General features: G+C 44.5%; 113 protein-coding genes, 1 pseudogene and 1 riboswitch (1 of these 115 running past the window's edge). Of the genes and pseudogenes, 69 read left to right on the top strand and 45 right to left on the bottom strand.

Going from position 1 to position 115343, the window contains the following annotated elements; genetic code table 11:
* On the bottom strand, nucleotides 1–309 hold the 5' portion of the coding sequence (gdhA, locus tag NYE23_RS24445; protein WP_341082047.1) for an NADP-specific glutamate dehydrogenase. It extends 1071 nt beyond the left edge of the window; 309 of the gene's 1380 nt are visible here — the first part of the coding sequence; the start codon lies at nucleotides 307–309; its stop codon lies beyond the left edge, outside the window.
* A 170-nt stretch (nucleotides 310–479) separates the two neighbouring features.
* On the opposite strand from gdhA, the gene NYE23_RS24440 reads away from it, so the two are divergent.
* Nucleotides 480–1382, top strand: a complete 903-nt coding sequence (locus tag NYE23_RS24440) for a LysR family transcriptional regulator (RefSeq protein WP_341082045.1) — start codon at nucleotides 480–482, stop codon at nucleotides 1380–1382.
* 12 nt (nucleotides 1383–1394) lie between these two features.
* The gene (locus NYE23_RS24435; protein ID WP_341082044.1) at nucleotides 1395–1526 is read left to right on the top strand and encodes a hypothetical protein; all 132 of its coding nucleotides are present in this window, start codon (nucleotides 1395–1397) and stop codon (nucleotides 1524–1526) included.
* Between the two features lie 85 nt (nucleotides 1527–1611).
* On the opposite strand, the gene NYE23_RS24430 is transcribed toward NYE23_RS24435, so the two are convergent.
* The 3 genes from NYE23_RS24430 to NYE23_RS24420 all read right to left on the bottom strand — a co-directional run bounded on the left by NYE23_RS24430 (nucleotide 1612) and on the right by NYE23_RS24420 (nucleotide 4365).
* Nucleotides 1612–2106 (bottom strand): hypothetical protein, encoded by a 495-nt coding sequence (locus NYE23_RS24430; protein WP_341082043.1) that lies wholly within the window; start codon nucleotides 2104–2106, stop codon nucleotides 1612–1614.
* A 108-nt stretch (nucleotides 2107–2214) separates the two neighbouring features.
* Nucleotides 2215–3114: an EamA family transporter gene (locus tag NYE23_RS24425; protein WP_341082042.1), complete on the bottom strand. Its 900-nt coding sequence runs from the start codon at nucleotides 3112–3114 to the stop codon at nucleotides 2215–2217.
* A 72-nt stretch (nucleotides 3115–3186) separates the two neighbouring features.
* Nucleotides 3187–4365, bottom strand: coding sequence for an MFS transporter (locus tag NYE23_RS24420; RefSeq protein WP_341082040.1), 1179 nt, complete (start codon nucleotides 4363–4365; stop codon nucleotides 3187–3189).
* Between the two features lie 79 nt (nucleotides 4366–4444).
* Between NYE23_RS24420 and yeiL the strand changes: the two genes are divergently transcribed.
* On the top strand, nucleotides 4445–5116 hold the full coding sequence (gene yeiL / locus NYE23_RS24415) for a transcriptional regulator YeiL (RefSeq protein WP_341082039.1): 672 nt from the start codon (nucleotides 4445–4447) through the stop codon (nucleotides 5114–5116).
* A 60-nt stretch (nucleotides 5117–5176) separates the two neighbouring features.
* Here yeiL and guaD read toward each other — a convergent pair whose 3' ends face one another.
* The gene (guaD, locus tag NYE23_RS24410; RefSeq protein WP_341082038.1) at nucleotides 5177–6544 is read right to left on the bottom strand and encodes a guanine deaminase; all 1368 of its coding nucleotides are present in this window, start codon (nucleotides 6542–6544) and stop codon (nucleotides 5177–5179) included.
* A 136-nt stretch (nucleotides 6545–6680) separates the two neighbouring features.
* Nucleotides 6681–6782, top strand: a riboswitch (purine riboswitch).
* A gap of 176 nt (nucleotides 6783–6958) precedes the next feature.
* Between guaD and NYE23_RS24405 the strand changes: the two genes are divergently transcribed.
* Together NYE23_RS24405 and NYE23_RS24400 are read left to right on the top strand one after the other, a co-directional pair.
* A complete protein-coding gene (locus NYE23_RS24405) occupies nucleotides 6959–8311 on the top strand; it encodes a nucleobase:cation symporter-2 family protein (RefSeq protein ID WP_341082037.1) in 1353 nt (450 codons plus the stop codon).
* A 23-nt stretch (nucleotides 8312–8334) separates the two neighbouring features.
* Nucleotides 8335–9339, top strand: a complete 1005-nt coding sequence (locus NYE23_RS24400) for an aromatic ring-hydroxylating dioxygenase subunit alpha (protein ID WP_341082036.1) — start codon at nucleotides 8335–8337, stop codon at nucleotides 9337–9339.
* Between the two features lie 252 nt (nucleotides 9340–9591).
* Here the strand turns inward: NYE23_RS24400 and NYE23_RS24395 are convergent, their stop codons facing one another.
* A complete protein-coding gene (locus tag NYE23_RS24395; RefSeq protein WP_341082035.1) occupies nucleotides 9592–11526 on the bottom strand; it encodes an FUSC family protein in 1935 nt (644 codons plus the stop codon).
* A gap of 436 nt (nucleotides 11527–11962) precedes the next feature.
* On the opposite strand from NYE23_RS24395, the gene aspA reads away from it, so the two are divergent.
* Nucleotides 11963–13393, top strand: coding sequence for an aspartate ammonia-lyase (aspA, locus tag NYE23_RS24390; protein WP_341082034.1), 1431 nt, complete (start codon nucleotides 11963–11965; stop codon nucleotides 13391–13393).
* A 266-nt stretch (nucleotides 13394–13659) separates the two neighbouring features.
* Here the strand turns inward: aspA and gnd are convergent, their stop codons facing one another.
* From gnd to NYE23_RS24365, 5 genes and pseudogenes are all read right to left on the bottom strand, one after another.
* Nucleotides 13660–15066, bottom strand: a complete 1407-nt coding sequence (gene gnd / locus NYE23_RS24385; RefSeq protein WP_341082033.1) for a decarboxylating NADP(+)-dependent phosphogluconate dehydrogenase — start codon at nucleotides 15064–15066, stop codon at nucleotides 13660–13662.
* Between the two features lie 75 nt (nucleotides 15067–15141).
* Nucleotides 15142–16488 (bottom strand): GntP family permease, encoded by a 1347-nt coding sequence (locus NYE23_RS24380; RefSeq protein ID WP_048010258.1) that lies wholly within the window; start codon nucleotides 16486–16488, stop codon nucleotides 15142–15144.
* Nucleotides 16489–16500: 12 nt separating this feature from the next.
* The gene (gene gntK, locus NYE23_RS24375) at nucleotides 16501–18042 is read right to left on the bottom strand and encodes a gluconokinase (RefSeq protein ID WP_341082032.1); all 1542 of its coding nucleotides are present in this window, start codon (nucleotides 18040–18042) and stop codon (nucleotides 16501–16503) included.
* The gene (locus NYE23_RS24370; protein ID WP_341082031.1) at nucleotides 18035–18766 is read right to left on the bottom strand and encodes a GntR family transcriptional regulator; all 732 of its coding nucleotides are present in this window, start codon (nucleotides 18764–18766) and stop codon (nucleotides 18035–18037) included. Before NYE23_RS24370 ends, gntK begins: the two co-directional genes overlap by 8 nt.
* A gap of 351 nt (nucleotides 18767–19117) precedes the next feature.
* Nucleotides 19118–19903, bottom strand: a pseudogene (locus tag NYE23_RS24365) (nuclease-related domain-containing protein); the annotation flags it as partial.
* A 400-nt stretch (nucleotides 19904–20303) separates the two neighbouring features.
* Between NYE23_RS24365 and NYE23_RS24360 the strand changes: the two are divergent.
* The 11 genes from NYE23_RS24360 (at nucleotide 20304) to NYE23_RS24310 (ending at nucleotide 33730) form a co-directional block, all read left to right on the top strand.
* On the top strand, nucleotides 20304–21215 hold the full coding sequence (locus tag NYE23_RS24360) for a hypothetical protein (RefSeq protein WP_341082091.1): 912 nt from the start codon (nucleotides 20304–20306) through the stop codon (nucleotides 21213–21215).
* An 86-nt stretch (nucleotides 21216–21301) separates the two neighbouring features.
* The gene (locus NYE23_RS24355) at nucleotides 21302–22291 is read left to right on the top strand and encodes a LacI family DNA-binding transcriptional regulator (RefSeq protein ID WP_341082029.1); all 990 of its coding nucleotides are present in this window, start codon (nucleotides 21302–21304) and stop codon (nucleotides 22289–22291) included.
* 149 nt (nucleotides 22292–22440) lie between these two features.
* The gene (locus tag NYE23_RS24350) at nucleotides 22441–23850 is read left to right on the top strand and encodes a sucrose-specific PTS transporter subunit IIBC (protein WP_341082027.1); all 1410 of its coding nucleotides are present in this window, start codon (nucleotides 22441–22443) and stop codon (nucleotides 23848–23850) included.
* Nucleotides 23851–23880: 30 nt separating this feature from the next.
* Entirely contained in the window at nucleotides 23881–25320 is a 1440-nt protein-coding gene (locus NYE23_RS24345; protein ID WP_341082024.1) for a glycoside hydrolase family 32 protein, read from the top strand.
* Between the two features lie 20 nt (nucleotides 25321–25340).
* Nucleotides 25341–26282 (top strand): aminoimidazole riboside kinase, encoded by a 942-nt coding sequence (locus NYE23_RS24340; RefSeq protein ID WP_341082021.1) that lies wholly within the window; start codon nucleotides 25341–25343, stop codon nucleotides 26280–26282.
* 274 nt (nucleotides 26283–26556) lie between these two features.
* The gene (locus NYE23_RS24335; RefSeq protein WP_341082019.1) at nucleotides 26557–28068 is read left to right on the top strand and encodes a malate:quinone oxidoreductase; all 1512 of its coding nucleotides are present in this window, start codon (nucleotides 26557–26559) and stop codon (nucleotides 28066–28068) included.
* Nucleotides 28069–28254: 186 nt separating this feature from the next.
* Nucleotides 28255–29115, top strand: a complete 861-nt coding sequence (gene efeO, locus NYE23_RS24330) for an iron uptake system protein EfeO (protein ID WP_341082018.1) — start codon at nucleotides 28255–28257, stop codon at nucleotides 29113–29115.
* Nucleotides 29116–29120: 5 nt separating this feature from the next.
* The gene (gene efeB / locus NYE23_RS24325) at nucleotides 29121–30392 is read left to right on the top strand and encodes an iron uptake transporter deferrochelatase/peroxidase subunit (protein ID WP_341082015.1); all 1272 of its coding nucleotides are present in this window, start codon (nucleotides 29121–29123) and stop codon (nucleotides 30390–30392) included.
* A 12-nt stretch (nucleotides 30393–30404) separates the two neighbouring features.
* Entirely contained in the window at nucleotides 30405–32153 is a 1749-nt protein-coding gene (locus NYE23_RS24320; RefSeq protein ID WP_341082014.1) for an FTR1 family iron permease, read from the top strand.
* Between the two features lie 172 nt (nucleotides 32154–32325).
* On the top strand, nucleotides 32326–32775 hold the full coding sequence (locus tag NYE23_RS24315) for a helix-turn-helix domain-containing protein (protein ID WP_341082012.1): 450 nt from the start codon (nucleotides 32326–32328) through the stop codon (nucleotides 32773–32775).
* Between the two features lie 82 nt (nucleotides 32776–32857).
* Nucleotides 32858–33730, top strand: a complete 873-nt coding sequence (locus NYE23_RS24310) for an AraC family transcriptional regulator (protein ID WP_341082010.1) — start codon at nucleotides 32858–32860, stop codon at nucleotides 33728–33730.
* A gap of 34 nt (nucleotides 33731–33764) precedes the next feature.
* Here NYE23_RS24310 and NYE23_RS24305 read toward each other — a convergent pair whose 3' ends face one another.
* The 7 genes from NYE23_RS24305 to NYE23_RS24275 form a co-directional block, all read right to left on the bottom strand.
* Entirely contained in the window at nucleotides 33765–33902 is a 138-nt protein-coding gene (locus NYE23_RS24305; RefSeq protein WP_048010265.1) for a YvrJ family protein, read from the bottom strand.
* 65 nt (nucleotides 33903–33967) lie between these two features.
* Nucleotides 33968–34186: a DUF2922 domain-containing protein gene (locus NYE23_RS24300; RefSeq protein ID WP_341082005.1), complete on the bottom strand. Its 219-nt coding sequence runs from the start codon at nucleotides 34184–34186 to the stop codon at nucleotides 33968–33970.
* Between the two features lie 37 nt (nucleotides 34187–34223).
* A complete protein-coding gene (locus NYE23_RS24295; protein WP_341082003.1) occupies nucleotides 34224–34442 on the bottom strand; it encodes a DUF1659 domain-containing protein in 219 nt (72 codons plus the stop codon).
* 61 nt (nucleotides 34443–34503) lie between these two features.
* Complete coding sequence (locus NYE23_RS24290) at nucleotides 34504–34992, bottom strand: sigma-70 family RNA polymerase sigma factor (RefSeq protein WP_341082002.1); 489 nt, start codon at nucleotides 34990–34992, stop codon at nucleotides 34504–34506.
* A gap of 184 nt (nucleotides 34993–35176) precedes the next feature.
* Entirely contained in the window at nucleotides 35177–35983 is an 807-nt protein-coding gene (locus NYE23_RS24285) for a hypothetical protein (protein ID WP_341082001.1), read from the bottom strand.
* Nucleotides 35984–36075: 92 nt separating this feature from the next.
* Nucleotides 36076–37062 carry a DUF3231 family protein gene (locus NYE23_RS24280; protein ID WP_341082000.1) on the bottom strand — a complete coding sequence of 329 codons (987 nt, stop codon included), beginning with the start codon at nucleotides 37060–37062 and terminating at the stop codon, nucleotides 36076–36078.
* A 17-nt stretch (nucleotides 37063–37079) separates the two neighbouring features.
* A complete protein-coding gene (locus NYE23_RS24275; RefSeq protein WP_341081998.1) occupies nucleotides 37080–37784 on the bottom strand; it encodes a DUF421 domain-containing protein in 705 nt (234 codons plus the stop codon).
* 161 nt (nucleotides 37785–37945) lie between these two features.
* Here NYE23_RS24275 and NYE23_RS24270 point away from each other — a divergent pair, with 161 nt between their 5' ends.
* Nucleotides 37946–38095 carry a hypothetical protein gene (locus NYE23_RS24270; protein ID WP_341081993.1) on the top strand — a complete coding sequence of 50 codons (150 nt, stop codon included), beginning with the start codon at nucleotides 37946–37948 and terminating at the stop codon, nucleotides 38093–38095.
* A gap of 437 nt (nucleotides 38096–38532) precedes the next feature.
* On the opposite strand, the gene NYE23_RS24265 is transcribed toward NYE23_RS24270, so the two are convergent.
* A complete protein-coding gene (locus NYE23_RS24265; protein WP_048011839.1) occupies nucleotides 38533–39018 on the bottom strand; it encodes a hypothetical protein in 486 nt (161 codons plus the stop codon).
* A gap of 183 nt (nucleotides 39019–39201) precedes the next feature.
* Between NYE23_RS24265 and NYE23_RS24260 the strand changes: the two genes are divergently transcribed.
* Entirely contained in the window at nucleotides 39202–40896 is a 1695-nt protein-coding gene (locus tag NYE23_RS24260; RefSeq protein ID WP_341081990.1) for a methyl-accepting chemotaxis protein, read from the top strand.
* Between the two features lie 156 nt (nucleotides 40897–41052).
* Here NYE23_RS24260 and NYE23_RS24255 read toward each other — a convergent pair whose 3' ends face one another.
* Together NYE23_RS24255 and NYE23_RS24250 are read right to left on the bottom strand one after the other, a co-directional pair.
* Nucleotides 41053–44799, bottom strand: a complete 3747-nt coding sequence (locus NYE23_RS24255) for a S8 family serine peptidase (RefSeq protein ID WP_341081988.1) — start codon at nucleotides 44797–44799, stop codon at nucleotides 41053–41055.
* 422 nt (nucleotides 44800–45221) lie between these two features.
* The gene (locus NYE23_RS24250; protein ID WP_227888371.1) at nucleotides 45222–45428 is read right to left on the bottom strand and encodes a thioredoxin; all 207 of its coding nucleotides are present in this window, start codon (nucleotides 45426–45428) and stop codon (nucleotides 45222–45224) included.
* Between the two features lie 212 nt (nucleotides 45429–45640).
* Here NYE23_RS24250 and NYE23_RS24245 point away from each other — a divergent pair, with 212 nt between their 5' ends.
* Together NYE23_RS24245 and NYE23_RS24240 are read left to right on the top strand one after the other, a co-directional pair.
* On the top strand, nucleotides 45641–46237 hold the full coding sequence (locus NYE23_RS24245) for a class I SAM-dependent methyltransferase (protein WP_341081981.1): 597 nt from the start codon (nucleotides 45641–45643) through the stop codon (nucleotides 46235–46237).
* Nucleotides 46238–46659: 422 nt separating this feature from the next.
* Nucleotides 46660–47898 carry an IS110 family transposase gene (locus NYE23_RS24240; RefSeq protein WP_341076294.1) on the top strand — a complete coding sequence of 413 codons (1239 nt, stop codon included), beginning with the start codon at nucleotides 46660–46662 and terminating at the stop codon, nucleotides 47896–47898.
* 155 nt (nucleotides 47899–48053) lie between these two features.
* On the opposite strand, the gene NYE23_RS24235 is transcribed toward NYE23_RS24240, so the two are convergent.
* Together NYE23_RS24235 and NYE23_RS24230 are read right to left on the bottom strand one after the other, a co-directional pair.
* Nucleotides 48054–48509: a hypothetical protein gene (locus tag NYE23_RS24235; protein WP_341081979.1), complete on the bottom strand. Its 456-nt coding sequence runs from the start codon at nucleotides 48507–48509 to the stop codon at nucleotides 48054–48056.
* 388 nt (nucleotides 48510–48897) lie between these two features.
* Complete coding sequence (locus NYE23_RS24230; protein WP_341082088.1) at nucleotides 48898–50070, bottom strand: MFS transporter; 1173 nt, start codon at nucleotides 50068–50070, stop codon at nucleotides 48898–48900.
* A 198-nt stretch (nucleotides 50071–50268) separates the two neighbouring features.
* Between NYE23_RS24230 and NYE23_RS24225 the strand changes: the two genes are divergently transcribed.
* The 6 genes from NYE23_RS24225 to NYE23_RS24200 all read left to right on the top strand — a co-directional run bounded on the left by NYE23_RS24225 (nucleotide 50269) and on the right by NYE23_RS24200 (nucleotide 55607).
* Complete coding sequence (locus NYE23_RS24225; RefSeq protein WP_341081977.1) at nucleotides 50269–51603, top strand: MFS transporter; 1335 nt, start codon at nucleotides 50269–50271, stop codon at nucleotides 51601–51603.
* 13 nt (nucleotides 51604–51616) lie between these two features.
* Nucleotides 51617–52594, top strand: coding sequence for an ornithine cyclodeaminase family protein (locus NYE23_RS24220; protein ID WP_341081975.1), 978 nt, complete (start codon nucleotides 51617–51619; stop codon nucleotides 52592–52594).
* Nucleotides 52595–52662: 68 nt separating this feature from the next.
* Nucleotides 52663–52854: a hypothetical protein gene (locus NYE23_RS24215; protein WP_048011171.1), complete on the top strand. Its 192-nt coding sequence runs from the start codon at nucleotides 52663–52665 to the stop codon at nucleotides 52852–52854.
* Between the two features lie 147 nt (nucleotides 52855–53001).
* Nucleotides 53002–54123, top strand: coding sequence for an NAD(P)/FAD-dependent oxidoreductase (locus NYE23_RS24210; RefSeq protein ID WP_341081973.1), 1122 nt, complete (start codon nucleotides 53002–53004; stop codon nucleotides 54121–54123).
* Between the two features lie 115 nt (nucleotides 54124–54238).
* Nucleotides 54239–55087: a KPN_02809 family neutral zinc metallopeptidase gene (ypfJ, locus tag NYE23_RS24205; protein WP_341081971.1), complete on the top strand. Its 849-nt coding sequence runs from the start codon at nucleotides 54239–54241 to the stop codon at nucleotides 55085–55087.
* Nucleotides 55088–55106: 19 nt separating this feature from the next.
* Nucleotides 55107–55607 (top strand): cupin domain-containing protein, encoded by a 501-nt coding sequence (locus tag NYE23_RS24200; protein ID WP_341081969.1) that lies wholly within the window; start codon nucleotides 55107–55109, stop codon nucleotides 55605–55607.
* A 114-nt stretch (nucleotides 55608–55721) separates the two neighbouring features.
* Here the strand turns inward: NYE23_RS24200 and NYE23_RS24195 are convergent, their stop codons facing one another.
* A complete protein-coding gene (locus NYE23_RS24195; protein WP_341081968.1) occupies nucleotides 55722–57215 on the bottom strand; it encodes a peptide MFS transporter in 1494 nt (497 codons plus the stop codon).
* Between the two features lie 229 nt (nucleotides 57216–57444).
* A complete protein-coding gene (locus NYE23_RS24190) occupies nucleotides 57445–58713 on the bottom strand; it encodes a GGDEF domain-containing protein (RefSeq protein WP_341081967.1) in 1269 nt (422 codons plus the stop codon).
* Nucleotides 58714–59183: 470 nt separating this feature from the next.
* On the opposite strand from NYE23_RS24190, the gene NYE23_RS24185 reads away from it, so the two are divergent.
* The 4 genes from NYE23_RS24185 (at nucleotide 59184) to NYE23_RS24170 (ending at nucleotide 62530) form a co-directional block, all read left to right on the top strand.
* Nucleotides 59184–60365, top strand: coding sequence for a ParM/StbA family protein (locus tag NYE23_RS24185; RefSeq protein WP_226618927.1), 1182 nt, complete (start codon nucleotides 59184–59186; stop codon nucleotides 60363–60365).
* Between the two features lie 11 nt (nucleotides 60366–60376).
* Nucleotides 60377–60964: a hypothetical protein gene (locus NYE23_RS24180; RefSeq protein WP_341081966.1), complete on the top strand. Its 588-nt coding sequence runs from the start codon at nucleotides 60377–60379 to the stop codon at nucleotides 60962–60964.
* Nucleotides 60965–61069: 105 nt separating this feature from the next.
* Nucleotides 61070–61972: an NAD(P)/FAD-dependent oxidoreductase gene (locus NYE23_RS24175; RefSeq protein ID WP_341082085.1), complete on the top strand. Its 903-nt coding sequence runs from the start codon at nucleotides 61070–61072 to the stop codon at nucleotides 61970–61972.
* A 96-nt stretch (nucleotides 61973–62068) separates the two neighbouring features.
* Entirely contained in the window at nucleotides 62069–62530 is a 462-nt protein-coding gene (locus NYE23_RS24170) for a hypothetical protein (protein WP_341081965.1), read from the top strand.
* Nucleotides 62531–62774: 244 nt separating this feature from the next.
* Here the strand turns inward: NYE23_RS24170 and NYE23_RS24165 are convergent, their stop codons facing one another.
* Nucleotides 62775–63347: an MEDS domain-containing protein gene (locus NYE23_RS24165; RefSeq protein WP_341081964.1), complete on the bottom strand. Its 573-nt coding sequence runs from the start codon at nucleotides 63345–63347 to the stop codon at nucleotides 62775–62777.
* 567 nt (nucleotides 63348–63914) lie between these two features.
* Between NYE23_RS24165 and NYE23_RS24160 the strand changes: the two genes are divergently transcribed.
* From NYE23_RS24160 to NYE23_RS24145, 4 genes are all read left to right on the top strand, one after another.
* The gene (locus tag NYE23_RS24160) at nucleotides 63915–65576 is read left to right on the top strand and encodes a glycoside hydrolase family 13 protein (protein ID WP_341081963.1); all 1662 of its coding nucleotides are present in this window, start codon (nucleotides 63915–63917) and stop codon (nucleotides 65574–65576) included.
* Nucleotides 65577–65687: 111 nt separating this feature from the next.
* Entirely contained in the window at nucleotides 65688–66164 is a 477-nt protein-coding gene (ybaK, locus tag NYE23_RS24155; protein WP_341081961.1) for a Cys-tRNA(Pro) deacylase, read from the top strand.
* 337 nt (nucleotides 66165–66501) lie between these two features.
* Complete coding sequence (locus NYE23_RS24150) at nucleotides 66502–67599, top strand: PRK06851 family protein (protein WP_341081960.1); 1098 nt, start codon at nucleotides 66502–66504, stop codon at nucleotides 67597–67599.
* A 20-nt stretch (nucleotides 67600–67619) separates the two neighbouring features.
* A complete protein-coding gene (locus NYE23_RS24145; RefSeq protein WP_341081959.1) occupies nucleotides 67620–68096 on the top strand; it encodes a hypothetical protein in 477 nt (158 codons plus the stop codon).
* A gap of 42 nt (nucleotides 68097–68138) precedes the next feature.
* Here NYE23_RS24145 and NYE23_RS24140 read toward each other — a convergent pair whose 3' ends face one another.
* Nucleotides 68139–69413 (bottom strand): YjiH family protein, encoded by a 1275-nt coding sequence (locus NYE23_RS24140; RefSeq protein ID WP_341082084.1) that lies wholly within the window; start codon nucleotides 69411–69413, stop codon nucleotides 68139–68141.
* Nucleotides 69414–69676: 263 nt separating this feature from the next.
* On the opposite strand from NYE23_RS24140, the gene NYE23_RS24135 reads away from it, so the two are divergent.
* The 4 genes from NYE23_RS24135 to NYE23_RS24120 all read left to right on the top strand — a co-directional run bounded on the left by NYE23_RS24135 (nucleotide 69677) and on the right by NYE23_RS24120 (nucleotide 72567).
* Nucleotides 69677–70480: an ABC transporter permease gene (locus NYE23_RS24135; RefSeq protein WP_341081957.1), complete on the top strand. Its 804-nt coding sequence runs from the start codon at nucleotides 69677–69679 to the stop codon at nucleotides 70478–70480.
* 3 nt (nucleotides 70481–70483) lie between these two features.
* Nucleotides 70484–71290, top strand: coding sequence for an ABC transporter permease (locus NYE23_RS24130; protein WP_341081955.1), 807 nt, complete (start codon nucleotides 70484–70486; stop codon nucleotides 71288–71290).
* 11 nt (nucleotides 71291–71301) lie between these two features.
* Entirely contained in the window at nucleotides 71302–72309 is a 1008-nt protein-coding gene (locus NYE23_RS24125) for an ABC transporter ATP-binding protein (protein ID WP_341081954.1), read from the top strand.
* A gap of 66 nt (nucleotides 72310–72375) precedes the next feature.
* Nucleotides 72376–72567, top strand: coding sequence for a hypothetical protein (locus tag NYE23_RS24120; RefSeq protein ID WP_341081952.1), 192 nt, complete (start codon nucleotides 72376–72378; stop codon nucleotides 72565–72567).
* Nucleotides 72568–72629: 62 nt separating this feature from the next.
* Here NYE23_RS24120 and NYE23_RS24115 read toward each other — a convergent pair whose 3' ends face one another.
* Nucleotides 72630–73949, bottom strand: coding sequence for a short-chain fatty acid transporter (locus NYE23_RS24115; protein ID WP_341081951.1), 1320 nt, complete (start codon nucleotides 73947–73949; stop codon nucleotides 72630–72632).
* Nucleotides 73950–74095: 146 nt separating this feature from the next.
* On the opposite strand from NYE23_RS24115, the gene NYE23_RS24110 reads away from it, so the two are divergent.
* From NYE23_RS24110 to NYE23_RS24095, 4 genes are all read left to right on the top strand, one after another.
* Nucleotides 74096–74584, top strand: a complete 489-nt coding sequence (locus NYE23_RS24110; protein WP_341081948.1) for a GNAT family N-acetyltransferase — start codon at nucleotides 74096–74098, stop codon at nucleotides 74582–74584.
* Nucleotides 74585–74831: 247 nt separating this feature from the next.
* Nucleotides 74832–75494 carry a DNA alkylation repair protein gene (locus tag NYE23_RS24105; protein WP_341081946.1) on the top strand — a complete coding sequence of 221 codons (663 nt, stop codon included), beginning with the start codon at nucleotides 74832–74834 and terminating at the stop codon, nucleotides 75492–75494.
* Nucleotides 75495–75583: 89 nt separating this feature from the next.
* Complete coding sequence (locus NYE23_RS24100; protein WP_341081944.1) at nucleotides 75584–76441, top strand: HAD family hydrolase; 858 nt, start codon at nucleotides 75584–75586, stop codon at nucleotides 76439–76441.
* Between the two features lie 25 nt (nucleotides 76442–76466).
* The gene (locus NYE23_RS24095) at nucleotides 76467–77552 is read left to right on the top strand and encodes a PQQ-dependent sugar dehydrogenase (RefSeq protein WP_341081942.1); all 1086 of its coding nucleotides are present in this window, start codon (nucleotides 76467–76469) and stop codon (nucleotides 77550–77552) included.
* A 25-nt stretch (nucleotides 77553–77577) separates the two neighbouring features.
* Here NYE23_RS24095 and NYE23_RS24090 read toward each other — a convergent pair whose 3' ends face one another.
* From NYE23_RS24090 to NYE23_RS24080, 3 genes are all read right to left on the bottom strand, one after another.
* On the bottom strand, nucleotides 77578–78228 hold the full coding sequence (locus NYE23_RS24090; RefSeq protein WP_341081940.1) for a TetR/AcrR family transcriptional regulator: 651 nt from the start codon (nucleotides 78226–78228) through the stop codon (nucleotides 77578–77580).
* A 68-nt stretch (nucleotides 78229–78296) separates the two neighbouring features.
* Nucleotides 78297–79325, bottom strand: coding sequence for an ABC transporter permease (locus NYE23_RS24085; protein ID WP_341081939.1), 1029 nt, complete (start codon nucleotides 79323–79325; stop codon nucleotides 78297–78299).
* 1 nt (nucleotide 79326) lies between these two features.
* Nucleotides 79327–80046, bottom strand: coding sequence for an ABC transporter ATP-binding protein (locus NYE23_RS24080; protein ID WP_341081937.1), 720 nt, complete (start codon nucleotides 80044–80046; stop codon nucleotides 79327–79329).
* Between the two features lie 202 nt (nucleotides 80047–80248).
* On the opposite strand from NYE23_RS24080, the gene NYE23_RS24075 reads away from it, so the two are divergent.
* A complete protein-coding gene (locus NYE23_RS24075) occupies nucleotides 80249–80971 on the top strand; it encodes a Crp/Fnr family transcriptional regulator (protein ID WP_076257012.1) in 723 nt (240 codons plus the stop codon).
* 78 nt (nucleotides 80972–81049) lie between these two features.
* Nucleotides 81050–81484 carry an SRPBCC family protein gene (locus tag NYE23_RS24070; RefSeq protein ID WP_341081934.1) on the top strand — a complete coding sequence of 145 codons (435 nt, stop codon included), beginning with the start codon at nucleotides 81050–81052 and terminating at the stop codon, nucleotides 81482–81484.
* Between the two features lie 31 nt (nucleotides 81485–81515).
* Here NYE23_RS24070 and bshB2 read toward each other — a convergent pair whose 3' ends face one another.
* Both bshB2 and NYE23_RS24060 read right to left on the bottom strand, forming a co-directional pair.
* Entirely contained in the window at nucleotides 81516–82181 is a 666-nt protein-coding gene (gene bshB2 / locus NYE23_RS24065) for a bacillithiol biosynthesis deacetylase BshB2 (RefSeq protein ID WP_341082083.1), read from the bottom strand.
* Nucleotides 82182–82211: 30 nt separating this feature from the next.
* Entirely contained in the window at nucleotides 82212–82559 is a 348-nt protein-coding gene (locus NYE23_RS24060) for a YojF family protein (RefSeq protein WP_226618774.1), read from the bottom strand.
* Between the two features lie 380 nt (nucleotides 82560–82939).
* Here NYE23_RS24060 and NYE23_RS24055 point away from each other — a divergent pair, with 380 nt between their 5' ends.
* Both NYE23_RS24055 and NYE23_RS24050 read left to right on the top strand, forming a co-directional pair.
* Complete coding sequence (locus NYE23_RS24055; protein ID WP_341081928.1) at nucleotides 82940–83593, top strand: pyridoxine/pyridoxamine 5'-phosphate oxidase; 654 nt, start codon at nucleotides 82940–82942, stop codon at nucleotides 83591–83593.
* A gap of 94 nt (nucleotides 83594–83687) precedes the next feature.
* On the top strand, nucleotides 83688–84146 hold the full coding sequence (locus NYE23_RS24050) for a DUF3995 domain-containing protein (RefSeq protein ID WP_341081926.1): 459 nt from the start codon (nucleotides 83688–83690) through the stop codon (nucleotides 84144–84146).
* A gap of 89 nt (nucleotides 84147–84235) precedes the next feature.
* Here the strand turns inward: NYE23_RS24050 and pdxK are convergent, their stop codons facing one another.
* From pdxK to NYE23_RS24030, 4 genes are all read right to left on the bottom strand, one after another.
* The gene (gene pdxK / locus NYE23_RS24045; protein WP_341081924.1) at nucleotides 84236–85063 is read right to left on the bottom strand and encodes a pyridoxine/pyridoxal/pyridoxamine kinase; all 828 of its coding nucleotides are present in this window, start codon (nucleotides 85061–85063) and stop codon (nucleotides 84236–84238) included.
* Nucleotides 85064–85252: 189 nt separating this feature from the next.
* Entirely contained in the window at nucleotides 85253–87151 is a 1899-nt protein-coding gene (locus NYE23_RS24040; RefSeq protein WP_341081922.1) for an N-acetylmuramoyl-L-alanine amidase, read from the bottom strand.
* A gap of 339 nt (nucleotides 87152–87490) precedes the next feature.
* Nucleotides 87491–88189: a response regulator transcription factor gene (locus tag NYE23_RS24035; protein WP_226618772.1), complete on the bottom strand. Its 699-nt coding sequence runs from the start codon at nucleotides 88187–88189 to the stop codon at nucleotides 87491–87493.
* A gap of 96 nt (nucleotides 88190–88285) precedes the next feature.
* Nucleotides 88286–89209 carry a c-type cytochrome gene (locus NYE23_RS24030; RefSeq protein WP_341081916.1) on the bottom strand — a complete coding sequence of 308 codons (924 nt, stop codon included), beginning with the start codon at nucleotides 89207–89209 and terminating at the stop codon, nucleotides 88286–88288.
* Nucleotides 89210–89458: 249 nt separating this feature from the next.
* Between NYE23_RS24030 and mobA the strand changes: the two genes are divergently transcribed.
* The 5 genes from mobA (at nucleotide 89459) to NYE23_RS24005 (ending at nucleotide 92407) form a co-directional block, all read left to right on the top strand.
* Nucleotides 89459–90070, top strand: coding sequence for a molybdenum cofactor guanylyltransferase (gene mobA, locus NYE23_RS24025; RefSeq protein WP_341081914.1), 612 nt, complete (start codon nucleotides 89459–89461; stop codon nucleotides 90068–90070).
* Between the two features lie 89 nt (nucleotides 90071–90159).
* Nucleotides 90160–90624: a molybdenum cofactor biosynthesis protein MoaE gene (locus NYE23_RS24020; protein ID WP_341081912.1), complete on the top strand. Its 465-nt coding sequence runs from the start codon at nucleotides 90160–90162 to the stop codon at nucleotides 90622–90624.
* Entirely contained in the window at nucleotides 90617–90847 is a 231-nt protein-coding gene (gene moaD / locus NYE23_RS24015; protein ID WP_341081910.1) for a molybdopterin converting factor subunit 1, read from the top strand. Before NYE23_RS24020 ends, moaD begins: the two co-directional genes overlap by 8 nt.
* A 34-nt stretch (nucleotides 90848–90881) precedes the next feature.
* Nucleotides 90882–91901, top strand: coding sequence for a thiazole biosynthesis adenylyltransferase ThiF (locus tag NYE23_RS24010; protein WP_341081907.1), 1020 nt, complete (start codon nucleotides 90882–90884; stop codon nucleotides 91899–91901).
* Nucleotides 91902–92008: 107 nt separating this feature from the next.
* A complete protein-coding gene (locus NYE23_RS24005; protein ID WP_341081904.1) occupies nucleotides 92009–92407 on the top strand; it encodes a hypothetical protein in 399 nt (132 codons plus the stop codon).
* A 43-nt stretch (nucleotides 92408–92450) separates the two neighbouring features.
* On the opposite strand, the gene NYE23_RS24000 is transcribed toward NYE23_RS24005, so the two are convergent.
* Nucleotides 92451–92780 carry a general stress protein gene (locus NYE23_RS24000; protein ID WP_061793333.1) on the bottom strand — a complete coding sequence of 110 codons (330 nt, stop codon included), beginning with the start codon at nucleotides 92778–92780 and terminating at the stop codon, nucleotides 92451–92453.
* Between the two features lie 182 nt (nucleotides 92781–92962).
* On the opposite strand from NYE23_RS24000, the gene NYE23_RS23995 reads away from it, so the two are divergent.
* The 3 genes from NYE23_RS23995 to NYE23_RS23985 all read left to right on the top strand — a co-directional run bounded on the left by NYE23_RS23995 (nucleotide 92963) and on the right by NYE23_RS23985 (nucleotide 94686).
* Nucleotides 92963–93640 (top strand): uracil-DNA glycosylase, encoded by a 678-nt coding sequence (locus NYE23_RS23995; protein WP_341081901.1) that lies wholly within the window; start codon nucleotides 92963–92965, stop codon nucleotides 93638–93640.
* 372 nt (nucleotides 93641–94012) lie between these two features.
* Entirely contained in the window at nucleotides 94013–94288 is a 276-nt protein-coding gene (locus tag NYE23_RS23990) for a YwdI family protein (RefSeq protein WP_341081899.1), read from the top strand.
* Between the two features lie 26 nt (nucleotides 94289–94314).
* On the top strand, nucleotides 94315–94686 hold the full coding sequence (locus tag NYE23_RS23985) for a DUF423 domain-containing protein (protein WP_341081896.1): 372 nt from the start codon (nucleotides 94315–94317) through the stop codon (nucleotides 94684–94686).
* Nucleotides 94687–95152: 466 nt separating this feature from the next.
* Here NYE23_RS23985 and gerQ read toward each other — a convergent pair whose 3' ends face one another.
* Together gerQ and hemQ are read right to left on the bottom strand one after the other, a co-directional pair.
* Entirely contained in the window at nucleotides 95153–95659 is a 507-nt protein-coding gene (gerQ, locus tag NYE23_RS23980; protein WP_341081894.1) for a spore coat protein GerQ, read from the bottom strand.
* A 183-nt stretch (nucleotides 95660–95842) separates the two neighbouring features.
* Nucleotides 95843–96586 carry a hydrogen peroxide-dependent heme synthase gene (gene hemQ / locus NYE23_RS23975; protein ID WP_035328069.1) on the bottom strand — a complete coding sequence of 248 codons (744 nt, stop codon included), beginning with the start codon at nucleotides 96584–96586 and terminating at the stop codon, nucleotides 95843–95845.
* Between the two features lie 387 nt (nucleotides 96587–96973).
* Between hemQ and pta the strand changes: the two genes are divergently transcribed.
* Nucleotides 96974–97951, top strand: coding sequence for a phosphate acetyltransferase (gene pta / locus NYE23_RS23970; protein WP_341081890.1), 978 nt, complete (start codon nucleotides 96974–96976; stop codon nucleotides 97949–97951).
* 289 nt (nucleotides 97952–98240) lie between these two features.
* On the top strand, nucleotides 98241–99083 hold the full coding sequence (locus NYE23_RS23965; RefSeq protein WP_341081887.1) for a lipoate--protein ligase family protein: 843 nt from the start codon (nucleotides 98241–98243) through the stop codon (nucleotides 99081–99083).
* A 97-nt stretch (nucleotides 99084–99180) separates the two neighbouring features.
* Here NYE23_RS23965 and NYE23_RS23960 read toward each other — a convergent pair whose 3' ends face one another.
* Nucleotides 99181–99933 carry an RsfA family transcriptional regulator gene (locus tag NYE23_RS23960; RefSeq protein ID WP_341081885.1) on the bottom strand — a complete coding sequence of 251 codons (753 nt, stop codon included), beginning with the start codon at nucleotides 99931–99933 and terminating at the stop codon, nucleotides 99181–99183.
* A gap of 356 nt (nucleotides 99934–100289) precedes the next feature.
* Between NYE23_RS23960 and NYE23_RS23955 the strand changes: the two genes are divergently transcribed.
* The 3 genes from NYE23_RS23955 (at nucleotide 100290) to NYE23_RS23945 (ending at nucleotide 102650) form a co-directional block, all read left to right on the top strand.
* The gene (locus NYE23_RS23955) at nucleotides 100290–100514 is read left to right on the top strand and encodes a DUF1450 domain-containing protein (protein WP_048009460.1); all 225 of its coding nucleotides are present in this window, start codon (nucleotides 100290–100292) and stop codon (nucleotides 100512–100514) included.
* Nucleotides 100515–100796: 282 nt separating this feature from the next.
* A complete protein-coding gene (locus NYE23_RS23950) occupies nucleotides 100797–102098 on the top strand; it encodes an HD domain-containing protein (protein WP_048009459.1) in 1302 nt (433 codons plus the stop codon).
* A gap of 42 nt (nucleotides 102099–102140) precedes the next feature.
* The gene (locus tag NYE23_RS23945; RefSeq protein ID WP_341081875.1) at nucleotides 102141–102650 is read left to right on the top strand and encodes a YwgA family protein; all 510 of its coding nucleotides are present in this window, start codon (nucleotides 102141–102143) and stop codon (nucleotides 102648–102650) included.
* Nucleotides 102651–102929: 279 nt separating this feature from the next.
* Here NYE23_RS23945 and NYE23_RS23940 read toward each other — a convergent pair whose 3' ends face one another.
* Nucleotides 102930–103115, bottom strand: a complete 186-nt coding sequence (locus NYE23_RS23940) for a 2-hydroxymuconate tautomerase (RefSeq protein WP_009332324.1) — start codon at nucleotides 103113–103115, stop codon at nucleotides 102930–102932.
* 184 nt (nucleotides 103116–103299) lie between these two features.
* Here NYE23_RS23940 and NYE23_RS23935 point away from each other — a divergent pair, with 184 nt between their 5' ends.
* Both NYE23_RS23935 and NYE23_RS23930 read left to right on the top strand, forming a co-directional pair.
* Nucleotides 103300–103959 carry a site-2 protease family protein gene (locus tag NYE23_RS23935; RefSeq protein ID WP_341081873.1) on the top strand — a complete coding sequence of 220 codons (660 nt, stop codon included), beginning with the start codon at nucleotides 103300–103302 and terminating at the stop codon, nucleotides 103957–103959.
* A 37-nt stretch (nucleotides 103960–103996) separates the two neighbouring features.
* On the top strand, nucleotides 103997–104509 hold the full coding sequence (locus tag NYE23_RS23930) for a YwhD family protein (protein ID WP_076257049.1): 513 nt from the start codon (nucleotides 103997–103999) through the stop codon (nucleotides 104507–104509).
* 222 nt (nucleotides 104510–104731) lie between these two features.
* Here NYE23_RS23930 and NYE23_RS23925 read toward each other — a convergent pair whose 3' ends face one another.
* The gene (locus tag NYE23_RS23925) at nucleotides 104732–106795 is read right to left on the bottom strand and encodes a transglycosylase domain-containing protein (RefSeq protein ID WP_341081870.1); all 2064 of its coding nucleotides are present in this window, start codon (nucleotides 106793–106795) and stop codon (nucleotides 104732–104734) included.
* A 258-nt stretch (nucleotides 106796–107053) separates the two neighbouring features.
* Here NYE23_RS23925 and speE point away from each other — a divergent pair, with 258 nt between their 5' ends.
* The 7 genes from speE (at nucleotide 107054) to NYE23_RS23890 (ending at nucleotide 113378) form a co-directional block, all read left to right on the top strand.
* Nucleotides 107054–107881 (top strand): spermidine synthase, encoded by an 828-nt coding sequence (gene speE, locus NYE23_RS23920; RefSeq protein WP_009332318.1) that lies wholly within the window; start codon nucleotides 107054–107056, stop codon nucleotides 107879–107881.
* A 60-nt stretch (nucleotides 107882–107941) separates the two neighbouring features.
* Nucleotides 107942–108820, top strand: a complete 879-nt coding sequence (gene speB / locus NYE23_RS23915) for an agmatinase (protein ID WP_341081868.1) — start codon at nucleotides 107942–107944, stop codon at nucleotides 108818–108820.
* Between the two features lie 240 nt (nucleotides 108821–109060).
* On the top strand, nucleotides 109061–109513 hold the full coding sequence (locus NYE23_RS23910) for a DUF1934 domain-containing protein (RefSeq protein WP_341081866.1): 453 nt from the start codon (nucleotides 109061–109063) through the stop codon (nucleotides 109511–109513).
* A complete protein-coding gene (argS, locus tag NYE23_RS23905; protein ID WP_341081864.1) occupies nucleotides 109500–111167 on the top strand; it encodes an arginine--tRNA ligase in 1668 nt (555 codons plus the stop codon). The genes NYE23_RS23910 and argS overlap by 14 nt, the downstream gene beginning before the upstream one ends.
* 128 nt (nucleotides 111168–111295) lie before the next feature.
* Entirely contained in the window at nucleotides 111296–111475 is a 180-nt protein-coding gene (locus NYE23_RS23900) for a XapX domain-containing protein (protein ID WP_341081862.1), read from the top strand.
* A gap of 431 nt (nucleotides 111476–111906) precedes the next feature.
* Nucleotides 111907–112809, top strand: a complete 903-nt coding sequence (locus NYE23_RS23895; protein ID WP_341081860.1) for a DMT family transporter — start codon at nucleotides 111907–111909, stop codon at nucleotides 112807–112809.
* A gap of 26 nt (nucleotides 112810–112835) precedes the next feature.
* Nucleotides 112836–113378, top strand: coding sequence for a cysteine dioxygenase (locus NYE23_RS23890; protein ID WP_341081858.1), 543 nt, complete (start codon nucleotides 112836–112838; stop codon nucleotides 113376–113378).
* Nucleotides 113379–113407: 29 nt separating this feature from the next.
* On the opposite strand, the gene uvsE is transcribed toward NYE23_RS23890, so the two are convergent.
* A complete protein-coding gene (uvsE, locus tag NYE23_RS23885; protein WP_341081856.1) occupies nucleotides 113408–114364 on the bottom strand; it encodes a UV DNA damage repair endonuclease UvsE in 957 nt (318 codons plus the stop codon).
* Nucleotides 114365–114794: 430 nt separating this feature from the next.
* Nucleotides 114795–115343 (bottom strand): phospholipase D-like domain-containing protein (locus tag NYE23_RS23880; protein ID WP_341081853.1); only part of this gene is annotated, 549 nt, incomplete at its 5' end.

Genomic DNA, 115343 nt, shown 5'->3' with positions numbered 1-115343 from the left:
CTTGTAGGGACCGATTGCGCTATTGAATTGTACCCGAAAGCCCCGGTTCACCTGTACTTTTCCCCGGTCATCCACCCAGGGGACTCTAAAGGTGATTACTCTTTCAGGTTCCGCTATTCTTTCAAGAATACTTTGCTCCATGTATATCGGGTTTTTCTCAAATACTGGCACGAGTGAATCAAACACTTCTTTAACGACCTGATGAAATTCACTTTCATTAGGATTGCGCTTTTTGACTGTTTCGAATACCTCTTGAACATAATCGTACGCCTGTATTCGCTTCTCATTAATTTCTGTTATTGCAGTCATGCTGCCAATGGCCCTCCCTTTTAGTCAAAATTGAATTCTTCAATAATTTTCAACTATTCAAAAATTGTATGATTCTCTCATTTTATAGTTGTAAATCAATCTAAACAATATGAAAATTAGATAATAATGATGCCACAATTAGATGAATGGCAGAAGGGAGGAAAAACCAGATGGAATTAAGGCAGATTAAATACTTTATTGAAGTAGCGAAAAGAGAACATGTAACCGATGCGGCTTTGGCTTTACATGTGGCACAATCCGCTGTGAGCAGACAGATATTCAACCTTGAATCGGAGCTGGGGGTGAATTTGTTTATCCGTGAAGGAAGGAATGTGAAATTGACGCCGATCGGCAAGATATTTTTGGAACAGATGGAAGAAGCCATAAAGGTAATCGATAATGCCAAACGGCAAGTTAAGGAGTATCTGGACCCGGAGCAAGGCAGAATACGTTTCGGCTTTCCAAGCAGTCTGGCGCTCTATACGCTGCCTTCCATCATATCTGCTTTCCGCGGTCGCTATCCGCATGTGAAGTTTGAACTGAAACAGAGCGCTTATCGTGATTTAATCAGCGGAGTGGCGGAAGGGGAAATCGATATGGCATTGATTGGCCCGCTCCCTAAGAAAGAGAGAAAGGTTAAGGGGGATATTTTATTCACTGAGAAAATGGTCGCTTTGGTTCCTGCTTCCCATCCTTTTGCGGACAAACCTTTATTAAATCTGAACCAGCTGAAAGATGAATCCTTTATCTTGTTTCCTAAGGGATATGTTTTGCGTGAATTATTCGATGATGCCTGCAGTCATCTTGGCTTTCAGCCTAAAGTGTCATTTGAAGGGGATGATATTGATACGATTAAAGGCTTGGTCTCAGCAGGTCTGGGCTTGACGCTTATTCCGGAATCAACATTGGCTGACAGCCTGCCGCGTTCCACAGTAAGGCTGCCTGTCATGCCACAGATTACCCGTGCGGTAGGAATCATTATTCCCAGTGAACGGCAGCTGCTGCCGGCAGAGAAACTTTTCTATCATTTCTTACGCGATTTCTTTGAGGTATTGAATGAATTTCAAAACTGAGGATGTGATTTCATGACAAAGGTTCATTGCATGGTCCTGAACCCTCCCCTTCAGGCTTTATTCGCCAGGAATCTGGAGCATGAACTCAACCGGGAGCTGAGAAACACTCTTCGATCACTGCTGTCTGAAACAGGAAGCGAATGAAGTTATTAAATCCGAAAGATTATAAAGTTGTTTTAAAGATGTCAATCAATTTATTCCAACTGCCATTTCCCTTGAAAAAGGGAAGCTAAGGAATACTCCTGGTTCCCTTAGCTATACCATCAGATGGCTGGGTATTTGGGCTTTTATCTAAAATCAATTGAAATCCATAATTTACAAACGAATAGCTTAATGAAAATAAGAAAAGATGAATGGGCTTAATTTTATTTAATCTGTAAAGGTTAATTTTCTCAAAAAATGAATTGAGAGGATAAGCAAGCAAGTAATCAAAAATTAAATTAAGCAGGGTATATAACCAAAATTTTTTATAAGCTAAATGGAATATCCAAAGGTTACCCACGAAGTAGGGTCCAAAAGTAAAGGTTAATCCGTTATTGGCTATAGTTTTAGCACCACCCTTTGCCTTCCACCATTTGCGGGGGCCGCCTAACAGATATTCCGTTAGGATAATCAGAGACGAAAATAGCGTAACAGGGAGATATTTAAAAAGAGACCCTTTAGGAAGAAAAATCGCAGTGGCCCAGGATATTAAAATCAATGCAATCCGGAAAAAGGCTAACATATATTACTCCTCGCTCATCACTTGTTTTTTGTTGGGAATATTTTTGCCAAAGAAGTAAATCATTATTCAAGTGGCAGATTCTTCAGCAATCGGGCGAATGTGTGCGGGTCAGGCACTTTCCTTTCGACGCCGGAAAAGGCCTGTACCCAGTTCATTAAAAGCAATCGCAGCCAGAATAATCGCCGTGCCCAGCCACTGAAGCGGGGTTACCGTTTCTGACAAGATAATGCTTGCTGACAGGATGGCGATTGGCAATTCAATAGAGGTTAGGATATTGGCAATTCCTCCTGAAACCAGAGGCGCACCAGCCGCGAAAAACAGAGGCGGAAGGACTGCTCCAAATAGCGAAACCCCGACGGCAATAGTCAGCAGATTTTCCTCCAAAGGCAGTACGGACGGGATATCACGCATGAACAGGATCAGCACCAGGATGGCTGATCCTGTCACCATCAATGAACTCCGTGTCCATGGATCCACATTTACAGCGACCTTGCCGCTGAAGAAGATGAATCCGGCATAAGTGATCGCCGAGAGGATTCCCAAAATGAAACCTTTAACTGGAAGCCCCTGTATGTCGCCATTTACAATATTAGAAGCGAAAAAGACCCCGATTAATATCAAAATGATCGAAAGCACGGTGACAGGCGCCGGTTTTATTTTGCTGAAAGCCCATTCTAAAAGGATCCCGATCCAGACAAACTGGAACATTAAAATGATGGCCAGCGATGCAGGAAGATACTGCATGGAGCCATAATAGAAAATGCTGGTTAAACCGACAAAACAGCCGGTCATCATGATTTGCAGCATGTTTTTCATATGGAGCCCTTTGAAACTGGAGCGTTTTATCAATGTGAAGGACCATAATAAAATGAAGGAAATAACCATCTGTGCAATCGTAATCTGCCCCAGAGAGTAGCCATAACTAAATCCCAACTTTGCAAAAATCGGTGTAAATCCGAAAAAGGAAGCACCGATCAGTATATATAAAATTCCTTTATTGATTTTCAATTTGAAGCCTCCTTGATGCAAACGTAAAAAAGGTGCTTCACATGTATCACCTTTTTTAGCTTTATTGTGACATTAAACTGCCAGCTGATTGGTTTCCGTCCCTTTTTTTCGTTCCAATCTCCGGTAAATAAACGCAAGCAGCGCAGCCGGAATTGTGCATACCACCATTCCGATAAACGCATACCTTGGTTCCATTTCATACAGATACCCGCCAAAGATGGTGAAAAGAGCCGTGCTCCAGCTGAGTGCGAGCGCAGAGTATACGCCTTGAGTAATCGGCACCTGTTCATGGGGAACATGCTTGATTAAATATTTCATAAAAGCGTAGTGTGCCATCGCAAATGAGAAGGCATGCAGTGTCTGGGCAATGCTGAACATAATGACATGCGAAAAGGCAAATACGAGTATCCAGCGTGCGGTCGACCCGAGTGCTGCCAGGGCCAGTAAGGAGCCAATAGAGAATTTCCTGAACGTCCGGTCGGCAATGAAAAAGAATAGGATTTCTGCTATCACACCTATGTTAATAATGGCGCCAATGAGATATTTGGGTGCCTTGATTTCCTGCAAATAGATGTAGCCATAGTTGTAATAAGAAGCATGTGCGGCCTGCAGCAAAATGACAATGACGAGCACCAGGCCAAAGTGCCGGATGCTGAATAATTTCATGATGGCGCCCTTTGCCTGGCCAGATTTGGGTTTTTCAGACAGAACTTCAGGCGTGTTCATTAAACCGAGGCAAAGAACGGCGGCCATGCCGAGCAATAGCGCCCAGAATATAGCTTTGTCCCCGATTGCCCCTGTAAAAAAGGTCAGAAACATGCCGGATACGACAAATCCAATCGACCCCCAGGAGCGGCTTTTTCCGTAATCCTTTAATTGCTTATTCTGTACGAGAATGCCTGCCGCACTATCCAGTGCCGGCATCAGTGCAGGGTAAAAGAAATGCAAAAACAGTGTCACCGCGAGCAGGCTGGTGAAGGAATTGGCCGGGATATAGCAGAGAATGGCGATCAGTGTGCCGATTGACATCCCGTTCAGCAGAGTTCGGCTGCTGAATCTTCCTGATAAATAGGGAAAAGCAAAGAGTGTGGCAAGCCCCCGAATGGCCAGGCCCAAGCTCATGATTAAACTCGCCTGTGAAACGGTCATTCCTTTTATATGGATCAGCCACCCTGTCCAGTAGGGGAGAAAAATGCCCCAGGTCAGGAAGAAGCTGAAAAATTGTCTGCTCATCCAGCTTTGTGTATTCATTAAGGATCCCTCCGATATTTGCATGATATCAGGAAGATTCGTACAATAATATGAGATATCTCATATTTTGGGGTGAATCATGGAAATTTTTAAAGGGGAAAAAAGGCAGAAGTATTTGGAGGAGCACTCCATTTCGCATTTATTTTCTTTTCCGATTGAAGAGTTTATTGAGGTTCGCGAATATAAGCGGGATGAATGGATTATACGCGAGGGCATGAGACCGGATTATTTGTATTATGTCATCGAGGGTAAAGCCAAAATCTTTGTAACGTATCAAAATGGCAAGGTTTCTTTGATTAATTTTATCAATGCCCATGATTATATCGGGGAAATGGAGCTTTTACATGAAGTGTACTATACAAAGGGAATACAAGCCTCCACGAAAACGATCTGTTTTGCGATTCCTTTGAATCACTATCGCAAAAGATTGCTGGAAGATACGACCTTTCTCCGGGAATTAACCAAGTTTTTAAGTGTGAAAGCGACGAAAATGGCTGAAAAGTATTCACAGAGCCTTTCCTTTCCGCTTGAAAACCGTCTGGCGGATTTCATTCTGCAAACCGCTGATGGGGAGGTCTATAAGGAAAAACATGTGGCCGTCTGTGATTTTTTAGGGGTATCTTATCGCCACTTATTGCATGTTCTTGTGCAGTTTTGCGACAAAGGGTACTTGCAGAAGGAAGGGCGCCAATATCGCATCCGGCAGACGGATGAACTGCACCGGCTTGCTGATATGCTGAAGAATGAGTAAGGGGCAGTCTGGCTGTGCAAATGCCACATGGAAATAGCCAAGTGGCATTTGCATAAGCTCTCAAGAACGTGAGTGAACCTTTTCCCCTTGAACCCAGACTTCCCGAATATGCTCCGGACGGACCAGATACATGATTTTTTGGAAAATATCATCTAACGCTTCATTTTCTGTGAAGATGGGCAGGCTAGCCCCCGGCACTTTCGTATCGACAATTTGAACATCCCATGCATAGTTCTCCTGAATTCGCCCAATTGGCAGACTCAAGCTTTCTCCGCCGCCGGCTGTAGCCAGGTAAAAGGCTTCATGGATGGAAATCCGTGAAGCCGGTACACCACGTTCCCCGGCAGGAAGATCCGGATTTACTCCGTCTTCCAGCATTCTGGAAGAGACAACAGCCTGTTTGGCATTATCATATAGACTTGGAGTCGCGCCAGCTGAAATATCCGTCCCCAGGCCAATATCAATACCCTTGCCCATAAAGCGCTTGATCGGAATCACGCTATTGGCGAAGTAGGCATTGGATAATGGACAGTGGCTGATTGCGGTGCCCGTACGTGCAAACAGCTCTGCATCATGGTCATCCAGGAAATTGCAATGAGCCATCACCGATTTTTCGCCTAATAATCCGAAATCATGCAGTGCAGCCGCATCATGCTTGCTGAAACGTTCCTGTACATAGCTGTGGGCCCAGTCACTTTCACTGCAGTGGGATTGTATATGTGTATCATACTTGGCAGCCAGTTCGCCCAGGCCTTTTAATACTTCATTCGAACAGCTTGGAATAAAGCGCGGTGTTACGACAGGATACACGCCTTGTTTAACTGTTTTGGCCAGTTCCTTCACGGCTAAAATGAACTCCTCCGTATCGGCTAATGCTGTTTTCGCATCTGCATCCCGATAATAGTCCGGGTTTTGTTCAGGATCATCCATGACGACTTTACCCACTAAGCCCCTCTGCCCTTTTTCAGCACATATTTCAGCTAATAAAAAACTGGCCTCTTTATGGACGGTTGCAAAATAGAGGACCGTCGTGGTTCCATTTGCGAGCAGTGTATTCACGAGATCTTCATAAACCTTCTTGGCAAAAGCCAAATCTGCAAATTTGGACTCTAATGGAAATGTGTATGTGTGGAGCCAGTCATAGAGGGGAATATCCAATGCTGTCCCTGATTGGGCCCATTGCGGCGCATGGACATGCAGGTCCACAAAACCAGGCAGTAAATATTGCCCGTCCGCTAAGCGGTGAAAGTTCGCATGTCCCTCATAGGCAGCCAGCAGGGATTGGTAATCCTCATGCTCAGGACCCGCCATTTTTTCTATCATCCCATTTGAATTCACGAAAAATAAGTAGTCTTTTAAAATAGTAATTTCCTTAGGAGAAAGACTGGAAAAAGCAGTTCCGTAAAAAATACACGTATATTTACTCATAAATACCTTCCTAACGTTCGTGTTTTGTGCTACTATAGTCATTGTAAAGGAAAGAGTAATCTCAGTCTAGCAGAAAAGTATTGTAAAAAATCTTGTTGTCATTTATACAAAAGTTATTGTAAGATAATTTCAATCAAAAAAATTCAATAGTGTTTTTCATATAATCGTAGGGATATGGCCTACAAGTTTCTACCCGTTTACCGTAAATAAACCGACTATGAAAAGCAGGAATAGGATGGACTCAGGAATCATTCGGAATTCGTCTGTTCTTTTCGTACTTCGATTTTTTTAAGCTCGAAGTATATGCTTTTTTACGTTTGGAGGAGAGCATATACTTTGGGCTTTTTTCTATTGGTCCGTTTAATAGAAACAAAGATTATATGGATATCATAACACCAACAGGGGGTTCTTATAATGGATGCAAGGGCTGAAGAACGAGAAACAAACAGCAGTAAATCGGGAAAAGAAGTTTCAGTTGGACAATCCGTTTTTCTGGGACTGCAGCAAGTATTGGCGATGGATCTGTTCATTCCTCCGATGATTTTAGCAGGATTATTGTCCTTTTCTGTTCCGGATAGTGCACTGTTAATACAAATGACCTTTATTGCCTGTGGTATTGCCACAATCATTCAAGCAGGATTTGCCATGAAGCTTCCAGTCATGCAAGGGCCATCCTTTGTGCCGCTTAGTGCCCTGGCAGCCATCGGCACAACATCCGGAATCGGGGCGATGATTGGCAGTCTAATCCCCGGAGCCTTGCTTGTTGCCTTACTGGGTTACCCGCTTAAAGTTTTCAGCAAGGCCGTCAGGAAATTTATCCCTCCGATTGTAGCGGGGACGGTCATTGTCGTTGTGGGGCTTTCACTAATGCCAAGTGCGATCAATTCCATCTACTCGGCACCGGGAAACTTCGGAGAAAACATATTTGTTGCGGCTGCAACAGCGGCTGTGCTGATTTTCTGCATGTATATTGGCGAGAAATCCCAATCAAAACTGAAATACATTAAAATCGTATCGGTTATTTTATCATTGGGTATAGGATCAATTGCTGCTTCATTCTTTGGCATGGTCGATTTCTCATCGCTGGGTAAGTCGGCGTGGTTCCAGATGCCAAGCCTGTTTGCCTTTGGAGCTCCTGAATTTGATCTGCATGCCATTCTGATTATGGCAGCCATCTATTTTATTGTCACAATCGAAACAACTGGCACGTGGTTTACGGTTAGTAAGGTGACAGGAGAAAATCTGGATGATAAACGCTTAAATGGCGGGGCCTTTGGAGAAGGCTTAGGCTGTTTTATCGGTTCCTTCTTTGGGGGGACACCGGTAACAGGCTACTCTTCCAATGCCGGCATCATTGCCATCACAGGAGTGAAAAGCCGCAGGCCGATTATCGCAGGCGGTGTGATCATGATTATCCTGGGCATGATGCCGAAGCTGATGAACTTGATTGCATGCATTCCCGGGGTTGTCATTAACAGTGTGTTTGCCATTCTATGTGTAGTCATCATGATGAATGGATTCAAAGTGATTAAGGAAGTGGCTTTTACAGAACGGAATATGCTTGTGATCGGTGTGCCGATTATGCTTGCCCTGTTTGCCGTGCTGATGCCTCCTGATGTGTTAAAAGGACTTCCCGATGTTGTGACTTATTTTGTCTCATCAGGTACAGCAATTGGAGCGATTACAGCGCTGGTTCTCAATCTGGTTCTTCCGCAGAAGCTTGAAGATCGTGTAAAAACAAATGAAGTGACAGTACATGCCAATTAAAAAAATGAAAGTGAGTGTCGAATATGCAGCAAGATCGATTATGGAATGAATGGCATCCAGTATGCAAAGCAGAGGAATTATTGGAGGATCCCAAACAGGTATTTGTCCTTGGGGAACGAGTGGTTATTTTCCGCAATGAGAAAGGGGTTCATGCCTTCAAGGATCTATGTATCCACCGCGGTGCGGCCCTTTCACTTGGAAAGGTAAAGAACGGAAATCTGGTTTGCGCATATCATGCCTGGGAGTATAATTGTGCAGGTGAATGTGAGAAGATTCCTGCCCTGCCAAGCGGCAGAGCCATTCCAAAGAAAGCAAGGGCAACCGCTTATCATTGTGAAGAGTATCTTGGACTGATCTGGGTTAATTTAGGGGAAGATCCGGCACCGCTTGTTTCATTTCCTGAATATAGCATGGATGGTTACAGAACAGCGATTTGCGGCCCTTATGAGGTAAAAGCAAATGCCCCAAGAATTATTGAAAATTTCCTGGATGTTTCGCATCTTATGTTTGTACATGAAGGCCTGCTTGGAGATGAGGATCATGCGGAGGTTGTCGACTACAAAGTTGAATTTGTTGATAATCGCATAATTACCAGTAAAATTCCGGTCTACCAGCCGAACCCTGATGGACGCTCCAAAGGCGGATATGCTAATTATGTGTATGAAATCCTCAATCCGACTACCGCCCGTTTTACAAAAACAACGGAAGGGTCGGATGATGAGCTGACGATTCTGCTTGCTGTCAATCAAGAGGGTCACGAGCAGGCCAAGGCATTTATGCTTTTGACCAGAAACTATGATCTGGACATGCCGGATGAGCCTTTTATTGAATTCCAGGATACCATCTTTTATCAGGATTTAGACATCGTCCAAAGCCAAAAACCAGAGCTGCTGCCACTGGATTTGCAGGCTGAGCTGCATCTTAAGTCAGACGCTCTTACTATTGCCTATCGCAAATGGTTAAATACGCTTGGTGTGGAAAATGGCACAAACCCGGTTCAGGATAGCCTGAAAAAAATAACTGTATAATTAAATGATTAGTGCCTGCTCCGCTATCGGAAACAGGCACTTTTTTAAGGCAGGAAATTTTTACACTGTTCTATGCAGAAATTCCGCTGTGACTAAAAATGGGACCGTCTGAGATGGTATCAGATAGCCATCTCTTCATCCTAACCCTATACACCGAATTCAGGAATATGGAACTGGCAAAACGGGACCGTTATAGGCGGCCGCCCTTCATCGCCAGACGGTCTCGTTTGGTTTTACTTGAAAATTCTAATCCTAAATGCCAGGCTGCAATTTTCTTTGCTGAAAAGCATTTTGGGCATCCTGCAGTTCTGATGCAGCTTCGTAAATGATGCTTATAATCATTTGCTGCTCCCAAATGGAGTTCTGTTTCATCTGGTGTTCGAGTTCGCTAAGGTACGATTGGCAGCCGTCTGTTTCTGATTGGCATGCCTTTAACTTAACAAGAGCGTCATCAACTATGCAATTTTCTTTTATATCCTGCCCGTGGTTTTTTATCCATATTGATAATTCATAAAGTGTGCAGGCAGCAAGCCGCTGATGGGTAAGCCATTGCATCTCAACTTCGCTTTCACCCTTGTTCTGCATATTCTGTTTCAGGCGTTCCTCAATCATGGTTGTGATGATGAGCAGATTCTTCATGCTGTGCCCATGCTTCTTTCCATATGGATCTTCAGCTAATTCACTTACCATTTCTTTAATTGTATCGTTATACATCCACTTTAAGTCCTGTCTGGCATCCATTTCACGATACGGGATTATAAACCGGTTAATGAATAGGGCAATGACTACGCCAATCACTACCATGAACAAGCGTTCAACTGTAAGAAATTGGGTTTCTCCAGTAATGAGTGCAACGGAACCAATCGCAGAGAATGTCACAAGTATAGTACTGTACCGGTAAATTTTCACATAACTCATTAAATAGCCTGCAAAAAGCAGGAGGGCCGTACGTGCAGGCTCTGACCGAAAAACAGCAAAAAGCAGCCAAACAAGGATAGCCCCTGCTATTGTAGCAAAAATCCGGTCTCGCATTTTCTGGTGAGACTGCTCATAAAAAGGGACAATTAGCGAAAGAACGGTGAACATGATCCAGCGCCCTTCCTCTAGATTGAAATAGTCAGTGAGAAAGCCGCTAAACGCGATTCCAAAGGCAATCCGGATTGCATATGAAAACTTCAGGGATGTGGAATGGTTCGGTCCTTTAAAGAAACCCAGCCGGCGGAACTTCTGGGGTATTCCTTCAATCTTGCTGGTGATGCTTGACTTCTTGCCGCTATGCTGGGCTAATTGGAGCAAATTCTCAGCCAGGAACTCAGTATTTGCAAGAATTCTTGCCGTGAAAAGTGACGGTGATTGCCTGTGCTCATTCAATAGCTCTTCCGCTGATTTTTGCAAATCCTCAGCTGTATCCGGATCAGCCACCCCTTCTGCTGCTATACCAAGGAATTCCTTGACGCGGGATATAACAGCAGCATCTTCTCCTTCTTTTTCCATTTTATCCACCAAAGAATGGATTTTTTCCAGTGCTGCAGAAATGTTTAAGTTTAAGCTTCCTTCATCAGTTAAGTAATAGTTCGCTTCTCTCTGATCATAAATCATGGTTCTCAGACTATTGATGCTTGTTCTGATGGTCAGATCCTCCTCTTTTGAATCCTTCCCTTCAAGAAGCCGATCTATTTTTACGATTAATGCCTTGCAGGTTTCCTGGATAAGAGGCTCACCATGCTTGGAAATCCTTTTTCTGTTCGCAGCCAATTGCATAGCCATGATAGAAATGGCTCCAAAGACCAGGCCAATCAGGCGGACCGGCATTTCATCGCTTGTTGCCGGGATTGCAAGCAGAAATAAATATTGCAGGGAAAATGGAAGGTAAAGCGGATTCCGCAGGTTGAATATCAAGGTGTATCCGATCACAAACATAGTTATAAAATGGATAGGAATGCCAAGCCATACATTAAAGCCGGCAAAAAAGGCGGCAGCACCCATAAATACATTCAAAGCGGCAAATTTAAGGGTATTGGCGATTGGATGAATCGTCAAATCACGTTCAAGCAACATCAGCATTGCTGTAACAGTCGATACACCAATCAATATATTTCCCTGACCGAATAAAGCTCCGAACAGAAGAATATATCCGATGATGCCGATAAAAAGCACAGTGTTAGAAATTAGGGTTTTCTTAGTCAAATTCATTCATCCTTTTATGTTTTCTTTCAGCCTTTCGCGAACATTAGAAAGCAGTATACCACTTATAATTTCTTTGCACTACTTTCAGCATACAATATTAAGCAAATGGGCTAGAAAGCGCGGGCAGGCACCATTGCCAAGAAGAAGCAAAGACTCAACTTGCAGAGCCGGGGATAGTGTTCCAAGGGGAGAAAGACCTTAATAGCAAAACCTTTAGAAGGACAGCAGTAAATAAAAGAATCTGTTCTTTTGAATTAATAAGCATGACGTTAATGAAAGGCAGGCCTGAGCTGTCAACACCCACAGTAAATCAGCCACTTTTTACTTATTCATAACCATTGCTTATTCCTTCTTTCCGGATTATAGTGTATACGAAGGAGCAGTCATTACAAAACCTATATATATCAGAAAGGTTTATATAAAGGAGAAGACGTATATGCTAGCAGCAAAGAACAGCTACAGAATTGAAAAAGATTTTCTAGGCTCTAAGGAAGTTCCTGCTGATGCCTATTATGGTGTTCAGACGCTTCGTGCGGTAGAGAACTTTCCGATTACAGGCTACCGGATCCATCCGGAGTTAATCAAGGCAATGGCCATCGTGAAAAAGGCAGCAGCCATGGCGAATATGGAAGTTAAGCGCCTTTACTCAGGCATCGGAGACCCGATCGTACAGGCAGCCGATGAAATGATTGAAGGATTATGGCATGATCAGGTGATTGTGGACCCGATCCAGGGCGGTGCCGGAACATCCATTAATATGAATATTAATGAAATCCTTGCAAACCGTGCGATTGAAATCATGGGCCATGAAAAGGGCGACTACTCTCATTGCAGCCCTAATACCCATGTTAATATGTCGCAGTCGACGAACGATGCTTTCCCGACAGCTATGCACATCTCAGTGTTAAATCTGCTGGATCAATTAATCCTGACAATGGAAAATATGCACTCTGTTTTCCTTGAAAAATCAAAGGAATTCAGCCATGTGATTAAAATGGGGCGGACCCATCTGCAGGATGCTGTTCCAATCAGGCTTGGCCAGGAATTTGAAGCCTACAGCCGCGTTATTGCACGCGACATCAAGCGCATTCAGCAATCCAAACAGCACTTATATGAATTGAACATGGGGGCAACAGCAGTCGGTACAGGACTGAATGCCATCCCGAAATACATTGACTTAGTGGTGAAGCATATTGCCGACATCAGCGGCCTGCCATTTACAGGGGCAGAACATCTTGTAGATGCAACACAAAATACGGATTCTTACACCGAGGTTTCCGGAGCACTGAAAATCTGCATGATCAATATGTCCAAAATCGCAAATGACCTTCGTTTAATGGCGTCTGGTCCAAGAGCGGGTCTTGGCGAAATCTCACTGCCGGCAAGACAGCCGGGCTCATCCATTATGCCTGGAAAAGTAAACCCTGTTCTTCCGGAGCTGATCAATCAGGTCGCCTTCCAGGTCATCGGGAACGATAACACGATCTCCCTTGCTTCAGAAGCCGGACAGCTGGAACTGAACGTCATGGAGCCAGTCCTGATCTTTAACCTTCTGCAATCGATCAGCATTATGAACAATGCGTTCAATACGTTTACAGAGCATTGTGTAAAAGGAATCGAAGCCAATGAAGAAAGAATGAGGGACTATGTTGAAAAGAGTGTCGGCATCATTACTGCCGTCAACCCGCACCTTGGCTACGAAGTCGTATCCAGAATCGCCAGAGAAGCGATTTTAACAGGCCGTTCCATCAGGGAATTGTGCCTGAAATATGATGTTCTGACAGAAGAAGAACTCGACTTAATACTGGATCCATATGAAATGACGGATCCTGGCATTGCAGGCGCTGCGCTTCTGGAAAGAGATTAAGGTAAACAAAAAACGCTTGTCCCCTGTTGAGGGGCAAGCGTTTTTTCTATCTAGAAAGTACTATCTGTAGTTAGATAACTGTCTAGCTCCAGGCGCCATCGGCTCGAGGTCATAAGCCAATCCGTCCAAAAGGTTAAAGAACAACCTTTCAGCCGGCTCGTCTTATGCTTGAGGCCCGCACGGATGCGGGTCATGCAGACGTTGCCACAGGACGTGGCGGTTTTAGTCTGCGTTCCTTTATAGGCGGGCGCCTTCCGCTTTTCTATCTATTCATTCCAATTTGTGTGGAAGGTTCCTTCCATATCTGTCCGCTCATACGTATGGGCACCGAAGTAATCACGCTGGGCCTGCAGCAGGCTGGCATTTGACCTTCCAGTCCGGTAGCTGTCGTAATAGGAAAGAGAAGAGCTTAAGCATGGCAATGCGATGCCGGATTGAATGCCTTCGCAGACAATTTTGCGCAAGCCTGTCTGGTAGTCCCTGATTCTTTCCGCAAAGTAAGGGGAGACAAGGAGGTTAGCCAGGTTCGGCTGCTCCTGGTAGGCTTCACTGATGACATTCAAGAATTCCGCGCGAATGATGCAGCCGTCGCGGAAAATCAGAGCGATATCTTTTAAAGGCAGATTCCAGTCATTTTGCTCGGATGACATTTTATATTGTGTAAATCCTTGCGCATAGGCACACACTTTCCCCATATATAAAGCCTGTCTGATGTATTCAATCCAGACGTCTTTTTCAAGGGTTATCTCATCCTTCTCAGGACCTGTTAAAAGTGTTTCTGCCGCCACACGCTCATCCTTCAAAGCAGAAATATAGCGTGCGAATAAAGATTCTGTAATGATCGAGGTTGGAATCCCATTATCGATCGCCTGCAGGCTGGTCCATTTTCCGGTTCCTTTTTGCCCGGCTTTATCAAGGATGACATCCACTTGCGGCAGCCCTGTGCGCTCATCCTTTTTCCTTAAAATAGCTGCTGTGATCTCGATTAAATAGCTCTTCAGCTCGCCTTGATTCCATGTTTCAAAGATATCCGCAATTTCTTCAACAGATAATCCTAATTTTTCTCTTAAGAATGTATAGGCCTCAGCAATCAGCTGCATATCTGCATACTCGATTCCGTTATGTACCATTTTGACAAAGTGGCCTGCCCCTTTAGGTCCGATGTAGACACAGCAAGGCATCCCGTCAACCTCTGCAGCGATTTTCGTAAGGATTGGAGCCGCTTTTTCATAGACGTCCTGATCACCGCCAGGCATGATGGAAGGTCCTGTTAATGCACCCACTTCACCGCCTGAAATGCCGATACCCAAGTAGCCTATTCCTTTTGCTTTCAGATCATCAAATCTTTTTTCCGTATCTTTGAAATGGGAGTTGCCGCCGTCCATGATAACGTCGCCCTCTTCAAGGAAAGGGACTAAGCTTGCAATAACAGAATCAATGGCTTTCCCGGCCGTCACCATTAAAAAGATCTTTCTCGGTGTTTCTAGAGACTGGACAAAATCCTCTACTTCGTAAAAAGGGCTTATGGCTTGCCCTTCCAGCTTTTGTACCAGCTGATCGGTTAAATCCCTGGTGTAATTATATACAGCTACTTTCTCGCCATTATTGGCCATATTTAAAGCGATATTGCTCCCCATTACTCCGAGACCAATAACCCCAATTGTATTTTGCATTGTTCCTGCTCCTTCATTCAGATTAATAGGCAATGAAACCCTCTTATGAAGTAGGGTTTCATTGCCTTAAAGTGTTTATACAAATAAGCTTAACAATAAAATAAATCCTAATCCAGCCACAGATATTATTGTTTCAAGCAAAGTCCATGTTGCAAACGTTTCCTTCATGCTCAAACCAAAGTATTCTTTGAACATCCAGAAGCCGGCATCATTGACGTGAGAAGCGATTAAGCTTCCCGCACCTGTTGCAAGCACCACTAAGGCAAGATTTACATCTGTCTGGCCCAGCAGCGGAATAACTAAGCCTGCTGTCGTTAATGCAGCCACTGTGGCAGATCCTAATGAAATCCTCAGGATAGCCGCGATTATCCATGCCAGTAAAATCGGAGACAGGCTTGTTCCTTTGAAAAGCTCGGCCACATAGTCACCAACACCGCCATCAATTAATACCTGTTTGAAGGCGCCGCCTCCGCCGATAATCAAGAGCATCATCCCGATATGGCTGATCGCAGTTGTGCAGGAATCCATCACATTTTTGATTGGAATTTTCCTAGCCAGTCCCATGGTATAAATGGCAACCAATAGGGAGATCAGCATCGAAGTGCCGGCATCCCCGATAAAGCGGATCGCAGCAAGTAAGCTATTATCTTCAAATCCCATTGTTTTTTGAAGCAATGTAATGATCGTTGCGATTGACATTAAGATAACAGGAAGCAGAGCTGTAAATACACTGATTCCAAAAGCTGGTGTGTCTTCAAGCTTAAAGGTTTTCTGCTCTCCCAGAGAAGCGATGTTTCCGCTTTTTGTGAATGAATCCGGAACGAGCTTTTTAGCAATTTTCGTAAATACCGGTCCAGCTAAAATAACGGTTGGAATCGCAATGATAAAACCATAAAGCAATACTTCCCCAATGTTTGCACCATATTCACCGGCAATAACGGTTGGACCCGGGTGAGGCGGCAGGAATCCGTGTGTGACAGATAAAGCCGCTGTCATCGGAATACCGAGATACAAAATAGAAATCTTTAATTCTCTTGAAATAGCAAATACGATTGGAATTAATAGAACAAGTCCCACTTCAAAGAATAAGGCAACACCGATAATGAAGGATGCAGCCACTACTGCCCACTGAATATTCTTTTCGCCGAATTTATTGACAAGAGTCATGGCAATTCGCTGGGCGCCGCCAGAGTCGGCAATCAGCTTGCCCAGCATGGCGCCAAGTCCGAAGATAAGTGCCAGGTGGCCAAGTGTTCCGCCTAATCCGGCTTCGATGGTTTTGACAATTTGGTCGAGCGGCATTCCGAGTGCCAGCGCAACACCAAATGAAACGATAATCAATGAAATAAAGGTATTTAATTTTAAGCCCATTATCAGAATTAATAAGGCAACGATTCCAATTGCAACTATTAACAGCGGCATTTTGATTTCCCCCTAGTTATGTTGTATTAAGCTTCTTTGATAGTTTGCGATCGAAGAATATTCATCTTCCAGCGCTCTGGATAATTGGATGAAGATCGGCAGCAATTGTCTGTATTCTCTTGCAGCCTCTTCCTTCGGTGTATGCTTGTAGGTATCGCCCACCATGTCTGAAACAGCATCAAACGAGTCGATTTTTCCTGTGGCATACAATCCTAAAATACAGGCACCGAGACAGGAGCTTTCATAGCTTTCAGGTATGACGACTTCCGATTCAAAAATATCGGACATCATTTGACGCCAAACCTCAGATCTGGCGAAGCCTCCTGTTGCCTGAATCCGGGTTACCGGGCCGTCCATGCATTCCACTAATGCCAGATACACGGTGTACAGATTATAAATGACGCCTTCAAGCGCTGCCCGAATCATATGCTCCTTCTTATGGGACATCGTTAACCCGAAGAAAGATCCGCGCACGTCCGGGTTCCATAAAGGAGCGCGTTCACCTGCGAGGTACGGGTGGAACAGCAGGCCATCAGCACCCGGCCTTACACGTTCGGCAATTTTGGTTAATACTTCGTAAGGATCAATTCCTAATCTCTTGGCCGTTTCGATTTCGGATGAGGCAAATTCATCCCGGATCCAGCGGAGGACCATTCCTCCATTGTTCACCGGCCCGCCTATCACCCAATGATTTTCTGTTAAGGCATAACAGAAGATTCTCCCTTTTTCATCGGTCTGGGGCTTGTCAATAATGGTCCTTATCGCACCGCTTGTCCCGATGGTGATGGCGATTTCACCTTTTCTGATCGCATTCACACCCAGGTTCGAAAGCACTCCATCACTTGCGCCGATCACAAAAGGTGTCTTAGGATCGATGCCCATTTGTTTAGCTAAAACAGGATGGCAGTTTTGGAACATTTTTGTCGTAGGCACGAGCTTGGATAGCTGTGAATGGGTGATGCCCGCAATCGCTAATGCATCTCCATCCCAGTCCAATGTCTTGAGATTCATCATGCCCATGCAGGAGGCAAGTGAATAATCGACAGCATATTCATCAAAGAGCTTTTTGAAAATATATTCTTTAATGCCGATATATTTTTTTGTTCTGCTGGCGATCTCCGGACGCTCCTTCACAAGCCAGGTGATTTTGCTTAATGGGGACATCGGATGAATCGGTGTGCCGGTCCGTTTATAGACCTCATGTCCATTCCATTCTTCTTTAATTCTGCGTGCCCATGCTTCGCTGCGGTTGTCGGCCCAGGTGATGACCGGCGTAAGCGGCACGTCATTCTCGTCCATCGCAATCACACTGTGCATCGCACTGCTGAAGGACACGAAGGACAGCTTTTTATCATGATGGTTTTTCATAATATTCGCTATGGCTTGAACGACAGCAGAGAAAATCTCATCAGGATCCTGTTCTGCTGTGGAGATATCAGGAGTGTACAGAGGATATCCGATGTTCTCCTGCTGAATCACATCCCCTTTTTCACTGAATAACACCGCTTTTGTACTGGTGGTTCCAATATCAATCCCTAACATATAGCTAGTCATCTTGTTGTTTAACCCCTTTTGACAGCATTTGCTGTGACCTCCATAAATCGTCCACTTTCCCTTGAACATCATCAAAATTTTCATGCAGCGACTGAATCATGAGGTCTCTGTCTTTTGTTTTAATTGCATCAATATAGAGTTCATGATTTTTCACAATCCGATCAAGGTCTTCATAATTTTCCTTAAAGCGCATGCGCATGGATAAAAGAATGAAGCCTTCCATCACGGGCTTTAAATTATTCCAGATCAGCTGGATATAAGAATGGCCAATAGATCCGATGATGATTTCGTGGAACAGAATGTCCTGATACGCAAACTCATCAGCATCCCGATACTTGACAGCCACCTTCATCATTTCCAGCACCTTGCTGAGCTCCATGGCCAATTCATTCGTATTCATGCTGATAAGACGCTCAAACACGAATGTCTCAATCATGAGACGGACATCGTAAATTTCCTCTATTTCTTTTTCTGTTAACCCGGCAACCACAGCACCCGTTCTTTCCAAGCGGATGATATTTTCAGATGCCAGTGTCCGTAAGGCTTCACGAATTGGTGAACGGCTCACTGCAAAATCAGCGGCCAACTTATTTTCAGAAAGCGTGGTACCGCTTTCAATCAAACCTGCAATAATGCGCATTCTAAGCTCATATGCGACACGGTCGCCAGAGGAAGCCTTAGAAAGCCATTTTTGTGGATATAGAAATTCAGTAGAATCGTTCATGACATCACCTTTATGAAATGACATTTTGGGTATACGTGTATACTTGTATACAAGTATTATAATCAAAACAAAATAAATTGCAAACGCTTTAAATTTTATTTTTATTTGGATTTATTGTTTAAATTTGGGTTTGATTATGTGTGGTGGAGGGATAGGGTGGATACATTCTGAACCCGGACCACCTTCGGACACAAGGAGTAGGAATCGGGGAATTAGAGTCGGAACCCGGTCCAGCTTCAGACATAGAGAGAAGAAGATCGGGTCCCAGAGTCGGAACCCGGCCTCACCTCCGGCCACAAGAAGCCGAACCCAAAAACCCGAACCCACCTCATCTCCTTCATTCAGCAATCCTCACTCATAATAGGTATTACTGGTGCTGCCGCGCGCCGTATAGTTTTTCTTTAATACCCTGGAGAAAGTTCCTTTGCTTATATTGGCATTACACCATTCATAAATGCTTTGGGTCGTCAGCTTTCGTTCGGGAAAGAGGAGCTTGAACTCTTTTATATTGCGCAAAACGCCCTGATCCAATTTTTCATGCCCACCGCATTCTTCGCATATGAGATTCTTGTGTATAGGACTGAGAATAGAATGGCAATCCATGCAATACATCCCTTTTTTCAGCTGGTCAAAGTGATAGTCGGGCAAAATAGTATAGGGATTTTTGGTTTGGTGGAGTGATAGTAATTGCTGGGCCAGTTTTCTGTGGCCTTCATTCAATTTGGATGGGGTATGTTTCAAGTCTTTCAAAAAGCGGTTTATTTGGGTTGGCAGGATAATGGGCTGGTCGATGGGGGCTTGGTATAAGGTGAATTCAGGATTGATAAAAATAACGGAGGCTTCAACGGGAATGGTTTGCTTGAGGATTTGAAGCAGCTGGTGAAATAAGGCTGCACTTCTTTTTATTTGGTATACAGGATTCTTATATTCCCGTCCGGTATTTACGGCATATAGTTTGTCAGATTCCAAGTGCCAGTCTCCCTGGAAATTTTTTATTTCTATTAGATGGATCATTCTTTCTGAAATGATCAAGGTGTCAATTTGAAAATAGGAGTTGTTTACTTCCAGTAACAGGTCATGAATCACCAGCCTTTCTTCGGTCAGATTTTCTGTCAGAAGGTCAAATTTCACCTCTCCTTCATAGCCTTTTTAAAGGTTGGCCCAAGGCGGTTTTTCTTTTTCGGTTAACTCCATTCGGGTGTTCAAATATCTCATAGACAATAATTCATCCGACGGAAATCTTCTTTTTAATAACATTTCCCACTTCCTTTCTTTACCTCTAAATCTATTTTAAAATAAAATTCAAAAATTATAAATCTTATTCCAAGGCTTTTTTACCATTTACCGTTCTTCATTAAACAGGAATACATTAAAAACCAAATAAAGGAATACACTTCCAATGTTACTGGAATAAACGGGGAGGGATCATTTTGGATAAAGTTCTTTTAACAAGATGGCCAGAGATAAATGGGGGCCTTTTCATCCTGGCAGACGGGGTAAGAGTATGACAATAAGGACAGCCGAACGATTGATGAAAATGCGCAGAATCTGTGGTTATGGCGCTGCGATAGCGGTGACTCCTTATCTGCTGATCAAAATCGCCTGGACGTTTGGCCTCTTTCTTCCGACAGAGCAAATGGGCGATGCCAGCTGGCGGGGGATTAATGCAGCTACAGCGGTTATCGCTGCGGTCGGCATCCTGCTGGCGATGGCGTTCTGCAGGCCATGGGGTGAACGGCTGCCCGCCTGGATGGTGGCCCTGCCAGTGTGGCTGGGTACCGGTCTTCTAGTTCCCCTGCTGCTGCTGGCGCCTGTCCTTGGCCCGGCCGCCATGGCTCTGGATCAGGAGGCAGGTGCCGCCGGCTTCTGGATTTACGAGCAAATCTTCGTTATGGTCTCTCTCGTCGGAGTCGGGATTTGCCTGCCTCTGTCTTTGGCAGGATATGCCATGGTACGGTGGCCTGAAGCGCTTGGGGGTCCGACCGACTGCGGGGAGGTGCCGGGACACACTCGGCAGCTGCAGGCCACATTGGGCAGGATCGCCGGTGCAGGCTGCATGATTCTCGGTGTCATAAAAATATTTTGGGCGGCAGGCGGAACCCTTGGCATCAACCCCGGTATGCTGGAGTCCCGTGATTTGTGGTGGCACCTTTTGACGCTAAGTACAGGAGGGTGGGCTTTAGTGGGTGCGTGGGGCCTCTTGGTGCTGATTACGCGCCGCGGCTCCCGGAGTTTTTTGCCGCCCATGGCTGCTGCATGGATTTCGTCGGGCATGCTGTTTTCGTATAACCTCTTTTCCATCATTCGCCCGGATTTTCAGTCCAGTCCGGAGTATCCGCTGGCACGGGTGCTGACCACGGAGATGGGGATTGTATTAGGTGTAATGATGGGAATCATCCTTCTCCTGGTTCTGCATGATCGGCGGCGGGCGCTGATAAGGCAGGAGTAATATTCGTCCTTGCTTACTCATGCTATTTCCTTTTCCTTTCATTTGTGTAAAATGATAATAGACTATTTTAGCCCGGGAGGATTTAGATGATTACCATAAAGGAAATAGCAGAAAGGGCGAATGTGTCTCGGACGACTGTTTCGAGGGTTTTGAATAATTCCGGTTATGTGAGCGAGGACGCAAGGAAAAGGGTTCTGCACGTAATCGAGGAGACAGGTTATGTCCCAAGTGCCCATGCGAAGTCACTCCGCACGAAAAAAACAAAGGTTATTGGTGTTATTCTCCCGAAGATCAGCACTGAAACGTCCAGCCGTCTGGTTAATGGGATTGACGACGTATTGGCCGGGGAAGGCTATCAGATTCTCCTTGCTAATACAAATCTTCATGCTGAAAAAGAGATAGAATATATACGGCTTCTCAAAAGCAGAAATGTGGACGGCATGATTCTTTCAGCTACAAATGTGCAGCAGGAATTGATTCAGGAAATCCGTCAGCTGAAAATCCCTTTTATCATGGTGGGTCAGCATGCGGTAGAATTGACGAGTGTAGTCTTTGATGAATATCAGGCTGCGCGGGATATGGCTTGCCTGCTAATCAAAAAAGGATATAAAAAAATTGCTTTTATAGGCGTAGATGAGGCCGACCGTGCGGTGGGCTACCTCCGGAAAAAAGGATACCTCGATGCAATGAAGGAACATCAGCTCCCGGTTGAAGCGAGCTGGCTGCAAAAGGGGATATTTGATATAGACTCCGGGTCTGATTGCATGAAGAGCATCATGGAATCTGCTGAAGATAAACCGCGGGCAGTCCTTGCTGTGACAGACCGTCTCGCGATTGGCGCTTTACAGTATCTCAGGCAAAACGGATATTCCGTTCCCGTTGATGTTGCGATAGCAGGGATGGGCGGATCGGAGCTTTCTAAATATATCACCCCAGCCTTAACAACCATCGATTTTTCCTTTGAAGATGCAGGCCGGGAGGCAGCTTTATTAATCCTTCAAAAGATTAAGGGGGAGCACGAACAGGAAATAAACAGAAAAATTAGATATAGACTAGTAGAAAGAGAAAGTATATAATGGGTGTGTAATCGATTTCATAAGAAGGTTTAATCGATTACACTTTTATTTTTGCTTTTATGGAATCGATTTCACAATGGGATGTTCCATTATTTTTTACTCAATGTGGAATCGATTCCACAAACTTATAAAAAATAGGGGTGAAGAGAATGTCGGAGTATCGTAAAATTGCGGAAGAATTAATTGACGCTGTCGGGGGCAGAGAGAATGTTCACTCAGTAGCCCACTGTGCGACCAGGCTGCGGATCATGGTGAATGATAAGGAAAAAATTGATCAGGAAAAGGTGGAAAGCATCAATAAGGTAAAAGGAGCTTTCTTCAACTCAGGCCAGTACCAGATTATTTTTGGCACGGGGACGGTTAATAAAGTTTATGAAGAAGTATCCGGCCTGGACATTGAATCCATGTCAGCATCAGAGCAGAAAAAAGAAGCGGTTAAAAGCGGTTCTGCTTTCCAAAGGGCGATCCGGAAATTCGGGGATGTATTTGTGCCGATCATTCCAGTCCTTGTCGCGACAGGACTCTTTATGGGATTGCGCGGACTGGTGATGCAGGAGGAAATTCTCGCTTTATTTGGCATGACGGCATCTGATGTGTCAGACAACTTTATTCTATTCACTGAGGTACTGACAGATACGGCGTTTATTTTCCTGCCAGCACTTGTTGCCTGGTCAACCTTTAGAGTGTTTGGCGGGACTCCGATCATTGGTTTAATCCTGGGGTTGATGCTTGTGAGTCCTTCCCTGCCAAATGCGTGGGATGTGGCAGGCGGAAATGTTGAACCGATTTACTTTTTTGGATTCATTCCGGTTGTAGGCTATCAGGCTTCTGTCCTTCCAGCCTTTATTGCCGGGATTATTGGGGCAAAATTGGAGAGGGTCATTCGAAAACGGGTGCCGGATGCATTGGATTTAATTATCACCCCGTTTTTAACCCTTCTGATCATGATTGGATTATCGCTTCTTGTCATTGGGCCGCTATTTCATATGGTCGAGCAAGGCATCCTGGATGTTACCACAACTGTGCTCTCATGGCCGTTCGGCATCAGCGGCATCCTTATCGGGGGTCTTAATCAGCTTATTGTTATCACTGGTGTTCATCATATTTTCAATATGCTGGAGATTCAGCTATTGGCTCAGTATAAAAGCAATCCTTACAATGCAATTGTTACATGTGCCGTTGCAGCACAAGGCGGTGCAACCTTAGCAGTTGCTTTAAAAACAAAATCAGCCAAATTAAAGGCTTTGGCTTTCCCATCTGCTTTATCTGCGTTTTTGGGAATAACCGAGCCGGCTTTGTTCGGTGTCAATCTGCGCTACGGCAAGCCGTTTGTCATGGGACTGATTGGCGGAGCTGCCGGCGGGTTCGCTGCCTCCCTGCTTCAGCTGAAAGCGACAGGAATGGCCGTTACTGTTATTCCAGGCACCCTTCTTTATTTAAATGGCCAGGTTCTGCAGTATATTTTAGTCAATGTAATTGCCATCGCAGTGGCCTTTGCCCTGACCTGGATGTTTGGCTTCTCGGATAAGGCAAAGAAAGAAGTGGAACAGGGACAGTAACAGAAATTTCAACAGCAAGGATGTTTTAATATGACTGAAATTGATTTTTTCAAGAAGGCCAGCGAGGAAGCAGAAAGAAACAGGCATTTGGTTAGGCAGGATCCTAACCGCCTGAAGTATCATCTCATGCCGCCTGTCGGCTTGCTGAATGATCCTAATGGCTTAATCCAATTTAAGGGTATTTACCATGTCTTTTATCAATGGAATCCGTTTGATACTGCTCATGGTGCCAAGTATTGGGGCCATTATTCATCCAAGGATCTCGTTCATTGGAAGGAGGAGCCAATCGCGCTCGCTCCTGATCAGTGGTATGACCGGAATGGATGTTATTCCGGCAGTGCGATAGAGTTTGACGGAAAGCTTTATCTCTTTTATACAGGAAATGTGAAAAACGAAGATGGAAGGCGTGAGACTTATCAATGTCTTGCCGTATCAGAGGATGGCATCCATTTTGACAAAAAGGGCCCTGTCCTGGAGCTGCCGAAAGGGTATACCGCTCATTTCAGGGATCCGAAGGTCTGGGAAAAGAACGGGAGCTTCTATATGATTGTTGGCGCTCAGACCCTCAAACAGGAGGGGGCTGCTGTCCTGTTTGCTTCCAAGGATTTATACCATTGGGAGGAAAAAGGGAAGATTGCCGGTGCATGGATGAATGGTCTGGAAGACTTCGGCTATATGTGGGAATGTCCGGATCTATTTGAGCTGAATGGCCAAGAGATATTACTTGTTTCACCGCAGGGGCTTGAGCCGAGCGGGTATGAATACCATAATCTTTTTCAATCAGGGTATTTTGCCGGAAAGCTTGATTATGAAAGAGCGAGGCTTAAACATGGTTCCTTTGCAGAGCTTGACCGCGGCTTTGATTTCTATGCACCGCAAACGTTTAAAGACGATTCAGGCAGGCGGATTCTTTATGGGTGGATGGGCATTACAGATGAAGCCGAATCCAGCCAGCCGACTGTCCCTTATCGCTGGATCCACGCATTGACCATGCCAAGAGTGCTTGATATGAAAAACGGAAGGCTTATACAGATTCCTGTGGAAGAATTCAAAAAGCTCCGCAAAGATAAAACGGAGCTCAATGATGTGGAGATAAATGAAGCGAACCTGCAGCTGGACGGATTAAGTGGAAAAACGGCAGAACTGATGCTGGAATCCTTTAAGAATATAAAGGGAATATTCAAAATGGATTTCCGGAATGAGGCTTCTCTTACTTATAATCCAGATCAAAAGGAAATCCAGCTTCAAAGAAGAAATGTAAAGACAGGAATGCAGGAGTCAAGAATCTGCAAAATTTCAAGTCTATCCAAACTGCATGTGTTTATGGATCAGTCTTCACTGGAAGTTTTCATAAATGGCGGAGAGGAAGTGTTCACTGCACGATATTTTCCTGATCCTGAGGATGAGACGATTCTTTTTAGCGGGGATGCAGGCTTTTCGGTATCCATGTGGAATCTTGAGGATAAATAACTTTTTTAAAGAGGTGTACTATGAAAGGAGTTCTATGTTTAGGGGAAGCTCTGATAGATTTTATTCCCCTGGATTCTGATAATACTACCTATCAAAAGGCTCCGGGCGGGGCACCGGCTAATGTTTCGGTTGGAGTCTCGAAGCTTGGAGGGAAGGCCGCCTTTATTGGGAAAGTCGGCAACGATGTGCTCGGACATTTTCTGAAGGATACCTTGGAGGGATACGGGGTTCATACACAATATATGAAACTGACGGATGAAGCGCGGACTGGTATTACGTTTGTGACGTTAGAGCCATCTGGTGAAAGGGATTTTAGTTTTTACATTAATCCAAGTGCAGATCGTTTCCTGAATAAAGATGAGATAGACTGGTCCATTTTTGAAGAATACAAGATTTTTCACTTTGGCTCGATTTCACTTATTCTTGAGCCTTCGAGAACTGCAGCCCTTCAAGCAGTGAAGAGGGCCAGGGAAATGGGTATGCTTATTTCCTATGATCCAAATCTCCGCTTGGGATTGTGGGATTCCGAGGAGAGGGCAAAGGCAGAAAATATGGCGGCTCTTCCCTATTCCGATATTGTGAAAATTTCGGAGGAGGAGCTCACCTTTTTAACCGGATCCAGTGATACGGAAGAAGGAATAGCCCGACTGCCTGAAAATAAGCTGACAATCGTTACATTGGGCGGTGATGGCTGCATCTTCCGCTATAAAGATGAGATCGGGAAAATTCCTGCATTGCCATACAAGGTGGTGGATACCACCGGTGCCGGAGATGCATTCGTTTCCGGACTCCTTTATTGCATAAATGAATCACCTAAAGCCTTGGAGGAGCATGCGCATGACGAGATGGCCTCGATGATTCGCTTCGCAAATGTGTCAGGAGGTCTGGCCGTCACCAGGAAAGGCGCTATGACCGGCCTTCCCTGCCTGGAGGAAGTGCAGGAGATCCTTAAAAAGGCATAAATTTACCAAGCAGCAGACAAACCTTCCAATACTGGAACTGTTTTGTCTGCTGTTTTGGTTCTCAAAATCCCTGCCCTCTTTCTAATTTGTCTAAAATAGTATATAATTATCAGATAATGCTAGCTATATTACCTTATCAATCATTATAATAGAATAGAATGTGTATTTTGTGTGACGGAAAAGGCGCGTCCTTGGGTGATGTCTTTCTAGTGGTGATGCCTGAGCAAAGCGCCTGCAGTTTTTGGCAAATTTCTGGGATAAGGAAGGGTTTAAAATGAGCAGCGTACAGAACAAAACAGACGTTATCTTAATTGGTGCCGGAATCATGAGCGCGACTTTGGGATCTTTACTGAAAGAGTTAGCACCTGAATGGGAAATCAAAGTGTTTGAGAAGCTCGCCAGCGCAGGAGAAGAAAGCTCTAACGAATGGAATAATGCAGGGACGGGACATGCTGCATTGTGCGAGCTTAACTATACATCTGAAAAATCCGATGGATCAATAGATATCGCTAAAGCGATTAATGTAAATGAACAGTTTCAGCTTTCCAGACAGTTTTGGTCTTATCTTGTAGAAAACAGCCTGATTACCAATCCGCAGGACTTTATTATGCCAATCCCTCATATGAGCTTTGTTCAGGGGGAAAAAAATGTGTCGTTTTTGAAAAAACGTTTGGAAGCGCTGTCAGCTAATCCGCTGTTTCAGGGCATGGAATTTTCCGATGATCCTGAGAAGCTGAAGGAGTGGATTCCGGTGATGATGGAAGGCCGTACATCGGATGAGCCGATTGCAGCCACAAAAATCGATTCCGGAACAGATGTCAACTTCGGTGCGTTGACGCGCATGCTGTTTGACCATTTAAAGAATAAAAATGTCGATGTTCATTATCAGCACAGCGTCCAGGATTTAGAGCGTGCCGGCGATGGATCATGGAATGTAAAAGTGCGGAATATGGAAAGCGGCACAACCGAAGTCCATCAGGCAAAGTTTGTCTTTATTGGCGGCGGCGGGGGAAGCCTGCATCTGCTCCAGAAGACGGGCATCCCTGAATCGAAGCATATTGGCGGATTCCCGGTAAGCGGACTGTTCCTGGTCTGCAACGATCCGGAAATTGTCGAGAAGCACCATGCAAAGGTGTACGGAAAAGCCAAAGTGGGTGCTCCTCCAATGTCCGTGCCGCATTTGGATACAAGATTTATTGACAATAAGAAATCCCTGCTGTTCGGCCCGTTTGCGGGATTTTCGCCGAAGTTCCTGAAAACAGGCTCCAATATGGACCTGATCAAGTCTGTTAAGCCGAACAATGTCATCACCATGCTCGCTGCAGGTGCAAAGGAAATGGCGCTGACAAAATATCTGATTCAGCAGGTTATGCTGTCCCATGAACAGCGTGTTGAAGAACTGCGTGAGTTCATTCCAAACGCAAAGAGCGAAGACTGGAGTGTCGTAGTGGCCGGCCAGCGTGTCCAGGTCATTAAGGATACACCTGCCGGAAAAGGAACCCTGCAATTCGGCACAGAAGTAGTCAGTGCGTCTGACGGCTCAGTTGCTGCCCTGCTCGGAGCTTCACCGGGTGCTTCAACAGCCGTTAATGTCATGCTTGAAGTATTGCAGAAGTGCTTCCCTGAGCAAATGGACGAATGGCATTTTAAAATTAAGAAAATGATTCCGTCCTACGGTATGTCACTATCTGAAAACCCTAAGCTGTTCCGTGAGATTCACGAATCCACAGCGCAGGTGCTTGGTCTTAGCGAAAAGGAAAAACAGCAGGAGCTTGCTTATAACTGATTATAATAGGAACCCTCAGGCCGAATTCGGTTTGGGGGTTCTTTTTTGCAAAAATAATGAGGAAACCGCTTCCAGTGCTGGCATTAGATTAATTTTACATCTGACAGAAATTGTATTGACTACAGCAATGATAATGATTATCATTGTTAACAGAAGTAATAGATTGATATTATTGGAGGCTTACATATGAATAGGTTTATAAAAGTGACAGGCATATTGATGCTGTCAGGCAGCATTTTAGCTGGCTGCGGTGAGAATGTTTCACATGAAACACAAGAAAAAGAAGCGAGTGCCAAGACGGAAGCAAGCAATACAGAAAAGGAGGTTAGTGCCTATAAGCAGTTTGCTATAGAGCAGCTGGATGAATTCGTGAAGGCCACTGAAGGGTTTACAGAAGCAGTGAAGGCCGGAGAAGTGGAAAAGGCAAAGGAGCTATATGCACCAGCACGGATGTATTTCGAGCGTTCAGAGCCGATTGCCGAGAGCTTTGGCGACCTTGATCCGCGAATCGATGCCCGTCTGGCTGATATCCAGGCAGAAGGACAGGGAGAAGAAGAATGGTCCGGCTATCATAAAATTGAGTACGGACTATGGGAAGAAGGCACAACAGAGGGCTATGAGGAGACAGCTGACCAGCTGCTGAAGGATGTAAAAGAGCTGCGAGCGAAAGTGGAAACAGTTGAAGTAACTCCTGATTTAATGATTACAGGGGCAGTGGATCTTTTAAACGAAGTATCCACATCCAAAATAACAGGTGAAGAAGAAATTTACTCTCATACCGACTTGTATGACTTTAAAGCCAATGTGGAGGGCGCAGAGAAGATCTTTGAAATCTTTAAAGAGAAGCTGACGGAAAAAGACGCCGGCCTTGTGAAGGAACTGGATGAAAACTTTACAGTATTGGATGAGCTGCTCGCTAAATACGAGGATGGAAACGGCGGATATGTATCCTACGAAAAACTGACACAGGAAGATACCAAGGCATTGTCAGCAGCAGTTGATAATTTAGGAGAACCTTTAAGTCAAATGGCCATAGTTGTGGAGTGATCAATATGAGTACGAAAAAAGAAAAATCTTTTTTTGAAAAAGGGTTTTCCCGCCGTGAGATGCTAAAAACAGCCGGGATCGGGAGTGCGGGCATGATTCTGGGGGCTACAGGATTCTCGGGAATCTTAACCGCCTTTGGAGAAACTCCATTTGTGGATGATAACCAGGAATCCAGGAACAAAGTGAATTTCTACGGCAAGCATCAATCAGGCATCCTGACGAAAAATCCTGAATATGCTTACTTTGTGTCCCTGAATTGTACAGCCAAATCGAAAGCTGAACTAAAAGAAATGTTCCAGCTTTGGACCCGTTATAGTGTGCTGCTCATGAATGGGCAAATGGTTGAACCCGATTCAGCGAACAAGCTGCTTCCTGCTCCGGATACAGGAGAGGCTGTCGGGCTTGATGCCTCACACTTGACCTTAACCTTTGGCGTTGGTCCGAGTTTGTTTGAGAAAAAGGAGCTTGGACTGGAACATATGAAGCCGGAGGAACTAAAGGATCTGCCTCATTTTCCAAAGGATCAGCTCGATCCGCGTTATGTCGGCGGAGATATCTGCATTCAGGCATGTGCCGACGACCCGCAGGTTGCTTTCCATGCGGTGCGGAATTTAATCCGTGCGGCGAGGGGACTTGTAACGATGAGATGGTCACAGACCGGCTTCAATTCTTATGGAATGAAAGACAAAGAAAAAATGACGCCCCGAAATCTGTTTGCCTTTAAAGACGGCACAGGCAACCCAAATGTGGATGATTCGAAAGAAATGGATGATGTCGTATGGGTACAGCCTGGTGAATCAAAGAGCTGGATGACCGGAGGATCCTATTTGGCTTTCAGACGCATTCAAATGCACCTTGAAACCTGGGATCGGACCGCATTGCGTGAACAGGAAGCGACCTTTGGCCGTCATCGCGACACAGGGGCGCCTATTGGGAAGAGCGATGAGTTTTCAGATATGGAAATCGAGCGGAAAGAAAATGGAAAGTCAGTCGTTCCTGAAAATTCGCATGTATTTTTGGCAAGACAGGTGAAAGACCGTATGCTGAGGCGTTCTTTTTCCTACTCGGATGGAATTAACTCTGCCACTGGCTCTTTTGATGCCGGATTGCTGTTTGTCTCGTTCCAGAAGAACCCGCAGCAATTCATCAACATTCAGAATAGTTTCGGACGTATGGATAAGTTAAATGAATATATAACCCATCGCGGCAGTGCACTATTTGCTTGCTTTCCTGGTGTGAAAAAAGGAAGCTATCTTGGCGCCGGGCTGTTTGAATAGGGAGATGCTGAAATGAAGAAACTGGTTTTACTGGTATTATGCTTATTTATGTTTTTCCCGCCATTTGCCGACGCCGAAGAGGATTACAGCGACCTGTTTATTTTAGTCGGAGATGCGATTATGAAAGTGAAGGCTGATGACTGGGAATCAGCAGAGAAGCTTGCTTCAGAGCTGGATCAGTCCTGGCAGCAAGTGGAGAAAACGGACAGCAAAGAAGCAAAAAAGGTCGGCCGGACGATTTCTGAGTTAACGGGTCCTCTGGATGAGTATCAGAAAGAGGAGACGCTGCAGGCACTGTCAAACGTATCCCACGCTCTGGTTGATTTTGAAAAAAAACAAAATCCTGTAGACAAAGAGAAGCAGCGGGAAGAAGTGAAAAATGCCTTTAACCCTATTCTCGAGAATTTATCCGCAGCCATAACGGAAGAAAATGCAGAAGAAGTCAGCAATCAATATAAGAACCTTTTAGCGATGTGGAACCGCAAGGAAAAAATTGTCCGTGACCAAAGCATTCCTCATTACGGAAAAATCGAAACACAAATGGGCTTTTTGCGGATCGCTTTAACACAGGAAGAGAAGGATTTTGCCCAAATGAAGGGCATCAGTGATTCCCTATCTGCTGCTTTCAGCGAGTTTGTATCTGGGAAAGAAATCAAAGCAGAAAAAAATAATTATTCCCTCCAGACGCTGGCAGGTATCCTGGAGGAAGTTTCACAGGCAGTTGAAAGCGGCCGAACAGACGAAGCTGTTGCCGGCCTGGAGCAGTTTCTGACAGTCTGGCCTTCTGTTGAAGGCGATGTTCGGACAAGAAATGGATCCTTATATACAACATTGGAAAGTGAAATTCCGGTTCTTGCCGGAAAGCTGTCTTCCTCAGGGGCGGATTTGGATGCCATTCAAAAGAAGGTCCTGGAGCATAAACAGTCAATCGAACTGCTTCAGGAAAAACAAACTTATACATTCTGGGATGCAGCTTTAATCATGCTCCGCGAAGGTATGGAGGCATTGCTTATTGTATCTGCACTGATCGCCTTTTTAAACAAAGCCAATGCCCGTGACCAGCAAAAATGGATCTGGGCTGGTGCAGTTGGCGGAATCATCATGAGCATCGCTGCTGCTGTTTTCATCAGCCAGGTATTTTCCTCTGCCACAGCGGGAGCGAACCGGGAAGTAATTGAAGGTGTAACAGGCATCATTGCAGTAGTTATGATGATTGGTGTAGGCATCTGGCTTCACCAGAAATCAAATATGAAAGCATGGAACCAATACATCGAAAAGCAGCTTGGGTCTGCTCTATCAAAGGGAAGCATTATTTCCATGTCTCTCGTCAGCTTCCTGTCCATTTTTAGAGAAGGAGCAGAGACCATCATCTTTTATGCCGGAATGGCCCCTTCGATCAGCACTGGAAACCTGCTGGCAGGGATTGGCGCTGCCGTTGTGATTTTGAGCTTATTTGCCTTCTTATTTATCCGTTACAGCAAAAGAATCGCGTTTGGCATTTATTTTAAGATAGCAACGGCTCTGATTTACTTCCTGGCCTTTAAAATCCTGGGGGTAAGCATACATGCCCTGCAGATCACCGATAAGCTGGAAACCACCCAGATCAGCAGCCTGCCGATCATCAACTGGATGGGCTTTTATCCGACCTGGGAATCTCTCATACCGCAGCTTATGCTGATTCTTATCTTTGTCATTACGAGTGTCATTCTTAAAAAGCAGAGCAATAAGCCTGATATGAGAGGCAGCCTTTCAAAAGCTTAACATTCGGTCTTCCTTTAACCCTAACCTTGATGTTGGGGTTTTTTGCTGTAAAAGGAGGTGTTAACCCCCTGCAACCTATGCGTGCGGCCCCCTGCAACCAATCCTATCTTTACTTTTGGCCAAAAAATTCACCATAATGGGAGTATCGATTTGCAGAAAGGTGATTGTGAATATGATTTTTGCCGAAAAGCTTAAAAAGGAGAGGAAAGAGAAAGGATGGTCACAGGTGGAACTGGCTGAAAAGCTGTTTGTGAGCCGCCAGTCTGTTTCCAAATGGGAAAATGGACAGAACTATCCCAGTATTGAAATTATTATTAAACTAAGTGATCTGTTTGGGGTTACGATTGATGAATTATTAAGGAGTGATGAGGAATTGACGGAGAAAGTGATTAAGGACAGCAGACAATTAGCTTATCCAAGATTGAAAGTATTTTTTGATTGTTTATTTCTGATAGGATCCGCTATGCTAATCATTAAACTAAGCATTTTAGGGCTTAATCATTTTACTGAACTAGAGGTCCCTTTTCGTGGATCGTTTTTCTGGAATTTCGGTCCTTTATTCTTAATGCTGGGCGGTGCAATTTTCTCTGACACATTAAAAAAGAAATATAAAAGTGAGTAACGAACCCTGCATTCTTGTGCATGGATTGTCGGGCCGCATCCTGCAGCTCCTGCTATTCTGTAGATAAGAGGAGGTCATCCAAATGGATTTGCTGCAAAATATGAACCGGGCGATGAAATATATTGAAGAACATTTAGCGGAAGAGGTTGATTTCAAAGAAGCCGCGAAACTTTCTTATTGCTCGGAGTACCATTTCAAACGAATGTTTTCCTTTCTGGCCGGAGTATCGCTTTCCGAGTATATTCGCAGAAGACGGCTGACATTGGCCGCCTTTGACCTGAAGGACCAGAAGGCTAAGGTCATTGAGGTAGCCATGAAATATGGGTACAGCTCGCCTGATTCGTTTACCAGGGCGTTCCAGCAGCTCCATGGCATCACTCCATCAGAAGCAAGAAGCAATGGCCACGCCCTTAAGGCTTATCTGCCGATGACCTTCCATCTATCTATTAAGGGAGGAACTGAAATGAACTATCGCATTGAAGAAAAAGAGGCGTTTCGAATTGTGGGCTTAAAGAAGCGGGTGCCGATTATTTTTAACGGAGTGAATCCGGAGATTGCCGCCATGTGGAAGAGCCTGAATGAAGAAAAGATTAGGAAGCTCAAGAGTTTATCTGATACAAAGCCATTCGGCCTAATCAGTGCATCAGCCAATTTTTCTGAAGGAAGAATGGAAGAAAAGGGTGAGCTTGACCATTATATCGGGGCTGCCACTACAAAGGAATGCCCTGCTGGGATGGCATCACTTGAAATTCCGGCCACATCATGGGCAGTATTTGAAGCAATTGGGCCGTTTCCGGAGACGCTTCAGAGCGTATGGGGACGGATTTACTCAGAATGGTTCCCATCCTCTTCCTATCAGCAAATAGAAGGGCCGGAAATTCTCTGGAATGAAAGCAAAGATACGGCTTCACCGGCATTCCGAAGTGAAATCTGGATTCCAGTTGCAAAAAAATAGGACTCCTAAGCCTTAGCTAGTGGAGTCCCGACTATTATTCCCTCAGGCGATCCGGCAATCCCTGGATTGAGGACACAACGACATCCAGCTTGGCTTCGATTCGGTTCAGCAGAAAAAGTGTGACCACAATCGGGAAGCCGAGTTCGCTGATCAGGGTGACCATCTGTTCCATCGTGCATGCTCCTTTCTATTCATCTATAAAAAAGGCCGGGTTCCAAAGAATCCGGCCTCTTATCCTTACATTAATTCATAATCTGTGACATTACGCTCTACTAATCTGGCGCCTTTAGCAGCAACAAGGTTACCGCCATTGCCGTCAAAAGCGTTGGCCGCAATGATTTGTTCCATCACTGCCTTCACAGCTGCCGGATCAATCGGCTCCTTCGGGCTGTCGACCGATAGCTTGGTTTCCTTGCCCATTTCTGTTTCGAATGTCATCTCAAGTGATTTAGCCATTTTCTTCACCTCCTGTTTTGTTTAGTTTCATCAGCCATTAGCCTAAGATATCAAAGCTGTCATTTCTGTTGATTTCAGCTAGAGGATAGCTGCTTAGGCCGGCGATTGCCTGTCCAACCGTGAAAAGCTGGTCTGCTGTAGCAGATTGCTTTACGCCGCTGTAGGTTTTTGATTTGTAAACCGGCTTGCCTTGCCCGTTAAGGCCTGTTTCAAATACCAGGCGAAGTTTGGAATCGGTGATAATTGCTTGTGCCATTTAAAACACCTCCTTTCACCTTTTATATACATTTTGGAGGGCGAAAAGGACAGGGTGAATTTCAATTAATCTGCAAAATTTTCTTCAGCTTCTCACGTGCACCTTGCCGCCAGTTTTTGACTGCAGACAGGGAGACTCCTTCCTTTTCAGCAATTTCCCTGACTGATAGCCCATCATGTAAAGTATATTGGAGCCATTTCATTTGATTTTCAGATAACAGTCCGCATTTTTTGTAAAGTTCTTGTGTGAGCTCTGGACTGGGGGCTGGTGAGGTGTCTTCGATGAATTCCCAGAAGTCAGCTTCCGGATAGATATATCGGTCGATCTGGTTTGTTTGCCTGGTTAATTCCGTCATCATTTTTCCTTTTACCATACTGTAAGCGTAGGAAAGGAAAGTCCCTTTTGCATCATCATGATTTTTCCATGCCTGCCAAAGTGTGATTAAACCCAGCTGGTGGAATTCCTCAGTGTTCTTATAGATGCTCAATCTATGCATAATGTCATGAATCATAGGTTCATATTGTGCTGCCAGCTGTTCAAAACTCTCCATGAAATGTCCCTTCAAGGAAAGCGCGCTCTCTGTGTATTCCCGGGTAGCTCAAACATAGCCTGACAGCCCATTTTTTACGAATCCAGTAAAAGTCGTAAATCGGCCATTTAAGCCCCCTGAGTCCGGAGTTAAGGGTTCTAAGTCTGAAGTTAGGGAGTCTAACTCCCAGCAAAGGGGCAGTTAGCTACTTTTTGTAAAAAAAATCTAGTGAAAAGGCATTGTCCTCAGCCGGAAACCCCATTTCATGCAGTTCTTCAAAGTATTGTTCTTCAAATTTCTTATTAAGGATTCCGTAGAAATAAGCAGCGGGCTTAGCAATGGCGCTGGTTTTCATGTTTCGAATCAGCTGTTTAAAGGAATGGATGGCTATTTCTGAAATCGTGTTCAACTCACAATTATTTCTATAGGCTGCAATGGCTGTCATTTTCCAAAACTCCTCAATCTGCTTGGCTTCCGGAAAAAAGTATTTTACTATGCTGCTAAATGATTGTGGTACACGGTCACTAGTAAAAGTGTGATCGAGGACGGTTTCGTTACGTTTAGTTATCTTTTGATTTTTATTAGTTTTAGAAAGATTGATAGTTTTATTTAGGGGGTGCATTATTTCCTGCTTAGGTGGTTCACTCTTGGGAAAACGATTAAAAACATACAAGTTGCTGGACTGGGAACCGTTTTTTCTCTCTGTTTCATGCACGGTAAAAATACCAAGGTTTGCAGCCTTGGCAATCATTCTTTTAAAAGTGGAGCGGGAAATGCCATTGCCGTTATATTCTTCGTGAATCGCTTTTAAAACAGTGCCAATCTTGGCATTAGATACCCCCGGGATTTTCGCAGCAAAACGAACCAGCCTCTTTAAGCCAGCCAGCTCACCCTTGGAAAACTTGTATTTATGCACCGCAAGCCACATTTCCAAATGGGCATTAAACTCCTGAAGATCTTTAAACTGAGAAAACTGTTCAAACTGCTCGACTCTGCCTGATTTCAAATTCATAAAACTGCACCACCCTTTCACCTTCTATGTATGGATGAAGGGGTCAGAAGGACAGGGTGGTTTTGAGAGAGCTGTGACAGAAATGTGAAAATCTATCTCCCCGCAGCCTGCGGCGGCTGTTCAAGCCACTTTTCCTTTATAGCGATGAGGAGGCCTTTTCCATAATAAAGGGACATATTTTTGCTGATGCCAAGCAGTTTTATGATTATATCGGATCTTAGGCTGGAGGTCATGGCCTGGCTGATCATGGTGAAGCAGAAGATGCCGATACAGGTGTTCACAAAGAACAGCATCATTTTCTCTGAAAAAGGAGGAAGGTCCACGTCAAAGCGGGTAAGCTCCCTGGCAGAGGAAACCGGAATATATTCCTTGTCCATTACTTCCTGAAGGGATCGCAGCACGTCCTCCATCAAAGCCCTTCCTTTGCTGAAATGATCCTTCATTTCCTTTCTTTGAGAAATTTGGCTGAAGGCCGCAAAGACCTTTCTCGAGAATTGTGCCCTATGAACCAATCTGGATAGATTCGCAATTTCAGGAGCATTAAGCGCACGTGATCCGCCCTTAAACCCATTGAGATATTTAATGCTCCAGGCAAAATCAATCCGGTCATCAAGCTTGATTTTGGGCAGCTTTGGGTAAATGCCCTTGGATAACATCAAATCAACAATTTCATTTTGGATCTTTAACGTGAACTTAAGTGTGATCTCAAAATAATCCCGGATATCTTTACGGGTGCTTTCACACAGGGCGCTTGGATATGTACTCAATGACAGCTGGGTAATATCGTGGCATATAAGTAAAATGAAATGATCGGAGAATACTTTTCCGGCCTTTATATTTATATCCTCATCCTTGAAACCGATGGGCACGGACATGCTCTCTTTATGAAAAAAATCCTGAAGCTGCTTTAGGTTTTTCGCGGACTGATGCAGCAGCCTTCCAACAATCTTTCTGACTTTGCGATCCTGTGCTGTTTGAAAAAAATAAGTAAAAAACTGCAGCTCCATGCTGTTTTTTAAATAAGAAGACCAGATATTCGAGACTTCAGAGACCGTCAGCTCTTTAGAACGCACTGCCATCACTCCTTTTAGTCAAATTAGTGATATAAAAATATCTTCAAGGTTCCTTTGCTGTCCATGGTAGCTAACAGAACATTATTAATTTCTGTCTGATAGAAACGTTCTAAATGGGAGATTAGCCATCTTTCGTCCTTTTGTATGGTTTGCAGCACTTTTTTATCCACTTTGCCTTCCTTAATAATGGTTCTTGGCATATCGAATGGTTCTGCATCTCTTTGCAGGAAAGCAGGTGTAATAGGTTCATATTTGGGATCCAAAAAGAAGGAAATGCTTCCGTTTGCTTCCCATAGAGCAAGCGCCACCTTTTTTACATCTTCTACTTTTTTCTCGCGTAATTCCTCCAGCAGCACATCAATGGAAATCCTTGCTTTATTTAAGCCCTTATAGATGATTTCTCCATTCTGTACGAGGGGAATGGGCTTGCTGTTTACCATTCTTCTAACCGCTGGCCATTTCAGGATGCTGAATAAACTGATCAGGTAAAGAACGACAAGTACAATGGTTGTAACAATTGAACCCTTTAGTCCCAGCTCCTCATCTGATAAGGGGTGGGCAATAATATTGCCAATCACTAAAGCCATTACTAAATCAAGGAGTCTTAATTGGGAAATGGCACGCTGCCCCAGCACTTTGGCGACAATGACTAAGAAGAAATAAGCGATGACAGCCCTGAGTCCCCACTCCATGGCAGAAAGTGAGTGCTGACTCTGTAAAAAATCCATTTTGGCACATCCTTTAATTTACATAAAAAGTAAAATGCAGCTTTATACAAGTGTTTTCCTATCCAGCTGCAAATATTCAATAGGAAGGAAGTTATGTAAATTATTAACAATACATATATGATTTGTCTTTTTGAAAAACTAAGCGAAAGGAGGTTATCTATATGAAAAAATACTTATTGATGCTTTTTCTATCTCTATCTTTCGTAACGTTAACGGGCTGCGGAAACGATGAAAAGCCTGAGGAAGGCGAACAGGTTGAAGATGTGGAAGAAGAGGATGAAATTGGCGACGGCGAAGTGGATGATGAGTAATAAAGGTGGTTGGGTTTGAGATGGTGTGATTCGGACTGAAAGCGCAGGGAAGACTTGGTTAGAGTCTGAACCGAGGCCAACTTCAGACACAAAAAGCAGGAAAGCGCGAGTTAGAGTCTGAACCGAGGCCAACTTCGGACACAAAAAGCAGGAAAGCGCGAGTTAGAGTCTGAACAGAGGCCAACTTCAGACACAAAAAGCAGAAAACGCGAGTTAGAGTCTGAACCGAGGCCAACTTCGGACACAAAAAGCAGGAAAGCGCGAGTCAGAGTCTGAACAGAGGCCAACTTCAGACACAAAAAGCAGGAAAGCGCGAGTTAGAGTCTGAACCGAGGCCAACTTCAGACACAAAAAGCAGGAAGCGCGAGTCAGAGTCCGGACCCGCCCTTGTCCAAAACCAGCCAAAGCCCCCATCACTTAACAGATTGGGGCTATTTCTATGCGGACGGTAAACACAATACAACAATCTTATACGGCGTAGTCTGGGCAGGTATACTTTTGGTAGACGGACCATAGGTCACAACCAGGTCTCTGTTGGCGGGGCTGCCGGTAAAGGCCTGCCCATTCGTCAGCACCATCCGGGTATACGGTGAGATGTTTAATTGCAGCTGTCCATCGCTGCTGATTAGCTGGCTATTAAAGAAGTCCGTTTTCACATTTTGTTGAGAAGTATGTTTTACCATCACCAGCGCCCGGTATTGAGGAGGATAGATCAGCGGAACAGGAGCATTGCCGTCATAATATCCGGTAATGATGTCCCCTGTAGACAGCATGGTCTGGTCTAAAACATACGTGGAAGGAGATACGATGAAATTAACCGTTCCTCCCATTCCGTTATCAGCAGAAATCATCTTAAGGCAGCCTTCCCCGTTAAAATCAGAGATTTGCACGATAGTACCCGTGAAATATTGAAAATTGGTCATCTTCTTCCTCCGTTCTTTAAAATAAAGCCTCGGATTTAACCAATATATTAAAACAGCCTACTTTACGTTCCTTTGTAAATTTACAAAACATTACTTTTCATCCAATCTTTACATTTAATTTACATTCGGTCTGTATAATTTCCTTATAGGTCATTAGTATGATATTTTGGGGGTTTTGTAGAAATGAAGAAGCAGCTGGACAACTTTGCGGCAGCCTGCAGCCATAAGCTGAACCTGGGAAAAAGATTATTGGTATTGTTTTTTACCTTGTTGCTGCTATCGATATCGGCAGTCGGAATTAGTTCCTATCTTAAAACAAAGGACATGGCAATCAAAACAATTGAGGATAGATTGGCAAGAGAAGCAGAACTAATGGGATACATAGCGGAAAACTTAAAGTTTGTGTATGTCAGTGATGATGCGTACTTTAAGCAGCAGCTTGAGGCCGGTGTCCGTGCTCAGCAGAAAAAGCTGCACTCGGATGGGATAGATTCCGATTTCTTCTATCTTGCAGATAATAGGATTAAGCCTTTTAAGGTCAGCAGCAAAACGGATGCCGCTTTTTCAAGGGATATGATCAATAATATCAGCGCAATGAAAAATGGCGTCATACATATTGAGATGAACGGGACAGATTATACAGCAGCCTTTCAGGAGATGAAGGAAATTAGCGGCGTCTATGTAGTTCTCATCCCTGCAAAGGCGTATATGTCTGATGTGCATGCGATCGGTTATTTTATGATTGCAGCGATTGTGGTCAGTTTATTGTCTGCTTCAGCTATTATCAGCCTTTTTGTCAGAAAAATAACGAAGCCTTTGAACCTTTTAAGAAACACCATGCGGGAGGTCCGGGAAGGTAACCTGCAAAATCCGCTTGAAATTCATACAGAAATTCCTGAAATTGCTTCTCTCCAGAAAAGTTATAACAGCATGATTGAACAAATGAGGAGCCTGCTGCGGGAGCTGACCGGCACAACGAAGGAGCTGGAGAGTACAGGCAATGAGCTGAAAGGGTCTTCCTTCAGTGCTCTTGAAAGCGGGCAGCAGCTGGAATCAGCCATTCACCTCGTGAAGTTGGGAGCAGAGCAAACAGCAGCCAGTTCTGAAAAAAGTGCGGCCAGTTTCAAAGAAATGAATGATAGGTTTGAAGATATGTTTCTGCATATGCAGAGTGTACACCGCAGCTCAGAGGTTATGAATGATTCTGCCTTGCGCGGAGGGAACAGCATCACTGATTTAATCGCTGCCATTCATTCCTTTGGGTCAAAGTTTGAAAAATTGACCCTGACAATAAAAGAGGTTAAAGAACATTCCCTATCGATTACAAATCTTGTCGGAATGGTAAAAGGGATTGCTGAACAAACAAGGCTGTTATCCTTAAATGCTTCCATTGAGGCTGCCCGTGCAGGAGAGGCAGGGAAAGGCTTTGCCGTGGTCGCAGGAGAAGTCCGTAAACTGGCAGAGCAATCTGCAGGCACTGCAGAAAATATCACTCAGGGAATAAGAAGTATGGAGAATATAACTCTCAGAGCTTCAGAGGAATTTGACCGGCTCCATACGGAGATCAAAGGCAATCTTGAGATGGCGGGACAATCCAAACTATCATTGAACGAGCTGATGAATGAGATTTCTAATGTAAGCGGCAAACTCCAAACCATGCAAAAGGAGCTGAATGGCCTGGAAGAAACGCTGCCGCAGCTTGAACAGGGTGCTGAACAGTTCTCCTCTGTTTCACAGGAAACATTGGCCAGTGCAGAAGAAATGCTTGCGGCCAGCGTCATTCAAACAGGACAAATGGAGAAAACGGATAAAATTGGGGGGAAACTCAACTCTTTGGCAAGGTCATTGTCCGAAATGACAAGCCATTATAGGGTATAGGGTTTACTAAAAGCATAAGGAGAGACTCGCTGAATCCTCCAAAGCTGCCCTGGCGGGTTGCGAAGTTTGACGAAGTCTATTAAAAAAGTGAACCAGGCATTGACTGCCTGGTTCACACCTTCTCTGTTACGCAATCCGCTCTTAACAAGAGCTTCATTATTTTAATCCATAAGCCTTGATAATCTCCTGAGTTACACGATTGCCTGCATCATCCCATGCACTGGCACGCAGGGAGACAGTGCTTCCTTTCTTATTTGGGTGTTTGATTTCGGCAGTCCAGCTATTGCCCGTAGAAACTAACTTTGCCGCTTCCCATGTCTTCCCTTCATCAAAAGACACTTCCAGGCTGGCACCTTTTATTTTGCCATTTTCCGGAGCATCGGCTATTTGAACAGCTGATAAATCAAGCTTAATCTTCTTACCGGCCTTGGAGTTGCCGGCCATGTCTGTATCCACTTTATAATCAAGAGAAATCAGCGGAAGTGCCGTCTGGTATTCTCCCTGCTGCTGGGACCAGAATGTCCACTCCGTATGTGTACGTACTGATGTGTTCCAGCGCTCTGCATCGCGGGCTGCATCACTTATGAGTTTGTACTGGGTTTTCTCTGCCGGAAATTCATTAAATAGGTAGAGAGCCTGTCCCTTTCCTTCTCTAACCAGTGTATCCCCCTGATATAGCTTTAATGTCTGATCACCAGGGTAATTCATGTCGGCACCTGTATGGCCAGCTCCTGAGTCAGCCCAGGCAGGAACATTTAATATCAGATTATTGCCTGAACGATATGGAGCCCAAAAGCCAGCACCAAAACGAGGGCGGACCACTGGTGAAAACCACTCTTCATTCAGCGTTTGACCTGGTTTGTATTCCACTTTTGGCTGTCTTACTTCCCATTGGGCATCAAGAACACCAGCCTGATGGTACCAGGATGTGCCTTTTTGCGCTGATACCCACTCTGTTCTGGCGGATGGGAGTGAGAGTCTTTGCAGGAATCCCACTCCGGCAAAGCTGTGCTCGAGGATATCGTAGCGGAACTCGGCACCAGGTGCAGGGCGATCTGATTTATATTCAGAGTTGATTTTGACTAGGTCCTTCGTTTTTGGCGAATAGTTCACTTTTTGAGGAACTGCGTGATGATGCATATCCACCAGGTCATATAAGTAGTCCGAATCAGGAGTACCCTCGACGTTTAAGGTCAATCCCCCGGCCTTGGCCGCTTCGATCAGTTCCTGTCCTTCATTTCCGCTGACTCCGGCCACAGAAAGAGGGCTATCGGAAAGTGAAAAATCTTCATTTTCTACTCCTGTCCATTCACTAAGCTCCTGCGGTCTGTCATTAACAGTAATTAATAGCTTTGCTCCTGCTGCCAGAGCTGCTGCAGCACGTTCGGATCCTGTTAATTCATCACTGCGCAGGACAATGGCAGCTTTGCCTTTAACATCAAGTTTTTCATAATCCTCCGGCGATCCATTTCCAGCATAGACAGCTTCCAGATTGTACTTCCCGTTCATAAGAGTGCTGCCAGCCTGCGGGATATCATCTAATTCTTTGCCCTTGAAATTAATGGTCAGCAGTGGTTCTGCCAGACGCCAGCGTGTAGCTTGCGTGAATTCACCAGTGTCTACTTTCTCAGTAGGGGCAGCGTACATTTTATCCACCACTGCCGGCATAATGTAAATGTCATTCACCTGGTTTCCATTAATGCTCCGGTAATACTCCAGTTTCCGGTAATTTGCTTCGGTCTCTTTCGGAACATCCACCGTAATTTCATTGGCCTTGCGGGCATCCAGCATAACGGTCTGTGGGCCATCAAGGTTAATTTCCGGGTCGCCTACTAGTGCTACCCCTGCATGATCTGTATCTGCGTCAACATCCATCATCGACATAACTGAATACGTTCCTTCCGGCAGCCGCAGCTCCTTCGTGCCATCCACTGACATGAACTGAGGTTCACCTGTTGGTCCTAAAAGGTAGAAGTAGGCAGAGGCAGCTTCCCCGTCACGGTCGATTGCCTTAATGGTCAGCGGGTATCTTTCATCTTCTTTGATCATGCCCAGTGAAGTATGGACAATGCTTTCTCCCTCTGATGAAGCGCTAATATGCCCCTGATATCGGGTGCCAAAATCACCTGCATTAGGGTCAAGTGTAACGGTGACATCTGCTCTTCCTTTTGTTGGAACAGTCACTTTTTCAGCTGATAGCTTTACCATTCCAGAAGGTGCATCAGTGTCATTGGCATCTTTGACAGACACTGACAGATTCAATGTTACATCCTGATCGCCATCATTGGTATACGTAATGGTCTTCTCAGCCGGAGCATCATTCTCATGAGGCCAGTCATAGAAGCCAAAGTCAAGAGACCCCGTTGCCCTTACATAGCCAAGTGCGGCCACAGCATCCAGACGGCCTGTGCCTCCTTCAAAAGGCTTAATGTGTTCAAGCTTTTTGGTCGTGCTCATCAGAGCTTCCTTAAGCTGTTCCCCGGTCCAGTCAGGGTGGCGCTGAGCGAGAAGGGCTGCAGCACCGGCAACATGAGGTGTTGCCATTGAGGTGCCATTCATGCTCATGTAAGAGCCGCTTCCCTGGTTCGTATATTGAGAACGTGCAGCCAGGATTCCTACTCCGGGAGCAGTAAGATCAGGTTTTAATCCTGAGCTTCCAAAGCTGGGCCCTTTAGACGAGAACCAGGCAAGATTGTCGGACTTGTCCACGGCTCCAACAGTTAGAGCGTCCTCAGCAGCCCCTGGTGAGCCGATTCCTTCACTGCCAGTGTTCCCGGCAGCAATTACAAATAGGGACCCTGTTTCTTTACTAAGATTGCTTACAGCTTGAGCCATCGGGTCTGTTCCATCGCTTGGTTCAGAACTGCCCAGGCTCATATTGACGACTTTTGCATTTTCAGCAGCCCATTCCATTCCATCGATAATCCATGAATCCTGGCCAAAGCCTTCATCACTAAGTACTTTTCCTGCAAGAAGACGTGCGCCAGGTGCCACACCCTTATTCCGTCCTTCTGATGCTTCCCCGGTGCCAAGTACTGTGGAAGCCACATGGGTTCCGTGTGCATGTCTGTCGGTTACTTCCTCTCCTGGCACAAAGCTTACTGCTTCATCCAGCTGGCCTGAAATGTCCGGATGCCCTGAATCAATCCCGGTATCCAGAACAGCCACCTTTACACCAGTTCCGTCATAGCCGGATTCCCAAGCGGAAGGGGCTCCGATCTGTGGGATACTTTGTTCAAGAGACGCTTCGACCCGGCCATCCAGCCAGATTTTTTCAATGCCTGGAGCCAGTGCAGCCTTCGTTTTTTTAGCAGTATTGCTGGTGATTTCTGCCCAAAATTCCTTTGTTTCTTTCTTATCAGCGGAGACTGCAACACTATCTATACTTTCAAGGACATGGGTTTTCTTTGAGCCTTTTGGGGCTTTAATAGCAGCAGCTGAACGGGCCTTGGACTCGGAATATTGAATGATGACAGGCAATTCCTTCTGATTCTCGTCATCATAGCCATCTTTGATTAAAGCTGTGATATTGAACAAGTCCTGGTCCAAAAATCCGGAAGCCAGATAAGGCATAGCCTTGTCAGGAATGACATACGTTTCTTTGTTGGCTGTTAAAATACGTGCTCCACTGGCGGAAGGGTCCGCTGGTTCAACATGGATGATATTCTTTCCATCTGCGAATTCAGTTACAGTTACGACATCACCTGTAATAAGAGTGATGACATGCCTGCCTTTACTTGCTTTGGCATTCATCCCTTGCAGATCAGCTATGGACGCTTTGCCATCAGCCCCTTTCAGGATGCCTTTCCCGGAATCATCCGCCGAAGCCTGCAGGGGCGGAACAGCCAGCATAGCCGCAGCCATGGCAGCGGTTAAATACTTTTTAAACTTGAAATCTCCCATTCGTGTCCATTCTCCTCTTTAAAAGTATAGTGGTTTCCGTTAAAGCAGCTTGGAAATGACCCTATTAAACTGCTTTAAAATAAACAAGAGCCAACCTCCTTAAATACTTGATTCATAGTTTGTAAGGACGTTCTATTGAAAAGTATAAAGAAGAAAGAAGATTCTGTTAATTGGGGAAATTAAAAGGCGATTTAAGTGTTAAATCTGGGCTAAAAGGATTAGAATTCGATAAATTGATGGATTATTGGAAGCGTTAGTAGGTATTTATAACAATAAAATTTGGGGTTATTTAATGGGGGAGAAAATATTATTCTAATTTACAGCAAATCTATTAAGTTATTGTATTTATGCATTGTTGATTTTCTAAAACTCGCAGCTGAATAGTCAAAAAAACCGGCGGCAAAGCACCGCCAGTCCTTGTTTTATACATCAAAAACGCCCTCATAGATCCTCTTTAAATCATCACGAAGCTTCTCGACCGGAATGAACCGTGCTTCCCTTAATACTTCTCTTCCATCCAGATATAAGGCAATCACAGGCACTGTAAAGGCCATCAGATACCCGGCAATTTCGGTTACCTTGCCTGCATTTACAAGCCGTGCTTCGATACGGGGGTAATCCTTTAACACTTCCTCAACCTGAGGAAGCAGGCCATGGCAGACGCTTCAGCTGTCATGCAGCACATAAATAAGGCCCAGCTCCGTGCTATGAATAAATTGCTGCACCTCTTCCATTTCTCTCAGCTCTTTCATCATTATCCTCCTCTTGCGCATTTTTTCCATTATACAATAGGATTTCCAGAACCTCCCCTAGAATACCTTATGGGGAAGGAGTGGTTAGATTGGCAAATCTATGGGAAGAAAAGTTTTCTCAGGAAGGCTATTTATATGGTGAAGAACCCAATGAATTCATCAGGGAGCAGGCATGGCGGCTTAAAGGGCACAAAAGAGTTGTTGCCTTTGCCGAGGGGGAGGGCCGAAATGCTGTGTTCCTTGCCAGGCAGGGGCATGATGTAACAGCATGGGATTATACGCAAAGCGGGTTAGACAAAACACAGCAGCTGGCTGGGCGCCATCAAGTCAGAGTGGAAACAGGGCAGAAGGATCTGATTCATGATTCTGTGCCATCCGGTGAATATGACGCTTCGGTTATGGTTTTCGGCCATTTTTTGAAAAAAGACCAAAAAACTGTATTTGATAAGCTGGTTTCCGTTGTCAAGCCGGGTGGAATTGTGATGCTTGAGGTCTATTCAGAGGATCAGCTCCACTATGGAACAGGCGGGCCAAAAAGTGTGGATATGGTCTATGATCCGGCAGATATTCTCCAATGGATTAAGAACTATAAAGTCCTCCATTTCTTTTACGGCGAACAGGAAAGAGTAGAAGGAAAAGGCCATACAGGCACGGGACATGTCATCCAGGTGATCCTGCAAAAGTAGAAAAAGGAGGCAAAATGAGTAATGGGTTCTGTTTTCGAGTACAAAACCGTAAGTCGCATAGGAAAAGGTATTTCAAATCGTATATGATTTAACAACCCTAAAAACACATTAAATGTAAAAAAAGCTCGGAGATCCCGAGCTTTTTGTAATTTTTACTTATTCAACATAAGCACCCGTTCGTAATATAAGGTTAGCCAGATATTTCTGGTTGACCTTTTAATTTTGGGTCTTATTATATAACGGTAGTCGGGGTAGAACGTCGCACCCGTGGGTTAAATCCCGTCAACTAAACTGTTCACCCCCTACTTGTATAAACATGTTTCAGGCTGGTTGGGACAAAGATCCCGTTTAACAAGCGAACCTATGACATTACAAGAAGCCTTAGGGGATACCGACAAATTGAGTTTTAGGAGGAGAAAAGCATGAATCCAGTCATTGGCCTGGATGTATCAAAAGGAGAGAGTCAGGTTCAAGCATTTTTAGACAAAGGCAAACCGTATCGGAAGAGCTTTAGTATCAAGCACAATACCGATGGTTTAGGTAGTTTATTAGAGTTCCTTCATGAAGTAGAAAGTTCAGCTGGTAGTCATCAGCCAACGGTGGTTTTAGAATCAACAGGACATTACCATTTTCCTGTAATTCAATTTCTTGAGGAGCAAAGTTTTGTTTATATTGTTGTCAATCCTCTTATCTCCCATCGAGCCAAAAGTTCGAGTTTGCGGAAGGTAAAAACAGATGCAATTGATGCTTACCACCTTTGCGAGCTGTTTTATAAAGAAGAGTTAGAGCCTTATAAAAAAAGAGGAATTCAACTTTTAAATCTTCGTAATCTAACAAGACAACAAGAAAGTATTGCCGAAGTATCAGCACAGACGAAAATACAGCTGCATACCCTTTTGGATCAGGTATTTCCTGAATATAGAGGAGTTTTTGGAAGTTTATATTCCAAAGTCTCATTGCTTACATTATTAGCATTTCCTACTTCAGAAGTAGTGTTAAGTGTGAGTGAAAGAGAAATAACAGAGAAAATAGCTTCGCTATGTATGAGTCGTTCAGATGCATGGGCAAACGAAAAGGCTAAAAAATTAAGGGAAGCAGCCCTTCGTAATCCGTTTCAAAACAACCTCTACCAGAGTAATATTTTTAATCTAGAGTTATTAGTCAAGATCGTTCTTCAATACCAAGAGCATCTATCTAAAATTGCAGTTGAAATAGATGCCCTCGCTAAAGAAATTGAAGAATATCATATACTTCAGTCTATCCCTGGAATTGGAGAGAAAATCGCCGCCACGATTATTTCCGAAATTGGTGAGATAGATCGGTTCAATGATGCCAAAAAGCTCGTTGCATTCGCTGGAGTGGATCCTAGTGTTTTCTCTTCTGGTAAGTTTACCGCATCAGTAAATCGAATTACCAAACGAGGTTCTAGCAGGCTTCGTCATGCCTTGTATATGGCTGTTCAAAGTGGTATTCGTGATGCTCGTAAAAAGAAAACAACTGATGAAATCATCGCACGCAATAAAAAATTAAGGGAGTTTTACGATAAGAAACGGGAAGAAGGAAAACCCTTTAGAGTAGCAGTTATTGCATGTGTTAATAAGCTCTTACATTGGATTTTTGCCTTACTAAAAAGCAGAACTATTTTCCAAGATACAGATTAAAAACTATATCTAACTAAATACAACAAAACCTTCCAAATAAGACATAGAGGAAGGTTATTTGGCATGAACATTTTTAGTATATCATGACGTTATTAATCATTTTATTGAAAAATGTTGACAAACTATTAGCTGGTTTAGTTGAATAAGGCTGTTATTTAATATTCCAGAAAGTTTGTTTCTTTGGGTGTTACACTTTTAATGAAGGTAATATCCTCCTTAGTAATATTAGGTATAAATAATTCTGTACCCCAATGTCCTGAATGAAACACAGGCAGCCTCAATCTCTCTAAATTGAGTGTGAACCACTTTAGGTCACCGTTATTATTTATACTTTTATTCAATAGATAATCTATTAGTAATTTGGATATAGTACCTTTAAAAATTGTTAGATTCTCTTCTATACCTACTTCAAATTCCTCTTTATATAAAGAATTAATTTCATCAATAGTATCTGTTTCCTCGTTCCAACAATGAATCTCGATAGTATCTGATATCGTTAAGAAGTGTTCTATTAAAGCAAGCCAATAATTGTAATTTTCATTAACTGGCTTTGGAAAGGTTGAATCAATATTTGTATAACTTGGAATATTTACAGCTAAATTATATTCCACTACATACTCTCCTTCCTTACAGCTTTATACATATATTCATTACAGTTATTGAACTAAACTGCTTCGTTAGTTAAAGAACGTTCAATCTAATTTTACCATATCCCGGACTACTGAACTGATTTACTGAAAATAAATGAGTTTCTAATTTTTTTTAACAATGAAATAGGATAGAAAACAGTAAGGCGATTTTCGTATTACAGAAAGTTCTGTAATACTGAAATTCAAGGTACGAATATGGGTGCGAATTAGACCGTTATTTTAACAAAAAACCAGTAATATCAATGAAAAAAGGGATTACCAAATCATTGCGATTTGATATCCCTTTTTTGATGCTTTTTTATATTTTGTACTTCAAAACAGAACCCGTTACAAAATGAGCCTCCTTTTTTTAAGGTGTAATCGAACGGGTTCTGTTTACCTTGGCAGAATAAACACGATACATTATGAATGCCAAACCGGAAAGCAGAATTCCCGTCAGGTACGGAGCACCGATGCTGATGGTGAACAGCCATCCTCCGAGCGGAGGGCCGATAATGCGTCCCAGGGAATCGAATGATGACAGCAGGCCGGTCGTGCTGCCGTGTCCAGTTTGAGATGTCTTTGTCAGCAGGGAAGAAACACTCGGACGGATAAATCCGTTCCCTATGCCGAAAATCGTCAGGAAAATCGCTGCAGTCGTAAAACTGTCAACCAGGAGAATCAGTCCAAAGCCAATGGCGGAGACGATGATCCCCAGCTGAATCACAGCCCCTTCTCCATACTTTTTCGTCATTCGTCCTACCAGACCGCCCTGCACAAGGGCTCCTCCAAATCCCATAATCATAAAGATATAGCCCAGCTCAACGGTGCCAAGGCCGGCTTTTTCAGCCGCAAAATAAGCGAAGGTTGCTTCCAGTCCTGCCAGTGACAGTGAAACAAACAGCTGAAGGATAAACAAAATGCCGGTGTTTCCTCTTAAAGCGGTCATCAGACCCGGACGCTTAGCCGTTCCCTTGCTGCGCTGCTCCGGTGACAGAGACTCCTTCAGCACAAGCATGACAAGGAAGAATGTGATAAACGAAGATGTTCCTGCCGCGTAGAAAGGAAGGTTCAAACTTTCCCGGGAAAAGATGCCGCCGATCGCCGGGCCGAAAATAAAGCCTAAGCCCACTGCAGCACCAATGATGCCCATCCCTTTTCCGCGGTCTTCTTCAGATGTAATATCCGCTACATAGGCCATGACAGTCGGCATATTGGCAGACGACAGAAAGCCGCCGATAATTCTGGCTGCAAACAGCATCCACAGCTCAGTGGACAGGGCCATCATAAAAAAAGACAATCCAAGCCCAAAAATGCCGATCATAATAACAGGCTTGCGTCCGATCTTATCGGAAACGCGCCCCCACATAGGCGCAAACAGCAGCTGCATCAGCGAATAAACGGCCATTAACAGGCCCAGTTCAGTGGGTGATGCCCCTAATTCTTCCGCATAAAAGGGGATGACAGGAATAATGATTCCAAACCCCACCATCACAAGAAACATAACGGCGAATAAAAGAGGCAGTGCTTTTTTAGTATTCAACATGTTCACTCCAGTTAAAGTCAAATTCCATCTAAGTATTATGATTATAACAAAAACATTCCCATACTTTCACCTTAGGGATTGGACAGGTAAATAAGTTCTATTTATTACCCAATTTTAAAAATATATTGAAATATCAAAATAATATAAACTATGATGAACTTGTACATTTTTACAGTTAAGAGAGGGGGAAATGGAATGGAAAAGAAATTAGAAAAGAAAGTCCTGATTGCAAGCCTGATCGGAAGTTCCATCGAATGGTTTGATTACTTTTTATACGGAACGGTTGCTGCACTTGTATTTAATCAAATGTTTTTTCACAGTGATGATCCGGCTGTCGGTTTGATGCTGGCGTATGCCTCTTTCGCACTTGCTTTCTTCATCCGTCCGCTTGGCGGGGTTATTTTCAGCCACATAGGGGATAAAATCGGCAGAAAGAAGACACTTGTCCTCACACTGTCCCTTATGGGCGGTGCAACAGTCCTCATGGGCTTTTTGCCTACATACGACAATATAGGCGCGGCAGCACCGATTCTGCTGATTCTTTTACGCTTAATACAAGGAATTGGACTCGGAGGAGAATGGGGCGGTGCACTGCTGCTTGCTGTTGAATATGCTCCAAAAAATCGGCGCGGCTTTTTTGGAAGCATTCCGCAAATGGGTGTCACTATCGGAATGCTCCTCGGAACACTCGCTTTATCCATCATGACATTATTGCCGGAGGAAGCTTTTTTATCATGGGGATGGCGCGTACCGTTCATTCTGAGTGCCCTGCTTGTCTTTTTTGGCTTATGGATCCGCAAAGGCATTGATGAGACACCATCCTTTAAAAAGGCTCAGGAAAAAGGGGAAATCGCCAAGATTCCATTTGTGGAAACGATGCGCAGCCATTGGAAGGAAGTATTGATTGCTGTCGGCGCAAAAGTGGTGGAGACAGCGCCATTTTACATCTTCGGGACCTTTATTGTTTCCTATGCGACAACACAGCTTGGCTTCTCGCGCACCGTCACATTGAATGCCGTTACGATTGCAACCATTATTACAACAATACTAATTCCAATCATGGGAAAACTGTCTGACAAAATTGGCCGAAAAAAGCTTTATGTCGGCGGAACGGTTCTGATGATGCTTTATGCCTTTCCGTACTTCTGGCTAGTTCACCAGGGTTCGGCCGTTCTGCTGGTTGTGGCCACCATATTGGGTCTCGGCATCATCTGGGCACCAATCACCGCTGTCCTTGGAACGATGTTTTCTGAAATATTTAAGTCGAATGTCCGCTATACCGGCATCACCCTGGGCTATCAAATAGGGGCAGCGCTGGCAGGAGGAACAGCTCCTCTTGTGGCAACAGCCCTGTTGAATGCCTATGATAATTCCTATGTCCCTGTAGCCTTATACATCATGCTTGCAGCCGCCATCTCCTTGATTGCGATTGCATCCGTCCGCGACCGCAGCAATCAGGACCTGGATTCTGATCTGCCAGGGGAGAATTCATTCCATACAGGCTTCGGACAAACCAATCATAAAGCTTAGAAAGGTAGAGTTCATGCTTTTATTATCTGAAAAAGAAATCAAATCCATCTATACGATGGAATCAGCCATTAAAGATCTTGAAAAGGCTCTGGTACATAATCAGGAAGGGAAAATCCAGAATCCCCATAGAACCGTGCTTGATTTTCCGGAGAAACAAGCTTCTGCCCTTTATATGCCGAGTGCCATGCCGCCTATCGGAAAAACGGCTGTGAAGGTGGTCACCATCTTTCCTGAGAACCCTGCAATCGGCAAGAAAACCACTCAGGGAGTCATATTATTAAGTGATACGGAAACAGGGGAACACCTGGCATGCATGAATGCCTCGTACCTGACTAGACTCCGGACAGGGGCCGTGAGCGGAATTGCCACTAAGCATCTCGCGAAAAAAACGGCAAGATCTGCGGCCGTTATTGGCTGCGGGGCAATGGCTGAAGAACAGCTTCAGGCTGTTTTGGAGGTTCGCAAAATAGAGGAAATTTTCCTTTACAACCGGACAGCTGCAAAGGCACATGAGTTTGCTGACAAGTTTAAGGAGTTTAATTGTGCGGTGACTATCCTGGAAAATGCGGATGAAGCTGTTTCCCGGGCGGATATTGTCATCTGCAGCACCCGCTCGGAAAAGCCTGTGTTCTCAGGCAAGGCCCTTCAGCCGGGGACGCATATTAACGGGGTAGGCTCCTATCTTCCGCATATGCAGGAAGTCGACACAGAGACGCTGCTGCGAAGTTCTAAAATCGTCGTGGATACCATAGAAGGAGTCAAAGATGAAGCCGGTGATTTTATTATTCCTGCCACAGAAGGCATCTGGAGCTTTTCGGACCTGCATGGCGAAATCGGACAATTATCATCCGGAGTGGTTGCTGGCCGAGAAAACGATGAAGAGATTACCTTTTTCAAATCAGTCGGGATTGCCTATTTTGACCTCGCTGTGGCAGCAGAGGTTTATGAAAAAGCAATTCTTGAAGGCGTTGGAACGAAGGTGGATCTGTAAAAAGGTGAATAGTGCCTGAAGCTTTGGAAAATCTATAGCTATACTTCTAAATTAAAGGAGAGATAGAGATGCCAAAGCAGCCGAATAAAGTAACAGAAGAACAGCAAATCGTATCAGCCCAAAACCAGGCTGACCAATTCAAAAAAGGAATGGACACCGAATTTGCTCTTGAAGAAAACGTCCAGGATGCGGCAGCCAAAAGCCAGCAGTATCAGGCACAAAACCAGCAGCCAACCTATGAACCGAATAAGCCGTTTTGATAAAACTGCATGATGGGTGTAGCGCCTGTCATGCAGTTTTTAGTTTAAAACACTCGTCCAGGAACCAAAAAAACTGCCCCTCTTTTTGAACCTTTCCCCAAACTCTTGTAGAATAAGTGGCATACCAGATCGCAAAAAGGAGTCATTATGAAAAGTCATATCGTTATTGGTGCAGGAATTCTGGGAGCTTCTGCTGCCTACCATTTGGCTAAGGCAGGTGCTAAAGTCACCGTTATCGACCGCAAAGATCCGGGGCAGGCAACCGATGCAGCGGCCGGAATTATTTGCCCCTGGCTGTCACAGCGGCGGAATAAGGCGTGGTATGCGCTCGCCAAAGGGGGAGCGGCCTATTATCAGACACTGATCAGGGATCTTGAAAAAGACGGCGAGACAGAGACCGGCTATCAGCAGGCAGGCGCCGTCAGCCTTCATACCGATCCTGCAAAGCTGGAAAAAATGGAAGAACGGGCCATGAAAAGGCGCGGAGATGCTCTTGAAATGGGGGAGATTACACATCTGTCTCCGGAACAGACTTCCCGGCTGTTTCCGCCACTGGCAAAGGAATATAGCTCTGTACATGTAAGCGGTGCGGCGCGCGTCAACGGCCGCGCACTGAGGGACGCCCTGCTGCGGGCAGCTGAAAAGCATGGTGCAGAAGTGGTGCAGGACTCTGCTGAACTAGTGTGCCAGGGAGATGAGGTTACAGCTGTTAGAGCCAGCGGAAAGCAATATGAAGCGGAAAGTGTGATTGCAGCGGCTGGAGCGTGGGCAGCAGAGCTTTTTGAGCCGCTTGGAATCCAGCTGGATGTGAAGCCGCAAAAAGCGCAAATCGTCCATCTTCAGCTTGAAAGGGAAGATACGGAGGGCTGGCCGGTTGTCATGCCGCCAAACAATCAATACATTCTGGCATTCGAAGGCGGCCGCATCGTCGCTGGTGCCACCCATGAAGATGACATGGGCTACGATTTAAGAGTAACTGCAGGAGGGTTGAATGACATTTTTGAAAAAGCCCTTGCAATCGCCCCTGGATTATCGGATGGAACGTTTACAGAAGCACGCGTGGGATTTCGTCCCTATACACCCGGGTTTCTGCCCATTATAGGCCAAATTCCGGGTCTCAAAGGTCTTTACATAGCAAATGGGCTTGGAGCCTCAGGGCTCACTGCAGGGCCTTTTCTGGGCGCTCAAGCGGCCAGGCTTGCTCTCGGGCAGGAGGTTGAAATTGACCTGAGCCTCTATGATCCGGCTGGCGCGGTAAAAAAACGATAGAACTCAAAGTGCCTGTTTTAGCAGCAGGCACTTATTTTTGTATCTGATAAGTTAATAAATCGCTTCATTTCGGGTATACACTAATGAAAGTGATGTTTCATTAGGAGGCTGAATTATGAAGTGGAAAGGCAGAAGAGCGAGTTCTAATGTGGAAGACCGGAGAGGCATGGGCGGCGGGGGGAAAACCCTGATCGGCGGAGGTCTTGGCGGAATTATTATAGTATTGTTATTTACCTTCCTCGGAGGTGATCCGGGTGAACTGTTAGGCAATATGGCCGGATCAGATTCTGGTACAACTGTGCCATATGAAGAGTCAGAGCATGAAAAAGAGCTTGCTGATTTTGTCTCAGTTGTGCTGGCGGATACAGAAGAGGTCTGGACCGAACTATTCGAAGAGCAGGGTTTGCAGTATAAAGAGCCAACCCTTGTTTTATACTCAGGCAGCGTACAGTCTGCCTGCGGGGCAGCTTCCTCTTCAGTTGGACCCTTCTATTGCCCGGGCGACCAAAAACTGTATATCGATTTAAGCTTTTACGAAGAACTGCAAAGGAAATTCCAGGCACCCGGTGATTTTGCCATGGCTTATGTTATCGCCCATGAGGTTGGGCACCATGTGCAGACACTTCTGGGGACAACTGAGGAAATCATGCCGCTCCGCCAGAAAATGAGTGAAGAACAATTTAATAAATATCTCGTCCGGTTTGAATTGCAGGCCGACTATTATTCTGGCGTTTGGGCCCATCATGCCCAGGGAATGGGGTATTTAGAGGAAGGCGATCTGGAAGAAGCCCTGAATGCCGCGACGGCAGTAGGGGACGACACCCTTCAAAAACGGGGGCAGGGCTATGTCGTGCCTGAAAGCTTTACACATGGCACGTCAGAACAAAGGAAGTCGTGGTTTCACAAAGGATTCCAGAACGGAACCATCCAAGGCGGAGATACGTTTAAGCAAAGCAGTTTTTGATACGAAAGGAGCGGATTGAATGAATAGCGGGATCCAAACCATTCTGCTGGACGATGATGGGCAAATACCCAACAACCAAAATCTCCCGGTGATCATATACAAGGCAGTTTTTAAGGAACTGCCCGGCGAAATAGAGGCTGCTTTCAACAGACACCAATGGACCGGAAGCTGGACGGGTGGAGTGTATGATTACCACCACTATCACTCTAACACTCACGAAGTATTGGGGGTCAAAGCGGGAGAGGCGACTGTTCTCATCGGCGGTGACCAGGGTGAGCGCCTGGAACTCAGCCAGGGCGACGTCATCCTCCTTCCTGCAGGCACTGGGCATAAGAAGATTGAAAGCAGTCCGGACTTTGAAGTCGTGGGTGCCTATCCCGGCGGGACAAGCCCGAATATGAAGAAAAGAGACCCATCAGACCGTGTACAGGCACTCGCCGAAATTAAAAATGTTCCAGTTCCTCAGATGGACCCCGTTTATGGTGAAGAGGGGCCGATGCTTGAGAAATGGCGAGGATAATGACAGCGGATTACCAGCCAATTTTAAGCCAAATCGGCGAATTTATCGGCTAAACAGATCCCCTGAAACAAGCACAAAAAAAGCCAGAAGAGCTAAACTCTTCTGGCTTTTCTATTAACGTACACCCTTCATAAATCCTTGAATCTTAGGACTCAATAAGAATAAGATGATGGATAGCAGGATCGCTACTGCACCAATTACTCCGAAATACGTCATTTCAGTTTCAGGTGTGTAGAATTTAACAATCTGTGCATTGATTGCCTGTGCTGCCGCATTTGACAGGAACCAAAGGCTCATTGTTTGTGCGGAGAACGCAGCAGGCGCTAATTTGGTTGTGGCTGAAAGTCCAACAGGTGATAAGCAAAGCTCTCCAAGAACAACAATGAAGTAGCTGAGAACCAGCCATAATGGGCTTACTAGAGAATCTGTTCCGCCAAGGTAAGCAGGAAGCAGAATCACAATGAAAGATAAACCGGCAAACAATAGACCCAGTGAGAATTTCTGCGGCACTGAAGGCTGGCGGTCGCCAAGCTTCACCCACAGCCAGGCAAACACTGGCGCCAGGAAAATAATAAATAACGGGTTAAGAGACTGGAACCATGCCGGTGAAATATCAAGTCCCATAAAGTCAAGCTGTGTACGCTTGTCTGCATAATTCGCAAGAATTGTCGAACCTTGCTCCTGGATCGCCCAGAACATAACAGACGCAATGAATAATGGAATATACGCAATGATGCGTGAACGTTCCACTTCTGTAGTTTTCGGGCTGCGGTACATCATTGTAAAGTAGATAATTGGGAGACCGATACCCAGAATACCAACAAGTGCAATAAAGGAATCAAATGTTAAAAGACCAGTTGGGATGCCGACAGCCACTAAAATGGCAATAATAACAGCACCCAGGCCGATTCTTGTATAAACTGTTTTCTTTTCATTTGCAGATAATGGATTAGAAATATAAGTTCCCGCTAATCCAAGATTTTTCTTTTTCGTAAAGATAAACACCAATAAGCCAAAGAACATACCAACGGCTGCAATGGCGAAACCAAGATGGAAATTATATTTCATTCCAACTGTTCCGACAATTAACGGCGCAAGGAATCCGCCAAGGTTGATGCCCATATAGAAAATACTGAAACCGGCATCGCGGCGATTATCTTCAGGACTGTAAATGTCCCCAACGACGCTCGATACATTTGGCTTCAATAAACCAGTACCTAAAACAATCAGAACCATGGAAACAAAGAACATAGCAAGGCTTCCAGGAATGGAAAGGGCAATATGGCCGAGCATGATTAAAATTCCGCCATAGAATACCGCTCTGGATGTTCCAAGTAATCTGTCAGCCATCCATCCGCCGATGATTCCAGACATATACACCAATGACCCATAAATGGACATGATTGCTAAAGCTGTTGGCTCATCGAGGCCTAATCCGCCTTTTGAAACCTCGTAGTACATATAGAAAACAAGGATTGCTCTCATTCCATAGTAAGAAAAGCGCTCCCAAAATTCCGTGAAGAAAAGTGTGAACAAGCCTTTAGGATGTCCGAAGAAACCTTTTTGAGGCACACTTTCAACAATTTTCTGCCTATTAAAATCTGACATGTTTCATCCTCCTTTTAGCTATTCTATAATATCTTTCATAGTTGCTAATTGTCAAAAAAAATTTTATGTAACGGTGGTTATTATTGGCTTAATAGGAGAAATAAATAGATTTTCCCAGGAAATCTATTCAAAGTTTATTTTTTCAGAATAATGATAGTATTATTAATTTTATAAAAAACACAGATATTATACCCAAAAAAAACCGCCCAAACAGGCGGCTGCGAACATCTTATGCGTTTGTCAGAACTGCTTCTGCTAGTCTGTGCGGATAGGCAGGCTCTTCCCTGCTGGATATCCTGTTTTTACCCATTTCCTTGGACTGGAGAAGGAGTTGGTCTGCATAAACATAAGCTTTTTCAATAGACAGCAGATCGTTCACTGTATAGTAAAAAAGGCCAAATGATGCAGTGTAGGAAATAGAAATGGACTCCTCTTTAAAATCAGCTTGAAAAGGACTGTTTTCAACCCCTGTGCGTATCTTCTGGGCTAAATGCAGGCACTCTTCATATGTTCTGAATCTCATAATAATCGTAAACTCTTCTCCTCCGCTCCTGAACAAGTAATCATCTTTGGAGAGGTAGCTTTTTAAAGTATCGGTAAAATGCCTGATTGCCTGGTCGCCAACCGCATGATTATAGCTGTCATTTATCCTCTTGAATTTGTCAATGTCAGCTACAACTATACCAATGCTTTCATCTGATTGATTAAGCTCCGTCATCTTTTTATCCATATAGGCACGGTTAAACACACCAGTCAGAAAGTCGGTATAGGCCATCTGCTCAAACTTATCACGTTCGATTTTATTCTGAAGCATCTGTGATTTCGACAGAAACGACCGGCTCACAAGGTAGTTAAGGATAAACAGGCTTATGAGCATTTCCCATTCTCCCTCCTTCAGGAATAACAGCAAAAGGCCGTTCGTGAAGGCAATCTTCCCCATATCCAGCACACTTCTTGTTTTGATAAAGTCAATCGCTTCCTGCTTCGTTTTAATATCTCCTGTCAGTTTAAAAACAGTAATCAGGAATAGATCCGAAAGCAAAGAGGTTACGGTGATCAGCATCAGCATGACGACCCAAAAACCGAATGGCACACCCTTAAAGAGGGGAGATAGCAGATGGAATAAATAGAATGCGATGGAGTTGCTCATCACAAAGGAACCAATGTTATAAAACGTATGGAAAAATTCATCAGGATCTTCTGTTTTTGTATGCTTTTTATAAAAATAGACGCAAAAACGGTAGATGACTTCAAAAATCAACAGACCTAATGGCCCTGTAAACAGTCCTATGGAAAGACTGTAATTAATCCCATAATCAATCGATGTATTTCCATTTCTGCTGATAATCCGCAAATGATAATACAGGCATGCAAACAGCAGGTATATACCCAGTGCATTTATATATAGAGAGCTCTCGACACTGATTCCCTCTGAGAAAACAGCAGTGCACACGGAAATGATAAAAAGAGAAACCATAAATATTCTGGAGCCTTGCATCTTTCTGAACTCCTTTTCCTATTGTTATACTCCTATTTTATAGGAATTTTTACCAAGAAAGTAGATTAATTTAGTATATTTTCTAAATTTTTTAATATTATCTGATTCAGCTGCTTTTTACTTAGAGAAGATAAGGATATTATTTTAACTCTTAAACTATCAAATTTTAAGAAAAACACCAAGGAAATCCGTTTGTAAACAAATTTGATTACATGTATACAATAATGTTTACAAATGTATTCAGAAATGTAAACAAGTATACAAATCGGTGTGCATGTTGTTATATAAGGATGTGTACACTTTTGTTTACATGTATGCGGAAAGTGTATACAATGAAGGTAGATGTTTACATTTTGTTTACGTTTTTACGCTTTGATTACTTTTTGTTTCCTCTCATTGATTAATCTCTCAATCTGAATTACTCTTAAAATAGCAGCTCTATATTATGGAGAATGAAAGGATTGAATGATTTGACGAATTCACGAATTGCAGCAGTTGACGTAGGAAACGATTCTATTAAAGCAATCTTTGGGAAATTGGATTCAGAATTAAACATACCGAATGTAATAGCGAGAGATGTTGAGGACCGGCCGGTTATCGGGATTGAAGAACTTGACAGCAAAAATCCGCTTGAAGGCATACATATTAGAGTTCACTCCCCTGCCCTGAAGGAAAACAATACGATTTACCGTGTAGGTCACCTGGCAACAAAAAGCGATAATGCTACTGAACTGGATCCAGGCAGCAGCAAATCCGAAGAAGATCAGACATTGGTTATGCTTTTTACTGCTTTGGCACTGGATGCTGTACAAAACGGGGGTTCCACTGGCTTTAAAAAGTCAGGTAATGTGATCGATGCAAACTACACACTTGGCACAGGACTTCCTCTTCGCGAGGTGAAGGAAGGCAAGGATGCGGGCTACCGTTCCAAGCTGCTGGGCTCTGTCCACCAGGTTGAGTTCCTTGTAACACCGAAGTACCAGGGGCAAAAAGTTAATATTAAGTTTGAAGAAGTCAAGGTTTATCCTGAAGGATTTGCGGCATATATCAACCTTGTAATGGATAACAACTTAAACATCATTAATAAGGATTTAATTGATAAGCGTATTTTAATCCAGGATATCGGCGGATTATCTACGGATATCGCTGTCATTAAAAACCGCAATGTAGATGATGATAAAGCGCAGGGCTTCAACCTTGGCGTGTCTGAAGCGCTTGAATCCATCCGGGAAGAGATCCGTTCGAAGCATGGTGTTGAGCTCGACAGCCGCACAGATGTCGTGGAAATCATCACAAAGAAAAATGACCGCAATCATATTATGGTTAAGGGAAGCCGCACAAGCGTGCATGATATTACAGACCGTATCCTGCTTGACCTGGCGAAGAAGCAGTACCGCCTGCTCCGCAACGTTTGGCAGAAAAACTCCCAGACGGAAATCTGCTACTTCGTTGGCGGCGGTTCTATTGTTCTAAAAGATTATCTGAAGACATTAAATAACAATTTGGATGGCTATAACATTGACTTCTTCGAGGATGAAAAGGAAAGCATCTGGATGATGGCAAATGCTTATTACAAGCTGATTTCTGATTTTTCAAGAAGAACGAATAAAGATAAGGCAGACCAGGATAAGAAACCTGTAAAAGCCAACTAGGGTGATTTTTCATGAGTAAAGCTTCCTCTTCTGAAATTAAGAGAGGACAATCCATATCCTTTCGTGTACCATCTGACACTCCTGATCATATTCTGAAGCATCTGCAAAAGCTCAAGGAAACCGAAAAGAGGAATTTTTCGAGCAAAATGGCCGAATTTGTGATGCAGGGAGTCAGCAGTTCACAATCAAAAGACCGGGAAACCATCACTATTCCCCTTCCAAAGGGGCTAAGCAAGGTTCAGCGCGACTGGCTAAAGCATGAGCACTCAGAAGCCCTGCTCGGCAGCATCATTTATCAGCTGATTACGGACCCGGTGCGGGCAACATCCCTGCTGGCATCTTTAAACAGCCGCTCTTCTGATATAGATGAAGCTCTATATCTGCAGGAGGAGCCGAGACCTGCTGTGAATCAGTATGACTCGGCAGCTGCGGCTTTAGAGGAAGATGAAATAACGGAGGCAGATTTGGATATTGAAGATGATCTGCTTGACTTTGATTGGGACAAAGCAAAACAGGAACAGCAAGATGAAACTGAAGAGGAAAGTGAAGAAGATCTTGATACTCTTCTTGGCGGCTTTCTTGCACATATGAATAAGTGAGTTCGAGGGGAGTTTCAGCGATGAGACTCCCCTTTTTGTATTTAGAAGAGGAATTTCTGGGTAGTTTACATGTATAGCCTTTTGGCATGAAAAGGAGGAATTATGTTGAATTATGATTGTCTGATTGTTGGAGGAGGTATTGCGGGACTGCAGGCTGCCATTCAGCTGGGCAGGTATAAACATAAGGTGCTGGTGCTGGATTCCAATGATGGGCGTTCGGTGATATGCAAAAATTATCATAATATCTTAGGCTATCCGGATGGTGTGAGCGGACCGGAACTTCGTAAGCTTGGGAAAAAGCACGCCGAAAGCCTTGGAGTGGAGTTTGTTCATGAAAAAGTGGAGCAGGCTGAAAAGGCTGATGGAGGATTTGTCGTTTCAGGAGAAAGCGGCGATAAATATTCCGGCAAACGGATTTTGCTGGCAACAGGAGTCATGGACCGGATGCCGCCATTCCCGGAACTGATGCCTTGTCTTGGCATATCTGTCTATGTTTGTCCAGACTGTGATGGATATGAGGTGAAGGATAAACGCACCATTGTGCTTGGCTCTGGAAATGCCGGGGCGAATATGGCCTTAACCTTGTCTTACTGGACAAATGACCTTGTTTTTATCAACCATGAAAAAAAGGTGCCGGATCAGGAATTTTTGGGGAAAATGAGAGAGAAAAATATTGAATATCTGGAAGAAACAATAGATAGAGTCCTCGCAGAAGATGATAAATTTTACGGTGTAAGGCTGGAAAGCGGCAAAGAAATAGCAGGTGATAGAGGATTTATCGCATTTGGCGGAAATGAGATAAAATCAGGCCTGGCAAAGCAGCTCGGTGCAGAGCGGCTTGAAAATAAGCATATCCTGACAGATCCGCGCTCGAAAATGACCAGTGTCCAAAATGTGTGGGCAGCAGGCGATGTGGCAGCCCATTCGGAACAAGTAACCATTGCGATGGGAGAGGGTGCACAGGCTGCGATCTGGATCCATAAATCGCTTCTGCAGGATAAAAATTAAGGAATTTAGGTTTTATCGTCGAAAAAAAGGGTATATATTCGTTTATTTCTGTACACTTTTCTCATATAATAGCCTATAAGCTTTAAATAGAGAAAGGTGTTTGTATTGAATAAAGAAAGCTTGGATCTAGTTGTTCATGAATTATTGAAGAGATCGGGGAGTCAGGCGGACATTAAATTAGAGAAACATTTTCCGGGAAATCGTATAGCTGGCGGAAAGTACAGTATGGGAACACATACAGTAACCCTTTATGCAGAAGAGATTAAGAACCAATGCCAACAGCTGTTTGCTTCTGCAGATCGTTTTTTAGATTATTTTGCCGTTGTGTTTGCTCATGAGTTAGGCCATGCAGAAGATGCGGAGCTGGAGCAATTGGCCAGCCATCTTGATGCCTGCATAACAGAGCAGGAACGCTGGCTCACAGCATTGAAAATTGAGGAAAATGCCTGGGCATTTGCTGAAAAGCTCTTGCCGGACATGGATAAGGCATTCATGCAGAACATTATTTATCATTCATTAAAACCATACCGGGATCAGCTTCAAATGGAGCCTGCCTGACAATATTGGAAGCCGCAGCTGAGAGTGCTGCGGCTTCTTCTTTGTTTTTAGGCTGTTTTTGCAGAATAATTGGGCACAGTCCGAAAAAGGAGTTGTCGAGTGTGACGAACTTGCCATAACTGTATAAATAATTTAAAAATATTCAAGTAATGTATTGTCAGAATCTGCTGACAAGCCAGGCTGCTTTTTCTTATATAGTTAAATTTCAAATAAGGCAGGACATTAGAATAAGACTTGCGATTAGTTATTTTACATCCTCTGCTTGCTGGTATTGTTCGGAGATAATGAGATCATCTTCAAATAAAACATATGGATGAGTTTCCATCAAAATAGTCCTGAGGAAATCTGGCATTTTCTCTCCTTCATACGCACAAATTAATGGGAAAGAAAGTGTATTAACAGCTTCGTCTACTATTTTTTCAAAGTCCTCAATCAAATGAAGCGGATCTTTCATACTGGACCACTCCACATGTGCCCAAGATCGAAATGAGATTTTCCTTTCTACATACGGCTGTACCATTTTAGTAAAATACTCAGTGATTGCAGGAGGATGGTAGCTTCCACTTGAATAATAAAAATCGTAGTTGTTTACAAAATGAACAAACTTCAAATTTTCCTCATTTAACCTTCTGCTCAGTTCTTTATGTATAATTGGGTAGACACGGTCATCTTCTATAAGAATAATGTAATCCCCTGCCTTAACGCCATTTTGGATAAAGCTCACCACCTGTTCAATGTATTGCTTCATTCCATTATAGGAATACAGCACATGAACACTCTTTTGCTGCTCAAACAACTGGTTCATTTTGCTATTCATGATCTCACCCCTACTTTCCTCTATTTGTCTTATTTTCCCTTCCATCTCAAAGGGAGGCTCACATAGAAGAATCCATGCTCCTTTCTTTAACCATAACACATTAAAATTTGATTTAAACCATAAGTTTTGTTAGAAAATAAGAAGTGTTGTAATAAAATAGCGAAAATTGTTACAAAACATTCCCCATATTGGCAATACTCTAATTTTATATGATATTGAGAAGGGCTTTATACTCGTGTAGTTATTCTGAACACTTGAATAACTGAAAATATTGAGAACCTTTACCATTGACCTTCGTTATATAGTTAGGAGGTGAGGTCCTGTGAATTGGCTTTCACTTCAATTCTGACTATTTGAATAAAGAGAAAACCCGCTAATATGCGTGTTTTCTTTTTCTATAAATCCTAATTTAATTAGGGTATTGAAAAATTGAATTGTAAGCGTTACACTTACTGTAGTAGTATGCACATGCATTAAGCAGGCAGCTTTTTTTATGCCGCTTAATGCAAACGTTTGCGCACCAAAAGGATTATAGAATAGAAATTTATATATAATGAGGGTGTTAACATGAAAAAGGTATGGTGGAAAGAAGCAGTTGGATATCAAATTTATCCCCGCAGTTTCCAGGATTCGAACGGAGATGGAATTGGCGATCTTCAGGGAATTATTCAGCGGCTGGATTATATTAAAGGGTTAGGCATTGATGTTATCTGGATTTGCCCGATGTACAAATCCCCTAATGATGATAATGGATACGATATTTCAGACTACCAGGATATCATGGAGGACTTCGGTTCGATGGAGGATTTCAATCAGCTGATGGATGAGGTTCATAAGCGCGATATGAAGCTGATTCTGGATCTTGTGCTGAACCATACAAGTGATGAGCATCCGTGGTTCATTGAGTCCCGGGAGTCCAAAGAGAGCCCGAAAAGGGACTGGTATATTTGGAGAGACGGAAAGGATGGCAAGGAGCCGAATAACTGGGAAAGTATTTTCGGCGGATCGGCATGGGAATATGATGAGAAGACGGAGCAGTATTACCTGCATGTTTTTTCCACCAAGCAGCCTGATTTGAACTGGGAGAATAAAGAGGTCCGCGAGGCTTTATATGATACGGTGAACTGGTGGCTTGATAAGGGAATCGACGGCTTCCGGATTGATGCCATCAGCCATATCAAAAAGCGTGCCGGCCTGCCTGATATGCCGAACCCAAAGAAGAAAAAGTTTGTTTCTTCCTTTGATATGCATATGAACCAGGAAGGCATTCACGAGTACTTAAAGGAATTTAAAGACCGCACCTATGCGAACTATGATGTGATGACAGTCGGCGAAGCAAACGGTGTTACCGTGGATGAAGCTGACCTTTGGGTAGGTGAAGAACAAGGTAAAATGGATATGATTTTCCAATTTGAACACCTTGGTCTTTGGGACGCGGAAACAAATCCCGAGGTTGATATTGTCGAGCTGAAAAAAGTTCTGACCCGCTGGCAGAAAGGCCTGGAAGCGGACGGATGGAACGCGTTATTCATCGAGAACCACGATAAGCCGCGTGTCGTTTCCACATGGGGAAATGATGAGGAATACTGGCAGCAAAGCGCAACAGCTATGAGTGCCATGTACTTCCTGATGCAGGGTACGCCATTCATTTATCAGGGACAGGAAATTGGCATGACTAATGTCCAATTCCCTTCCATTGAAGACTATGATGACGTAGCAGTGAAGAACCTGTACCGGCTGAAGAAAGAGGAAGGCATGTCCCATCAGGACATTATGGACATCATCTGGGCTTCTTCCCGTGATAACAGCCGTACGCCAATGCAGTGGTCCTCTAAAGAAAACGCAGGATTCACTAAAGGCCAGCCGTGGATGAAGGTGAATCCGAACTATAAGGAGATCAATGTGGAGATCCAATCGCAGGACGGGGAATCTATCCTTTCTTTCTATAAAAAAATGATTCGGTTGAAAAAAGAAAATGAAGTCTTCACTTATGGCCAATATGATTTGCTTCTTGAAGATGACCAGCAAATCTTTGCCTATACCCGTACATCCGATGATGACAAGGTAGTCGTGATTACAAACCTTTCAACAGAGGAAGCATCTTTTGAAGCAGATGATAAGCTTTCTTATGAGCAGCTTTTATTGAATAACTATCCGGTTGAAAAACATGGTGATATGGATTCATTTACACTGAAGCCTTATGAAGCCCGCGTGTACCGATTGAAATAATTTCTATTGGCAGGATTCTCTTTTTGGGATCCTGCTATTATTTTGCCTGTGCCTTTTTGAAACCGGCCAAAAATGCTAAAATGAGGAAAATAACCAATGGAGGCGCAGCCAATGGCAAAGGGTAAAACAAATGCGATGCGTATGCTCGATGCTCAAAAGATCGTTTATGAACTGATTACCTATGACAGCCAGGATGGGAAAATTGATGGTGTTTCCGTTGCGGAGAAGATCGGCAAAAATCCTGAAGCCGTCTATAAAACTTTAGTTGCTCAAGGCCACAGCAAGCAAATCTTCGTGTTCATCATTCCCGTGATAGAAGAGCTCGACCTGAAAAAAGCCGCAAAAGCTGCCGGCGAAAAGAAAGTGGAAATGATTCCGGTCAAAGATATCCAGAAGCTCACCGGCTACATCCGCGGAGGCTGCTCTCCTGTCGGAATGAAAAAGCAATATTCCTCTTTCATTGACGCAAAGGCAGAAGACCTTGATCTGATTATTGTCAGCGGAGGCAAAATTGGCATGCAGATGGAGCTCAAGGTGGACGACCTGCAGAAGGCCATTGGTGCTGAGCTGGCAGATTTAATCAAATAATTGAAGCAAGAGTGCTGAATCACCATAATTCAGCACTCTTTTTTTTCGAAAAAAGTTAAAATTTTTGAACGTCGATAATTGTCTGGCGCAAGCAGCCTACCCCCTCGAGATCACAAGCCAATCCTGCCAAAAAGGCAAAGAACGCCTTTCCGGCAGGCTCGTCTTGTGCTTGAGGCCCGCAGGATGCGGGTCATGCAGACGTTGCCACAGGACGTGGCGATCTTAGTCTGCGTTCCTTCGTGGGCAAGGCGCTTCCGTTTTTCTAAATAGGCTTTCACCCATCCTGCTCCCTTTGCATACTGTAAGGTGAAAATGCATTTCGAAAGGAAGTGTAGGAGTGGCTGGGAAAATATTAAAATACTTCGCCGGCGGGAATACAGCCCGGGGATTCCACAATTTATTCGAATCGAACCTGGCAGGGCTTGATCGCCTATATATTTTAAAAGGCGGACCGGGAACAGGCAAATCATCCTTGATGAAAGCAATCGGGAAGGAACTGTCTGAAAAAGGCTATGACCTGGAATACATTTATTGCTCATCTGACAGTCAATCGCTCGATGGCGTCATCATTCCTTCTTTAAAAGCAGGCATTGTCGATGGAACAGCACCGCATGTGATCGAACCGAAAGCACCCGGCGCGGTCGAAGAATATATCAATCTTGGCGAAGCCTGGGATTCAAGGGCACTGGCTGCATGTAAAGAAGAAATTACCGTACTGTCGGGCCAGATCAGTAATTCCTTTGCAACGGCTTATGACACGTTTGCCGAAGCACTGAGGATTCATGATGAATGGGAAAAAATCTATATAGAAAATATGAATTTCCAGAAGGCAGATGAACTGACGAAAAAGTTGATTTCCACCTTCTACGGAAATATGAAACTAAATAAGTCTCCATGTGTAAAGCATCGTTATTTAGGGGCAGCCACTCCGATCGGAGCGGTGGATTTTGTGCCGAATCTTACGGAGGATATTCAAAAAAGATACTTCATAAAAGGGCGTCCGGGTTCAGGCAAGTCCACCATGCTGAAGAAGCTGGCAAAAGAAGCTGAAAGCCGGGGATTTGATATTGAAATCTATCATTGCGGATTTGATCCGCACAGCCTGGATATGATCATCGTACGCGAGCTGGGCCTCGCTATCTTTGACAGCACAGCTCCGCATGAATATTTTCCGAATCGTGATGGCGATGAAATCGTAGACATGTATGAAATAACGATCAACTCAGGCACAGATGAAATTTATGCTGAACAGCTAAAGGATATCAGCACCCGTTATAAAAATAAAATGACCGAAGCCATATCTTATCTGGCACGGGCAAAAACTCAGCGGGACACGCTGGAAAAAATCTATGTCAACAGCATGGACTTTTCAGTGGTTGACCGGATCAAAGAACAGGTTCGCTCTGAATTGCTGCTGATTGCAGAAAAAGTCTAAATCTCGAAAGGAGTATCGTAATGGATTATATGAACTATCCGTTTTATCCATATATGTATGAGCAAAATGAACATGGACGCATTTTTCCGGGCGGGGGATCAGGAGGAGGCTTCGGCATCCCTGGTTTTCCAGGCGGAGGGTTTGGACCGCCAGGACCGCCACCAGGTGGGCCGGGCGGCGGATTTGGGCCACCGGGACAGCCGCCAGGTTTCCCGGGCGGTGGAGGAGGCCCTGGAGGACAGGATGGACCGCCATCGTCTCCGCCGCCAAGCTTCACCCCTCAAATGCAGCAGGTCAGCACGTTCGCTGTTGACCCTGGTGCCATAAGAGGCTGCCTATTCCGATATACCTTTATATGGCTGCAAAACGGCAACAGTTTCTGGTTCTACCCGACCTTTGTCGGAAGAGACTCTGTAGCCGGCTGGCGCTGGAGAAATTGGCGCTGGACGTATTACGGAACAGACTTGAGGAGAATTCGTTCCTTTCAATGCTTTTAATACTAAAAGAGGTATCCCGCATAAGGATACCTCTTTTGTATGTTAAAAAAGAAGATGTGCAGCCAGAACGATTACCGGCAGCGTAATAAGTGTTCGCTGTATAAAGATAATAACAAGATCCCAGAAGGATACAGGTATTTTGGAACCGAGCAGAAGTCCGCCAACCTCTGACATATAAATCAGCTGGGTAACAGATACTGCAGCCACAATAAATCGCGTCATCTCGCTTTCTATGCTTGCCCCAATCACGGATGGCAGGAACATATCGGCAAAACCGACCACAAGTGTTTCAGAAGCGGCTCTTGCTTCCGGCACCTGCATCAATTCAAGCAATGGAATGAACGGCATTCCCAGATACGTGAAAACCGGTGTGTATTCGGCAACGATCAGAGCCAATGTTCCCAAAGCCATGACAATTGGGGCTACACCCATCCACATATCCAGAATGTTTTTGGCGCCATCCTGGAAGAAGGCTTTCAGGCTTTGATTGGTGCGTGCTTTATCTAACGCCTGATTAAGCCCCCAGCTGAATGGAGTGTGCCCTTTAGGAATGTTCTCATCAAGCTCCGCTTCCTGGCCGTTATAATACGTATCAGGCTTTTTGGACAGAGGCCAGATTCTGGGGCTGATAATGGCGCAGATGAAACCTGCCGCTGTGATGGTCAGATAAAAAGGCACAAACATATGGCCAAGGTTCACCTGTGAAATCACGACAAGGCTGAAGGTAATCGATACGACAGAAAACGTTGTGCCGATAATGGCTGCTTCCCTTTTCGTATAATAGCCTTCTTCATACTGCTTGCTGGTCAGAAGAACACCAATCGTACCATCGCCAAGCCAGGAAGCTACACAGTCAATAGAGGACCTTCCCGGCAACCTAAATACCGGACGCATGATTTTCGTTAAAAGTGCTCCAAAGAATTCAAGCAATCCGAAGTTCAAAAGTAATGGCAGGAAAAGTCCTGCAAATAAAAAGACCGAGAACAGGATCGGCAGAAGGTCATTTAAGAGCAGTCCTCCTGTGTTTTCAGACCAGATCTGTTCAGGTCCGATTTGAAATAGGGTGATAACAGCAAAAACTGCGCCTATAAATCTCGCTGCGGCCCAGATGTAGGGAACGTCAAATAAATTCTTGAAGAATGGGCTTTTTTCAATAAAAGCAGGCTTGGCGAGCTTCGCCAGCAATGTACCCAAGAATGTAATAACAATAATAAAGGTCATAATTTCAGGAAGATAGTCTGTAAGCAGGTTTTGGATCCATCCTGAAAAAATAGCGATGGGAATCGTAATATCCCCCTGATATTTGATCGGAACCATGAATAAGCTGATTCCAATTAAGGACGGTATGAGAAATTTTATCAAATCGGAAGAAGAATGCTTCTTTCTGGATGCGTCAATCAATATATTCACCTTTTTCTTATATTTATAAACCACATGTTATTTTAATTCATTACCCCTGAAAAAGCCAACCCTTTCTCTTAAATTCCACCGTTTTCCTTCTTTTTAAACTTCTTATTTTTTGGCTCCCATATTATGTTAAAATATTAAATAATCAAAAAAATCAAAAAGCAGGTGTGCGGATGTTCAGGTTTCGGTTATATTGGACCTTCACGAAAAAGGCTTTTCTTCGCTCGGCCGTTTATCGGTTTGATGTATGGTCACGGCTCGGCTCAAACCTCATTTTTCTGCTGATGTGGGGTTCGATCTGGACAGCATTATATGCCGGCAGGGAAGAGGCTGGCGGCGTCAGCTTTGAGTCCATGCTGACGTATATTGTGGTCAGTCAATTTTTAACGGGAGTTAATGGGGCAGGCACCCCGCTGTGGGAAATCCAGGAGAAGGTTCGCACCGGCGATATTTCCCTGGAATTAATGAGGCCGTTTGATGTGCCGCTCCGCTACCTTTTTGCCGATTTTGGCAGTGTGGCCTTTTACATACTGACAGCGCTGCTCCCTTTATATACGGTCATGTTCATTTTTATGGATTTGACATTGCCTTCAGGATGGGAGACTTGGGCGTTGTTTATCGTATCCGCTTTTATAGGATTCCTGATCCGCTATTGCATTGAAATGTCATTCGGTCTGCTTACCTTTTTTCTTGTTGAAACGGGCGGCATTGTCGATGTCTTTTACTTCGCGATGTCCCTTCTGTCCGGATCCGTCATCCCGCTGTGGTTTTTCCCGGGCTGGCTGGAAACGATGGCACTTTATCTGCCGTTTCAGGGAATCTATTACATACCAAATGCGATTTTTATAGGCAAAATCTCAGGAAGTGAGATCCTGCTTTCCCTGGGTGTCCAATTATTCTGGGCTGCAGCCAGTTATCTGCTGTTAAGGTTTGTCTGGAATCGCGCATCTCAAAAAGTAGTGGTGCAGGGGGGATAGTGTGTGGGTGTTTTAAACTATTTTGATTTGTATTTCAAGCTCATCTCCGCAGGGGTGAGAGCCCAGCTGCAGTACCGGTTTGCTTTTGTCATGAGGATTGTGGGCCTCATTACATCCTATACAGGTACAGCTCTAACGATGTGGATCATGCTTTATCAGTTTCAGGAACTCGGCTCTTGGACGTTTTACGAGATGCTGTTTCTATTTGCTGTCTCTATATTATCCTGGGGCTTCTGCATCATTCTCTTTTTCCATTTCAGGGGATTGGACACCTACATTTTAAACGGCACGTTTGACCGCTTCCTTGTCAGGCCAATCAATCCTTTTTTTCATTTCATGGCAATGAAATTTGATGTCGCCTCTTTTGGGCAGTTTATCTTCAGCATCGGCATTTTTATTTTGGTCAGCTTTAAGCTGCAGCTGGATTGGACAATTGGGAAAAGCTTGTTTCTGCTGTTATCTGTGGTTGGGGGCATCCTTATCCAGGGCGGACTGCTTGTCATGATTTCTGCTCTTGCTTTCTGGACGACGAAATCGGAGCAATTTTACTGGGTGGCTATGTTTCCAGCCCGAAATCTGACCAATTATCCTTTAGTCATTTATCCGAAAGCCGTCCAATGGTTTACAGCTTTTGTCATTCCATTCGGCTTTGTGAACTATTTTCCCGCGGCTGTGCTCCTTGAAAAAGAAACACCCTTTTTCCCGGAGAATATCGGGTATTACTCGCCGCTTGTCGGCATCGTCTTTTTTTCCATCGCTTATTCGATATGGATGCTGGGTTTAAAGCGATATAAAAGTACAGGTTCATAGGAGGGATGGAAATGCCGATTATAGAGGTTGAACATCTAATGAAGGACTTTATGATTGCCAAGCGGGAGACAGGCTTCCTTGGCGCTGTGAAGAGCCTTGTAAAAAGAGAACATATTAAAAAAGAAGCTGTGAAGGACATCAGCTTTTCGATCAATGAAGGGGAAATGGTCGGCTATATCGGGCCGAATGGCGCCGGTAAGTCCACCACCATCAAAATGCTGACGGGCATTCTGGTTCCAACCTCCGGAAGTGTGAAGGTGAATGGCATCATTCCCTATGAAAACAGACAGGAAAATGCCAAGAATATCGGAGTGGTTTTCGGCCAGAGAACACAACTCTGGTGGGATCTGCCTACTATCGAATCGTTTGAGCTGCTGAAGGAAATCTATCAGGTTCCGGATAAGCGGTATAAGGAAAATATGGACACCTTCACAGAGATATTGGGGCTGGATGAATTCCTGAACACACCGGTCCGCCAGCTCTCCTTAGGGCAAAGGATGAGGGCTGACATTGCCGCATCCCTGCTGCATGACCCGCCCATTCTGTTTCTGGATGAGCCGACCATTGGCCTGGATGTCGTCGCAAAGGAAAAGATGAGGACTTTCATAAAAGAGATTAATAAGGAGCGCAGCATAACCGTCATTTTAACCACCCATGATATGGAGGATATTGAAAAGCTCTGTGAGCGGATGATCCTCATCGACCATGGGCAAAAGGTATATGACGGGGAGATTGCAGTCGTCAAAGAGCGTTTCGGCAAAATGAGGACACTCATCGTTGACCTGGAGGAATCATCACACAGCCTGAAGCTTAAGGGCGGTGAAGTGTTTAAAGAAGAAGCAAGCCGCTTCTGGATCCGATTTAACCGGGATGATGTGTCAGCTTCAGGACTGATTGCGCAAATTACCGAAACACATAATATCAAAGATCTCACAGTGGAAGAGCCTGCAATAGAATCGATCATCAGCCGCATTTATCAGGAGGGCTATCAGGACCTGCCGGAGACCGTAAAAGTGTAAAAAATAGGCATGGTTAATATATCAATATTTTCTGAAAAATTGATATACTATATAGAGGTGATCAAAATGATTCTATATTTGCTGGGCTTTTGTGCAGTATTGCTAGGAACAGGCATGTTTGTAGACTGGTGGCATAAAAAGCATGGAATTGACGATTTTGACCCTGAGGAAAATGAAAAGCATGTATCTGAGTCAGAGAGAGCCTACATGGAATCCTATATGCATAACATGAAAAATGATCATCATAATGGAATGTAAGCCTCCGGATGAGGCTTCTGCTCATAATAGAAGAGCATGGCAGGTGCCATGCTCTTTTCCTTTTAGAAAAATAAGAATCCCATTGAAATAATCACGCCGCTTACAAGGAGAGTCAGCACGCAGAATCCCATGATGTCTTTCGCTTTTAACCCCGCAATGGCGAGTGCCGGCAGCGCCCAGAAAGGCTGGATTAAGTTGGTCCAGGCATCACCCCATGCGACCGCCATGGCCGTTTTGGGAATGGAAGCCCCCATTGACTGAGCCGCTTCAAGCATAATCGGAGCCTGAACAGCCCACTGTCCTCCCCCTGAAGGAACGAAGAAGTTCACAAGACCTGCACTTAAAAACGTGAAGAAATGGAATGTGTAATCATTTGAAATGCTGACAAACGCTTCAGACATCACCGCAGCCAGCCCTGAGGCGGTCATCATTCCCATGATTCCAGCATAAAACGGGAACTGGATAATGATTCCGCTAGCTCCTTTTACCGCATTCAGAACAGCTTCGAGGAACTGTTTTGGCGTTCCGTGGAAAAGAATGCCCAGGAACAGGAACAAGAAGTTCACGATATCCAGATTGAGATTAAAACCCTTTGTAGCGAAATAATAAAATAAGAACACAAGTCCAAGTATCCCGGCCAGCAAGGAAATGATGCGGCTGTTTTCCAGTCGTTCAGCAGGTGTCATCGCCTCTTTTTCGAGTGCAGCTGCCTGGATGTCTTCTTGAAGAAGAGCAGGGTCAACCACGATTGTTTCCTCTTTCGATGGCATCATAAAGCGGTTCACAAAAGGCAAAACCAATAATAGGGCAATAACGATAAAGATATTAAAGCCGGCGAAAATCGTCTGGTCTGTAGAAATAACGCCAATCATATCTTCAGAGAAGTGGCCCGGCGTAGCAATCGTCAATGGAATCGAGCCGGAGATTCCTCCGTGCCAGACAACGAACCCTCCGTAAGCGCTTGCAATTAACAGGCGGTAATCCACGTTTTTCACTTTTTTGGCAAGCTCTTTTGCAAACAGGGCGCCAATTACAAGGCCGAACCCCCAGTTAATTAAGCTTGCAACCATCGACACGAAAGACACAATCAGGATGGCCTGGCCGGGTGACTTGGCCAATGATGCCAGGGCGCCTAACCCCTTTTTAAAAATCCTGCTGCTGGCCAATACATGTCCTGTGACTAAAACCAGCACCATCTGCATGGAAAAAGTCAAAAGGCCCCAAAACCCATTTCCCCAATGCTGAACCATCTGATAAGGTCCATTATCAGTAAAAATCAAGCCCAATCCAAAAACCGCAAAGGTTAGGATAATGACAAATAAAAATGGATCCGGCAAATACCGCTGCATAATGCGGTTAAAGAAAGATACAAGTACCCTCATGCTGCAACCCCCTAAAAAATTATTTCTCGAACTCAGTATACTTTCTGTAAAATTCAGTTTATTCCTCCTTTTCTGAAATAATTCTTGTATAAAAGGCTTTTGCCATTTAAATTTGGAGAGTAAACAGTGAAAAGGGGATTAGGGATATGGACGTTAAAATAGTGAAAGCGGGAATCGAAGATCGGGACATAATAAAAAACATGTATGCATTCTATCTGCATGATTTAACAAAATACACAGCTGTCTTGCATATAAACGATGAAGGCACCTTCGAATTTGATGCATTTTCATTAATGTGGGAAAAGGAAGGCATTGAACCTTATCTAATTAAGGCTGATGGCAAACTGGCAGGGTTCCTGCTGCTTCTGAGGGCCCCTTTGTTAACAAAAGCAGACTACTGCATCAACGACTTTTTCCTGTATAACTCGTTCCGGGGGAAAAAAGTGGGGCAAGCTGCTGTGGGGCTGCTTTTTAGTGACTATAAGGGCACCTGGTATATCGAGCAATTAAAACGAAACGAGCCTGCCGTCCGTTTTTGGGAAAAGGTGTATAAGGATTATCAGCTTGAGGTTCAGGAGACTTTGAGGGTTGAAGATGGAGAAGAGGTAGTGGGGCAGTTTATGAAGGTGGAATGATATTAATAGATCGAATCCCGGGGAAGACTTCGGACACAGGAAAAGTGAATCCGGGTATTAGTGTCTGAAGTTAGTGCGACTTCAGACAGAGAAAGGGGGAATCCCTTTTTCTGAGTCCAAACCTGGTTTAACTTCAGACACAGTGAGAAGAAATCCGGGAATTAGAGTCCGAACACGGTCAGGGAGTGGAAATGGGGCAGCAGAGTCCGAACCCAGTCTATCATCGGACAAAAAAAGGAGTGCACCTATGGATATCCAACTATTAATCGAGCTTTTTGAAGAAAGCAGGGACACAGAAAAAGCCGTCCCCATGCAAAACTATATGAAAAACCACTTTCCCTTCCTGGGAATCAAGGCACCTGAAAGAAGAGCCCTGTTAAAAGAATACTTCAATAAAACAGGCCTGCTGAAGCAGGAATTTAATCCAGAATTTGTGGAATCCTTATGGGATATGGAAGAGCGTGAATACCAGGCTGCTGGCCTTGACTACATAGCGAAATTCACCAGGAAACTGGACAAAAGCCATCTGGCATTAATCCAAAATCTGATTACAACAAAAGCCTGGTGGGATACTGTTGATATGCTGGCTACCCATGCAGTGGGCGCCATCGCGGCAAAAAATCCGGAAGTCATCCCCGGAAGAATAGAGGAATGGGCGACCAGCGAAAACATGTGGCTCCGCAGAACTGCCATCCTATTCCAGCTGAAATACAAAACTAGCACAGACGAAGAGCTGCTATACCGCTACATCCTCCTAAACAATGACAGCAAAGAATTCTTCATCCAAAAAGCCATCGGCTGGGCTCTCAGGGAATACTCGAAAACAAATCCCGAGTCAGTAAAAAGGTTTATTGAATCAAACACACTTGCAAAATTGAGCATCAGGGAAGGGAGTAAGTATGTAGGCTAAGAAGAGCAATTATTTAAAATAACCTTCAGAACATGATAGAATGGCAAATAAGTTTTTCAGAAAAATACTACAGCCAGAAGGTGAATCTAATGATCAAATGCATTGCTAGTGATATGGACGGAACGCTTTTAACCGCCACACAGAAAATTACGCCTGAAAATTTAGAAGCCATTAAAGCCGCACAGGAAAAAGGAGTGGAAGTAGTAATAGCGACGGGCCGCTCCTACTTTGAAGCAAGCTTCGTCCTCGATGAAGCCGGCATTTCCTGCCCGATCATTTGCGCAAATGGGGCAGAAGTAAGAGCCTCAGATGGGAAGGTCGTGTCCTCCAGCCCGCTCGATAAGGACCTTGCCAAAAAAGCAGCCTATATCCTTATTCAGAACAATGTTTATTTCGAGGTATACACCAACCAGGGTACATATACCATTGATGAAGACCGCGGTGTGTCCATTATTGTCGACATCTTTTTAAGCGGTAATCCTGAAGCAGATATTGATGAAGTGACTAAAGCGGCGGAAGAGCGCTTTACAAAAGGGCTTGTCCATAAAGTGAACAGCTATGATGAGCTTTTCAACAGCGACGAGCATCAAATTTACAAGCTGCTGGCTTTCTCGTTTGAACCGGATTTTCTCGTTTCCGCGAAGGAAGACCTGCTGAAGCTTGAGGGCATGGTTGTTAGTTCATCAGGGGATGAGAACCTGGAGCTGACCAGTGTGAATGCCCAAAAGGGAATTGCCCTTGAAGCATTTGTGAAAGAAAAAGGAATCTCGCTTTTGGAAACCATGGCTATTGGCGATAATTATAATGATTTGTCCATGTTTAAACGCGCAGGAAGATCGGTTGCCATGGGAAATGCCGATGACATTATTAAAGCACAATGCGATGCGGTGACATCCGCAAATGAAGACAGCGGCGTAGCCAAGGCAATCTGGGAAGTCCTGAAGTAGAATTTCAAGGGAGGCTGAAGGCTGGATGAAAAAGGTGATAGGTCTAGGGCTGCTCGTGTTGGGCCTGCTGGCCGGGTGCTCAAGTGCGGGCGAGGATGATAGCAGGAAGCAAATCGAGGATCAGGAGGCCAGCCTTCCTGCCGGTGCTGAGCCGGAAATACTGGCAGACGAGCTGGATATTCCCTGGTCCATTGCCAAAACGAGCGAAACCTTTTACATGACGGAAAGACAGGGAAGCATTGTGAAAGTCGAGGGCGGCAAGAAAGAACGCCAGAAGGTGGAGCTTGCAAAAAAGCTTTCAACAGCTTCTGAAGCAGGCTTGCTCGGCTTTGTGCTGGCACCTGATTTTTCACAATCAAACGAAGCGTATGCCTATTACACCTACGAAAACACCTCAGGACAGTTTAACCGAATTGTCATCCTCCAGTATCAGGATGGAACTTGGAAAGAGGAAAAGCTTTTGCTTGATAAAATTCCGAGCGGGCAGTACCATCATGGCGGCCGGCTTGAAATAGGACCGGATGGAAAGCTTTTTGCGACGGCAGGTGATGCTGCGGCTGATCCCGAAATTGCTCAGGACGTGAATTCCCTCGGAGGAAAGATCCTAAGAATGAATCTGGACGGCAGCGTACCGGCGGATAATCCGTTCAGCGGCTCTTATGTCTATAGCTACGGCCACCGTAATCCGCAGGGGCTTGCCTGGGCTGAGGATGGGACCTTATATGAAAGTGAACACGGCCCGTCTGCCAATGATGAAATCAATAAGATCTTTCCCGGGAAAAATTATGGGTGGCCCGTTATAAAAGGGACCGAGAAGAAGGAAGGCATGGAATCGCCGCTGTTTACCTCCGGTGATGATGAAACCTGGGCTCCGTCCGGGATGGCCTATTATAAAGGCAAGCTTTACACTGCCGCCTTAAGAGGCAATGCCGTTTTGGAGTTTGATCTGGAAACGAAGAATGTCAGAAAGGTTGTGTCGAATTTAGGCAGAATCCGCGACGTCTTCATTGAAGGGGATGTGCTTTATTTTATCAGCAACAATACAGACGGACGCGGCAATCCGCTTGAGAAGGATGACAAGCTTTATAAAATTCAGTTTTCCGATATATAAAAAAGCCTGGCAGCGATGCCAGGCTTTAGTTTTTAGCTGAAAGTCCATGCATGATGAATTGAATGGTCAGCTCAATTTCTTTTTCATCATCCCAGTCGGCTTCAGGCAAAATTAAATACCTCGCCATAAGGAAGCCGAATATCGATGTAAAAGTCATTCGGACGGCACTGTAGGGCGGGATATCAATAATCTGGCCTTTTTTCTGATAGTATTCAGCCAAACTGGCAAAACGATCGAATACTTTCATGGCGATATGCTCTTTAAACTGTTCCTTGAGCTCGGGGTGGAACGGAATTTCCTGGATCAGGATCTTGATAAGAGGCATATTGTTTTTAAGGAACTCAATCCGGTTTTCCATCATGGCTCTTAAAAAATCTTCAAAGTGTTCATATTTATGATTGATGACCTTATACAAATCTTTAATGACAAATGGAGCAATCAGCTTTGCCATCATTGGCGAAACAATCCCCATCAGCAAATCCTTCTTTGTTTTATAGTGCCTGAAGATGGTTCCTTCGGCTACTCCTGCCTTCTTGGCGATTTCGCTTGTCGAAGTGGCTGCATAGCCCTTTTCAGAAAACGATTCAATTGCAGCCATGATAATTTTCTTCTGCTTCTCCGTAAGCTTTTCTTCTTCCTGAAATAACTCTTCTAAAATGGAATCCTGCTCTGGCATGATAAACTCCTTTATACGTGCAAAATCTATAGCTTTATTATAAAGGAAGGGAATTATAAAAAGAAATTTTATATTTTCCGGTACCGCCTTAGAGCAGCGATATTCAGAACCATAAAGAGCAGGGAGAAAGCTAGCAGCATCAGCAGATCTTTATAAATCATATCCCATCCAAAGCCTCTCACCATTACATCTCTTAATGCTTCAGCCGCATAATATAAAGGTGTGAAAGGGCCGACCCAGCTCAGCCATTCTGAAATGGTCTCAAGATTGAACAGCCCCGAGAAAAAGATTTGCGGAACCACAATAAGCGGAATGAATTGAATCATCTGCAGCTCATTGTTGGCAAACGAAGACAGCAGGATTCCCAAAGTTAATGCTGTCAGCGAAAGGAGCAGTGTGATTAGAAGGACATACCCAAAAGAGCCTTCCATCATCATGCCGAGCACATAGATCGTATACCAGGCGATGATGGATGCCTGGATCATCGTGAAAATTCCAAATCCAATAATATATCCTGTAACAATTTCCCACTTCCTGAGCGGACTGGTCAAAAGCCGTTCGAGGGTTCCGGTTGTCCTTTCCCTTAAAAAGGATACCCCGGCAATCAGGAATACAAAGAAAAAGACAAAGAATCCAAGCAGCACCGGCCCGAAATAATCAAACTGCCCCATGTCCTCGGAGCCGAATAAATAATCGGCTTTTACTTCCTGATTCCCGCCATTTGGCTGCAATGGCTTCAATGCACCTTGAACCCATCTCATCACAGCTCCGTTGACACTTGGGTCGCTGCCTTCGAGAACTACTGACGGCGGCATTTGATCAAACATCAGATACGCATCCAGCTTCTTGGCTGATATGTCCTTTTCCGCGAGCTTCTCTGTTTCATAGTGTACGAGTTTGGCATGTTCAAGGTTAAGCTGAGCCTCTATTTTTTCAGGCAGATCCACGAGTCCGATTTTTGGCGTATATTCATCTCCGTTAAACACAAGATGAAGCATAGTCATGACCAGGATTGGGGCGAGGATCAATAGAGCCATTGTCCGTTTATCTCTTACAATCTGGCGCAGTATTCGAATAACCAGAGCCATAATCCTCATGTTAAGCACCTCCATATGCCAGGAAGGCATCTTCTATATTGGCCGCGCCGGTTTGGTGCATTAATTCTTCGGGTGTTCCTGCTGCAATGAGCTGTCCGTCTCTAATCATGCCCAGCCTGTCGCACTTTCCTGCCTCATCCATGACATGAGTGGTCACCAGGATGGTGGTCCCTTTCTCCTTCAGGCTTTTAAAAGATTCCCAGATGCTTTTTCTGAGGACAGGATCAATTCCAACAGTAGGTTCATCGAGAATGAGGAGACCGGGACTATGCAGAAGGGAAATGGCAAGCGAAAGTCTTCTCTTCATACCCCCTGAATAGTCGGAAACCATTTTATGAATGTGGTCTGTTAATGAAACCAATTCCATCACTTCATTCATCCGCTGCCTTTTTTCTTTGCCGCTTAACCCATACAGCGCTGCAAAGAAATCCAGATTTTCTTTTGCTGTTAAGTCGGTGTACAGAGCATCAGATTGTGCCATGTAGCCGATTCGTTTGATCAGGTCCAGTCTGGGCATTTTTTCGCTGAAAATATAATTTTCGCCCTGTGTTGGCTCTTCCAGGCCTGCCAGCTGTTTAACAAGCGTCGTCTTGCCTGCTCCGGATGGACCGAGCAGCCCGAAAATCTCACCTTCATAAATCTCAAGGCTGATGTCATTTAGAACCTTTTGCTTTCCGTAATTCTTGGATATGTGTTGAATGGAAACGATTGGACTATTCATTTGTTCACTCCTTTTTAAAAAGTGAGTAATCACTCACTAATATAATAAATGAATCACTAACTGTTTGTAAAGTGAGTAATCACTCATTTTTTAAGCGTGTTAATATTCTGCATGAGATGATCGTTTTGTGAGTTAAGTCACTTCATCCCAATCCGTACTTAGCTAGAATATTTCTTAAGAATGGTAAAAGCGGGGGATGGGAATGGAATATGAAAAGCAGGATCATAGGCCGTTAATCAATGAATTTTTAGGCAAGATTGAGATTTTTAAAGAGCTCCCCATTGAATCTCTAGAGCGGATCGATAATCGAATTATTAAGAAAGCTTATTTAAAAGGCGAAAGAATTATGTCTGAATATGAGGTTGCCAAAGGAGTTTACTTTGTGCACTCCGGTATTGTGAAGCTGACGAAGCAGGATGAACATGGAAATGAACTGATTGTCTGCATTAAGAAAAAGGGCGAGATTTTTGCTGAAGCCAACCTCTTTAACCAGGAGGGCCATACGTATCCTGCGACAGGTACAATGGTGCAGGATGGTGAAATCTATTTTCTGAATACTGATGAACTGGAACAGGAGCTTCTATATTCGCCGGAAATGGCCGTACAGATTATCCGCTTTATGAGTGAATCTCTGCGTGATATGACCTCCATTATGAGGGACATTGCGCTGCTTGATGTGTATACGAAAACAGTCCGGACTTTGGAAAGGCTCGCGGAAAAGTTCGGTGCCAACTACTGCAACCGGATGCACCTTGAACTTCCGATAACCGTTCAGGAATTCTCCACCCTTGTTGGAACATCCCGGGAAAGTGTCAGCCGTGTTTTTTCCAGGCTGAAAAAAGAAGGAATCATCGAAATTACAGGCAGGAAAATCGTTATTGTGGACTGGTGCAAATTTTGCTCCCTATACCGCCAGAAGCTGTAGGGCAATGCCATCTTTACTCCGTCCTGCTTTTTTGTTATATAATAGAGTCATAGACTTTATGACTCTGAGGTGCAAAGCATGGCTGATTTCCGTTCGAGTGAGATTATCAATAAACCTGTACATGAAGTATTTGATTATATGATTAAGATGGAAAATGTCTCTGAACTTATGCCGTTTGTCGTGAAAGTGGAAAAACAGACTGAGGGTGAGACCGGAAAAGGAACAAAGTTTGTTGAAACACGGATGGTCAGAGGGAAAAAGATTAGCGCGGATGTTGAAATCATTGATTTTGAACAGGACAAAACCTATACCACCCGAAGCAATGCCAATGGACTGATAGCCGAATATAAATATGATTTTCATGAAATAGAAGAAGGAACCCAGGTGGAGATGGAAGCAACCGTCAAAACCAGCGGGCTTGTTGCCAGATTGACGAAGCGATTCATCGTGAATATTGTGAAGCGGGAAGACGGAAGCCAGCTTCAGTATTTGAAGGAAATGATGGAGAAATAACAAGTAAAGGGAGCGGGAGGCTCCCTTTTTTCTATATTTTATAAGTCCAAAAGCGCTCTTTATACATTCTTGCCAGTACTTCCGGATCCTGATTTTTAATGCTTTCTTCCATGTTTGCTGCCATCAGCTGTGTCTGGGAGGCATGCGCCTTAATGGCTGCGATTTTCCGGTCGATAACCGCACTTACATCATTGACCACATCAGCCTGGCCGATTTCTTCCTCACAGTTATTGGAGAATGCCACACAGTGAACCTTCGGACGCTTGTCAGCAGGCAGCTCTTTTACCGCACGGATGACGGCCGCTCCTGTCGCGTCATGGTCCGGGTGCACAGCGTATCCCGGGTAGAATGTGATAATGAGGGAAGGATTCGTCTCGCCGATGATGGCTCCGAGCCTGTTCGCGAGCATTTCTTCATCTTCAAATTCGACGGTTTTATCCCGGTACCCAAGCATTCTTAAATCCCGGATTCCCAGAACCCTGGCTGCTTCCTCCAGCTCTTCTTTGCGGATTTTCGGCAGGGTTTCTCTGGTGGCAAAAGGGGGATTTCCCATATTACGTCCCATTTCTCCAAGCGTCAGGCATGCGTAGGTGACAGGTGTGCCATTATCGATATGTAAGGAAATCGTTCCTGATACGCCAAATGCTTCATCATCCGGATGAGGGAAGATGACGAGTACGTGTCTTTCCTTTTCCATCATGGTCGTGCTCCTTTCATTTATGTCCTCTTATTCAAAAGGAGTTTCACTAATTTGCAGGGCGACTGCCAGCTTGCCGCTGAAATCATGGCCGGCTAAAAGGAGCCTATTTTCTTCATCCACTTCAAAGTGGGTAATTCCTTCAGCATACACCCAGCCAAAATTCATTTTCAATCCAACCCGGTAAGGGCCCTTACCGGTGACCTTTCCATGTTCATAAACCAATTGGGCATTGCGGATATAGGCGCCTGAAGAAAAGAAGGTTTCATCAAAATGGGAAGCGTATGCCCCGTTTGTTGTTTCCAGATGAATAAAGACCTCTTTCCCGGCAAGGCGGTCGATCTCTTTTTGCACATGTTCCTTTACTGCTGGTTCCACTCTATAGTCCCCCTTTCCATTTTGCCTTGATATTATTGTCTAAAAACGGCATTTATACGTTTATCTTACTAAAAAAAGATACGAAAAGCGAAAAAGTTATCTCAGAAAGGGAAGCAAAAAAACCTCCAGCTTTGCAGACATAGGCCTTCTGTCTGTTTGAATTAATTCAGTAAACCCGAATAAATGGGAGTAAATAGAGCTATAGCCAAAGCAGGACTTCGGCCTTTTCCTGTTGAACTTATTTCTGCAGAAAAAGAAATAACCTTATGCGCAAGCAGAAATAACCGTTTGCAGTTTATGGACCTCAAAGAGAAGCCGTTTCACATAAATCCCATATACCTCGCCTTTCTAGAGCAGCCAATGATAAATGGAGGATTAAAATGAATACTGTTAGAGATCTCATAAGGCAAAGTAAGACCCTCACAGGGCCTTTCCCTGAATTTCCTATTAATGAAGCACCTGGGCTTCCGCATGAACTTTTTTTAGAATGGTTCCAAACAGCCATTGATCACGCTATACCTGAACCTCACTCAGTAGCTCTTTCCACAATAGATGAAAACGGAGCCCCGGATGCAAGAGTTCTGATTATAAAAGATGTTGACCAGGATGGATGGTATTTTGCCTCAAGTTCTTTAAGTAAAAAAGGAAAACAAATTGAGTTTAATCCAAATGTTGCCCTCACCTTTTATTGGCCGGGTGTTGGAAGGCAGGTAAGAATAAGAGGTAAAGCAATAAAGATGGATATAGACCAGAGTGCAAATGATTTTCTGAAACGGGGGATGATGGCAAGAGCTATTGCCCTGCTTGAAAAACAAAGCTCAGTATTAAAGGATCAGCTTGAATTTGAGGAGGCCCTGGCAGAAGGAATAAAACGAATCAAGCAGAAACCGGATTTGGTTTCTCCATCCTGGGTTTTGTATAGAGTAATGGCAAAAGAAGTCGAGTTTTGGCAGGCTGATGAAGAACGGAAGCATATCAGACTAAAATATACACTAGAGCATAATATGTGGTTAAGAGAACTATTATGGCCCTGATTTGATTCACAAACAGTCTACTGTAATATATCTATGTGTTTCATTAAACAAGCGTAAATCTTTAACCATTCTAAAAGAAAGGATCAGGTCTGCCATGCTGAAGAAAAACTTCGCAGTTTATGCCGGGTTTGCCTGGTGCATTGCATTTTCAATGATCACTTTCTACTGGTCAAGCGGAGGAATGCTTGGAGTGAAGACTCTTGGCGGCATTATCTATCAAAAGGCACTTTCGGGAGATGAGAACTTCCTTTCATTAGTTAGTTTAACAGGTTATATAAAACTAGCTGGCGGGTTGTTCTTATTGCTTCTCCTAAGGGATTGGCCAGGACGGACAGGACGGACTTTAACTTTTCTGGCCCTTATCTGCGGAGGTTTTTTGTTTTTATATGGCTTTGCAAACTTCACCACCCTAGTTCTTGATTCTGCAGGTCTTTTGAATCTTCATCTGGATGGCTATTCCCATAAGTGGAGACTTTTTTTCTGGGAGCCCTTCTGGATGCTGGGTGGAATCTTATTTATTATTTCGGGGGTGAATTTGAGAAGAAATGTCTAAGCGTCCATTTTTTGCTTAAATAAGTAATTTAAATAACTAAGGCTTGTTTACAAAAAAACAGAGCCCGCCCGGACTCTGTTCTCTCATTTTTATTCTGATTCAGTACGGCCTGCGCCATATTTGCGGTATGCACCCGGCATCGTCGGGCCAACATACTCATTCAGCTTGAAGCCATGGTTGATGGCGGCAGTAATGAAGTCCTTCGCGGTTTGGACCGCTTCCTTGACAGTCTTGCCTTTTGCAATTTCTGCTGTGATGGCCGAAGAGTAGGTGCAGCCTGCGCCATGAGTGTAAGTCGTTTCAACGCGTTCGCTCTCATAAAGAGTGAACTCTTGTCCATCATATAGAAGATCGACGGCTTTTTCGTGCTGAAGCTTGCTGCCGCCCTTGATTAATACATACTTTGCGCCAAGTTCATGAATTTTAACAGCTGCTTCCTTCATGTCTTCAACTGTCTTGATCGGACCGGTTTTAGCCAGTTGCCATGCTTCAAACAGGTTTGGTGTTACCACTGTTGCAAGAGGTACAAGCAAATCTCTTAATGCTTCGTTCAATTCAGGATGAATCGGCTCATCTTCGCCCTTACAGACCATGACAGGGTCGATGACAACGTGATCCAGGCTGTTTTCCTTAATGGTCTTTGCGGCAATCTTGATCACTTCTTCAGAACCGAGCATGCCTGTTTTCATCGCATCGATTCCTGTCGATATAATCGTTTCGATCTGTGTTTCCAGAATATCTGTAGAAATCGGGAACACATTGTGGCTCCAGTTATTTTTAGGATCCATCGTCACGATCGTAGTCAGCGCAGTCATCCCGTAAACGCCAAGTTCCTGGAAGGTCTTAAGGTCAGCCTGAATGCCGGCGCCGCCACTCGTATCTGAACCTGCGATCGTCATTACTTTTTTCATTGTCATATGCTAATTCCTCCTTGCTGATATCTTTTTCTAATTATAACAATAATTGAAAAAGGGAAAAACTATAACGGACCGATTAGATGATTTCACAGCATTAAGTTGTCCGCTAATGTTTTCAAAAATACAAAAGAGGTCAATGAAACAAAAATGGAGCTATTCTTCAAAGAAGAATAACTCCAGGTCAGTCTTTTAATTCACAGCTTCTACATCGCTTTTCTTCACGAATCCCAGACGATGGTTGTAAAAAATCTGATAGTATTCATCATTTCCCTTTACAACCTTATTCGTAGCCGGGTCATTATAATACTTCGCATGATAGTAATCGGACTGAATTGGTGCTGTTGCTGTATAGATTTGGCCAGCCGGCATCTGGTATAGAACCTGTGCTTTTCCTCTTGCCGATTCTGCAATTCCAGCCTCATCGTAAGCTGCGTCATCAGGATAGGCGGCGCCATATACAGGTATGGAATCAAGCCCTTCTTTTGGCGTGATGAGGGTCCCGCTGCCTGGGACGCTATTTTTATTGTTCGGATTATAGAACCAGGCTTTTTGGCCGCTGTAGTAAATAGCTGTCCAATCGCCTTCCTGACCGGCTTTATAGAAACTCTGTCCAATCGCAGCTTTATTGCCCCAGTCATTAATATTTTTTGTGCTGGTGCCGCCAGGATGAAGCAGGGGATCACTGACCAATGGTGCCTCAAAGCTTGGTTCGCTGTATAAATGAATCAGGCTTGAAGACTCAGGTTCCTGTTTAATTCCTCTGTACGTAAAGTCTGGCTGATTTGTATTGAAATTTGGGCGGATTGTGACGATATTACTGTCTTTGTCTCCGCTGCTTGGATTAATGGAAGCTCCAAGAAGGTCGAAAAAGTGTCCCCAATCCCAATAAGCGCCCGGATCCCAGTGCATGCTCCTATGTTTTGCTGTTGTTAAGCCAGGTATCTCATCATGGCCGATAATGTGCTGTCTGTCCAAAGGAATGTTGAATCGATCTGAAAGGTATCTTACAAGCTTTGCAGTAGAGCGGTACATTTGCTCACTGTACCAGTCTGCGCCTTCTGCAGCATATCCTTCATGCTCCAATCCAATCGAATGCATATTAAAATACCAGTTTCCTGCATGCCATGGCACATCTTCAGGACGTACCATCTGGGTGATTTTTCCGGTCTCTGAATCTATGACATAGTGTGCACTAACGTATGACGGATTCTGGAAGTGGCTGATGGCGGATTCAGCCGTGCCCTCAATATCATGGATAATAATATAGCGAATATCTAAATCGTCCTTTGGCCGATTGGCGATATCGTAGTTTCCGTAATTACTTGTGCTGCTCGAAAATTGCTTATAAGCAGCAGGAATGAAAGTGCAATCAAGCCCATTGGGACAGTCGGTATTTGTGTATTTGGTGTTGCGAAGAGGGATTGTGCCAGCTGTAGTCTTATTTGGTGTAATTTCCTTGGCGTTTAATACGACTCTTTGTCCATCAAGGTTTTTTCTGGCAGCACCTTGCTGAATGGTCTCAAAGACTTGATCTGCAAAGTCCTTAGCAATGACTTCCTGATCTGTTCCGCTGTATTTAACGACGGCACCGTACCAGTCTGCTGCATCGGAAGGGAGTTCCCCTGTCGTTTGGCGTGCAAACTCTGCTAATAGAGCTGCACCGCCCCGGATATTTTGTTCAGGGTCTTTTTTTAAGATTTCCGGATCTTCATTTAGAAGGTTTGCGGCTGTTTTAAGCGTGCTATTCTCGCTATCCGAAGCCGCAATGATCCCGTCGTCATGCTTGCCCCTGGCGCTCATGTCGGCTGGCAAATCTGCTAGATTCATAATGCCATAGCCTCCGACCTCGCTTTGGCCTTCATGGTGCTCCCAGCGTGACTGGTTGTAAGCGACGGCGAGAAGGACAGATTCAGGTACTTCAAATTCCTTCGCCGCTTTTTCAAATGCCTTTTGCAAGTGGTGCGATTCAATGCTGTTTTCTGTTGATGCTGCAGAAGTTGCGCTTGGTGTAAAGTCAGCGGGGATAGCCAAGAGGCTTGCGGTTAAGGAGAACGTTAAAATGGCTGATGATATCTTTTTAAATCTCAATGTATTCCCTCCCGTATATAGAAATATAGGGAGTTCTTTCTAATAGCTGAAGGGTTATACCTGCACATTACATGTCAAATGATTCCATCGGTTTATAGGTTTTTCTAAAAAAAGGTAATTGGTAGCAGGAAAGAGATGAGAAGAAAGTAGGGGGAGGGGTACAAAGCTATCCGGACATAAATTGAATGTGAGCGCACTCAAATGACATTTGGCAGGAAAAAAACAGTCTAGCAGGAAGAATACAGTCTTTACTGTTGGCCGGAAAACAGAAAAGCCGGCTCAAAAATGGATTGAGCCGGCTTTCTGCAGACAATCTGCAATGGCATATGTAAAGTTCCTTCAGGAAAGAGTAAATTTATACCCGATTCCCCTGACTGTTTGGATAAAGGGGTAATCAGAGTGCTCCGCTATTTTTTCGCGCAGATTTTTAATATGGACATCCACGGTCCTTTCATTAATTGCCTTTTCAGCCTTCTTGTAGATGGCATTGATCAGCTGCTCTCTTGAAAATACCTGATCTGGTTGAGTCATGAATACATAGAGAAGTTTGTATTCAAAATGGGTTAAATCTAATATAGCATCCTGATATTTGGCTATTCCTTTGATAGGTTTTAGCGTTAGGCCCTTATAGCTGATTTTGCTGCATCTGTTTGCGGTCCTTCTTAACACCGTTTCAATTCTGACAGTCAGTTCTTCCAGACTGAAGGGTTTGCCCATATAATCATCAGCACCCAGCTTAAGCCCCTCAATGCGATCCTTTTCCGATTGGCTGGCAGTCAGCATGATGATAGGAACATTGCTGTCCAGCTCATTGCGAAGCCAAAGGCAAATCTCTTTGCCATTTATGCCGGGAAGCATGATATCAAGTATGATGAAGCAGGGGTCATGCGTTAAATATTGTTCCTTTGCCTCGTATCCGTCTGAAGCTTCCAAAACCTCAAATCCTTCTCTTGATAGAGCCATTTTGATCAGCTTTCTAATCCGCTCTTCATCATCCACAACCAGGATTGTTTTCCCTCTTAATGGAAGACCGCTCAATGATATCGCCATCCTTTATTCAAGCTAAGTGTATTATACAGGAAAAGGCTCAGGTGAAAATGGAATAAGGCCCGGTAGTTGGCCGGGCCTCCAATATTACTTTTTCTCCTTATTCTTCTCCTTATTGCCTGCGAGTGTTTCATAAGCGGCATCATCAGGAGCATCACCCTTAGGCCAATCATAAATTTTATCAGGAAAATCAGGCCGGTCATGTGAATTAATGTAGGCAGCAAGGTTCATGGCTTCTTCATCTGTCAGGGTACCTTGAGAATAGCCGCCAGCTTCCATTTTCGGCATATAGGCTTGAATAAAGCCTGCTGCTGTCCGCAGCCGTGCCATACCGGCTCCGATATTATAGGAATTTTCTCCCCATAGTGCCAGACTGCCAGCATCGCCATTTTCCCCGTGGCAGCTGATGCAGGCTTTATTGTAGATCTCTCTGCCTGCTTCAATGTCAATATTATCGATATCGGCCTTGGATCTTTCTAATTTTGCCCAGGGCCTTTCTGTTGTTCCATCGGGCACATTTTGTGAGATATATTCATAGAAAGCGACCATTGCTTTCATCTCCTGGGATTCCTCAGGCAGAGGCTTGCCATTCATACTTCTCCTAAAGCACCCGTTAATCCGCTCTTCAAGTGTTACTTCCCTGCCTGCCCGCGGGTTGTATTGCGGATAAGTCTTTGAAATGCCTACCAGATCAAGGGGAGCTTCATAGCCTCCGCCAGCATGGCAGCTGGCACAGCTAAGGTTATTGCCTGAATAGCCATCAAGGGCGGTTGCTGTCTCTGTCACATATTTATAGCCAAGTTTAATGACTTCTCCTTCTTCACCCTCAGGAAGGTCCTCCATACTTGGAGGAGAATAAGGGTGCTTTTCTGCTTCCTCTGATGCCGGCTGGATGGCTGTTTCAGCGGCTTGGTTCTTTTCCTTACCAAAAATGACAAGATACGTAAGGCCAGTGCCTAAGATTAAAGACGATATAATTGCTATAACGGAGTAAGTGAAAACTTTATTCATTTTCCTGCCTTCCTCTCTTTAAACTCTTTATTTACCAATATTTGATTATGGCTTTAGTATAAAGAATGATTGTTAAGAATTGGTTAAGAAGCCATCTCTGGCTGTTTGAACAATTTGTGACGACACCATTTTGCCATACCTAAGAAACCGGCAGATCTTGATCAAAGAAACACATTGGATTAGATGGTAAAATGAAACCATAAGGATAGAATGTCGCTGTTCCACATCACACAAAGTCAGGTGAAGAATATGAGTACAACAGGCATTATTTTGGCAGGAGGGCAATCGAGCCGTATGGGGGAGAACAAGGCTCTGCTAAAAATACACGGAAAAACAGTGATTGAACGCATCGCAGATTCATTGGCTTCTTATACATCCCAGGTGATCGTCGTTGCGAATAAACAGGAAGAATACCGGTTTCTTGGGCTTCCGATAGTCAGTGACATATGGATAGAAAAAGGTCCGCTTGCAGGAATTCAAGCAGGGCTGTCAGCGTCATCAACCCAAAAAAATCTGATTGTTGCCTGTGATATGCCCTTCATATCCGTGGATTTAGGGAGAATTCTGCTAGAAGAACTAAACAGCCGTCAGGCCGCTGTACCGGAAATGGATGGCCGCCTTCATCCTCTGTTTGCAGCTTACCGAAAAGATGCTAAAGAAGCGGCTGAACATGCTTTGAGGAATAATCAATTAAGAATCCGTGAGTTTTTAAATGAATTAGACACCGCCATATTAAGGGATGAAGAACTGAAGAAGAGAGGTTTTCAAACCGAGGATGCCTATTTTTTTAATATGAATCATCCGGATGAGTACCAGCGGGCTCTAAAAATGGCAGCTGAAGAAGAAGGAAAATTAAATTAAGCAATCAGCCATTTCACTTCCGGCACAGGTTATGTCAAAATGAAACAAATAAGGCTAGATGAGTTTTTTTCTATAAAAGAGGTGATTCCATGAATTTTGAGATTTCAAAAGACCCGATCGATATTCAAAGTGTGATCGATAAAGTGGTACAGCGGGAAGCAGGGGCGATTACGACCTTCATCGGAACCGTCCGCGAGCTGACTCACGGCAAAAAAACACTGTACTTAATCTATGAAGCATACGAAGCCATGGCTGTGAAAAAACTGGAGCAGATTGGAACCGAGATAAAAGAACGCTGGAACGGGGCAGAAGTGGCCATTACCCACCGCACAGGCAAGCTGGATATTACCGATGTAGCGGTGGTCATTGCCGTTTCCACTCCACACCGAGCCGATGCTTATGAAGCAAACCGTTATGCGATTGAAAGAATTAAAGAAATTGTGCCGATCTGGAAAAAGGAACATTGGGAAGACGGCGAAGAGTGGATCGGCAACCAGCTGGAAACAGTAGCATATCCAAAAGGGAAACCGGAGGGGGAAGATTTAAATGAATAAAATCATGTTTTTTGCCCATTTGCGGGACCGTGTTGGAGAAGAGTCTGTAACAAGGGATGTCAGCGGTAAAACCATTGCTGAGCTGAAACAGCTGCTTGAGGAAGAATTCGAACTGAAGCTTGATTCAGTCATGTCAGCTGTGAATGAAGAATTCGCTTCAGATGATGAAGTCATTCAGAACGGAGATACGGTTGCTTTTATTCCTCCAGTCAGCGGCGGGTGATGCAGCTTTTATAGAGAAGAGAGGAGGGGCCCTATTGTCTGAAAGGTATTCACGTCAGACCTTGTTTGTGCCGATTGGAAAAGAGGGGCAGGAAAGAATCCGCTCTAAGCATGTGCTGATCATCGGTGCCGGCGCACTTGGCTCGGGAAATGCGGAATTGATGGCGCGTTCTGGGGCCGGCAAACTGACGATCATTGACCGCGATTATGTCGAGGAAAGCAATCTGCAGCGCCAGCAGCTTTTTGCAGAAAGCGATGCAGCGGAAAAAATGCCGAAAGCGGCCGCTGCAGAAAAACGGCTAAAACAGATTAATAGCGAGGTTGAGATCCGCTCAATTATTGGCGATGCTACTCCTGAAAAGCTGGAGGAGCTTGCTGAAGGGGTGGATCTGATTCTCGATTCAACTGACAACTTTGAAACCAGAATGGCCATTAATGATATCTCCCAGAAATATACTATTCCGTGGATTTATGGAGCCTGTGTCGGCAGCTTTGGCATGAGCATGACCATCATTCCAGGGAAAACGCCATGCATGAATTGTTTATTGAAAAAAATCCCGATACAGGGGATGACCTGTGACACCGGCGGAATTATCGCGCCTGCTGTGCAAATGGTCGTCGCCCATCAGGCGGCAGAGGCACTGAAAATTCTGGCTGAGGACTGGGAAGCAGTAAGGACCGGCATGGTCAGCTTTGATTTATGGCGAAACCAGTACACAAACATGAAGGTGTCAAAAGCGAAGGATGAAGGCTGCTTATCCTGCGGAAAAGAACGAACTTATCCTTACCTGCAGCCGGAAAATATGATGAAATCCACCGTTCTATGCGGAAGGGACACCGTTCAGATCCGCCCTCCAAAAGAACTGGAAATCGAGTTCACGGAAATCGCCCCGCAGTTGAAATCACTCGGCTATCAGGTAAAAGGCAATCCATATCTGCTTTCCGTCGACATGGAGGAGCAGCGGATGGTCCTTTTCAAAGACGGGCGCGCCCTGATCCATGGCACAAAGGATTTAGCGCATGCGAAGTCCATTTACCAGCGGATTATGGGGTAAGGTGAAACTTCAATCAGTGAGGTTGAACCAAAACTGGTGCTTATTTATCATATATAACCCTCTGCCTTTTCTGTAAAATAAAGACAAAAGGACAGAAGAGGTTAACGATGATTACATTTATGTATTTTTTCGGGTATTTATTTGATCAGCTGCTGGTTAATTTTATTGGGTTCATTATGATTCTATACAGTTTTATCATGCCGGTTACGCCATTGTATAAAAACAAGCGTCCTGCCGATTTGATTGTTCATATCAGCCGGATCCTTTTCGCTATCATTCTCCCTTTCCTGAATTTCTTTTACTTTTTATTCAATAGCGGAGACTGGGCAACAGGGAACGGCATAATAGCCCCGGAGCATTTTTATACGTTCTTCTGGCTTCAGGCAGGGTTGATTGTATTGCCTGAACTCGTATTTTTCACCCTGTCGAAAGTCAATAATACCAGAGTATGGTGGTATGTACTGTACCCGATTCTGCTTATAGGGTTATGGGTTTGGATGTTTTAAGGGCACAAAAAAAGCGATGAAGAATCTTCATCGCTTTTTCCATTTATTTTACTTCATCTGTACCGACAATAACTAATTTGCCTTCATCCAATACTTTTTCATATTGTTCTGCTTCTACCGTTGTTAACCCAACAGATTCAAATTTTGAACGAAGCTCATCTCCGCGCTTTTTGAAGACATTTCCGACAGAATCGAATAAGCCCTGTTCCTTCATGCCGACTTCGCCTGTATCTGTCGCATCAGATAGGTGCTCGGAGCGATCCTTGTCATGTGCGAAGATATAGATGTTTTCCTTATTGAATCCCTGGCTTTGCAGCATTCCAATTGCATCAGTAGCTTGTACACCATTTTCGACAACTTCGATTTTATACATATATAACATCCTCCTTTAAAGATTTGCAGATTTATTTTTAAGGGCAGCTCGTCCTGCCCGTTCTATATATTACATATCCGCTTTGAGATTTTTTAAACATGTAGGCAAGAATGATAGATTATGGCATGATAGCCATTGGGTATGAGAATAACAGTTCAAATAAGAGGAGGGAGAGTTGGCAAATGAAGCGTATCTTAAGAAATGATTGGCAGGAGATTTTGGCAGAGGAGTTCGGGCAACCCTATTACCTTCATCTTCGTGAATTTTTGAAAAAAGAATATGAGGAGCAGACCATTTATCCGAAGCAGGAGGATATATTCAATGCACTCCAATATACAGCTTATAAAGATGTAAAGGCAGTGATATTGGGGCAGGATCCTTATCATGGACCGGGGCAGGCACATGGATTAAGCTTTTCGGTTCAGCCTGATGTAAAGCTGCCTCCTTCACTAAAAAATATATTCAAGGAAATGCAGGAGGATCTTGGCTTCAGCGTGCCAAATAATGGCTATCTATTAAAATGGGCCCAGGAAGGGGTACTGCTCCTGAATACCGTTCTGACCGTCCGCAAAGGGCAGGCGCACTCGCATAAGGGGCAAGGATGGGAAACGTTCACCGACACGGTTATCCAAAAGTTGAATGAGCGGGAACAGCCTGTTATTTTTATCCTATGGGGCAAACCGGCACAGGAAAAAGAAGTGCTGATTGATGCTACCAAACACTTTATCATAAAATCACCGCATCCCAGCCCGTTTTCGGCAAGAAAAGGGTTCTTTGGGAGCAGGCCATTTTCAAGGACGAATGAAATCTTAAAGAAGCTTGGAGAGGAGCCAATTGACTGGCAGATTCATAATCTCTGATTCTTTTCGCCATGTTTCACGTGAAACATACCGTTTTATGCAAGAAGTGCTCGAAATATGCTCTGTGCACAAAGGAGAAAAAATGAGTTCACAGAAAATCGATTGTTTTAAGTGCAACTATTTCTATGTGACCTGGGATCGAAACCATCCGAAAGGCTGCAGGGCCTTTCAGTTTAAAACAAGGCAGATGCCCTCTCTCGAAGTTTTCCGGGCATCCGGCCATCCCTGTTTGCGTTTTGAAAAGAAAACCTGATAAACTTGATATGGATGGTTATTTAGCCGCTTTTTTTGAATTGTTTAGCGCAGGCAGTCTCCCTTCTCGGGGACCAGGGGTGGACAAGGGCTGCTTTTTTATAGAAAGAGGTGTAGAGGGTGAATATCTCTGTTCAGAAGCTTTTAGGGAAGATGGAAAAGGAATTGCTGGAAGCGAAAAGCAGCTCTTCCGACGCCAGAATCAGAGAAAGAGTGCAGGCGATCAAGTCGTTATGCGAGCTGGTTTTGGATGAGTCGGATGCAGGAAGTGTGGCAGCTGTTTCGTCTATTAGCCATACATACAGTGCGCCGCCAGCAGCTCAGCCAGCGAATCTGCAGCCAAAGAAAATGCAGATGGATGATGAGGCAAATGGCGATTCATTGTTCGATTTTTAATAAAAAGATTAGAGGTGCAGGGGACTATGAAGCTATTTATTATAATTGGGGCTATTAATGCCTTTTTATCAGTCACATTAGGGGCTTTCGGAGCTCATGGACTTGAAGGAAGAGTGGAGCCGAAGTATTTGGAAACATGGCAAACAGGTGTCACCTATCAAATGTTCCATGCAACAGGCCTTTTGATCATTGGCGTTCTGCTTGGCAAGCTGCCGGCAACATCTTTATTATCCTGGTCAGGCTGGCTGATGGTGATCGGCATCATCCTGTTCTCAGGAAGCTTATATGTGCTGACTTTAACGAAAATCAGCGTGCTTGGTGCCATCACACCGCTTGGCGGAGTCTCATTCCTAGCGGCCTGGGTGCTGCTGATCATTGCGGCAGTTAAATATTTGTAAAAGGTAGGAGCTTTGACTTGGGGTCAAAGCTCCTTTTTAAAATATGGAATACATCTTTGAATTTCGATAACTGTCTAGCTCCGGCACCCTATCGACTCGGCGTGCTTCCCTCACCTCCTCTACGACGACGCACAGGATGTGCTAGTAAGGCGAGGCGCACAGGACGTGCGCGTTCCGAGCGTATAAAGTCAACATCGAATCGCTATCGCTCTTCGTGTTTCCTTTATCTCAAATAAGGAACTCAGACTAAAGACGCCACGTCCTGTGGCAACGTCTGAGTGACCCACATCCTCCCAAAAACTAACGCTTTCGGTCGTGCGAAGGTGAAAGCTGACGAAGCCTTTCTTGTCCTGTGGGCCTCAGTCCACCACGCTCCGTCGATGGGCACTAAGGAAAGCTCCTTAGAATAAACCTCGCAGGAACAAGCGCTTTTTGCTTGTTCCGAAGGGCGCCTCCGCTTTTCTTGTTACCTCGGCGAATATTGCGACAATCCCTGTCCTCCGCCAAATGGATATTCATATTCGATTTCCTCATCAAACGTCACATAGTCTAAGTAGATCATCGGAAGGAGGATGCGCTGGCCGGTTTGAGGATCGCTCAGAATCAGGTGATCCCGCCCGGCCGCCTCTATGAGGCCTTTGAATATTTTGGCGTTCCATTCCGTGTTGTTCTCAAATGTGGCATATACTGTCGCAAGTTTCCCTTTGTTCAGGCGAAGAATGTTTTCGATATAGGATTGTTCAAGCGGAAGCATTCCCGGAATAGAGGGAGCAGCTGCCATACCGCCCATGCCGCCGGCGCCTGCACCCGCACCCGGAAACATTCCGCCCGAGCTCGCATTTGGCATGGCTCCGCCTGTTTGCGCCGGCTGAAACTGCGGCTGGCCCTGAAAGTTCTGCGGCATTTGAGTGCCGTCGCTATAACGCTGCTGGTAACCATAATAAGGGTATTGACCATAATTTGATTGACTCAATTTAGTCCCTCCTAAGTATTAAAATCAGCATTTTCTATCCGCGTATTTGAGAGTAGACTGTCGGACAGTCCTGCGGGTTGAATTTAAAATAGAAACTCACTATTTCATTACTATGTAGGGGCATGTTTTTTTATAACCGGAAGAAAAAGAAAAACTCCCAGCCGAAGCCGGGAGCTTTTCTTATTATATGTGAAGGAACTTTTCTACTTTGTCCTCTTCCAGGATGTTTCCAACGAAGAAAGAGCCGAATTCGCCGTAGCGTGCACTTACTTCATCAAAGCGCATTTCATAAACAAGCTTTTTAAATTGAAGAACATCGTCAGAGAAAAGGGTAACACCCCATTCGTAATCATCGAAGCCAACAGAGCCTGTGATGATCTGTTTTACCTTGCCGGCATACTGGCGGCCGATCATGCCATGGCTGCGCATCATGTTGCGGCGGTCTTCCATCGGAAGCATATACCAGTTGTCATTGCCCTGGCGGCGTTTGTCCATCGGATAGAAGCAGACATGCTTCGCTTTTGGCAATTCAGGATAAAGGCGTGCCAGGATCTGCGGATTCTGGTATGGATCTTCTCCTGCAGGCAGGTAGTTGCTCAGCTCGACAACAGAAACATAGGAATGAACCGGAATCGTGAATTCAGCTAATTTTGATTTGTTGAATTCGTTTTCAATTTCATTCAGCTCTTCCATAGTAGGCCTTAAGATCATCATCATAAAATCAGCTTTTTGGCCGACAATTGTATAAAGGGCATGACTGCCGTTTTTCTCGCTTTGTGTTGTGTTCCACTTGTCCACTAGGGCCATAAATTCGTGGATCGCTGCCTGGCGCTCTTCGCTGGGTACCATTTTCCAAGTTGTCCAATCAACTGTGCGGAAGTCATGTAAACAATACCAGCCATCAAGCGTTACTGCTGCTTCACTCATTATAATCACTCCTAATATGTACTGAAATTCTCATCCCTACTATACCATAGTTTCTCCAATTAACATGTGTACAAAACTTGAAATGTTGGAATTCCTGCTGGTGACAGGTACCTATACCAGTTCGCCTAACTGGTAAGGTACCTGTCACCAGCATTAAAACCCCGTTTACAAAGAGGGCATTATGGATATCTTAAAAAAGGTATGAAGCTGCGCCAGCAGAAGGTTATTTATTATTGGAAATTTACCGAAAACAAAAACATTTTATTTGGAAACGCTAACAGCGGGTGAACTCCTTGAAATTCTTAGGATGAAGAGTATTCTAAGGGAGTATATAGGAGAATTTCTATTCATTTGTACGGAAAAATTAGGGCCGTAGGAGGAATTAGCATGAGTGACTTATTCACAGTATTGAAAGAAAAAGTAACAGGGCAGAATTTACGAATTGTTTTTCCGGAAGGACAGGATGAGCGTATTTTAGCGGCTGCAGGAAGATTGGCTGCAGAAAAAATCATCACTCCAATCCTGATTGGAAACATCGCAGACATTGAAGCGAAAGCCAAGGATATGGATATCAGCCTGGATTCAGCTGAAATTTATGACCCAAGCAACTTTTTAATGATGGATGAGCTCGTGGCAGCATTTGTTGAAAGACGCAAAGGCAAAGCGACAGAAGAAGATGCACGCCGGATCCTTCTGGATGAAAACTATTTCGGTACTATGCTTGTCTACGCGAACAAAGCAGACGGCCTGGTGAGCGGTGCAGCGCATTCGACAGCTGATACAGTGCGCCCGGCACTGCAAATTATTAAAACGAAAGAAGGCGTGCGCAAAACATCGGGTGTCTTTATCATGGTCCGCGATGATGAGAAATATGTTTTTGCCGATTGTGCCATCAACATCTCGCCTGACAGCCAGGATCTGGCGGAAATTGCGATTGAAAGCGCAAAGACAGCCAGAATGTTCGATATCGAACCGCGTGTAGCAATGCTGAGCTTCTCCACAAAGGGCTCTGCCAAGTCTCCTGAAACGGAAAAGGTTTCGGCAGCACTTGAAGCAGCTAAAGTTCGTGATCCGCTATTGATCATCGATGGGGAATTCCAATTTGATGCAGCATTTGTTCCATCTGTAGCAGAGAAAAAAGCTCCGGATTCACCAATCCAGGGTGATGCGAATGTATTTGTTTTCCCTAGCCTGGAAGCCGGCAACATCGGCTACAAAATTGCCCAGCGCCTTGGAAACTTCGAGGCAGTGGGACCAATTCTTCAAGGCTTGAACCGCCCGGTTAATGACCTGTCCCGCGGCTGCAACGAGGAAGATGTCTATAAGCTTGCTTTAATTACAGCAGCTCAGGCTTTAAATCAATAATACAGCATTTTAGAAGCCGGTCCCTTGTGACTGGCTTTTTTGCTATAATGTATCTGGATATGGCCATTGGCCGATAAAGTCTCGATTTTGGCCGGTAAAAAATGATATAAGACCGATAAAATATGAAAATTGGCCGGTAAGGGTTCGAATATGGCCGATAAAAGTGAACATTAAACGATAACACTGTAGTTAAGGCCGATAAACTAGCTGGTTTAGCCTTTGAATGGATACTTAATAGATAAATTCTGCCGATTAACTCCAACTATCGGCAAAAGGGGATCAAATAAAGATGAATTCGCAACAAGAATTGCTTTTTCAGGAAGAATGGCGGGTTATTGACCAGTCTGCTGCGGGAATCCACTTAAATGCCCTGCACTCATTTGGAATGGATGATACGCTCTGTGCTTCTGTCGGAGCCGGCGGGGTGCCTGCCACTGCGAGGACATGGGTGCACCATAATACGATCGTGCTTGGCATCCAGGATACGAAGCTGCCCTTTTTGAATGAGGGCATACACTTTCTAAAAAGCCGGGGGTATGAAGTGATCGTCCGAAACTCCGGCGGCCTGGCTGTTGTCCTGGATCAGGGGGTCCTGAATATTTCGCTGATTTTTCCTGAAAGGGAAAAAGGAATTGATATCAACCGCGGCTATGATGCGATGTGGCTTCTCGTTCAGGAGATGTTTTCCGATTTTCATAAAGAAATAGAAGCCCGGGAAATTGTCGGTTCCTATTGCCCGGGAAGCTATGATTTAAGCATCGGGGGACAGAAGTTTGCAGGTATTTCGCAGAGGCGCCTCCGCAATGGGGTGGCTGTGCAGATTTATCTGTGTGTGGATGGCAGCGGAAGTGAGCGTGCCAATCTTATTGGCAAATTCTATTCTCTTGCTAAAAAAGAGGAACAGACGAAATTCGAATACCCTGAAATTAAGCCTTCTGTCATGGCATCACTCTCGGAATTGCTGGGGACAGAGCTGACGGTTCAGGATGTAATGCTCCGCTTTCTCCAGGCCTTGAAAAAGAAATCCGGCCGCCTTTATGCAGGGCAGCTGACAAATGAGGAGGCAGGCCTGTTTGAGGGCTATTTCCGCCGTGTAATGGAACGGAATGAGAAAGTGCTTGGCAGCGAATAAATAAAAGAAGAGCCGCAGTCGTTATCGATCTGCGGCCTTCCTTGAAAGGAATTGCTGCCATTTTCTCCTGCTCCCGATGCCGGGAACTTCCGCTTTTCTATTCCGCGACTCTCTCCAAATTGCCGTTGCGGTCCATTTTAAACTTGGATGCCGGCCTTTCTTCTTCATCAAACAGAACAAAATTGCGGGCTCTGTTCATGATTTTCATCAGTGTCTCGTAATCTTCCTGAATGGTTACCGTATTCTGCTCCAGCTTGCCGATTTTGCTCTCAAGCTCTTCATTTTGGCTTCTAAGATCCGCATTTTCGCGCTTTAATCTTTCATTCTCATTCTTTAGTATATCAACCTGAATACCCGAATGATTCAATGTTTGCAAGTATGCGATAACGGTATCCATATCCAGCTGTGCAGGTGCAGTGTAAACCGGCTCTGAATAGGTGTAGGGTGGGACCGATTCTGTCTGCACAGTCGCTTCATCCTCTGTGCGCTCCTCGTAAAAATCTGCCGGTGAAGGCGGTACGATGGCACTTGTCTGAACTGGCGCTGCTGAAACCTCCTGCATCGTTGGAACTGGCGGAGAGTATAAGAGTTTCTTTTTGCCGCCCTGATCCTTTCCTAGCATTCTTTGTCTCTGTTTGCGCTGTTTTTTGGCCAGCCCAAGCGCTTTTTCATATTGATGCCTCACCACAGCGTTCCAGCGGAATCCGCATGCCGCTGAGGTGCGGTTCAGCTTGTCTCCGACTTCCTCAAATGCGTTTAACTGAGTGCTGCCTTCCCTCACATGCCGCAAAACAGTCTCTGCCAGCAATAAATCGTTTTCATCTGTCCAAGCGTCCTGACGTATTTTCATGTAACCTCAACTCCCTAAATAATTACTTTTTGCTGTTGCCTTAGTTAAAGGATGGACAAACCTGGCAAATTTTATACAAAGGTGATTAAAAGGATAGTAGATTATTTTAAAAATTTTATTTTCGCTAGATACGTATGGCAGTTTTGTGAAGTTTACTAAGATTCACCACCCAAGTTAATGATTACAGCTTGCAATGAAGGTCGATTAGTTTTAAAATAGCCTGTAGCAGTTGGGCAGGGCAGTCCTTTATTTTGAAAAGGAATGCCGTGCAGCGGACATGCTTTAACGAAGAAGATACTCAGGCCAAATAGCGCCGGGTTATATAAAAGATTGACCGCAGAAAGGGTTGTACGAAGATGGCAAACGAATTCCGTGTTTGCGACGATTGTCAGGCAGTAAATCTGAAGACATTGGTACCGCGATTAAAAGAAATAGATCCAGAAGCAAAAATTGATGTCGGCTGCCAGTCCTATTGTGGACCAGGCCGCAAAAAAACATTTGCTTTCGTCAATAACCGTCCCCTTGCCGCACTGACGGAAGAGGAATTGATGGAGAAAATTAATAAAAAGCTGAAAAAATAAAGATCACCCTGACTCCTGTCCTGAGGTGATTTTATTTTTTGCCTGAGTTTATGATTTACCCCTGATTGGTAAATAGACTTAGGAGGCAATATTGTTTTTAGAAAAGTCGAAAAATATTTTTTGGCCAGATGATTGATGTATCGCGGTTTCTGTCGAACAGCCATGAAAAACGGTGAATTTTGTGATGAATTGACACCATAATCGGGATATAATAGGTATACGCCAGAAATTGGGAACGACAGGTTCGGATTACGTGGACACAGGAAAAGCGGAGGGTACGGAATGGCATATTCAGCGGAAAAGTTAAATGAGGAAAAAGTATTTAAAGACCCCGTTCATCGGTACATACACGTCAGGGACAGAGTCATCTGGGATTTAATCGGGACAAAAGAATTTCAGCGCCTCAGAAGAATTAAGCAGCTTGGGACAACTTATTTAACCTTCCATGGTGCTGAGCATAGCCGCTTTAATCACTCGCTCGGAGTTTACGAGATTGTGCGCCGCATTTCCGATGATGTCTTTTTGGGAAGGCCGGAATGGGATGAAGAAGACCGCATCCTAACCTTATGCGCGGCACTTCTCCACGATTTGGGGCACGGTCCGTTCTCGCACTCTTTTGAAAAAGTATTCGACCTGGATCATGAACATTATACGAGGGCGATTATTCTCGGAGACACCGAGGTCCATCATGTGCTTACGAGGGTAAGTGCCGATTTTCCGCAGAAAGTGGCGGATGTGATTGCCAAAACATCTAAAAATAAGCTGGTCGTCAGCCTGATTTCCAGCCAGATTGATGCGGACCGGATGGATTATCTGCAGCGGGACGCTTATTTTACCGGTGTCAGCTATGGCCATTTTGACATGGAGCGGATCCTGCGTGTCATGAGGCCGCGGGAAGATCAGGTCGTGATTAAGCAGAGCGGGATGCATGCCGTTGAGGATTACATAATGAGCCGCTACCAGATGTACTGGCAGGTGTATTTTCATCCGGTTACCCGGAGTGCAGAGGTCATCCTGACCAAAATCCTTCATCGCGCGAAAGATCTGCATGAACAGAAATACAAATTTAAATATGATCCGATCCACTTTTATTCTTTATTCAATGGGGAGATCACTCTTGAGGATTATATAAAGCTTGATGAAGCTATTATTCTTTATTATTTTCAGATGTGGCAGGAAGAAGAAGATCCGATTCTGAAGGATCTCTGCTGCCGCTTTATGGACAGGAATTTATATAAATACGTCGAATTCGACCCGGCGAAAGAATACAAGAAGCTGGCAGAGCTGTCGGCATTGTTTAAAAAGGCAGGCATGGATCCTGAATATTACCTGGTCGTCGATTCTTCATCGGATTTGCCTTATGATTTTTACCGTCCGGGCGAGGAAGAAGAAAGATTGCCGATTCACCTGCTGCTGAAAAATGGGGATATCCGGGAGCTTTCCCGTGAATCAGAGATCGTAGATGCTATTTCCGGGAAGCGCCGAACGGATCATAAGCTGTACTTTCCTGCTGATTTTATTGCAGACGACAGTAAAAAGCCAAACATTAAAAAGCAGATTAAAATGCTGCTGGAAATCGACTAAGACTATAGATACGGGAAAAAACGGAGTAGGAGATGAAGAGCTTTGTTAAAGGATCACGCCAAACTAATGCACGCCATTGCAGTCTCTGAAGAAATCGTGGGACGGAAAAAGCTGCAGAAAATGATTTATATCGCCAAAAACATCGCATTCCCCTTTCAGGAAAGATTTCAATTTCACTTTTACGGGCCATATTCGGAAGAATTGACACTAAGGGTCGAAGAGCTTTGCAACATGGGATTTTTAAACGAAGTAAAGGAAAAAAAGGGCGGCTACTATCAGTATCGGTACACGCTTACTGAAACCGGCAAGGAATTTTTGGGCATCAACGAAGTCGATATGCCGAGCCTCCAGGAATGCCTGCACGATATGAACGGCCAGAATGCAAGATTTCTTGAACTCGTCTCAACGGTCCTTTATTTCAATGACCTGCCAAAAGAAGAAGTGAAAGAAAAAGTCTTTACCCTGAAAAGCAAACAGCGCTATACGGATGAAGAAGTGGAACAAGCGTATCAATATATTGAAAGCTTAAGAGAAAAAGCCGGGCTGCATTGAGTGCCCGGCTTTGTTTTTTGCTGAAAAAGTCTATCCGCACAGAAATCTGGCTATCCGCACATATATATTTTTATGCGCACAGAAATTGGTGCTATGTGCACATAAATCCTGGCTATCCGCACAGAATTTTTTTATGTGAAAGTAAAACAATGCTATGCGCAAATAAATTTTTTATATCTGAAAGTAAAATCGTGCTATCCGCAAATAAAATCTCTCATTATGAAAAAACCCATAAAAAAAGCAGCTTCCGTTATGGAAAACTGCCCTTTTTCCGCAATTCTACTGGTCGCTTAAGCGTTTTCCGCCGACAGCATAGTGATTTTTGGACATTTCTTCGATAAATACGACGATTTTGTCTTCAGGTGCTCCAGTTGTTTCGCTGACTGCCGCTGTTACTTTTTCAGCGAGCGCTTTTTTCTGTTCTTCTGTGCGGCCTTCAAGCATTTTTACAGTTACATATGGCATTTCTTTTCCTCCTCATTATGTATGCTTGCTTGTATTTTTCCACTTTTTCCTGCAATGTGCAAGCCTGATTCCCTTTGACCAGGCGTTCATGTATACTTTTAGGTAAATAGCAGCGGCTTTTCCTACATAGTATGTATAAATAAACCCTGGCTTTTTTAGCCGGCAGGAGAGGGAGTTTTGGCTTTTGGAACAATTTTTGGCGTTTTCTCTCAGGGAGATTCCCTATGTGGCGGTAACATTGATGATTGCCTTTACGGTTCATGAATTTGCCCACGCTTTTATGGCTTATAAGTTTGGAGATCCCACTGCAAAAAATCAGGGAAGATTAACGTTAAATCCCATGCAGCATCTGGATCCGATTGGGACGATCCTGATTTTTATTGCCGGTTTTGGATGGGCCAGGCCTGTTCCGGTCAACCGCTTCTTTTTCAAAAACCCGAAGCTTGCCGGGATCTCTGTCTCCATTGCGGGACCGATATCCAATCTGGTGATGGCTGTTCTGGGCTTTTTCATCTGGTATGCCCTTGCCGGAACCGGTCTCGCAGCTTCGTTTCCAGCGTTTGTGGCAGAATTTCTAAATATCTTTATTCAGCTGAATTTAGTGCTGTTTGTATTCAACCTGCTGCCGTTTCCGCCGCTCGATGGCTATAGAATTATTGAGGATTTGGCACCGGCCCATATTCGTCCGAAAATGACCCAGTTTGAGGCATATGGGTCCGTTATTTTCCTGATTCTTGTCATTACCCCGCTGGATCAATACACCATCCAGCCGATTTTTAACAACGTATTGCCGGTCCTGGCGAGCGGCCTAAATGATTTTTTCTATGAATTATTTATGACATAATAATAAGAACCCAGTACTTGCATAGGAGGACGTGAAAATGGAAGAAAAAAAGAAAAAGAAAGTCGATTTTAATATTATCAAGAGCGACCCGACTGATGGTCATGGCGGATTCGGAGTCGGGACCCTGAGCCTCGATAATGTGACACCGGTTATCATTGATGTGGATGCCGGGGAGGCATCTATTGAAGTGGGTGCCATGCATGCGCGCAGTCCAGTGGAAAAAGGCATCAAGTTTTTGAAAAGCAAAGAGGAAGTGCCAAACGGAAAACCGTACTGGCTGATTTGGATCACCATTGACCGCAAAGAGGGAGGCGCCTACTATGCAGGTGTTACCGCATGTGAAATGACGGTGGACAGGGAAATCCGCCGGGGCTACAAATCACTGCCTGAGCATGTGAACCGCATGGATAAATCGATTAAAAGACATATCATTGTGGATCATATGGACGAGAAATCCAAAAAAGTGCTGGCCGATTTCCTGAAAAACCATGACGCAGGCATGTGGGAAAGATCGGCGGAACAGCTAAAAACAGATTTACAAGCCATTTAGAAAAAAAGTCTAATTTTGTGACGAAATTGTGACATTTTTTTGACGTGATTTTCTAACTACTTGTACAATTCCCATAAAAAAAGTAAACTAATTAACAGTGTGAAGACACAGTATAGCACTAGGACACGAAAAACCCCGGGATTCGGACCCCGGGGTTTTTCATTTTTATTTATTAAAGTGACAGGCGTCTATACCAGTTGAAGGAAGTGGTATAGGTACCTGTCACCACTGGAACAGTTTCTTATACCAAGGTGTCTCCGGCTTCTTTTCAGGCTGTTCTGATTTTTTCTCTTCTTTGTGGTTCAGGTGGTCTGTACAGTATTCCGCTGGCTCTGTGCCTTCTGCGAAGTAGGTTAGGCGCTTGACCGGGCAGTTTTCCCCGGCAATTTTCCCGTTGGCCGGGTCAATGTAGACACCGACTGTATCTTTGGGTGCTTTGAATTCCTTGGCCGGCTTCCCTTTATGGGCTTCTTCCATGAACCGGATCCAAATGTTTTTGGCATACGTTTTTTCAACGGTTTTTGTAATAACCTGGCCTTTGTCATACCCGGTCCATACTGCGGTAACCAGCTGCGGTGTAAAGCCGGCCATCCAGCTGTCCGTTTCGGTTGAGCCCGACTTGCCTGCGTACGGGCGGGTCATATCATTGATAACGGTGCTGCCGGTTACCTGGGCATAGCCGTTCAGCTTCCGGTCAAAGATTCCCGTCATCATATGGGTCATAACGAAAGCCAGCTCCGGCTTCAGAACCTTCATCTGGAACGGCTCCTGTTCATAGATGACTTCGCCTTTATGATTTTCCACGCGCTTAATCAGCACTGGTGATACCTTTTTCCCGCCGTTGGCAAACATGCTGTAGGCGTTTGCAAGCTCAATGACTCTCATGCCGGATGTGCCGAGTGCAAGGGACGGAACCTTCGCCATTTTAGAGGTAATGCCAAATTTCTTGGCTGTATGGACAAGCGTCTCTTCTCCTAAAAATAAATGGGTCTTCACTGCATAAACATTGTCAGATAAAGCCAGGGCCTGGGCCATTGTGATATCATCATCCGCATATTTGCTGTTGAAGTTATGCGGTGTATAGTCAGGAGTGCCGTCTTCAAAGCGGAATGTCGTCTGCTCGCTTCGGATTGGAGTGGAAGGGGTGAATCCCTGCTCCAATGCCGCATAATAGAGCAGCGGCTTGATCGTCGATCCCGGCTGCCTGACTGCCTGGACTGCCCGGTTGAAGGGACTCTCCTCATAATCCCGGCCGCCGACCATCGCATTGACATAGCCGTTTTTCGGATTCATGGCCACAACCCCGACCTGAATCTCCGAGTCTTTTGAAATCATCTTATCTACTGTTTCTTCCGCGATTTCCTGCTCCTTCAGATCCAATGTGGTATAAACCTTCAATCCGCCCAATTCAATGGTCCGGTCATCCAGGTGCAGCTGCGTTTTAAGAGCATTGCGGACTGCATCCTGGAAATAGGGGGCCGTTTTCGCTCTCGGGTGCATGTGCTCCCCAACCAGTTCAAGCTCCTCTGCCGCAGCAAGATCCGCCTCCTTTTGGCTGACCATTCCGTTTTTCACCATCGTCTGCAGAATCACCCTCTGCCGCTGTTCTGCTTTTTCCGCTGATGCAAATGGCGAATAAATGCCTGGCCCTTTGGGAATTCCGGATAAAATGGAAGACTCAGCCAATGTAAGCTCTTTGGCATCCTTCCCAAAATAAAACTGGCTTGCTGCCTGTGCCCCATAAGCTCCATTGCCGTAGTAAATCGTATTTAAATAGCCTTCAAGGATTTCCTTTTTCGTATAATTCATCTCAAGCCTTATGGTATAAAAAGCTTCAAGGAGTTTCCGCTTCCAGGTTTTTTCGTGTTCGAGAAACAGGTTGCGGGCATACTGCTGGCTGATGGTGCTGGCGCCCTGAACCTTAGCCATTGCTTTGAGGTCAGCGAGAGCGGCACCGGCAATTCTTTTGTAATCAAAGCCCTTGTGCTCGAAAAAATTCTTATCCTCAATCGAAACCGTCGCATCAACCAAATGCGGGCTGATATCATCAAGAGGTGCCCAGTAGCGCTTTTGCCCGTTGTGGCTTTCTCCGATCACCGTGCCATCTTCAGAGAAAAATAAAGTCGACTGCGGAACAGCGAGCGGCGGCGGTCCCAGGATTTTAGCATATGCCAATATGCCTCCAATCATCACAGCGGCTAAAGCCATTCCTATTAAGCTGATAATGAGAATCGCACGCAAATATTTCATTGTTTTTCTGAAACGCTGATCGGTCATTAACTCCAAGTGTGGCACCCCCTGAATCTTTCTAAGTGCAATGCAAAAAATAAAATAAGCATAAGTACATAACTTTAGTATTGAAAAAAGAGTCCGATTTTAAACATCTTCTCTATTAAAAAGCGAAATTTTTCTTGCAATTTTGCTAGATTCATCTATACTTTTTCTGTGTTTGTTATTTGCATGTTAGGGAAGTATAAAAGATGAAAATGCTTTTTGCTGCCCTTTAGTGATAATTCATTTTTTTATGGAAGGAATGATTAAAGAATGGGACTTTGGTTTACAGAGAAACAAACAGAGAACTTTGGCATTACGATGAAGGTGAAGCGTACTTTACATACAGAACAGACAGAATTCCAGAAGCTTGATATGGTGGAAACAGAAGAGTGGGGCAATATGCTGCTTCTTGATGACATGGTTATGACTTCAATCAAGGATGAATTTGTGTACCATGAAATGGTTGCGCACATTCCTTTGTTCACACATCCAAACCCTGAAAACGTACTTGTAGTAGGCGGCGGGGACGGAGGCGTTATCCGTGAAGTCCTTAAGCACCCAAGCGTGAAAAAGGCGACTCTTGTAGATATCGACGGAAAGGTAATTGAGTACTCAAAGAAATTCCTTCCTGAGATTGCAGGCAAGCTTGATGACCCGCGCGTAGATGTACAGGTGGGCGATGGCTTCATGCACATTGCTGAAAGCGAAAATGAGTATGATGTAATCATGGTAGACTCAACCGAGCCGGTAGGACCTGCGGTAAATCTATTCACAAAAGGCTTCTATGCTGGAATCTCTAAAGCTCTAAAAGAAGACGGCATCTTCGTGGCCCAGTCTGACAACCCTTGGTTCAAAGCGGACCTTATCCGCAACGTGCAGCGCGATGTGAAAGAAATTTTCCCGATCACCCGTCTTTACACTGCCAACATTCCTACGTACCCAAGCGGTATGTGGGCGTTCACTATCGGCTCTAAAAAATACGATCCATTAGAAGTAAGCGAAGACCGCTTCCATGAGATCGAAACAAAATACTATACAAAAGAACTGCATAAAGCGGCATTTGTATTGCCTAAATTTGTTGCAGACTTAGTGAAATAATGGACAGGCTGCTACTCAGAGCAGCCTTCCTGAATACATAAAAAGTGAGGGATGACCTTGGTGCGTTTTGATGAAGCCTATTCAGGCAATGTGTTTATTAAAAGCCATCCTAGTTATGAGGAAAGTGAAGCAGTCATTTATGGCATGCCGATGGACTGGACGGTCAGCTATCGTCCGGGCTCCCGTTTCGGCCCTGCCCGCATCCGCGAGGTGTCCATCGGGCTTGAAGAGTACAGCCCGTACCTTGACCGCGAGCTGGAAGAGGTTAAATATTATGATGCCGGCGATATTCCGCTGCCATTCGGAAATCCGCAGAAAAGCATCGATATGATTGAAGAGTTTATCGATCAGCTTCTGGCTGAGGAAAAATTTCCGCTTGGCATGGGAGGAGAGCATCTGGTTTCCTGGCCTGTCATCAAAGCGATGTACAAAAAATATCCGGATCTGGCGATTATCCACATGGATGCCCATACAGATCTTCGTGTGGATTATGAAGGGGAGCCATTATCCCACTCAACACCAATCCGCAAAGCAGCTGACCTGATTGGGCCAGGCAATGTCTATTCTTTTGGCATCCGTTCCGGCATGAAAGAAGAATTCCAGTGGGCGAAGGAAGTCGGCATGCACATCTCCAAATTCGAAGTGCACAAGCCGCTGAAGGAGATTCTTCCTAAGCTTGCCGGACGTCCGGTCTATGTAACGATTGATATTGATGTTTTAGACCCAGCCCATGCGCCGGGAACAGGCACAGTGGACGCAGGCGGCATCACTTCAAGAGAGCTTCTTGCTTCTATTCATGAAATTGCCCATTCAGATGTAAACGTTGTGGGAGCTGACCTTGTCGAGGTGGCGCCAATCTATGACCCATCTGAACAAACAGCCAATACAGCGAGCAAACTGATCCGGGAAATGATTCTTGGATGGGTGAATAAAAAATAACGGGGACTTCGGTCTCCGTTTTTTTATTTATTCTGAACGTCGGTTACTGTCTAGCTCCAGAAGGAACGCTTCGACAGCATCATCATCGCACGACTAAAAGCGTTAGCTTTTAGGAGAAAGCGCATGCCCCCTCGAGGGTGGGCATGCCGCTTCCGCTTTTCTATCTTTCACCTCCTTGCACTTTCCCCATCTAGTATTTATACTTATATAGTTATATATGATGAAAAGGATGTGTTGCCGTTGTCCAGTCGCTCAGCGGAACAAATGCCTGTGAAGATTAATGTGAAGACAGATATTCGCAGTGGAGGCAGCAAAGAGACTTTTGAATTGACTGCTTTTGGCCGATACTATATAAAAGATTCCGCCCGTTTCCTTCAGTATGATGAAGTGATGGAAGAGGGAACCGTTAAGACGATTATAAAAATGTCCGATGCAGACGGGCTGATTTTACGAACCGGCGCCGTGAAAATGAGGCTCCCTTTCAAAATGAATAAAAAGCTCCGCGGAAGCTACGAGACGCCGTACGGAGTGTTTGAGATGGGTACGGTGACCAAGCGGATGGCCCATCAATATGATGGCGAATCCGGCGAAGGTTCGATTGATATTTTATACGACCTGAAAATGCAGGGATCCCAGGCAGGTACATACCATTTGGCAATTACGTTTGAGGAGGAGAACAATGAACATAGTTGAACAGGTGCAAGGCAAATTAAAGCAGGAAATTAAGGATGCGGTTGTGAAAGCCGGTTTGGCAGCGGAAGAGCAGATTCCCGATGTGATTCTTGAAATCCCGAAGGAAAAGTCGCATGGCGATTATTCCACGAATATGGCGATGCAGCTGGCGCGAGTGGCAAAAAAGGCGCCAAGAATGATTGCAGAAGAGCTTATTGCTTCTTTTGACAGCACAAAGGCTTCCATTGAAAAAATTGAAATCGCCGGCCCTGGCTTTATCAATTTTTACATGAATAACGCTTATTTGACTGATCTGATTCCGGCCGTTCTGGAAGCAGGAGATCAGTACGGAGAAACAACAGTTGGCAACAATCAGAAGATCCAGGTGGAGTTTGTGTCCGCTAACCCGACAGGGGACCTGCATCTTGGACATGCCCGCGGCGCAGCTGTCGGCGACTCCCTATGCAATATTTTAGACAAAGCTGGCTACGATGTGTCCCGTGAGTACTATATTAATGATGCCGGAAACCAGATCAACAATCTGGCTCTATCAGTTGAAGCCCGTTATTTCCAGGCTCTTGGCTTAGAAAAAGAAATGCCTGCTGACGGCTATCATGGCGAAGACATCATCGGCATCGGCAAAAAGCTCGCTGAAGAGCACGGCGATAAATATGTAAATGCGGATGAAAATGAGCGTTTTGACTTTTTCCGTGAATACGGCCTGAAATATGAAATGGCGAAGCTGAAGCAGGACCTGGAAGACTTCCGCGTTCCATTCGATGTATGGTATTCGGAAACATCCCTTTACCATAACGGCAAAATCGACACAGCCCTTCAGGCATTAAAGGATAACGGCCACATTTACGAGGAAGAGGGCGCAACATGGTTTCGCTCCACCACTTTCGGTGATGACAAGGACCGTGTGCTTATTAAAAATGACGGCTCTTACACGTATCTGACTCCAGATATCGCTTACCATAAAGACAAGCTTGAAAGAGGCTTTGAAAAGCTGATCAACATTTGGGGTGCTGACCATCATGGCTACATTCCGCGCATGAAGGCGGCCATCCAGGCGCTTGGCTATGACCGTGATGCGCTTGAAGTCGAGATCATCCAGCTTGTACACCTGTACAAAAACGGCGAAAAAATGAAGATGAGCAAACGTACCGGCAAAGCGGTAACGATGCGTGACCTTGTGGAAGAAGTAGGGCTGGATGCAACACGCTATTTCTTTGCGATGAGAAGCGCAGATACACATCTTGACTTTGACCTTGACCTGGCTGTATCCCAATCCAATGAAAACCCTGTTTACTATGCACAGTACGCACACGCGCGTATTTCCAGCATCCTGCGCCAGGGTGAAGAACAGGGCATGTCTGCTGAAGCGGCAGATTACTCCCTGATTTCTGCGGAAAAGGAAATCGACGTTCTGAAGAAAATCGGCGAATTCCCGCAGGCTGTCGGCGAAGCAGCGCAAAAGCGCATGCCGCACAGAATTACGAACTATATTTATGAACTGGCTTCATCTTTCCACAGCTTCTATAATGCTGAAAAAGTATTGGATGCGGAAAACCCGGAAAGAACGAAAGCTCGTCTGGCACTGATCAAAGCGGTTCAGACTACTTTGAAGAACTCACTGAAATTAATCGGCGTATCTGCTCCGGAAAAAATGTAATGATGGAAGCTGGCACTTATTGGTGCCGGCTTTTTTTATGTTTTAGACAAAAAAGGGGAAGCTAAAGTCATATGTTTAAGGGTATAGTTAAACTGGTAAAACATAGTAAGTCATTTTAGGAGGGTCTCATGAGAATTGTTCTTTTATCCATTCTTACAGGATTCGTAGTCGGTTTTGTCTTTGCTTTCATGAAGCTTCCGATTCCCGCTCCGCCCGCACTTCCCGGTATTATGGGAATTGTCGGCATTTACCTCGGGTTTAAAGCATATGAAGTGATTCTGCCCTGGCTGCAGGGGATATTGAGATAGATTGGGAAAGGGTGTCCACATTTAATGGGCAGCCTTTTTTGTCAAAATGTGAACTTTGCAAATAGATCTTGAATATTTGCAAATAAACCTTGGAAATCAGCAAATAGATCCGGAATATTTGCAAATAAACCTTGGAAATCAGCAAACAATAGCTAAAACTTGCAAACAAATCAGGAAAACTGCAAACAAACATGGTATAACTTGCAAACAAAACCTAATAAACCTGCAAACAAACTAAAATCCAGGCAGCAAACCAAAAAACTAAGGAGCAGTCCTCAAAAAGTTAGTCAGCAAACCCGCCAAGTCAGCAATCAAATGATAAATCTGCAAATAACCTGTCAAAATCGCCAAAAAATCAGATTAAACAGCGCATGTTACATCCGGACGAGCATATCATGGTAAAAACCCTTCCGGAAAGGACATGCCCGCCCATGAAGCCACAAATGGCAGCCTCACTTTACGCAACCATTTCAATCAGTTTTTGGGGAGTCTCTTTTGTCTCCACCAAAGCTGTTTTGGATAAGCTTGACCCTTATACGTTAATCATGCTCAGGTTTGCTATCGGAGCCGCTTTTCTGCTCCTTGTGCTTCTCTTGAAAAGGTATCCGCTCCAGATTCCGCTTAAATATATTCCCCATTTAATTGTTCTCGGTGTACTTGGCGTTTTCATCCATCAGGTCATCCAGGTCACAGCCTTAGAAACGATAGACGCCTCCTCTGCAGGTTGGATTATTTCTTTTTCACCTGTTTTTACCGTGCTTCTCTCCATGATCTTTCTTCATGAAAAATTGACATTCCTTAAGACACTGGGCATTATAACTGCAATTTCCGGCGTGCTCATGGTAACGGGAGCGAGGAGCGGCCATACACTGGGATTTGCTTTAAATATAGGATATTTCCTCATGATCCTAAGCACATTGAATTGGGCTGTGTATTCCATCCTGGTAAAAAAACTGCACATTAAGCTGCCTTCCCTTGTGGTCACTTTTTATATGAGCCTGCTTGGATGCATGCTGACGATTCCCTTTTTATTGAGAGACAGGGGATGGGAGAAATTCCATCTATTATCTGGGTCTGAATGGGCCCATATATTGTTTCTGGGCATATTTGTTTCGGGGATCGGCTATTGGTACTGGTCCAAGGCGCTCGAGGTTTTGGAAGCCTCCAAGGTATCCATGTTTATCTATATGGAGCCGCTATTTACCCTTATAGCGGCCATTCTTCTGCTTCGGGAAAAAATTTTCTTCATAAGCATCATGGGCGGAATCATAATTATTATAGGAGTGATCATGGTGAATGGTCAGCTGAAATATATTTCATGGAGGAAACGATAATCCACATGAAAAGGGGGAGTCGTTTAATGAAGGAACGGTTTCAAAGCATTTTGGATTCATTAAAATCACCTTCAGCAGATGAACTTAGAAAGGCATTGGCATCACTGAATATCAAGCTAGAGGAACTGGTTCCACACCTGCAGCCGGCAGCTGGAAAACCTTATTACCGCAAGCTTCTCTATCAAAATGATGAAGTGGAGCTGCTCGTCATGAACTGGTCGGATATTGAATGCGCCCCGCATGATCATGGAAACTCAAAGGGATGGATTCAAGTGATGAATGGAGATTCGGAAAACACTGTTTTTGAAGTGAGGGAAGACGTCCCAATTGAGCTTTTTGCAGAGGTTAAGTCCCAAGGCTCCTTCTTTTTTGCGCCCAAAAAAGGTGTGCACAAAATGAAGAGCGCAGGCAGGGAAAGCCTTGTCACACTGCACCTTTATTCGCCTCCGATTACGGGTATGAAGGTGTACGATCTGAAAAAATGTTCAGCCTGTGTAGTCTCCGCAGACTGCGGAGCCTGGTGGCCGGAGGAGCAGAGACAGAAGGTGAGAGAAATTCAATTAAAATAAAAAGGCGTTCCGCACCTGGAACGCCTTCATTATTTCCACTCTACTTCCGCTCCGCCGATCCTTTTCACCCCGCGGATGCTGCTGATGTCCTCTGTCAGCTTAAGTGCAGCCTTGTCCTTGGCTTTCGCCTCGATCATAAAATCAATATCCCGGTTAAAGGTTTTCAGTACATCGAGAAGAGGCCTGATAAAGTCCAGGTCAACATAGTCGGCATGGGACCGAAAGGCTTTTTCCGATTTGGGCGAGGAAATATGAATTTTCGGTTTGAGTCCTGTTTTATCCCATGTCTGAAAAATCTCCGGGAGAATTTCTTCGAGCGGGCGGGTGCTGAGGTTTGCCATATGGTGATGATAGTCGAATACAAGAGGGATGTTTTCCTTCTGGCAGGCCAGGAGAGTTTCATCCGCGTTATAGGTTTTATCATCATTCTCAAGGGTCATTTGCTCTTTAATATGTGACGGAAGCATCTTCAGATTTTCATGGAACCGGTCAATGGTCGCAAGCTTGTCCCCGTAAGCCCCGCCAATATGGATATTGATGACGCTTTTCTTTTCAACACCCATGGCCTCAAACATCCGGTAATGGTATTCCATATCTTTAACAGCATTCCGGGTCACATCCTCGCGCGGAGAAGTGAACAGGGTGAATTGATTGGGGTGAAAACTCACGCGGAGACCATGTTTTTTTATCAAATCGCCAATCTCAAGCCACTTATCCTTAAAGGGTGTGACAAAATCCCATAAAACCTCCGGATGTGTGGCCAGAGGGACGATGGAGCTTGAGAGCCGATACAGCTGAATTTCATGGGCGATATTAAAATAAAGCATTCTTAACGTATTTTGCAGATTCACCGCTGTGACAGCCTTCAGCTTGTCCAGCCTTTCCTCCTCAGGCAGCTGCTGATAGCGAGTAAACGTTAATGTCCTGGCAGGAGATGCCTCCCACAAGCTGATGGCATGGGAAACATACCCCAGTCTGATTTTCAATTTGCAGCACCTTCTTTATGCTGATTTATATTCTGACAGAATGTAAATCTTTGTATTTCGTTAGCTGTCTAGCGCAAGCAGCCTACCCCCTCGAGGTCACAAGCTTGGCTTGTTTCGGCTCCTAGGGACTCGGGTCATAAGCCATTTCCTTTCAGAAGGAACCCCCCCTTCTTACAGGAACTGTCTTATGCCTGTCGTCCCTGGGCAGTCGCCTCCACATTTCGGGCAAGCCTTCCATAAAGGCAAAGAACGCCTTTCCGGAAGGCTCGTCTTGTGCTTGGGGCCACCAGGACAGGGAAGGCTTCGTCAGCATAAACATCGCACGACCGAAAGCGATAGCTTTTGGGAGGATGGGGGTCATGCAGACGTTGCCACAGGACGTGGCGTTCTTAGTCTGCGCTCCTTCGTGGGCAAGGCGCTTCCGCTTTTCTTACAGAAAACTTGCCACAGACCGGGCAAGCATCTCTTTGAATGTCCGTAAAGGATCCAGCCGGTTTAGTTCTTTTAGGGTCAATCTCTTTGCATTTAGTATGTCTTTGTCTACAACAGCCTGAATCTGTTTAATGAACTCTTTGTCATAAATAAAGCAGTTGATTTCATAATTTAAGAACAGGCTCCGCTTATCGAAATTGGCTGTTCCGATATCACAGATCTCATCATCGATTATAATAGCCTTAGCATGATAAAAGCCCTTTTTGTACTCATACACATAAGCGCCTTCTTTAATCAAGGTTCTCAGATAAAGATAAGAGGCTTCTTTTACAAGAATATGATCTGTCACGCATGGGACGAGGATCTTGACCATGACGCCGCGTTCCAAAGCATGTAGCAGATCCTTAAAAAGTCTTTTACCCGGTATAAAATATGGGGTCCCAATCGTAATGCTCTTTTTCGCATTCCGTATTAACGATGAGAAGCTTTCTTCCAGAAAAGCACCTTTATAAGCCGCAAGCTGATGGCGGTATTCACCGGCATGAAG

The sequence above is a fragment of the Cytobacillus sp. FSL H8-0458 genome, assembly GCF_038002165.1.
In the GTDB taxonomy this organism is placed as follows: Bacteria; Bacillota; Bacilli; order Bacillales; family Cytobacillaceae; genus Cytobacillus.
The sequence above is the reverse complement of the archived record's forward strand: the minus strand, read 5'-3'. Positions and strand labels throughout refer to the sequence as shown.

Coding starts and splice junctions, on each gene's coding strand:
- NYE23_RS24440 (WP_341082045.1), top strand. CDS start 480: ATGGAATTAAGGCAGATTAAATACTTTATTGAAGTAGCGAAAAGAGAA.
- NYE23_RS24435 (WP_341082044.1), top strand. CDS start 1,395: ATGACAAAGGTTCATTGCATGGTCCTGAACCCTCCCCTTCAGGCTTTA.
- NYE23_RS24430 (WP_341082043.1), bottom strand. CDS start 2,106: ATGTTAGCCTTTTTCCGGATTGCATTGATTTTAATATCCTGGGCCACT.
- NYE23_RS24420 (WP_341082040.1), bottom strand. CDS start 4,365: ATGAATACACAAAGCTGGATGAGCAGACAATTTTTCAGCTTCTTCCTG.
- yeiL (WP_341082039.1), top strand. CDS start 4,445: ATGGAAATTTTTAAAGGGGAAAAAAGGCAGAAGTATTTGGAGGAGCAC.
- guaD (WP_341082038.1), bottom strand. CDS start 6,544: ATGAGTAAATATACGTGTATTTTTTACGGAACTGCTTTTTCCAGTCTT.
- NYE23_RS24405 (WP_341082037.1), top strand. CDS start 6,959: ATGGATGCAAGGGCTGAAGAACGAGAAACAAACAGCAGTAAATCGGGA.
- NYE23_RS24400 (WP_341082036.1), top strand. CDS start 8,335: ATGCAGCAAGATCGATTATGGAATGAATGGCATCCAGTATGCAAAGCA.
- aspA (WP_341082034.1), top strand. CDS start 11,963: ATGCTAGCAGCAAAGAACAGCTACAGAATTGAAAAAGATTTTCTAGGC.
- gnd (WP_341082033.1), bottom strand. CDS start 15,066: ATGCAAAATACAATTGGGGTTATTGGTCTCGGAGTAATGGGGAGCAAT.
- NYE23_RS24380 (WP_048010258.1), bottom strand. CDS start 16,488: ATGCCGCTGTTAATAGTTGCAATTGGAATCGTTGCCTTATTAATTCTG.
- gntK (WP_341082032.1), bottom strand. CDS start 18,042: ATGACTAGCTATATGTTAGGGATTGATATTGGAACCACCAGTACAAAA.
- NYE23_RS24370 (WP_341082031.1), bottom strand. CDS start 18,766: ATGAACGATTCTACTGAATTTCTATATCCACAAAAATGGCTTTCTAAG.
- NYE23_RS24360 (WP_341082091.1), top strand. CDS start 20,304: ATGCGCAGAATCTGTGGTTATGGCGCTGCGATAGCGGTGACTCCTTAT.
- NYE23_RS24355 (WP_341082029.1), top strand. CDS start 21,302: ATGATTACCATAAAGGAAATAGCAGAAAGGGCGAATGTGTCTCGGACG.
- NYE23_RS24350 (WP_341082027.1), top strand. CDS start 22,441: ATGTCGGAGTATCGTAAAATTGCGGAAGAATTAATTGACGCTGTCGGG.
- NYE23_RS24345 (WP_341082024.1), top strand. CDS start 23,881: ATGACTGAAATTGATTTTTTCAAGAAGGCCAGCGAGGAAGCAGAAAGA.
- NYE23_RS24340 (WP_341082021.1), top strand. CDS start 25,341: ATGAAAGGAGTTCTATGTTTAGGGGAAGCTCTGATAGATTTTATTCCC.
- NYE23_RS24335 (WP_341082019.1), top strand. CDS start 26,557: ATGAGCAGCGTACAGAACAAAACAGACGTTATCTTAATTGGTGCCGGA.
- efeO (WP_341082018.1), top strand. CDS start 28,255: ATGAATAGGTTTATAAAAGTGACAGGCATATTGATGCTGTCAGGCAGC.
- efeB (WP_341082015.1), top strand. CDS start 29,121: ATGAGTACGAAAAAAGAAAAATCTTTTTTTGAAAAAGGGTTTTCCCGC.
- NYE23_RS24320 (WP_341082014.1), top strand. CDS start 30,405: ATGAAGAAACTGGTTTTACTGGTATTATGCTTATTTATGTTTTTCCCG.
- NYE23_RS24315 (WP_341082012.1), top strand. CDS start 32,326: ATGATTTTTGCCGAAAAGCTTAAAAAGGAGAGGAAAGAGAAAGGATGG.
- NYE23_RS24310 (WP_341082010.1), top strand. CDS start 32,858: ATGGATTTGCTGCAAAATATGAACCGGGCGATGAAATATATTGAAGAA.
- NYE23_RS24305 (WP_048010265.1), bottom strand. CDS start 33,902: ATGGAACAGATGGTCACCCTGATCAGCGAACTCGGCTTCCCGATTGTG.
- NYE23_RS24300 (WP_341082005.1), bottom strand. CDS start 34,186: ATGGCTAAATCACTTGAGATGACATTCGAAACAGAAATGGGCAAGGAA.
- NYE23_RS24295 (WP_341082003.1), bottom strand. CDS start 34,442: ATGGCACAAGCAATTATCACCGATTCCAAACTTCGCCTGGTATTTGAA.
- NYE23_RS24290 (WP_341082002.1), bottom strand. CDS start 34,992: ATGGAGAGTTTTGAACAGCTGGCAGCACAATATGAACCTATGATTCAT.
- NYE23_RS24285 (WP_341082001.1), bottom strand. CDS start 35,983: ATGAATTTGAAATCAGGCAGAGTCGAGCAGTTTGAACAGTTTTCTCAG.
- NYE23_RS24280 (WP_341082000.1), bottom strand. CDS start 37,062: ATGGCAGTGCGTTCTAAAGAGCTGACGGTCTCTGAAGTCTCGAATATC.
- NYE23_RS24275 (WP_341081998.1), bottom strand. CDS start 37,784: ATGGATTTTTTACAGAGTCAGCACTCACTTTCTGCCATGGAGTGGGGA.
- NYE23_RS24270 (WP_341081993.1), top strand. CDS start 37,946: ATGAAAAAATACTTATTGATGCTTTTTCTATCTCTATCTTTCGTAACG.
- NYE23_RS24265 (WP_048011839.1), bottom strand. CDS start 39,018: ATGACCAATTTTCAATATTTCACGGGTACTATCGTGCAAATCTCTGAT.
- NYE23_RS24260 (WP_341081990.1), top strand. CDS start 39,202: ATGAAGAAGCAGCTGGACAACTTTGCGGCAGCCTGCAGCCATAAGCTG.
- NYE23_RS24255 (WP_341081988.1), bottom strand. CDS start 44,799: ATGGGAGATTTCAAGTTTAAAAAGTATTTAACCGCTGCCATGGCTGCG.
- NYE23_RS24240 (WP_341076294.1), top strand. CDS start 46,660: ATGAATCCAGTCATTGGCCTGGATGTATCAAAAGGAGAGAGTCAGGTT.
- NYE23_RS24225 (WP_341081977.1), top strand. CDS start 50,269: ATGGAAAAGAAATTAGAAAAGAAAGTCCTGATTGCAAGCCTGATCGGA.
- NYE23_RS24220 (WP_341081975.1), top strand. CDS start 51,617: ATGCTTTTATTATCTGAAAAAGAAATCAAATCCATCTATACGATGGAA.
- NYE23_RS24215 (WP_048011171.1), top strand. CDS start 52,663: ATGCCAAAGCAGCCGAATAAAGTAACAGAAGAACAGCAAATCGTATCA.
- NYE23_RS24210 (WP_341081973.1), top strand. CDS start 53,002: ATGAAAAGTCATATCGTTATTGGTGCAGGAATTCTGGGAGCTTCTGCT.
- ypfJ (WP_341081971.1), top strand. CDS start 54,239: ATGAAGTGGAAAGGCAGAAGAGCGAGTTCTAATGTGGAAGACCGGAGA.
- NYE23_RS24200 (WP_341081969.1), top strand. CDS start 55,107: ATGAATAGCGGGATCCAAACCATTCTGCTGGACGATGATGGGCAAATA.
- NYE23_RS24195 (WP_341081968.1), bottom strand. CDS start 57,215: ATGTCAGATTTTAATAGGCAGAAAATTGTTGAAAGTGTGCCTCAAAAA.
- NYE23_RS24190 (WP_341081967.1), bottom strand. CDS start 58,713: ATGCAAGGCTCCAGAATATTTATGGTTTCTCTTTTTATCATTTCCGTG.
- NYE23_RS24180 (WP_341081966.1), top strand. CDS start 60,377: ATGAGTAAAGCTTCCTCTTCTGAAATTAAGAGAGGACAATCCATATCC.
- NYE23_RS24165 (WP_341081964.1), bottom strand. CDS start 63,347: ATGAATAGCAAAATGAACCAGTTGTTTGAGCAGCAAAAGAGTGTTCAT.
- NYE23_RS24160 (WP_341081963.1), top strand. CDS start 63,915: ATGAAAAAGGTATGGTGGAAAGAAGCAGTTGGATATCAAATTTATCCC.
- ybaK (WP_341081961.1), top strand. CDS start 65,688: ATGGCAAAGGGTAAAACAAATGCGATGCGTATGCTCGATGCTCAAAAG.
- NYE23_RS24145 (WP_341081959.1), top strand. CDS start 67,620: ATGGATTATATGAACTATCCGTTTTATCCATATATGTATGAGCAAAAT.
- NYE23_RS24140 (WP_341082084.1), bottom strand. CDS start 69,413: ATGGTTCCGATCAAATATCAGGGGGATATTACGATTCCCATCGCTATT.
- NYE23_RS24135 (WP_341081957.1), top strand. CDS start 69,677: ATGTTCAGGTTTCGGTTATATTGGACCTTCACGAAAAAGGCTTTTCTT.
- NYE23_RS24125 (WP_341081954.1), top strand. CDS start 71,302: ATGCCGATTATAGAGGTTGAACATCTAATGAAGGACTTTATGATTGCC.
- NYE23_RS24120 (WP_341081952.1), top strand. CDS start 72,376: ATGATTCTATATTTGCTGGGCTTTTGTGCAGTATTGCTAGGAACAGGC.
- NYE23_RS24115 (WP_341081951.1), bottom strand. CDS start 73,949: ATGAGGGTACTTGTATCTTTCTTTAACCGCATTATGCAGCGGTATTTG.
- NYE23_RS24110 (WP_341081948.1), top strand. CDS start 74,096: ATGGACGTTAAAATAGTGAAAGCGGGAATCGAAGATCGGGACATAATA.
- NYE23_RS24105 (WP_341081946.1), top strand. CDS start 74,832: ATGGATATCCAACTATTAATCGAGCTTTTTGAAGAAAGCAGGGACACA.
- NYE23_RS24100 (WP_341081944.1), top strand. CDS start 75,584: ATGATCAAATGCATTGCTAGTGATATGGACGGAACGCTTTTAACCGCC.
- NYE23_RS24095 (WP_341081942.1), top strand. CDS start 76,467: ATGAAAAAGGTGATAGGTCTAGGGCTGCTCGTGTTGGGCCTGCTGGCC.
- NYE23_RS24090 (WP_341081940.1), bottom strand. CDS start 78,228: ATGCCAGAGCAGGATTCCATTTTAGAAGAGTTATTTCAGGAAGAAGAA.
- NYE23_RS24085 (WP_341081939.1), bottom strand. CDS start 79,325: ATGAGGATTATGGCTCTGGTTATTCGAATACTGCGCCAGATTGTAAGA.
- NYE23_RS24080 (WP_341081937.1), bottom strand. CDS start 80,046: ATGAATAGTCCAATCGTTTCCATTCAACACATATCCAAGAATTACGGA.
- NYE23_RS24075 (WP_076257012.1), top strand. CDS start 80,249: ATGGAATATGAAAAGCAGGATCATAGGCCGTTAATCAATGAATTTTTA.
- NYE23_RS24070 (WP_341081934.1), top strand. CDS start 81,050: ATGGCTGATTTCCGTTCGAGTGAGATTATCAATAAACCTGTACATGAA.
- bshB2 (WP_341082083.1), bottom strand. CDS start 82,181: ATGGAAAAGGAAAGACACGTACTCGTCATCTTCCCTCATCCGGATGAT.
- NYE23_RS24055 (WP_341081928.1), top strand. CDS start 82,940: ATGAATACTGTTAGAGATCTCATAAGGCAAAGTAAGACCCTCACAGGG.
- NYE23_RS24050 (WP_341081926.1), top strand. CDS start 83,688: ATGCTGAAGAAAAACTTCGCAGTTTATGCCGGGTTTGCCTGGTGCATT.
- pdxK (WP_341081924.1), bottom strand. CDS start 85,063: ATGACAATGAAAAAAGTAATGACGATCGCAGGTTCAGATACGAGTGGC.
- NYE23_RS24030 (WP_341081916.1), bottom strand. CDS start 89,209: ATGAATAAAGTTTTCACTTACTCCGTTATAGCAATTATATCGTCTTTA.
- mobA (WP_341081914.1), top strand. CDS start 89,459: ATGAGTACAACAGGCATTATTTTGGCAGGAGGGCAATCGAGCCGTATG.
- NYE23_RS24020 (WP_341081912.1), top strand. CDS start 90,160: ATGAATTTTGAGATTTCAAAAGACCCGATCGATATTCAAAGTGTGATC.
- moaD (WP_341081910.1), top strand. CDS start 90,617: ATGAATAAAATCATGTTTTTTGCCCATTTGCGGGACCGTGTTGGAGAA.
- NYE23_RS24005 (WP_341081904.1), top strand. CDS start 92,009: ATGATTACATTTATGTATTTTTTCGGGTATTTATTTGATCAGCTGCTG.
- NYE23_RS24000 (WP_061793333.1), bottom strand. CDS start 92,780: ATGTATAAAATCGAAGTTGTCGAAAATGGTGTACAAGCTACTGATGCA.
- NYE23_RS23995 (WP_341081901.1), top strand. CDS start 92,963: ATGAAGCGTATCTTAAGAAATGATTGGCAGGAGATTTTGGCAGAGGAG.
- NYE23_RS23985 (WP_341081896.1), top strand. CDS start 94,315: ATGAAGCTATTTATTATAATTGGGGCTATTAATGCCTTTTTATCAGTC.
- hemQ (WP_035328069.1), bottom strand. CDS start 96,586: ATGAGTGAAGCAGCAGTAACGCTTGATGGCTGGTATTGTTTACATGAC.
- pta (WP_341081890.1), top strand. CDS start 96,974: ATGAGTGACTTATTCACAGTATTGAAAGAAAAAGTAACAGGGCAGAAT.
- NYE23_RS23965 (WP_341081887.1), top strand. CDS start 98,241: ATGAATTCGCAACAAGAATTGCTTTTTCAGGAAGAATGGCGGGTTATT.
- NYE23_RS23960 (WP_341081885.1), bottom strand. CDS start 99,933: ATGAAAATACGTCAGGACGCTTGGACAGATGAAAACGATTTATTGCTG.
- NYE23_RS23955 (WP_048009460.1), top strand. CDS start 100,290: ATGGCAAACGAATTCCGTGTTTGCGACGATTGTCAGGCAGTAAATCTG.
- NYE23_RS23950 (WP_048009459.1), top strand. CDS start 100,797: ATGGCATATTCAGCGGAAAAGTTAAATGAGGAAAAAGTATTTAAAGAC.
- NYE23_RS23940 (WP_009332324.1), bottom strand. CDS start 103,115: ATGCCATATGTAACTGTAAAAATGCTTGAAGGCCGCACAGAAGAACAG.
- NYE23_RS23930 (WP_076257049.1), top strand. CDS start 103,997: ATGGAAGAAAAAAAGAAAAAGAAAGTCGATTTTAATATTATCAAGAGC.
- speE (WP_009332318.1), top strand. CDS start 107,054: ATGGGACTTTGGTTTACAGAGAAACAAACAGAGAACTTTGGCATTACG.
- argS (WP_341081864.1), top strand. CDS start 109,500: ATGAACATAGTTGAACAGGTGCAAGGCAAATTAAAGCAGGAAATTAAG.
- NYE23_RS23900 (WP_341081862.1), top strand. CDS start 111,296: ATGAGAATTGTTCTTTTATCCATTCTTACAGGATTCGTAGTCGGTTTT.
- NYE23_RS23895 (WP_341081860.1), top strand. CDS start 111,907: ATGAAGCCACAAATGGCAGCCTCACTTTACGCAACCATTTCAATCAGT.
- NYE23_RS23890 (WP_341081858.1), top strand. CDS start 112,836: ATGAAGGAACGGTTTCAAAGCATTTTGGATTCATTAAAATCACCTTCA.